This window comes from Paenibacillus terricola, from assembly GCF_014779765.1.
Classification (GTDB): Bacteria; Bacillota; Bacilli; order Paenibacillales; family Paenibacillaceae; genus Paenibacillus_T; species Paenibacillus_T terricola.
Map to the genome: position 1 here is coordinate 230,687 of NZ_JACXZA010000002.1, position 115,343 is coordinate 346,029.

A 115,343-nucleotide genomic window follows, 5' to 3' on the forward strand; every position below is an offset into this window, starting at 1 on the left:
TTGATCGAAGAGGTTGGCCGTGCTGAAGCAATAGGCCGACCGATTCTATATGGAACAACGAAATCGTTCTTGGATTACTTTGGTCTATCTGCGCTTAGTGCGCTGCCGGAGCCTGCGCATGTAACGTTGGAGGATCTCGACGATGGCTCGAATGCGCTGTTCGAACGGTTCGACGGCCGTCAGATGACGTTCGATGAGCTGCCGCCGATTCCACCTGCGCCGCAGGGCATCGCAGCTGCGAAGGAAGACGAAGAAGAATAAGTACATGAGATCTGTCAGCAAGGCCATACTATAACCAACTGCTGCTTGTTATGACGATAAGCGGAACACAAGCCAATTGCTTGGAGGATGGAGGAACCGCATATGGCGGCTTTTTCACATGGTTGGATATGGTGGGCGGCTGCAGGTCTCTTTTTTTTGCTCGGATTGCTCGTATGGTTCTCTCCGATTGTACTGACAACCCAGATGAAGAAAATCAACCTGGATGACGATCTCGAGGTTCATATTAAGGCGTTATATGGCCTTGTACGGTTGAAGTGGCGCATGCCTGTCCTAGAGTGGACGAATCACGGCATTAAGGTACGGACCGAGAAGGACAATATGCAGGGTCACGATGAACAAGAGGAGCAGATGGATGCTGCTCGTGTAATCAGTCTAACGAACCGGCTCAAAATGGTTATTGTCCAGGTAGAAGACGCGGCAAAGCTTGTAACGAAGGTGCTTCGGAAGGTGAAAGTAGAGGAATGGCGTTGGGTGACGGAAGTCGGCACCGATGATGCCATGTGGACGGCGATGTGCACGGGTATGTTATGGTCAGTCAAAACGACAGCTGTAGGTGTTGCCTCACAGCTCATGCAGCTAGTGGCTTCACCGGTAATAGATGTGCGGCCGGCTTATAACCGTACCTGTCTTGCGTCAGAATGGAAGTTTGCCGCTCGGATGCGACTTGGAGAGGCTGGCATTATTGGGCTGCGCGTACTCAATGCGATCCGCAAAATGAAGGCGGGTACGGCGGGTCTGCAGCGAATTCTGCCGAAGACGTAGTGGAGATGATTGCGGAATGTGGAGAGCAGCGAGAGCAGCGGAGGCTGCTCTTTTTTGCGTTTGACTTCGTCATGCAGCTCCCACAGGGCTTGGATTCGGAGTTGGCTGAGCATGGGGGCGGCTTGTCAGGCGGACAGCGGCAGCGACTAGCAATTGCAAGGGCCATGCTGCGTAATGCACCCATCCTTCTGATGGATGAAGCAACATCTGCGCTTGATTCTGAATCGGAACGAGAAATTGTGCAAGCTCTAAGGCGATTGTCGGAAGGAAAGACAACCATTACGATTGCCCATCGGCTGTATACGGTTCGAGATGCGGATGCCATTATTGTCATGGATCAAGGGCGAATCCAAGCGATTGGAACACATGATCAATTGCTTGAACAATGTGAGCTGTACCGTCGAATGTATGAAGCTCAGTCTGGTGATGTCGAGATTCAAGTGGTGGCGTAGACGTTCATCGAAGTCAGGTGACTCTGTGATTTCTTCCTACACATAATCTGAACTTCGTTCGTGCACAATACAAAAAGCGTACGGAAGTAATCCTTATCCATATCGCACCAAGGAGGAGCATCTATGTCCAATCACCCGATTGAAGGTCTCATGCAGACCGCGATGGAAAATATTAAAGAAATGGTCGACGTCAACACGATTGTCGGCGATCCGGTTCAAACGCCAGACGGTAGCGTTATTATGCCGATCTCCAAAGTAGGCTTTGGCTTCGTTGCCGGCGGCAGCGACATCCGCTTCAGTCAATCGGGCGGCGGCCAACAGTCCACGACACCGCATGAAGGCCAGAACGCAAATGTACAAGGACCTTTCGGCGGCGGCAGCGGCGGCGGTGTATCGATTACGCCTATCGCTTTCCTCGTGGTTGGCACGCACGGCGTCAAGGTCGTACCGCTCGACAATAACACGCATCTCATTGAACGCGTCATCGATTCTGCACCACATGTATTCGATCGTATTCAAGGCATGCTGAAGAATAACGAACACCACCATCAGGATTCCACCATTACCGAGTCTCCACTTCTGTAAAAGGAAGCCACGAAAAGCCTGTATCGGCATAAGCTGATACAGGCTTTTTTATCGTTCAAATGGATAATGGCTGAGGATGAATCATATGACATTTGTCATGCGAAACAGATGTTAAAATGATCTACCAGCTGTGGCAACGTTCAGGTAAGATAAGGAAGTCAGAGAGAGCGTACCGGATGAACGAACTTTAAAGATAGACAGGGGATGGAAACGATGAAGGATTGGGCGATACAAATAAGCAACGTTACGAAGGTATATAAAGGAAAAAAAGCAGTTAACGATTTATCGCTTACTGTAGAAAAGGGAAGTGTCGTTGCGCTGCTTGGACCAAATGGTGCGGGCAAGACGACAACCGTCTCGATGATTCTTGGGTTGATCCAGCCTACGAGCGGCAGCGTGAAGCTGCTTGGCGGTGACCCGAAGGAGCGCAGCGTCCGCGATCGCATTGGCGCAATGCTGCAGGATGTCAGTGTTATCGAAAATTTGACGGTAGCGGAAACGATTGATCTCTTCCGTCATTACTATAAAACGCCGCTTCCGCTTGCTCAGCTCCTTCAGATTAGCGGTCTTACCAACGAGCGCAGCAAGATGGCTTCAGCATTGTCCGGAGGCCAACAGCGTCGCTTAGGCTTCGCAATGGCCGCTGCCGGTGATCCAGAGGTACTGTTCCTTGACGAACCTACCGTCGGGATGGATGTGACGAGCCGTCAATTGTTCTGGGATACGGTTAAAGCAATGGCTGGAAGAGGCCGCACGATCGTACTTACGACGCACTACTTAGAGGAAGCCGACCAGATAGCGGACCGGATCGTTGTCATTAACGACGGCAGGCTCGTAGCGGACGGCACGCCAAGTCAAATTAAAGCAACAACGATTGGGCGCACGATTACGTTCACGGCGGGATCATCTGTAACGAATGAGGTTTTATATGGAATTTCCGGCGTAACGGATGCGGAATGGAACGGACGGCGAGTCCGATTGTATAGCAGCGATACCGATAGACTGATCGCCGAGCTCATTATGCGCGGCGTAGAGATGAAGGATATCGAGATCCAGAGCGGCGGATTAGAGGAAGCGTTCCGTTCGCTAGTAAGCAGCGCCAAAGAAGACTAATAAAGAGGACGAAAAGGGAGCTGGAATTAACATGGATACAAGCGTAAGAAGAGCGGCGATCGCGCAGTTGAAATCGGAGCTGCTTCGCACGATGCGGAATAAACGGTTTGTTTTCTTCACCATTGTCATGCCGATTGCTTTCTACTTTATTTTCACAAGTTCGATGGATGGAGACCTTACGGTGGACGGAATCGACTGGGCGGCTTATTATCTGATGTCGATGTCGGCTTACGGGGTTGTTGGCTCGGGGATTACAACGCTTAGCCAGAAGTTTTCTAGAGAACGGTCGCAAGGCTGGTCGAGATTGCTTCGTATAACGCCGCTTCCGTCATGGGCATTCGTCCTTTCGAAGGTAATCGCGCAAGGCTTGATCAATTTGTGCATGATCATCATTTTGTTCATTATCGCGTCTGTGGTCAAGGGTGTGGAGTTATCCGCTGCACAGTGGATTGAAAGCGGCTTGTGGATCTGGTTTGGCAGCTTCTCCTTCATGGCGCTTGGAACACTGGTCGGAACGATTCGGAACTCCGACGTTGTGCAGGTGGTCGGCATGATCGTTTATCTGGGTATGTCGATGCTGGGCGGTCTCTGGTTTCCTGTGGAGACGATGTCGGATACAATGCGCGCGATTGCGCATGCGATGCCAACCTATTGGCTGGGTCACGGCGCATGGAATCTGATCGGCGGCGGAGCATTTGATTGGAATGGCGTTTTCGTTCTCGGTGCATATGTGATCGGTTTCGTGGTACTATCATCCTATATCATGAGAAAACAGGAAGCGGTCTAATTGATAAAATCATTCGTGCATTCATTGTTTGGCGAGCGGTCTCCTACGAGACCGCCTTTGTTCATTTCATTTATTTGGCTAGTGTATCTCGCATTTCCTCTGCACGCCGTTTTCAAGCTTCCGTTCAGCGAGATGATAATCGGCCTCTTGGTCATCGCATTATTTGCCGCAATGTACATTTACAGCATTCTGCACGAGCGGGGCAGGTTCGTCCTGCTTTATGTCCAGATGGCCATCATTGTAATATTTACGCTCAAGGTCGATCCTGGATTTATGTTCATGGGCTTCTATCTAACTCCGCTCACCGGCATTATGCCTACCAGGCGCAAGTTTATCATCACATGGATATCGTTGTTTGTATTCTTGATAGCTGTTCTTGTCGTATACCGTAACGAGCTTACTAGTGATGACTTGATAAGCGTTATTCCTGCTATGCTCATTATGCTGTTCATGCCGTTAGCGATTCGTTTCGGGCGGCGTTCCAAAGAACTGAGGGAGAAACTCGACATCGCAAATGAGCAAATCGCGATTCTCTCGGCCAACGAGGAGCGAGCGCGCATCTCCCGGGATCTGCATGATACGCTTGGGCACTCGTTGTCACTAATAACGCTAAAGAGCGAACTGACGGAAAGGCTTATCCTCAAAAATACAGATCGTGCGATTCAAGAGGTAAGGGATATCCAAGCGACTTCACGCGCTGCGCTTCAGCAGGTCAGAGAGCTGATTTCCGGACTTAATACGGCTACGGTGGAGACCGAGATCCATAATGCTCTGCAATTACTAGCCGCGGCCAATATCGAGCCTCGTCTAGAGGGGGAGTATCGTGAAGGCACAATCACGCCTCTAATCAACAATATTCTGGGCATGTGTTTGCGGGAGACCGTGACGAATGTCGTTCGTCATAGTGGAGCTTCTTGCTGCACGATCGAGCGGATTAGCATGCATGACAGCATGATGCTAATCGTCACCGATAATGGTCGTGGCATTGATGAACAACCAACCGATAAGGGCAGAAGCGAAGGTAACGGACTCAAAGGGATGAGAGAACGGTTGAAGCTGGTGGAAGGCAAGATCACAATGGAGCGGCAAGGATTGAAGGGGACGCGAGTGTCGATTACGGTTCCTTATGTGAATCGTTCTTCAATAAGCAGATAGGAGAACAGCCGATGAGGGTCATTATCGCAGAAGATCAAGGCATGTTGAGAGGGGCGCTCAGTGCGCTTCTTGATATGGAGGATGACATCGAAGTAGTCGGACAGGCAGAGAACGGCGAGAAAGCGCTGGAGCTTATTCATGCGCTGAAGCCGGATATTTGTCTTTTGGACATCGAGATGCCCATCTTGACCGGATTAGATGTTGCCGAGCAGCTAGCAGCACAGCGTCACGTATGCAAGGTCGTCATATTGACGACGTTCTCGCGTTCCGGTTATTTTCAACGCGCGATGCGGGCAGGCGTTCACGGCTTCCTGCTCAAGGATGCGCCGATCGACGATTTAAGCGCCTCCTTAAGGCGTGTGTATGAAGGCGGGCGCGCGGTTAGCCCAGAGCTAGCGATTACGCTGTGGGAAGCAGGGAATCCGCTCAGTGATCGGGAACGTGAGGTGCTGAAGCTGGCAGGGGAAGGATTATCCGCACAAGAAATATCGAAGAGTCTGCACCTGACTGCCGGTACTGTACGCAATTATTTGTCCGAGGCAATTCGTAAGCTTGATGCGAAGAATCGGATTGAGGCAATCACCATCGCGAATAAGAAGGGATGGCTTGATTAGTCATTCTTCCGAATAGATGGATCAGACAACGGCACACCGAACAGGTGAATGCCGTTTTTGTCGTTAGAGTATGGTGGAGCATAAAGAAGGCTGCTTGGACATATGCTGTACAAGCAGGCACTTTTTGCGCGGCTATTTTGTCATTCAATTGTGCCATATGGTTTACGACAGGAGGTTTCAATCGCATGTCTATGAAGTTGCTGCGTCGTCATCAGTCGATTAGGCGGCTGTCGTATGCTGCGTTAGCCGTCGCGCTGCTGACTGCTGCGATCGGGATCGGACCTGCTGCAGTCGATGCGGCTGCAAGTGTTCCGCCTCTTGGGACACACGCGAAGGCATCGGCGCTGATCGACGTGGAGTCAGGCCGGATTTTGTACAATAAGAACGGGGAACAGCGTCTTCGTATCGCCAGTCTAACGAAAATCATGACGGCCATCGTTGCGATCGAGAATGCGGATCTATCCGATAAAGTGAAAGTTAGTGTTCGTGCTGCTGGCAAGGAAGGCTCCTCCATCTACTTACGTGCGGGGGAAGAAATGAAGCTGGAGGACATGCTGTATGGCCTCATGCTTCGATCCGGCAATGACGCCGCGACTGCGATAGCCGAGCATGTCGGGGGCTCTATTGAAGGATTTGTCCGCATGATGAACGAGAAGGCAGAGTGGATTGGGCTGGATAACACCCATTTTATGAATCCTTCCGGACTCGATGATGAAGGTCATTATTCCTCTGCGGATGATCTCGCCAAGCTGACTGCTTACGCGCTTCATAATCCGACGTTCGCGACGATTGTGAAGACTCGGGAGAAGAAGGCGCCGAATCCGAATGAATCTTGGGATTATCAATGGTCGAACAAGAACAAGATGCTGAACATGTATGAAGGAGCGGACGGTGTCAAAACCGGTTACACCAAGCTGGCGCTGCGATGCCTTGTTAGCTCCGCAACCCGCAATGGTCAACAACTTGCTGCAGTTACGATCAATGATCGTGATGACTGGGCTGATCATCGCAGCATGCTCGATTGGGGTTTTGAGCACTACAAGCTTACGATTGTAGCGAAGCAAGGACAACCGATCAGCGGTTATCCGCTTGCTGCAGGTCGTACGTTCCGTTATCCGCTTGCGAATGGGGAAGCAGAGCAGCTGCATTCCAAGCTTTCCTTAATAAGCAGCACCAGCACACCCTACGCGTTGGGAGAGCGTGGAATGCTTCAGTGGGAGCTCGGAGGCAGAACAATTGGCGTCGTTCCCGTGTACGATGCGGCCAGCACTCGGCTGCAATGGAAAGAGAAGCGGCCGCTTCCTGCATTAGACAATGCAGCAAGCGCAAGAGCAGGCAGCTATTCGTTCTCAGCTACATTACATGCCGTTGTACGAGCATTATTCGGGGGAGGAGCGTGAGCGGCCGATGGTCAATTGGATCTGGTTGTTCATGATTGTCGTCAGCGTGATCTCAGCTGCGGTGACGGGTAAGCTCGAGGCGGTTACAGAAGCGGCGTTTGATGGAGCGAAGACGGGGGTAACGGTCAGTTTTGGACTGATCAGCATTCTCGTCTTCTGGTTAGGCTTAATGCGTATCGGGGAGGATGCGGGTCTGCTTCGAGTATTATCTCGAATGCTCGGACCTGCCGTCCGCTTCCTGTTCCCCGATGTTCCACGCAATCATCCGGCACTCGGTTACATCATGAGCAATATGGCTGCTAACTTACTTGGTCTTGGCAATGCGGCGACACCAATGGGAATCAAAGCGATGCAGGAGCTTCAAAAGCTCAATCCAGACCAAGAAACGGCCACCCCTGCCATGTGTACCTTGCTTGCGCTTAATACATCGAGTATTACACTTGTTCCAACCACATTAATTGCAATCAGGCTGCAATATGAATCTGCGAATGCCGCCGAAATTGTAGGCTCCACCATCGCAGCTACTGCTGTTGCAACCGCAGCCGCCATACTTGCAGACCGCTGGTACCGAAGCCGAACCTCGCGCTCGAAGCGACCGCCGATCACACCGACTTATACGGCACCGCCTACGCAATCCGGAAAGGGTGGTGAGGCGGTTGGTTGAATGGCTGTCAACACTATCGGTATGGATGATCCCCGCACTTATCGTTTTTATTCCTTTGTTCGCCGCATTTAAGAAAGTTCCGGTCTATGAGACATTCGTCGAAGGGGCCAAAGAGGGGTTCGGCACTGCTATCAGTATTATTCCGCATATTGTAGGGATGATGGTGGCGATCAGCATGTTTCGGGCGTCAGGCGCAATGGATATCATGTTATCCTTCTTCAAGCCATTGCTCGCTCCGCTTGGTGTACCAGCCGAGGTGCTTCCGCTTGGATTGCTTCGTCCATTGACTGGGGCAGGTTCTCTTGCTTATACAACAGATCTTATCAAGTCATTCGGACCAGACTCGATGATCGGCCGAATTGCTTCGACTATACAGGGCAGCACCGACACAACGCTATATGTAATAACAGTTTATTTCGGCGCAGTGGGCATTCGCAAATCGCGGTATGCATTGAAGGTTGGCTTGTTCTCCGACCTCGTTGGCTTCGCCGCTTCGATTGCGGTTTGCTTGCTTTTATTCAGCTAAATGGCCGTTCCAAGCGTGCGTCAACAAATTGTCAAATTTGAAATTTCCTCTAACAGCAAGGCGGAAGCACAAGTGCGGGCAAGATGGCGTAAAGGCCGTCAGTACCGACCTTGTGCTTTTTCGTGCTTAAAGTTAATATGGAGGGTGAGGTGAAAAAGTTGGAACGTTTACAGAAAATATTGGCGCAAGCAGGCATTGCCTCTCGGCGCAAATGCGAAGAGCTTATCTTGTCTGGACAGGTGGAAGTGAACGGGGTCCAAGTTAAGACGCTCGGTGCTAAGGCCGATCCGAATGAAGATGTCATTACCGTAAACGGGAAGCCGATTGAAACGGAAGCGAAGCTGTACATTATGCTGAACAAGCCGAAGGGCGTTATTACGAGCGCATCGGATCCGCAAGGCCGCAAGGTCGTGTCGGATTTTTTGTCAGGCATCAAACAGCGTGTCTATCCGATCGGTCGACTCGATTATGATACCGAAGGATTGCTGCTTCTGACGAATGATGGCGAATTCGCTAATTTGCTGACGCATCCGAAGCACCATGTGCCGAAGACGTATTTGGCGACAGTGGATGGCGTCCCGCATGGCGAGAAGCTGGACCAGCTTCGTAAGGGCGTCGAGCTTGAGGACGGGATGACGGCTCCGGCCGAGGTCGAGTATCAAGATATTCAAGCCGACAACAAGGAATCCACGATTCGTATTACGATCTATGAAGGTCGCAACCGTCAGGTTCGCCGGATGTTCGATGCGGTGGGTCATCCTGTTACTCGTCTGAAGCGGGTCAAATTCGGAGAGATTGGTTTGCAAAATCTGAAGCGCGGCGGCTGGCGTCCGCTCACGCCGAAGGAAGTGGCCGAGCTTCGTGCGGAAGCTGCGAAGGCAGAAGGCAAGGAGAATCCGATCGCTTCAAGCCGTAACGGGAAGAAGCCAGAGTGGAAACCGAAGCCAAAGCCTAAGGGATTAGCGACGGCATCTGTCTCTGAAGCAAGTGAAGGCCGTAAACCTGCAAAAGCGAAGCCTAGCACTCGTACAGCTAATGGCCGCTCCCGCAAATCTTATGCTGAAGCTGTTATCGAGAAAGTCATTGGCAGCTACGATAAGAATGCGGGCAGCGCAGACGGACGCAGACCAGGCGACCGTCAGCAGCAAGCTGGCAGCCAAGGAAGATCGCCGCGTGGACGAGCAGCTGCCGGAACACAGCGTGATGCTGCAAGAAATACGCAAACGTCTAATGCTGGCCGCAGACCTAAGCAGTCGGAGACTGGCAGAAGCAGTGGTCGTTCGCAGGACAGCCGCGGACGCGGGCAAACACCACGTTCGGGCGATCGTCCAGGTGCAACTGGCGGCAGCAGACCAACGCGCACACGCAAAGGTTAAGGGCTAACAGCTTTAGCTGGAGTGATGGGCGTATAACATGACGGCATTGTTGCGAATGCCGTCGATTTTTGTTCAAATTAAGGAAATGGATTATTTAGGTTGTTTCGCAATCTACTAGAGGTGATAAGGCTTGGGCAAAAATCGGAAGCCGATTCAGATCGTCATCTTGCTCGGCGTCTTGCTGCTCGGCGGATATGCGATCGGCAAGACGCTGTTTGCGTCTGACGATGGCCGTCCGGCAGTCGGTAAGGCGGCGCCGGATTTTACATTGCTTGATCTGAACGGTCAGACGCATCAGTTGGCAGATTACAAGGGCAAGGCAGTGGTCGTCAATTTCTGGGGATCATTCTGTCCGCCATGTGTCACGGAGATGCCGGAGTTTCAGCGTATGTATGACAAGTATAAGGACAAGTCTTTTGAAGTGCTGGCGATAAACCTAAGTGAAGACGATTTAACCGTCAACAACTTCGTCGGGGAGCGTTCGCTTACTTACCCGATTCTAAGGGATGCGAATCGAGTCATTGAGCGCAAGTACGGATTATCGCAGTATCCAACCACGTTCTTCGTCAAGCCGGATGGCACGATTATGGACATCTTCGTCGGCGGGATGAGTGAACAAGACATCGATTCGCGGGTAGATCAGCTGCTGCAATCCTAGTTGTTCGCCTTCCATGCGAGAGTGAGGTTCAGAAGGAGGCTTTACGTTTTGTTTCAGAATACGAAGTGCGAATGCGGTCACCAGAATCCGCCGGACACGCTGCTCTGCGAGTCATGCGGCAAACCGCTTGTAGAATCAGATGAGCCGCTAGAGATGCGGTATGACGGCGTAGCCAGACGGTCACAGAAGCGGAATCCGAACCCACTTGATCGGGTGTGGAACTTTTTCTCATCGGTTCGTATCGCCGTTATCATCATCATTATTACACTGGTCGGTGCCTCTCTTGGTACGATTTATCCTCAGGGCAATAATGCAGAGTATTATAAAGAAGCGTACGGATGGAGCGGAGAGCTGTATCATAAGATTGGGCTTTCCTCCATGTATGATTCCTGGTGGTTCGTCGGCCTGCTGGTTATGATTGGTACGTCGCTTGTCATCTGCAGTCTTGACCGGGTGCTTCCGCTCTATCGCGCCTTGAACAAGCAGCAGATTCGTAAGCATCTGCAATTCATTACACGCCAGAAGACTTCCTATGTCGGCGCTATTGAAGGGGATGCCGAGCAATGGGTGCAGTCGTTCGGTAACCATCTTAAGCGGCGCAGATACAAAGTACATATTAATGGCACTGCACTCCTCGCGGAGAAAAACCGATTCAGCCGCTGGGGCCCTTACATCAACCATATCGGTCTGATCATTCTGCTGCTCGCGCTGCTGGCTCGGACGATTCCGCATTGGACGGAAGAGAATACGATCGCTGTTCGCGACGGGGAGACCGTACAGGTTGCCGGTACTGACTACTATGTGAAGAACGATAAGTTCACTGTAGAGTACTATAATGAAACCGAGCTGCCGGACAGGCTGAAGCAGCAGCAGCGTCCGAAGCTATATGAGACGCATGCTGTAATGTACGAATGCGTCAGCTCTTGCGATGAGCCGGGCATTGAGCCAGAGCTCAAAGAAGTGAAGCAATACGAGATTACGGTAAACCATCCAATGAACTATAAGGGCGTAAAGCTCTATCAGATCGGTTACGATGATGAGCCGCTGTTGCAATCCGTTAAACCGGTTATCGAAGATGTGAAGACGGGGCAAAAGTACGGACCGTTCGATCTGCCGATGAAGAATCCGAAGACAAGCTTTGAGGTTGGTCCATACAGCTTGGAGCTGAAAGCGAATTACATGGAATTTGCTTTGAATGACGAAGGCAGTCCAGTTACGAAATCGCGGGATCCGAAAGCGCCAGCGTTCATCTTTATCGTGAAGGGACCAGGTCTTGACGAGAATGGCGAACCGTACATGTATTTCCCGCTTGAGAAAGATAAAGAACGTTTCAGTCAGGATAAAATCAACCAAGCGATAGCGTCTAAGATTCAAATCCGGGTTGATGGCATGGACAATGTCAAGTTTAGCTCTTACACGAGCTACTTGTTAATCCGGGTCGACCGTGCGCTGCCATTCGTATGGGTTGGTCTTGGCATTTGTATGCTTGGCTTGTTGATGGGTGCCTATTGGCATCACCGCCGGATATGGCTGCGGATTGATGACGGTACATTGTCGCTTGGCGCGCATACGAACAAAAACCATTTTGGCATGCGTTCGGAGACAACTTGGGCGCTTGAACAAATGGGCATTACGGTCGAGAGCGATAAGCTCGATAACGGGGGTTATAATTCGTGAATTGGGTAGAGTTTAGCGGACATGCATACCTAGTTGCATTCGCCTTATATTGTTTCGCGTTTATGTTTTATGTAATCGCAATTGCTGGTCAGCGCTGGAGTAACCGAGACTCCAAGAATCATACGCAGCGCTGGGGCCGAATTGCTTTCTTCACCTCGTCAGTGGGTCTTGCGGGTCACCTGACCTTCTTCTTCACTCGCTGGTACGGAAGCGGACAGATTCCTACTAGTAATATGTACGAATTCATGTCGTTTCTTGCGATGGCGATCATGATCGCCTTCACCATTATTTACTTGATTTATCGCAAGCCGATTCTCGGGATGTTCGCGACTCCGCTTGCTGTTATTATCGTAGCGTATGCATCTGTATTCCCTAAGGATGTGCAGCCGCTCATCCCATCGCTTAACTCGTATTGGCTGAAGATTCACGTAACGACAGCTGCACTCGGCGAAGCATTCTTTGCAGTCGGTTTCGCAGCGGGACTTATGTATTTGCTTCGGGTGGTCGATTATACTCGTAAGGACGCTAAAGCCCGCAAAGAGCAGCGTTGGGTCGAGTTTACGCTTTATGTTATCGTTGTGGTCATCGGCTTCATCAGCATCGTCTTCTCGTTCCGCGGAGCGGGCTACGAAGCACATTTCACGCAAGAGAATGTGACTGTTGACGAGCAAGGTCAGACCATCACAAGGGTCGAGCAGGTCCAATACGATCTGCCGCCAATCTTTAAGCCTTACAACAGCCAAGTGGTGTCGGTCGATTCCTTCCTTGGCATGAACAAGCCTTGGTTCGAGACGCCTTCTTGGATGAATGGCATTAACGCCGGCCGCAAGCTGAACACCGTTATCTGGTCGATTATTGCAGGTTCGTTGTTGTATGGACTGCTTCGCTTAGCGTTTCGTAAGCCGCTTGGTGCTGTCATTCATCCGTTTATGGATGGTGTTAAGCCCAGTGATCTCGACGAGATCAGCTACCGCGCCATCGCCATCGGCTTCCCCGTGTTTACGCTCGGCGCACTCATCTTCGCGATGATCTGGGCGAACGAGGCGTGGGGCCGCTTCTGGGGATGGGATCCGAAGGAAGTATGGGCGCTTATTACATGGCTATACTACAGCGTTTACTTGCACTTCCGCTTATCGCGCGGATGGCAGGGACTTCGTTCCGCATGGCTGGCCGTTATCGGCTTCGTCATTGTGTGGTTCACGCTCATTGGCGTTAACCTCATTATCGCCGGCTTGCACTCGTATGCAGGTGTATAGTCACCTAAATTATTGATAAAGGGGCCGTGTCTTTATGACCGATTTCGCGCATCGCATATTAGTTGTAGACGACGAAGAGCGCATTCGCCGCTTGCTCAAAATGTACTTGGAGAAGGAAGGCTACGAGATCGAAGAAGCAGAGGATGGAGAAACTGCACTTCGAATGGCAGCGGGCAAAGATTATGATCTGATCATGCTCGACGTTATGCTTCCGGGTATTGATGGCGTTGAAGTATGCTCCAGACTTCGCCAGGTGAAAGCTACGCCGGTTATTATGCTTACGGCTAAAGGCGAAGAAATGAACCGTGTGCAAGGGTTTGAGGCAGGCGCTGACGATTATGTTGTAAAACCGTTCAGCCCGCGTGAAGTGATCTATCGTGTGAAAGCGATCCTTCGCCGCTCATCGGCTACGGCTTTCCTCACGAAAGAATCGAATTCCAGCAACAACATCGTGCTTCCGCATCTCATTATCGAGCATGACGCACACCGTGTTATGGCAGGCGGGCAAGAGGTAAGCCTGACGCCTAAGGAGTACGAATTGCTGCACTATTTGGCTGTATCGCCGGACAAAGTATTCTCGCGTGAGGAGCTGCTGAAGGATGTATGGAACTATGAGTTCTTTGGCGACCTTCGCACCGTAGATACTCATGTAAAGCGTCTGCGCGAGAAGCTGAACAAAGTGTCGGTTGAAGCAGCTTCAATGATTACTACGGTATGGGGCGTTGGTTATAAGCTTGAGGTATCGAAGTAATTGATGAAGCTGGGATGGTTGTGGCGTAGTGTAGTCGGCAAGCTGTGGATGACGATTATCGTGCTGGTAGCAGTCGTTCTGCTCATTCTAGGCATGTTCCTGCTTCAATATATCGATATTAACTTTCAGGACAACACCTCTCATCAGGTGAAAGTGCTGTTCATTGTTACCGGGATCATCGGGTTTCTGTTATCTACTTTTTTTGCTTTCTTCCTATCGTCCAAAATCACGCAACCGCTCATCGAGATGAAGAAAGCGGCTGCGTCGATTTCCGGGGGCGATTATGAGACGCGTGTTCCGATTCGTTCGACAGACGAGATTGGTGATCTGGCCCATGCATTCAACCGTATGGCACATGATCTTGATTCGCTCATTAAAGATTTGAGCCTCGAGAAGAATCATCTCGCCAGCATCTTGCGCAGTATGTCTGATGCCGTCATCACGTTTGATGCAGAAGGCAATGTGACGATGTCCAACCCGCCAGGCGATAAGCTGATGGCGCATTGGAACTCGCTTGATTGGGCGGAGGATGAGGAGAACAACTCGCGACCAGGGGTGCCTAAGCCGCTGCTTGAGCTGTTCGGACATGTCATTGCAGAGGGCATAGATAGCAGTGACAAGATTCATTTCCTAAGCGGGGTTTGGTCGGTTGTCATGGCACCGTTGAAATCGAATGATTCGGTTCGCGGTGCGGTTGCGGTAGTACGGGATGTAACCGAGGAGTTCAAGCTGGAGAAGCTGCGTCGTGATTTCGTTGCGAACGTGTCCCATGAGATTCGGACGCCGTTGTCGATGATGCAGGGCTACAGTGAAGCGCTGTTGGACGGATTCGCTGATTCGCCAGAAGAACGCGATGAGCTTGTTCAAGTGATTCACGACGAATCCGTTCGGATGGGTCGGCTTGTGAAAGACTTGCTTGATCTGGCGAGAATGGAGGCAGGGCATACGGAGCTTAAGCTTATGCCATGCAATATCGATGCACTTGCAAGGCGCGTTCATCGTAAGTTTATGGCGTTCGCCAAGGAACGTGATATTCGACTTCAATGCGAGCTTCCCGAGTCTCCTCCGCTTCATGTTCAGGCTGCGGATGAGGATCGGCTCGAACAAGTGTTAACGAATTTGTTGGATAACGCGTTAAGACATACGCCTAGCGGGGCAATGATTACGTTATCTGGCGCATGGGGACAGCAGGAACCAGGTCAGTCTGAACCTTCCAATGTGGTACTGCGGATTGCAGACGAAGGGGAAGGTATCCCAACGGATGATCTGCCGTACATTTTCGAGCGTTTCTACAAAGCGGATAAGTCACGTAAACGCGGTTCGTCGGGTGGCACAGGTCTTGGACTTGCGATTGTGAAGAACATCGTAGAAGGCCATCACGGCCGCATTCAAGTGGATAGTATGATCGGCAAAGGTACGACATTTACAATATTGCTTCCTGTCGATTTGAATCATCAGTTGTCAATGCGCTCATCATAATGAGCGCTTTTTTTGTTGGATTAAGGGGGTTAATATTGTTCAACGTGGAACATGTATAGGGGCTCCGCCCCTTTAGACCCCGTTTTTTTACGAAAAATTAATAATTAAAGAGTTAAAAATTTCTACCCACCCAAACCCTCCCTGCAAGGGAGGGCCCCAAAGGTCGTGTGACCTCTGGACTCCTCACAAGGACGGTGTATTGGATTGGATGGATCGTGTGCCCGCACTTGCCGCTTTTAGCGGCAAAGCTTTTGTTTGGATGGGTCTAGATAAGGTATAGCGTCTGCATGCATTTTCGTTCATGCCCATCAGTCACCGCCCATTGATGAAACAGTCGAATAATTGCAGCATAAATGATCTACCCACCCAAACCCTCCCTGCAAGGGAGGGACCCAAAGGTCGTGAGCGTATGCTCCCGATGTGGTTTCCTCGCGGAAACCTTTACCTCTGGACTCCTCACAAGGACGATGTCTTGGATTGGATGGATCGTGTGCCCGCAATTGCCGCTTTCAGCGGCAAAGCTTTTGTTTGGATGGGTTTAGATAAGGTATAGCAGCTGCATGCTTTTTCGTTCATGCTCACCAGTCACCGCCCATTGATGAAACAGTCGAGTAACTGCCGTTTTTAGGAATATGGAGGATCGAATCGAAGCGCATATAAGAGAAGGGGAGAGTGAAGGAGTTTGTTGTACGAGCTATTCACATACAGACAAAAAACGCCAGAGACATTTCGTCCCTGGCGTTTGCATTATGACCATATTACAGGCTGATCACTTTCGCTTTGTTCAGTTCTGGCAGTTTTACAATATCATCGATGACCGATGCTGGCACTTGCTTGTCGACTGTGAGCACCATGAGTGCGTCGCCGCCAGCAAGTTTGCGCCCAACTTGCATCGTTGCGATGTTGACATCGTTGTTGCCGAGCAATGTACCGACACTGCCGATAATGCCTGGTTTATCCGTATGCGACACGAGAAGGAGTTTGCCTTCTGGTGCGACGTCTACTGGATAACTGTCAATTTGAACGATACGTGGACCGTAGCCTGTCATCAGTGCTCCGGATACTGTACGCTCGACTTCCTCTGTGCGAAGGGTTACCGTCACGAGGTTCGTGAAGTCTTTTGCAACACTTGATTTGTTAACTACTACGTTTACGCTGCGCTCTTTCGCCAGGTGCATCGAGTTAACAACATTGACTTGGTCTGCGCCGAGGTGGTGAGCAAGCACGCCGCGAACGACGTAACGATTAAGCGGTTGCGTATCAACTTCAGCCAGATCACCTGCATAGCTAATGACAATCTCTTTTATTGCGCCAGCCGTCAGTTGTGCAATGAAGCTGCCCAGCTTCTCGCCGAGCGGGAAGTAAGGCTGCAGTACGCTGCGAACGTTCGCAGGGATAGGAGGCATGTTCACTGCGTTGATGAACGGCTCGTCACGCAGAATGTGGAGCACTTGCTCCGATACGTCGATTGCAACGTTCTCTTGAGCTTCAACCGTCGAAGCGCCAAGGTGAGGCGTTACGATGATTTTCGGATTCGTCAAGAATGGGTGATCCGGTGCCGGAGGCTCAACTTCGAATACGTCGAATGCCGCGCCTGCTACGATACCTTGATCGATTGCTTCAACAAGCGCAAGCTCGTCGATGATGCCGCCGCGTGCACAGTTCACGATGCGCATGCCTGGCTTCATCACTTCGAATTGCTTACGCGAGATCATGTGGCGCGTTTCAGGCGTCAATGGCGTATGAACCGTCATGAAGTCTGCGTTGCGGATGATGTCGTCTACCGATGCAAGCTTAATGCCCATTTTTTCAGCGCGCTCTTCCGTCAGGAACGGATCGTAGCCGAGGATTTCCATGCCGAATGCTTTAGCGCGTTTAGCAACTTCGCTGCCGATACGGCCCATGCCCATAACGCCGAGCACTTTGTTGCGAAGCTCTACGCCGAGGAACGATTTGCGATCCCATACGCCGCCAACCGTCTTCAGGTAAGCTTGTGGAATGTGGCGAGCAACAGCCATCATCATCGCGAACGTATGTTCACAAGTCGTGATTGTGTTGCCGTCCGGTGCGTTGATAACGATAATACCACGTTGAGTAGCAGCTTCCAGATCGATGTTGTCAACGCCTACGCCTGCACGGCCGACAACTTTCAGTTTCTTGCCTGCTTCCATGATGCGTGGTGTAACGCGTGTTTGGCTGCGAACGAGCAGAGCATCGTATTCGCCGATGATGGCAACGAGTTCGTCTTCGCTTAAACCAGGTTTTTTGTCAACGATAACGTCTGATGCATCTACAAGCTTCTGAATGCCGAGGTCACTGATTGGATCCGATACTAACACTTTAAACATGTGGAAACTGCCTCCTGTCTGAATGTGAAAAGAATGGTGTTGCAGTGAATATGTAGGAAAAACTCCATGTTGGAGTCATTCGACCAATAGGATGATGACGAATTGGTTCGAGGAAAAACATCGTCTCAATACGATAACGAGTATCGGAACGAAAGCCTGTCCAAGCGAAAAAATGATTCGTCATTTCTCATAACGCTTATTATTTTAAAGTAGTTAACAGGTGGAATGCAATGCCGAAACTTGCCGATACGTGAATTTTCCGATATGATTCATTCAACGTCATAGGGAGGGAAAACGCTGTGAATCGATGGGAAAATATTGATGCGGACAAGCTTCTAGAACGGCTTGCCAATGGATCGGTGAAGCCAGAACAAATCATTGACGTCCGCGAGCATCATGAATGGGACTATTATCGGCTTGAAGGAACAACACATATTCCTATGAGTATCTTTCCGGAGCAGCTTGCTTCTATAACACAAGAAGAATCATGGTACATATTATGCGGACATGGTGTTCGTAGTGTAGCTGTATGCCGCTATATGCAAGAAAACGGCTACGACGCGCTCCACAACATCGTGGGCGGCATCGCAGCCGTAGCAGAACTTAAAGGGTTTCAGTATGACTGATTAATTATGTAGATGTTATGCTTCATCAGATAAGAAGAACGGCAACTGCGGAAGCAGCTGCTTCGCATATTGGTTCACCATGCTGCTCTTGAAATCTCCGCTGCGCACTGCTTTCGTATCAATCAACAGCTCGGAGATAGGACCAATTAGGTCGTACTTCAACTTAGCAGCTTGTCCCGAGCTAATGAATTCATCGATGCGGCTGCTCAAGTCCTGCGGATAGTAATTAACGACTGTGCCTGAAGCTAAGATGAGATCGGCGCTAAGTTTATTCTTTACGATAAGAGGCAGCGATTTCCATACCGATATTTTCATCGTGCCAGGCAATTCGTTTACTTGTACAATGTCGGAATTGATCGTTCGAGCCCATTGAACCATTGCATTATAATAGGATTGCTGACCTTGCAGTGACTTGTTTACCGCTGATTTATAATCAGTGTCCTTGCGCATTGCGGCAAGAATCTGTGCAACAGATTGCCCCTCTTTGCTGGTAGACAGCCGTTTGGATACGGATTGGAATGATGCGATGCTCTTCAGCAACTGCTGCTGGGATTGTTCCAGCGGAGTAGATGTTGGCATGCTCACTGCCGATACTTCATTGAATGTTTTCTGAGATAGAGAAGCCAGTCGTTTCAGCTCAGTAGGCAAATCGGTTGTTTGCCTTGCGTTTGCATTCTCGACAACTGCTATCCATTCGGATTGAAATTCACGATAAGGCATAAATACAGTATGATAGTAGGATACGAGATCTTGCTGCTGAAGCGTGCCTGAGACGGGCTTTTTATCCGTTGATTCTTTACTTGCTTCCAGCTGCGTTGTCGTTCGATTCTTTCCGACCTCTACGCCGAAGAAGAAAGCACCTGCAGCGCATACCAGCATGAATAGGAACCCAAGGCTAACTAGCATTTCAGAACGAGACAAGCTCTTATTCATTCGGATAAATCCCCTTCACAATATGGTAGTATATATAAGAGTGAATATGTTGTAATGGCTCGAATAAAGTCGAATGTGGTACTAGTATAGGCGATTAAAGGAAAAAAGGGAATACAACGTTTTCAGGACAGGCGGTTGGTTATGAAAAAATTCGACATTAAAAAAATTAAGCTTCGCCAAGTGTCTGTGGACCAAATTGATGACAAGCTTTTACTGATTAATTTGTATCTAACACAACTGCTTACACTTATTATCGGAATTGTATGGTTATTATTTCAGCATCGAAATCCAATTCATTTGTTACAATTTCCGGAGCAGTCCAATTTCTGGATGTATGGGGTTGGATTAACGGCCGTTGTTATTGCGGTTGATGTACTAATTAGCAAGTTTGTGCCTGATCATGCTTCCGATGATGGCGGCGTGAATGAGCGGTTATTTAGAAAACGTCCCGTATGGCACATCGTGGTCATGTCGTTTATTGTCGCAGTTTGCGAGGAAATGTTGTTTCGAGGTGCGATGCAGCAATCATTTGGTCCATATTGGGTAAGTATCATTTTCGCTGCAATTCATGTTCGCTATTTGCGCCACTGGATACCAACAGGACTCGTCTTCTCGATCAGCTACGGACTCGGATGGATTTATATACAGAGCGGAACGCTGTGGGCGCCGATACTTACCCATTTTCTAGTCGATACCATTATGGGACTTATTATTCGGTTTCGGAGGTACGATGAAGAATGAGCAGGATGGCGAAGTATGGTTCGAGGCGAGCTCGGACTAGCAGCGAACAGCAGCAAGCGAGCGCAGATGAATACACAGAGGATGAAGAAAACGGCCTGCCGCCCAGACGTAAAACTCACCCGTCTAATAAGCAGCAGACCGCTCAGATTTTCTACAATGCACTTATTTTTATTTTTCTAATCCTAATCGTTACATTATTCTGGTTTGGCAAACAATTGCATTCCCCGTCCTAGCCCTACCCGGGCAGGACTTTTTTCATTTAGCTGCTGTTGCTGATGCATCAGCAGTAGCTGCAGTTGTATCGGACTCGATCTGGATGGTATCAGGGTCGATGAAGCCATATCCTTTGGCTTCCAACTTCGTCAGCAATTCGTCGAGCGCTTCTATCGTCCAAGGAAGTTCATGCATCAGAATGTTAGCTCCTGAATGCAGCTGCTCCAATACGTTTGCAATGACGGCATCGGGTTTGTTTTTGTTTTTGGTGTCCCAGTCAAGTGAACCGTTCGACCAAGTCATGTACAGCATGCCGTGATCCTTTACATAGCTGCGAACCGTATCATTGCCAGAACCGAATGGAGGACGGAAGAACTTCGGCGCTTCACCGATAATATCCTCGACTTGTTTGCTGACATCCCCGATCTGTTTCTCAATTGATTCCTTGTTCTCTTTCTTCAGATCAATATGATCCCACGAATGGTTGCCGACAGTCTGACCGCGATCGTGAATGAGCTTCACGAGTTCAGGATGAACTTTGACGCGATATCCGTTAACGAAGAAGATCGCTTTGGCTTTATGTTTATCCAGAATGTCGAGCATCTCCTTAACCTGTTTCTCATCTTTCGGGCCATCGTCGAACGTTAAGAGGACAACTTTATCCGTTGTCGTTGTTTTGTCAATTGGAACGAAACGATATACCTTGCTCATTCGATATAGCTTTACTTGTTCCGCTTGGGTTGGTGTTGTCTCATCAGTAGGCGTTGGATCTGTCGTCCCGGTCGCTGGCGGATTCGTTGTAGTACCGCCGGACGTGCTGCCTGAAGAATCTGGTGTAACAGCAGTTGAGTCAGGAACGGAAGTATCCGGCTGTTTGTCGGGTACGTCTAACGTCTGTTCGGCGGCAGGCGGTGTTGTTTGCTTCGTAGTGTCCTTGCCAGCTGCTCCGCAGGCAGCAAGTGCGAGAGCAAGCGTAAGGGGAACAGATGCTTTCAGCATGCGTTTCATGGGGTTCGGACCTCCGTCTGATATGTGATGATGATCTTGTTTAACCTTCTTAAGAACACGCCCTTCATTGTATCATATTTTGCTGGGCGGATCGTATGCGTTTTTTCCTGTATTTCACGCGGTTAACGAAACAAGCTAAGCGCACACTAAGGTCGAAACGTAATGATTATGGATATGAATAGAAGGAGTCGATCCCATTATGAGAATGAGTGGGTTTATCATTGGTGGATTGCTTGGCATGGCCGCAGCATTATATGCATCCCGCAAGCGTCCAGGTATGGCAGCATGGGCGGTTGATGCGACAGGCGATTTGATGTCTTCAGCGAGAAAAAGGTTGATGGGACGCGTCATGGAGCGTAAGCTTAGCTCTTGGACGAAGGAGGCTGCGGATGCAACCCCAAAGCGGTCCGCCGCTTCCGCCGGCAATTCCGCCGCCGCATGGCAGCAAATCGGCGCGCTCATTGAGAGCGATCCTGAGGTGAAGCGGGAGACGGAAGCGATTATGAAATCAACGGCAAGCGGCAGCGAAGGCAGCAGCTTGACCCATATGGGCAGCAGCCCAACTACGCATTAAGGCCAAAGTCAGCATCAATACTAGCATTCAGAGGGTCACCCTATCGCCAAAACATTGGCGAATAGGGCTGATCCTTTTTTGTCTGCAATAGTGCAATCATAGGGCGGACATGGTAACATAGGAATATGGCATGAGGGAATCACACATCATGTATGTTCTCATACCTTGTTATAACAGATGCTGCATAGGAGGATCCTGTCATGAAAATCGAACGGCTGAGCCAAGATAAAATACGCATATTTCTGACGTTCGACGACCTACTGGAGCGAGGCATTCAGAAGGAGGACATGTGGCGGGAAATTCCGAAGGTGAATGAGCTTTTCAGTGAAATGATGGATCAAGCTCATTCGGAACTCGGGTTTGAGGCCAGTGGTCCGCTTGCTGTAGAGGTGTTCGCACTTCCCGCTCAGGGTATGGTGGTGATCGTCACACGCGGCAAGTTGAATGTACACGCGGATGATTCCGTCCATGAGGATGATGAATCGGACGAAGATGTGTACGAGATGGAAGTAACGCTAGAACAGAGCGACATGGTTATGTACGCCTTCCGCGATTTCGAGGATGTTATAGCTGTCGGACGACAGTTAAGTCAGTCGGAATTGACTGATGACGGAAGACTGTTCGCTTACAACGGCAAGTACATTATGGCAATCGATCCAACCAGTATCGATCCATCTAGACATAATGCACTCATAGCGCTTCTCGCCGAATTCGGTGAAGCGACCTCGGTGACGGAGGCTGTACTTGAAGAGTATGGCAAGGTCATCATGAACGAGGGAGCCGTTCGCCAGCTATGTCAATATTTTTCCTTCTAAGCGGAATCAGATAAAGAGCATCCTGCGCCAGCCCTTAACGTGCGCGGATGCTCTTTTTTAGCCACTCATAGAGTTACACCCCTACCTCTAATCAGGTCGTTCATCATCTGAAGACCATGATAGAGGTTTTTTCTTCTTGTCTAACTGTCGGCTTTAGCCAGCTTTCAGAAGGCTTCCTGCATATGCAGGCTAAGCATCGACGATACTAACACAGATAGAAGGCTGGCTGACATTTCCTATTCATATGCGACGATTGCTGATGATGCAGCTTGAGCTGCTGTTACCGTCTCCAACAAGACACGGCAGCGATTATCGCAATTACTTAAGGGGGAGTATGAGATGACGACACCTGATGCAACGAATGTGCTGCATTCTACGCAAATAGTTATTGAACAAGCGCTCCGCAGACTCGGCTACAGTGATAGTATGGTTGAATTGCTAAGAGAGCCGATGCGTGTTCTTACCGTTCGAATACCTGTACGAATGGATGACGGAACAACCAAAGTATTTACCGGCTACCGCGCTCAGCACAATGATGCGGTTGGTCCGACCAAAGGCGGCGTACGATTTCATCCGGATGTGAACGAGATTGAAGTTAAAGCGCTTTCGATATGGATGACGCTTAAGTGCGGCATTGCAGATCTACCTTATGGCGGCGGCAAAGGTGGCGTAATCTGTGATCCGCGCAAAATGTCAATGCGAGAGCTTGAGCTTCTCAGCCGCGGGTATGTGAGGGCGATCAGTCAAATTGTCGGGCCGAACAAGGACATTCCGGCGCCTGATGTCATGACCAATGCTCAAATTATGGCTTGGATGCTGGATGAATACAGTCGCATTCGCGAATTCGATTCGCCGGGTTTTATCACGGGCAAACCGTTAGTACTGGGTGGCTCGAGAGGCCGCGAGACCGCGACTGCTCGCGGTGTAGCCATAATGATTGCAGAAGCGCTTCGGATGAAAGGGATTCCTTTGAAAGGTGCCCGGGTAGTCGTACAAGGCTTCGGCAACGCAGGAAGTTATCTTGCCAAATTCATGTATGATGCCGGTGCTGTCGTAATAGGTATTTCCGATGTGCACGGGGCATTGTATAATGAAAACGGGCTCGATATTCCGGACCTGTTAGATAAACGGGATTCTTTCGGCGGCGTAACGAATCTATTCAATCAGACCATTACGAATGATCAGCTGTTGGAATTAGATTGCGATGTGCTGGTACCAGCTGCAATCGAGAATCAAATTACAGAGCAGAACGCCCCGAATATTAAAGCAAGTGTAATTGTTGAGGCGGCTAATGGCCCTACAACACTAGAGGCAACTCGAATTGTTACGGAACGCGGCATTCTGCTTGTACCGGATGTGCTTGCAAGTGCAGGCGGTGTGATTGTATCCTACTTTGAGTGGGTACAGAATAATCAGGGCTATTACTGGTCGGAAGAAGAGGTTGATCAGAAGCTGGAGTGGATGATGCTGAAGGGCTTCCGCCAAGTCTACGAAATACACCAGACACGCAAGATCGATATGCGCCTTGCTGCTTATGTGGCAGGTGTGCGCAAGACGGCAGAGGCGACGCGACTGCGCGGCTGGGTCTAACACATTTTATAAGAGACGAAGGGGTGGGAAGAGGAATGCTGTTTTCGGTACTAACAGCGGCAATAGCGCCGGGCGTTTTCCTTCTCACTTATTTATATTTGAAGGATAAGTATGAAGCGGAACCGATTCATATGGTTGTGCGAATGTTCTTAATTGGTGTCCTGCTGCTGCTTCCGATCATGATCATTCAGCGCGGACTCGAGATTTGGCTGGGCGATAATCCTGTTCTCCATGCATTTGGCCTAGCGGGTGCTGTGGAGGAAAGCTTAAAGTGGTTCGTCCTGTATCACATCATCTATAATCACACAGAGTTCGACGAGCCTTACGACGGTATTGTGTACGCTGCATCCATTTCGTTAGGATTCGCAACGCTGGAGAACGTTCTGTACGCATTAACGCTGCCAGCGGATTTCGGCAGTCTGATGTTTCGAGCGCTGCTGCCTGTGTCAGGACATGCGTTGTTCGGCATAACGATGGGCTATTACATGGGGAAAGCCAAATTTGCTTCTCCGGCCAGGTCTTCCCGCTATATGACGATGTCGCTGCTGCTTCCAATTTTGTTCCATGGTTTATACGATTGGGTGCTGACGTATTTCGACCGAGAATGGGTATGGATCATTCCGCCGTTCATGGCAATCATGTGGATCTGGGCGCACAAAAATATGCAGAGAGCTTCGAATCGTTCGCCATTTCGCTTCCTGCCTAGGGAAGACGAGGTTAAATTGTAGTTTTCCCGTTCATACTGGATTCCGTAATGGTTATTCAGGAGGGACGATCGAGGAATGGCGGGAGAACGAGTTAAAGTAAGAATTCGCTGCAATGTATGCGGGGAGAAATTTGTGCTCCGCGGCAAGCGCGAGAAGGAAAGAATCGACACGGGCTTTAAACAATGCATCTGCAACAACGTATACGACTTCGAAATTGAAGAGCAGCCGGTATAGACCATGAACCGCATATGAACATTCGTGGCAATTGCAGGCACGTTCGGTGAATAAAGCTTCTTTCGGTAATCCAAACTAAGGTCAGGTTTGGGACAGAAAGGAGCTTTTGTCATGTATAAACGTCTGAGTGCGATTATGTTTCCACTCGTAACACTGCTCTGTATCGGTTCAATTTATTGGGGATACCAAGAGCATCAGGAGAAAAACTCGATTCTCATAAAAGCTGAAAACCAATATCAGCGCGCTTTTCACGATTTAAGCTATCACGTCCAGCAAGTACATAAACAGCTGGGCAACACGCTTGCTGTGAATTCCAAATCGCAGGCTTATCATCGCAAAGGGCTGATCAATGTCTGGCGTCTCACAAGCCAAGCACAGAATGAAGTCAATCAACTGCCACTGACGCTGCTTCCTTTCAATACGACTGAAGAGTTCCTGTCCCGCATCTCTAACTTTGCTTACAAAACAGCGATTAGGGATTTGTCCAAAAATCCGCTGACGGATGATGAATTCAAGACGCTGAAAGCACTATACCAGCGTTCGGACGAAATTTCGAATAACCTGCTTACGATGCAGGATAAAGTGTTGTCGAATCATCTGCGCTGGATGGATGTTGAGGTTGCGCTCGCATCGGAGAAGTCGGTAAATGATAATACGATTATCGACGGCTTCAAGACGGTGGACAAGAAGGTTAGCGAATACCCGGAATTAAACTGGGGACCATCCGTTGCAAGCATGTATCAGAAGCGTACGGTCAAAATGCTTCAAGGAAATAACGTTACGCCAGAAGAGATCAAGAAGAAGGCTGCAGAGTTTCTAGGACTTGACTCGGGTGCTGATATTCGTGTGGTAGAGAATGGACAAGGCACAGAATATTCATCGTACTCAGCGACGGTGAACATCAGCGGCAGCAGCGATAAAGGCAAGAAGAACGGTGATAAGATCGAGCTTGATTTTACGCAAAAGGGCGGTCTTCTCATCTGGTACATGAATCCGCGTGATGTAAGCAATAAGACGATCGGACTTAAGGAAGCGCGTCAGAAGGCTGAGGAGTTCCTGAATAGCCATGGCTATAAAGGGATGAAGCCAGCGAGCTACGATGAGAACGGCAATGACGGAGTAATCACCTTTGTCGCAACGCAAGACGGCGTGCTTATTTATCCAGAGAAGCTAACTGTAAAGGTAGCGCTGGACAATGGCGAGATTGTCGGATTGCAGGCATCTGATTATGTGTACGAGCATCATGCACGCAAATTGCCGAAGCCTAAGATTACGAAGGAAGCAGCTCGTCAAGCGCTCAATCCAGACATGAAAATACGGTCCCAATCGCTGGCGCTGATCCTTAACGAGATGAGCGAAGAGACACTCTGCTATGAATTTACAGGCACGATCAACAAAGAAGGCTACAAAATCTATATCAATGCAGAAACCGGCGTCGAAGAATCGATAGAAGAAATGCCGGAGCTCAAATAAAAGTAAACGACAAGCACGTGTTCAATATGTAAGTTTCGATATGGCTCCCCACTATTCGACGTGTTATAATCGCCGTATGGGAGGGGAGCCGTTTGCTGCCAAAAATCAATCAAGTGATCCAATTCCAGTTCGTTGCTGCTCTGCAGCAGGGTGAGGAACTGGAGTTCGAATACAAGACGCGTATTGCCGATGAGCGCGATGACGACTTCTGCGTCGAGATGTTTATTCACGAACGGACCGGGAGGTTTAAGCGACCTTTAATAGGGGATGCATTGACCGCGGTGTATGTGAATGAAGAAGGCGTTCAACATTTCTTTGAAACGCAGGTCACAGGCTTTATTAACGACACGGTTCAGCTTATTCGGATTCAGAAGCCGGATCTGGCCTCCATTACGAAGACGCAGCGCAGAAACTATTTGCGTGTTGCGGCGACTCTAGAAGTCGCTGCATTGACTCCGGATGGGGATCGATTCAATGCATTGACGGATGATGTCGGGGGTGGCGGTGTTTCGTTTATTTGTGAAGGTTCTACTAAGCTGGAAGAAGCGAATCTGCTAGACTGCTGGCTACTGCTATCATACAAGAATGGCACAATCGAACACGCATCGTTCCAAGCTTCAATTGTTCGTTTGAATACGCTATCAACCGGACGACTGCATGTAATGGCCAAGTTCGAGAACATTACCAATTCAGATCGCCAGAAGATTATCCGCTACTGCTTCGAGCGGCAGCTTGATTTCCGCAACCGCTAATCGCGAATAAGCTTGTTTGTGATCGGATATCCTACGTCTAACCGCCAATAATAGGAAGGTGTGATGAAGGATGGATGATATACACGTACATAAAAGAGGTCCTAAGCAGCAGAAATCTGCGACCGATAAGTCGGTGTCGCTCGACAATGAAAGCAAGGAACGCGAACGGTATGGAAAACTGTCAGAGGACGTCAGCCGAGTACTTCGTAACATCGTCCTGACGCTCCTTGTTTTGGTCATTTTATCCCAGTTCGCGTTGCGTTCCGATGGGATTCGACAGCATCTGTCAAACGCCGAAAAACTAGAAGGAATGCCGTTTCAGAAGGCTGGCCGTGCTTTGCATTGAGGAATGCAGTGTGGTATAATTTTCACGTTCGCAGGCTGAGCCTGCTTTTTTCTTGAGAGGTAAACGGGAGCAGCGGGCGTATATCGTGAGGCTGATCTCAGTAGGGGGGTTCGCTGTTGGTATTGCAACCAGACGGCGGCCGGGACCGGATCAACATCGCGATTGACGGACCCGCGGGAGCTGGCAAGAGTACAGTTGCCCGTAAAGTCGCCGAAACACTAAACTACATTTACATTGATACTGGCGCAATGTACAGAGCAGTAACGCTAAGCGCGCTTAACAATGGCATCAAGGCGGATGACAAGGAGGCGCTCAGCCGACATGCTGAGAGCATTGACATTACGTTAATGCCAAGTGAGGCTGGACAGGTTGTACGGTTGAACGGAGAAGACGTTACAACGGCAATCCGATCGCGTGAAGTTACGCTTCATGTATCGCAAGTATCGGCTGTAGAACGCGTGCGGCTGCGCCTAGTAGCCATGCAGCGGCAATTGGCGCATAACAAAGGCGTCGTGATGGATGGACGCGACATCGGATCACATGTACTGCCAGGTGCAGAGCTGAAGGTATTCCTTACGGCATCTGTAGAAGAACGTGCGCTACGGCGGTTCAAGGAATTGAATGGCCGAGACGGCATCTCACTGGAGCAGTTGGAGCGAGAGATCGCAGAGCGGGATCGGAAAGACCAGGAACGGGAGATTTCGCCTTTAGTATGTGCACCGGATGCGATTGTACTCGATAGCACATCGATGACGATCGATGAAGTTGCGGACAACATCGTCAATTTAAGTAGAACCAAATTGGCGGAGGCGAAGTAAACTATGATATACATCTTTTGTCGTGCCGTTCTGCGCCTTCTATATGGGCTATTGTTCCGGTTGGAAGCGCAAGGACGGGAGCATGTGCCCACTGAAGGTCCTGTTATTCTCTGTTCGAATCATCTCAGCAACTTTGATCCGCCTACGATTGGGATTAAGCTCGATCGCAAAGTTCAGTTTATGGCGAAGAAAGAACTGTTCGACATTCCGCTCTTCGGTAAGCTGATTCATTCGCTAGGCGCATTCCCTGTAAAGCGCGGGGGCGTCAGCAAGGAAGCGATTCGCGCGTCGCTTGATCTGCTCAAATCCGGCGGCATGATGGGTATTTTCCCTGAAGGAACACGGAAGAGCAGTGGAGAAGCAGCGAAGAAGGGTGCAGCCATGATTGCACTTCGCAGCGGCGCTGTAATCGTACCGGTCTTTATTGATGGAAATTATAAACTATTTCGTAAAACGGTAGTTCGTTACGGACCACCAGTCGATCTGTCCGATATTGTAGCTGATCCTTCTTCGGATTCGTTGGAACGTGTAACTGAGCGGATCATGAGCCATATCTGGGCACTTCGCAAATAAAGTTTTAAACGCTGTTCCCGGGCTGTTTCAATCGGATCGGGCAGGTTTAAATAAATGTTGGGGTATGAATTGAGGAGGTAATTTTCCATGTCAGAAGAAACGAAGATTGAAGAAACCGCAGCAGCGGAAACGATCAGCCAAGATGCTTTGGACAACATCGTATCATTGAAGAAGGGCGATACGGTCAAAGGCACGATTGTCAAAATCGAAGACAACCAAGCTACAGTTAGCCTTGGATATAAATATGACGGCGTGATTCCGCTGCGCGAACTGTCGTCTGTACAACTCGACAACGCATCCACGGCGGTTCAGCTTGGCCAAGAGGTTGAACTGAAAGTCGTCAGCATCGACGACGAGAAAGAAAAACTCGTGCTCTCCAAACGTGCCATCGATGGAGAAAAAGCATGGGAAGAACTGCAAAGCAAATTCGAGAGCGGCGAAGCATTCGAAGTTGTTGTTGCTGACGTAGTCAAAGGCGGCCTTGTGGCTGACGTAGGCGTGCGCGGCTTCATTCCAGCTTCGATGGTTGAGCGCCACTTCGTAGAAGATTTCAGCGACTACAAAGGCCGCACGCTCCGCGTGAAAGTGAAAGAAATCGACCGCGAGAACAACAAGGTCATTCTTTCGGCTAAAGAAGTTCTTGAAGCTGAATTCGAAGCTAACAAACAAAAAATTATGGCATCGCTTGAGCCAGGCCAAGAGCTTGACGGCACGGTTCAACGCCTGACGCCATTCGGCGCATTCGTAGATATCGGTGGTATCGACGGACTCGTTCACGTATCCGAGATTTCGTGGTCGCACGTTGCTCATCCGAAGGATGCAGTTTCCGAAGGCCAATCGGTTCGCGTGAAAGTGCTTAAAGTTGATCCTTCAGCAGGCAAAATCAGCCTGAGCATGAAAGCAGCTCAACCAGGTCCTTGGGATCTGGCAACGAACAGCTTCAATACTGGTGACATTGTAACAGGTACGGTTCGTCGTATCGTTGACTTCGGTGCATTCATCGAGATCGCACCGGGCGTTGAGGGCCTTGTACACATTTCCCAAATCGCACACCGCCACGTGGCAACGCCGTTCGAAGTGCTCAAAGAGGGTCAAGAAGTGAAAGCGAAAGTTCTCGACTTCAACCCAGCACAAAAACGCGTTTCCCTGAGCATCAAAGAAACGGAAGAAGCTCCAGAACAAGCACCGCGTGCTGAACGCAGCGAGCGTCCTGCCCGTGCGCCTAAAGAAGACCACAGCGCAGCAATTGCCGCTAACAACCAAAGCCTGAGCTTCACGCTGGGTGAGCGTTTCGGCGACAAACTGAGCAAATTCAAGTGATTCACGCTTCGGCATCAGCCGAATGGTGAGTTCGAAAAAGAAAGTCCCCTTATCCGTAATTAGTGGATTTGGGGGCTTTTTTGCATATTAAATGTTTCATCTCGTCATTCGTGTTTAAAAATGTATATGCGGGAGATATCGACATATAGTCCGTATAGTCGAATCTTCGCCCATTCTTCCTATCGGATTCGACACAATCATCTATTCAAGCTGCGATGGCTTAAGGACCCTCGCTAGAAGGTGGGCACAAGCGGGTAGAAGTGTATTGCACAGCGCATAATAGGGGCATGCGAGGTGAATAGTGCAATGAATGCCGGTTATTTGTCGATGGGGCTTACACTTATTTTCTTCATCTTATTCTCAACTGGCTGGAAAGAATTGATTGCAGAGCGGATTCCAATGCCTTATCTGACGCTAATCGCATCAGGTTGTATACTGTTAGCCCCATTCTCTTTATCGTTCGACCGATGGATGAATGGGCATGGCAGCATGTCGATCCAGTTATCCGTATGCTGGCTTACGGCTTGGGCGATTGTTGGGATGTTATTCTATCGGCAGGAAGGGACCCTGCAACGGGTATATGTGTTGTTTGCCTCCTTATTAGCAGCAATGATGGGCGGATGGCTCCGCATTCTGTATTTGAATGACCCTGTGCTTATTTTTTATCATGTGACTTTGGATGCGGCCTTCATGACGGGCATCTCTGCTGTTCTGATGGCACCTGCAAGCAGCCCGCTGCGGTTGATTGTCGTTACGTTCGCATCTGTGCTGCAACCCATACTTGTAGGCTGGCTTCGGCCAGGACATCCGATGGATGGAATCAGGATCGGCTCCTTGACGTGGTGGGACAGCTATCTGCTTGCGTTGTGCACCACTTGCGTACTCGGATTGCTGTTTCGGACAATGCGGGTGGCTGCTGAGAAATGGCGGCTCAGGTTCGCTGGCAGCGGCGGAGGGGAAGAATCGTGATTAATTTTTTGAACGACCTCCTAAAATACGTGTTCAAAAAATTCGGTTTTCAGCACCGAGAAGGTTGGATCAAGCGGGGAACGAGGATCGGAGCGTAGTGAAGTGCTACGTGAGAACCGGAAGTCACAGCTTCATCCAAGATTCGATGTCGATTATACTTCTTGTGATGCTTCGTGATCAAAAGCGGACTTTTTGAACGACCTCTAATATGAAATGTTAGCCAAGCTGTTTGTTTTTTGTTATAGTGATAGTCGTGAGTATGATCGAAGGAGTTGGAATGTTATGGCAAGACCCGTTATTGCAATAGTCGGACGGCCGAATGTGGGGAAGTCCACCATCTTTAATCGGGTCATCGGCGACCGGCTGGCCATCGTAGAAGATAAACCGGGTGTAACCCGTGATCGGATCTATGGAACCGGCGAGTGGAGCGGCAGAGCGTTCAGCATTGTCGATACTGGCGGTATCGAGATCGATGGCGAAGACGAGATCATGAAATCGGTTCGGATGCAGGCTGAGCTTGCAATCGAGGAAGCCGATGTAATTATATTCATGGTAGATGCAAAAGCCGGAATGACCCATGCGGATGATGAAGTAGCACAGATGCTATTCCGTTCGCATAAACCCGTTGTCGTAGCGGTTAACAAAGTGGATAACTTCAACCGCATGGATGACGTATACGAGTTTTATGGACTTGGCTTCGGAACGCCTGTAGCGATTTCCGGCTCTCATGGCACAGGTATCGGCGATCTGCTGGATGCTGCAATTGAGAAGCTGCCGGAGCAGGTGGACGAGGTATATGATGAGGATGTAATCCGTGTCGCACTGATTGGCCGACCGAATGTCGGCAAATCGTCGCTCGTTAATGCGCTTTTAGGAGAAGAGCGCGTTATCGTGAGCGATATTGCAGGCACAACGCGCGATGCAATCGATACGCCTTTCGAACGCGACGGTCAGAAGTATGTATTAATCGATACGGCCGGTATGCGTAAGCGCGGCAAAGTCTATGAGACGACCGAGAAATACAGCGTTATGCGCTCGATGAAAGCAATCGAACGCGCGGATGTCGTTCTTATTCTTATCAATGGCGAGGAAGGCATCATCGATCAAGACAAGCATATTGCCGGCTATGCGCATGAGGCAGGCAAGGCTAGTGTGTTTGTCGTGAACAAGTGGGATGTTGTAGAGAAAGATGAGAAGACGATGCAGTTGTTCACGGAGGATCTTCGCGATAACTTCCTGTTCATGCACTATGCGCCAATCGTTTATCTTTCCGCCAAAACAAAACAACGCTTACATAAGCTGTTGCCGGTGGTGAACCACGTTTCGGAGCAGCATGCGTTGCGGATTCAAACCCACGTTCTTAACGATGTCATCTCCGACGCGGTTGCGATCAATCCTCCGCCTACGGATAAAGGCAAACGTCTGCGCATCAACTATGCGACGCAGGTAGCCACGAAGCCGCCGACGATTGTCATCTTCGTCAATGATCCCGAGATTATGCACTTCTCGTATGAACGGTACTTGGAGAACAAAATCCGTGCAGCCTTCAACTTCGATGGCACGCCGGTTCGTTTGTTCACAAGACGCAAGTCCGATTCGGATTAAGAGCGTTGACGGTTGACATACGCACTATAATCGACTAGTCGTTTGGCTAGACAAGTAGGGGAGAACGAGCTTGTTGAACGCAGTCATAGCGGTAATTATCAGTTATTTGTTAGGTTCGGTATCATTCAGTATTGTCATTGCACGTCTGGTGAAAGGGATCGATATTCGCCAGCACGGCAGCGGCAATGCGGGTGCGACGAACACTTTGCGTGTTCTGGGGAAAGGTCCGGGCATTGCGGTTTTCATCCTTGATATTGCGAAGGGTGTAGCTGCAGTCTGGATCGGGCATGCATTGAATGGCGGCTATGAGTCTTGGGCACCGGTATTGTGCGGCCTTGCAGCCATTGTTGGTCATAACTGGCCCGTATGGTTCCGCTTCAAGGGCGGCAAAGGGATTGCAACAACGGTTGGTGTCATTGCAACGCTGGCATTCATTCCTGCGCTTATTGCTGGTGTAGTTGCAATCGCTGTTATCGCTACTACACGTTATGTCTCGGTTGGCTCCCTTCTGTTCGCAGCGCTTGTTCCTATCGGAATCGGCATCATGACGGGCAGCGGACCGATGCTTTGGGCAAGCTTGCTTATTTGTGTATTTGCTTTTGTACGCCACCGTTCCAATCTAGTGAAGCTTGTACAAGGCAAAGAGAACAAGCTGGGTACGAAGAGAGGTTAGGGTATATATGAAGACTGGTAATGAAGTGGGCCAGCGTAAAGCTGCTGTTCTTGTTGCCGGCAGTTGGGGCACAGCGCTTGCTATGGTACTCAGTGATAACGGATACCAGGTCACATTATGGACGCGCAACGAATCGCAGGCAGAGGAAATCAACACATTGCATAAGAACGGCAAATATTTGCAGGATTGCCTACTACCCGATTCGCTTTCTGCTTCGAACTCGATGGCGCAGGCGTTGGAGGGAGCGGAGCTCGTATTGTTCGCTTCGACTTCATCGGCAATGCGTGAAATCGCCAAGCAAGCTGCACCATATGTATCATCCGATGCGCTTATCGTACATGCCACCAAAGGCTTTGAAGGCGATACTTTGAAGCGTATGACGACTGTATTATCGGAAGAGCTTGGCCGACCGGAAGAAACGCTTGTCGTTCTGTCCGGTCCAAGCCACGCAGAAGAAGTAGCGAAGCGGATGCCGACAACGGTAGTCGTTGCATCTGCAGATCAAGCAAGAGCCGAGCAAGCACAGGACAGCTTCATTAATAATTATTTCCGTGTGTATACGAACCCGGATTTAATTGGCGTTGAAGTTGGAGGCGCAATTAAGAACATTATTGCTCTGGGCGCCGGCATGTCTGACGGCCTAGGGTTCGGTGCCAATGCTAAGGCTGCGCTGTTGACGCGCGGACTTGCAGAGATAAGCCGCCTGGGTACGGCAATGGGGGCGAATGCGCTGACGTTTGCCGGATTGGCTGGTGTCGGGGACCTTGTCGTGACATGTACGAGTAATCTGAGCCGCAATTGGCGTGCAGGACATAAGCTGGCGCAAGGCATACCGCTCGATGAAGTGCTTGAGCAGATGGGCATGGTGGTCGAAGGCGTTAAGACGACGAAAGCCGCTAGGTACTTGTCTGAGAAGTACAATGTCGAGATGCCGATCGCAGATCAGCTGTACAGCGTTCTGTTCGAGGGCTGCGAGCCGAATACAGCCGTGAATAGGCTGATGGGTCGTGGACGAACACACGAAAGCGAGCAGGTTGCTCAGGACTGGGGCCTACACCAAAGCTAATGCCCTCTCATATGATGCTAGCAGCGTACGATTCGCATTAAAGTGCGAGTTCAAAAAAGTCGGATTTTCAGCACCGAGAAGGTTGCGAGAACCTGAAAAAGGAGGAGCGGAGTGTAGGCAAAACCTACATGAGCACCGGACTTCGAAGGTGAACGCAAGATTCGATGTCGAATAGCTTCTTGGCTTGCTTCGTGATCAAAAGACGACTTTTTGAACAACCTCTTAAAGAATCGAAGTTGCAGCGCTTGGAGAGGAGGCGGCGGGTAGATGGGCAACGATAAAAACCTGTCGAAAGACGTTCTGAATGCCGTCAACAAGAAAACGGGCAAGGCGATATCGGAATCGGAAGTGAAGAAGATTGCGAGCGGCGTAACGGCAAGCACGCTGCAGAGCGAGGCAGAGCTGACGAAGTTGATCAAACAAGTATCCTCAATGGCTAAAGTTCCGGTCAGCGACAAGACGATTAACGATATCGTGAAGGCTGTTAAAGCAAGCGGCATGAATATGAACAATATCGAAACGATTATGAAGATGATGATTAAAAAGTGACGGCTGCCTTGCCGATGCACCGATTCGGTCATGGCTTTCACACATAGGGAAAGGCTAAACGGCGCCGTCAGTGTATGACGGTTAGCCGTTTCTTTTTTTTGTTCATAATACTGTCTGATCCATCGGTGGGACAAACAGGCATGTTCTGCTATAATAGTACGGAAAGATTCGACATAACAACAAGATGCACGGTTGGTAGAATCGTTAGGACGTGAGGTGAATCGGAATGGATCCTATGACGAAGATGTGGATATCGTTTCTGGGCATTGGCTTGATGGCGTTTGCGGCGTTTCTAATATCGTTCGCCAGATATAAGACGAAAGGTGCGGTACGAGCTGTATTGTCGCTTATTGCATTCGTCATGCTCATATTTGGATTTATATATGGCGCATTCACTGTATTTACATAAGAAGAGGTTGAGCATATGCTGGAGTTAAAAGGAAGATCCAAAACAGCGGTCATCGAGCCGATAACAGGGCAATCCATTCTTGATTTGGCGCTTAAGGCGAATGTCGATTGGCAGTTCTCTTGTTCGCGTGGCACTTGTGCCCGCTGCAGATGCCTTGTCACGGAAGGCATGGAGCTGCTCGGTGAGATTACGGACGAAGAATGGGATCGGCTGGAGCCTGAGGAGTTCGATGAAGGCTATCGACTCGGCTGCCAAGCTATCGTCGTTTCAACGGAAGGACGTATCACAGCTATTAATAAGCCGTATTTTTGAGATATGGAGGATGCATTCGCTGGCGGCTTACTCATTCGAATGAGCAGCTGCTATACGCTCGGAGGAACGCGATGAATACGAACAATAACGTCTATGAAGTAACGTTTCAGCCTAGCGGAAAAAAGGCGATGATCAAACGAGGTACGACAGTGCTGGATGCGGCGAGGCGTGCCGGCTTGCCGATTGTGACGCGCTGCGGCGGCAAGGCATCCTGTATGATGTGCAAGGTTCGCCATGTGGGAGAGAACCGTTTCGGATTGTCGCCGACCGGTGATAATGAACTGCGCAAGCTTGGCAGCTTGCATGAGGAAGGCTATCGGCTTGGCTGTCAGGCGAAAGTTACGGGGCCGGTTGAACTGATGCTGCCGGAGGATCCGCTGCGTGCGGCCGTACGCAAGCTGCTGGAGCAGCAGAATGATGATGATAATACGTTATGGTAGAAATGGAGCTGTAAGGCTATGCAACGAGGAATACGTCTGGCAGCAGCCAGCCGTCGTTTCGTTCGCCGGGGAGGAGCAGCGCTCGTGCTGCTTCTCTTCATGACGACTGCAACAGGCTGCTTATATCCGAAGGACCAGTTGGTTCAGAATCAAATACCTGCCAAAGATGCAGTGCTTAATGCGCAAACGGTCATCAATCAGTATTTTACTGATACGGGCATGCTCCCCATTGTAACGAGCGGTGCTGAAACGCCTGTATATGAGAAATATCGGGTAGACTGGGCGAAACTGAAGAGCCGTCATTACATATCCGATCCGCCATCACAAGCGTTCGAAGGCGGAGGTCACTATTATTACATCATCATTAACGAAGAGACGACTCGTCAAGTGAAGCTGATGGATATTGCGATGTATCAGCAGGTAAGCGACATTCAGCGCTGGATGGATGATTATGCGCTTAATGACGCGAAGGCGGAGCTGCCGAAGAAGGAAGAAGCTTATCCAGGTTATTACCGCATTGATTTCGGCAAGCTGGGCCAGAAAGAGCCTGAACTGCTCTCCATTTACAGCGGCAGATCCATCTCACCAATGATCGATGATCGTGGCAAAGTGTATCTGGACTACGGCCTCGATATCGCACAAGCGGTGCAGAAGAGCGGCACAACACCGCAAGACGGTGATGATGTACGGGAGTTTCTAGCACAGTCTACCGACCTTGTGCCGGTGAAATCGCCTCCTTATACTTGGGTGAATGGCGAGCCACAGGCTCAGTCGGATACCAAATAAGAACCGAATTAGAATAGTATTTTGAGAGAGAACTTTGTTGCGAACAGCGCTTGATGCGCCAGACGTAATAAAGTTCTTTTTTAGTATAACAGGGCATATAAGTGATTCGTGGAAGGCCGGGCGCGCTGCGGATAGGGAGAAATGTTCATGAAGTAAGTGTGCATATTTGTCCTCCTAACGCAATAAGATGTTACTAGTCCAAAATGTTGTACGAGTAGAGTCGCTAGCCTGCCCCTCTTGTCCGGTGGAGATGGCGGCGTACCGGAATATCAATTGGGAGGGATATTGAGTGGAAAAAGTGGACATTTTTAAAGACATTGCCGAACGGACCGGCGGTGATATTTACCTCGGTGTTGTCGGCGCTGTCCGCACCGGCAAATCAACCTTTATTAAACGTTTCATGGAGACGGTCGTGCTTCCCAATATAACGAATGATGCTGACCGTGTCCGTGCGATTGATGAATTACCGCAAAGCGCTGCTGGCAAAACGATTATGACGACGGAACCGAAATTCGTCCCTAATCAGGCGGTTAAGCTGAAGGTGGCGGAAGGACTTGAGGTTAACATTCGTCTGGTCGACTGTGTAGGCTATGCGGTTCAAGGTGCGAAAGGCTATGAGGACGAGAACGGTCCTCGCATGATTACGACACCTTGGTTCGAAGAACCGATTCCGTTCCAAGAAGCTGCGGAGATCGGTACGCGTAAAGTCATTCAAGAGCATTCGACGCTAGGCGTCGTCGTAACAACGGACGGATCGATTGCTGAAATTCCGCGCAGCTCGTACATCGAAGCTGAGGAGCGGGTTGTCGGCGAACTCAAGGAAGTCGGTAAGCCGTTCGTCCTCATCATCAACTCGACTCGTCCACGCAGTGAAGAAACGCAGCAGCTGCGCAGCGAGCTTCAAGCCAAATATGATATTCCAGTCATGGCGCTGAGTGCAGCGTCGATGGGCGAAGATGAAGTGGTATCGGTACTCCGCGAAGTGCTCTACGAGTTCCCGGTACACGAAGTTAACGTTAACCTCCCTAGCTGGGTTATGGTGCTCAGCGACAACCATTGGCTGCGTACGAATTATGAGAATTCGGTTCGCGACACAGTGAAGGATATTCGCAGACTTCGCGATGTGGACCGCGTCGTTACACAATTCATGGATTATGACTTCATAGCACGTGCCGGCCTTAGCGGCATGAATATGGGTCAAGGCGTCGCAGAGATCGATCTGTATGCGCCTGATGAGCTGTATGACCAAATTCTGATGGAAGTCGTAGGCGTCGAAATTCGAGGCAAGGATCATCTGCTGCAGCTCATGCAGGAATTCGCACATGCGAAGCGGGAGTACGATCGATTCGCAGAAGCGCTCGAGATGGTCAAGACGACTGGCTACGGCATCGCCGCACCATCGCTTGCCGAGATGGCGCTTGATGAGCCGGAACTGATCCGTCAAGGCTCGAGGTTTGGCGTAAGGCTGAAAGCTACAGCGCCGTCGATCCATATGATCCGCGTGGACGTCGAATCCGAATTCGCGCCGATTATCGGTACCGAGAAGCAGAGTGAAGAGCTTGTCCGGTACTTGATGCAGGACTTCGAGAACGATCCGATCAAGATCTGGGAGTCCGATATTTTCGGCAGATCGCTGCACTCGATCGTTCGAGAAGGCATTCAAGGGAAAATCGCGATGATGCCGGACAATGCCCGTTACAAGCTGCAGGAAACGCTTGGCCGGATTATTAACGAAGGCTCTGGCGGTTTGATTGCAATCATACTCTAACCGATAGGCTTAAGCGTAAAACCGCCTTCTCTATGCCTCCGCGGCTGCGAGAAGGCGGTTTTATGTGCGCTTATTCGTGACAATTCGTAACGTGGCAGCAGGTAAGGCCTAGAAAATGTAACACATACTTGTAATTGAGAATCGGCTGTATTACTATAAGTTTGTTCGCCTCAGGTATATTTTCGCAACATTCGGAGAAACAGAAGATAATGAAACGTCCCACGCTGCCATCAGGGGAGGTGAAACCATTGAATAAAACGGATCTGATTGCTAAAGTGGCTGAGTTGACAGATTTGTCGAAGAAGGATGCGACGAAAGCAGTTGACGCTGTATTCGACGCGATTTCCGACGCGCTCCAAACGGGTGATAAAGTCCAGCTGGTAGGGTTCGGCAACTTCGAAGTTCGCGAGCGTCAAGCTCGTAAAGGACGCAACCCGCAAACGGGCGAAGAAATCGATATCCCTGCAAGCAAAATGCCTGCTTTCAAACCAGGCAAATCGTTGAAAGACCTTTGCTCCAACTAATTATATTCGCGAACGTCCGGCAGACTATCTTCCGGGCGTTTTTCATTGTCTGGGCCTTCAGTCGGGTCCGTTCTATTGACATCGTATACACAGTTCTGATAGAGTCAATTTTGCGTAAATCGTGTAGTACATTACATAACGAAGTTTGCACTGCTTCTTGCTTCGCTGCGAAAGGAGCAGTTTTTTGTAGGCATTAGCGGTTATCCGCGATATAGGGAGGGTGCGGCATGGAAAACAATAACAACCAAGGCGAATACATTGTTGTGAAGGCTAAGGAACAAGGCGTCGTCGTCATTGGACTGACACGTGGCACCGATACGAAATTCCACCACACGGAGAAGCTTGATCGGGGCGAAGTGTTCATTTTTCAATTTACCGATCATACATCAGCCATCAAGATCCGTGGTAAAGCGACTGTCTTGACGAAGTATGGGACGATCGAAACGGATAACTAAACAGTAAAAGAAGTGCTGCAGGCAATGCCTGCTTTTTTTGTTGTTCACGGTATTGGAATGACATTCAGCTTCGAATCGTACAATAAGAGGAAGAACAAGCTGGCCGCTGCAAGGGAATGCGGTCAAGCGAAAGCGGGGATCCTCTATGCCGTTTGGCCGATCGATGCTGGCTATGAGTCTGGTTACAGCTTTAATTACAGGAATGCTGATGTTTATTCACCCACATGAAGCGGCGCCGGTGCTGCGAGATATGACTCCGACACAAGCCGCTGAGAAACGGTTGACGAATACAAATCTCGTGGACTGGCTGTTGACGCTCTCGCTGCATGCGAAGCTGAAACGGGTAGATTGGTCTTCAACGACGTTGTCGCTTGATTTGATCATACCGGATGACGAAACGCTTGATGATGAGGCGGTTCAAACGCTGATGAAGGATGCGGAGCAGATCTGGCAAATGTCATTCCTTCAGCTGTCGAATGTAAATCGTGTGCTGCTTCGCATCGGGGAGATGCCTCAGTCGACTGCGACCGGTATGTTCGAGCGTTCGCTGAGCCAGAATCGGTCAGGCTACCGGCTGCTGCTTGCGGCGGACGTGAGACGGACCGATCGTTGGATCGGACTAGGCGAAGAGGGCTGGCATGGCATTGAGAATGCGGAGACCGATTCGTACTGGCGCAACCGGCTGCGCATGTCCTTCACGCCGCTGTGGCAGTCGAAGCGCAATGCAGCTTTTATTGATCAGCAGCAGTGAATAAGGTGACTGAATTGCCTCCTGTAGCAATATCGTGAACAACAAGAGCATGCGTAGGCGCGAAGGCCTGTTTGTGCTATAATAGTTTAGATAATTGGACAGCAAGCATTGCTGCTCTGTTCGGAGGCTTTCTTAAGATGATACATGACCGAATCGTACAACTTACTCGCAAATACACCGAGCATGACATGCTTTCGTTATATGCGGAATTGCCTGCTTTTCCAGAAGCGCGCATTCGACTGCTTGCTGCATGTTTGAATGCATATGGCAAGGAGAAAGAGCATCATGAGCTATACGCTGTCGTTGTTGCTCTCGTTCAGATGGGCCTCGACACACATGATCGAATAGACACGAGCACCACCCAGCTATCGGAGCGTGCGATGCGCACAAGACAATTGAATGTGCTGGGCGGCGACTATTACAGCAGTAGGTTCTACAATCTGCTTGCTCAAGCTGGCAAGGTCGGAATGGTTCGTAAGCTGAGCGAAGCGGTGTGCGAAGTCAATCGATTAAAAATGGATTTCTATACGCAACAGCAGCAACTTCTGATGTCGGCAGAACAGTATGTTGGCTACAGCGCATCAATCAAATCAGAGCTGTTCCGCGGATTTGATGAATTGCTCGAAGAGCCGTTATCCAGCCATTGGAACGACTTGCTTACTACAGTCTCTCGTTGTGAAACCATTCACGAGGAATGGCAGCGAGCTCGACAACGGCAGCAGTTGACAGGCTGGGGATACTGGTACGTCGTACAGAATGGATCGCGTGAAGACCGGCAGCTATTGGAAGAACTTGTTGGCTCAGATACTGGCCAGCAGGCAAGCATGGAGCTGGCAAGCAGTTTCCGGATACCGGAGATGCTTGAGGAGATGCTTGCACGACAAGTGGAACAATTCAAGACAGCGGTAGAACGTCTGACGAATAGTCAGTGCACGGGTGAATTGAACAGTATTGCAGACACATTCTTGCAATCGCTGGCAGAACCCGTGATGCATAACGAGATGAGGTGACAGCGTGGATACGCATTCCAAGGAAACACATGTGCAGTCTGTCTTTCAGAAGATTGCTCCCAAATATGATCTAATGAATGATCTAATTAGTTTTCGCCGTCATAAAGCGTGGCGTAAGTTTACGATGAAGCAAATGAACGTACAGCCAGGAGCTACGGCTATCGACTTGTGCTGCGGCACTTGCGATTGGACGATTGCAATTGCAAAGGCAAGCCAGAGCGGCCGCACTGTCGGGCTTGATTTTAGCTCAAACATGCTTGAGGTAGGTAAGACGAAGGTAGACAAAGAAGGGCTCAACAGCCAGATCGAGCTCGTACAGGGCAATGCGATGGAGCTTCCATTCCCTGACAATTCCTTTGATTATGCAACGATTGGGTTCGGCCTGCGCAATGTGCCGGACTATTCGCGTGTGCTGCAGGAGATGCAGCGCGTCGTGAAGCCGGGCGGTCGTGTTGTTTGTTTGGAAGTGTCCAAGCCGACCTGGCAGCCGTTCAAAGGCATGTATAATTTTTATTTCGAACGAATTCTACCGTTTATGGGACGCGTTGTGGCAAAGAGCTATGAGCAATACAAATGGCTGCCTGAATCGCTCAGGGCGTTTCCGGGACGCGAACAACTAGCGCAGATGTTTAGAGATACCGGTCTGCAGAACGTACAAGCCTTTCCTTTGACGGGTGGCGTCGCTGCGCTGCATATCGGCGTAAAGGGGAAAGACAAGCAATGATACGCAAAATACGCATCTTCTTAGAAATGATCAAGTTTGAACATACGATTTTTGCTTTGCCATTCGCATTTATGGGCGCCATTCTTGGCGGTATCGTCGAGAACGACAAGCTTCCTGCTTGGTCAGAGATCGGATGGATTATTCTTGCCATGGTCGGCGCTCGCAGTGCTGCCATGGGACTTAACCGGCTTATTGACGCTGGCATTGACGCACTTAATCCGCGAACGGAGAAACGTGCAATACCAGCTGGTTTGTTGAAGATCGGAGAAGTTATTGTATTCATTATCGTTTCATTCGCTTTGCTGATTTGGGCTTCTACGCAGTTGAATCCGCTGTGTGTTCAACTGATGCCGATTGCTGTATTCATGCTTGTGCTGTACTCCTACACGAAGCGCTTCACTTGGCTGTGTCACGTCGTTCTCGGCCTGACGATCGGATTGTCGCCGCTTGGCGCTTGGGTGGCAGTAACCGGCAAGTTCGATGCAGCAGCGTGGGTTCTGTACGCCGCAGTTGCTTTGTGGCTTGCAGGTTTCGATACGGTATACGCTACGCAGGACTTTGAGTTTGACCGGAAGCATAAAGTACATTCCATCCCAGCGCGCTTCGGCATCAGTCGTGCGCTATGGATTGCGCGTTCGTTCCATATCGCAACAGCAATTTGCTTTGCTTCTCTTGTTATTCTGACGAATCTAAGCTGGCTATTCTTGGTTGGAACGATTATTGCTATCATTATTTTGTTCTATCAACATTGGCTGGTTCGTCCGAACGACTTGAGCCGCGTTCAAATCGCCTTCTTCCCAATGAACGGAACGCTTAGCGTCGTGTTATTCGCCTTTACACTCTTGGATGTACTGGTGCTTCATCAATGGTAAACGGACTGCAGCACGGGGCAGCTGCGCGGCCTCCTCGTTGGGTAGTCGGCATTACGGGCGCAAGCGGCTCCATCTATGGTATTCGATTGATTGAGGTGCTTCTCCGTGAGGGTGCCGAAGTTCATGTCGTTGTGACAGATGCCGGATGGAGGGTTCTGAAAGAGGAGCTTGGCTGGGACGTCACGCGGCGACAGGCCGCGCTTGATGAAAGATTCAGCCAAGTGGAAGGTGGAGGTCGCTTGACCTTCCACCCGAACGCAGATATCGGCGCTTCGATTGCCAGCGGATCGTTCCGAGTTGACGGCATGATCATCATGCCCTGCTCGATGGGAACGCTCGCTTCGATCGCTCATGGCATATCGGATGATCTGATGACAAGGGCAGCGGATGTCATGATGAAAGAAGGGCGTCAGCTCATCATCGTGCCAAGAGAAACGCCTCTGCATGCGATTCACCTTGAGAATATGCTGACACTCGCTAGAATGGGCGTTAAGCTTGTGCCGGCGATGCCGGCTTTTTACTTTGGGCCGCAAAGTATAGATGACCTGGTCGATTTCTTGGTTGGCAAAGTACTTGACATCATGGCGATTGAACACCGCCTATTCAAGAGATGGGGAGGTGAAGGACATGCGGAATGAAGTACCGCTGTCCGTTGGCCGCATCGATTATGCGAATGCATGGCCATTATTCCATTATGCTACGAATGATGTGCTTGCGCCGCATGGCGCGCATATCGTCTCCCGCATTCCTGCACAGTTGAACCGCGCTCTGATGGATGGCGAACTGGCAATGTCTGCTGTTTCGTCGTTCGCTTATGCGTATAACGCTGATCAATATATGCTGCTTCCCGATCTATCGGTAAGCTCTGAAGGTACCGTGCATTCCATCCTGCTCTTCTCGAAGAAGCCGCTAGATGAGGTGCGTAACGGCCGCATTGCGCTGACGAATACGTCCGCAACTTCAGTCAACTTGCTCAAAATTCTAATGACCTGCTACCTAGAGGGCAATCCTTCTTACGAAACGATGGAGCCAGACCTTGATCGTATGCTCGAGCATGCGGATGCTGCGCTTCTCATTGGCGACACTGCGATTCATGCTTCATGGCTGGACAAAGGGCTTGAAGTGTTCGACCTAGGCGAGATGTGGCATCGTTTCACCGGCTATGGAATGACCTATGCTGTCGTAGCTGTTCGTAAGGAAGCGGCGTCTGAACATCATGATGGGATTGAAGCCGTACATCGTGCTATGATAGATAGTAAAAATAAGAGCTTGTTTGATCTTAGTCCGCTCGTACGTCAAGCGTGTGAACAGCTTGGCGGTACGCCGGACTATTGGCATCATTATTTTCAGACACTCAAATATGATTTCGGGCAGCGAAGGCAGGAAGGGCTTCGGCTGTACTTCCGTTACGCCGCTCAGTTAGGGCTGCTCGAACGAGAACCGGAACTCGCATTTTTTCAATAGCTCTTGTCATGCTTACGAAGTTGGTTTTGCATTAGCAAAACCTTAAGGATGGAACCCAATGAAACTAATGGATATATTCGCCCGGATGAAGGGCGATCTCAACGTAATCGAATCGGAGCTCGCGAAGGCGGTGACGTCGGATCATACGATGATGACGGAGACGTCGGTGCACTTGCTGAAGGCAGGCGGCAAACGGATTCGTCCCGTTATCGTGCTTCTCTCCGGCAAGTTCGGCCATTACAATCTCGACGTAATGAAGTGGGTAGCCGTGCCACTGGAATTGATTCATATGGCATCGCTAGTCCATGATGACGTCATTGATGATGCCGAGACCCGCCGCGGCCAATTGACCGTCAAGTCCAAGTGGGACAATCGGATTGCGATGTATACGGGCGATTACATTCACGGCAAAGCGCTCACGGTGGCGACGCAGCTGGATAACCCGCGTATTCATCAGATCTTGTCCAAAGCAATGGTTGAGATGTGCATTGGAGAGATGGAGCAGATTCGTGACTTCTTCAATACGGAACAATCGATTCGTCGTTACCTGCTGCGTATCCGTCGCAAGACGGCGCTGCTTATCGCAATTAGCTGCCAGCTCGGTGCGATTGCCGCAGGGGTGAGCGAGAAGGTATCGAATCAGTTGTATCGATACGGCTACAACGTCGGGATGACGTTCCAAATTCGCGATGACCTTCTTGATTTATGCGGAACAGCCAAACAGATCGGCAAACCGCCGGGCTCTGATATTCGCCAAGGCAACATGACGCTGCCAGTTCTTATCGCTCTGCAGGAACAAGCCATTCGCGTTCCGCTGCTGCAAGAGATTAAACGAATTCGAGAGTCGGACGGAACGGCTAACACGACCGAAGCGATTCGACTCATTCGCGGCAGTCGCGGCATTGAACAATCCGAGCAGCTTGCAGAACGATATATTCAGAAAGCGTTGGCTGCTTTAGAAGGACTTCCCGATATTCCGGCGAAGAAAAGCTTGCGGGATATCGCTCATTTTGTGAATAAGCGCAATTATTAAGTTACGGTTCGGTTATGTGAAAGGGGTAAGAGACGATGGAGAGAACATTTCTGATGATAAAGCCGGATGGCGTGCAGCGGGGATTAATTGGTGAAATCGTCGGGCGCTTCGAGCGCAAAGGGCTGAAGCTCATTGCGAGCAAGATGATGCTGATTAGCCCGGAGCTTGCGGAGCGTCATTATGCTGAGCATAAGGGTAAGTCGTTCTACGAGCCATTAATTGAATTCACGACATCCGGACCGGTATTCGCTATGGTGTGGGAAGGGGACAATGTTATTGCCCTGACCCGCGCGCTGATCGGGAAGACGGATGCGGTAGAAGCGCTGCCGGGCACGATTCGCTCGGATTACGCGGTACATACAAGGTTCAACCTGATTCACGGTTCGGATTCAATCGACAATGCAGAACGCGAGATTGCACTGTTCTTCGCACCTGAACAACTTATCGATTATGAGTTGACGATTCAACGTTGGATCTAGTGCGACATAAGCAGTCATGACAGGAGGATGCCAGCTTGGTGGATGCGGATTATGACAAGTTCGTGGAGCAGATCAAGAAACGAACCGCAATCGATCTCGGGCAGTACAAAGAAACGCAGATGAAACGTCGTCTAACGACGCTAAGACAGAAGCATGGATTTAGTACATTTGCAGCATACCTTGACGCTCTGGCGCGCGAGTCAGCTCTCATGGATGAGTTTCTAGACCGGATGACAATTAACGTATCTGAGTTCTGGCGCAATCCGAATCGATGGGCGATGCTCGAGGAACGATTTCTGCCCGAACTGCTGTCCGGCGGCAATCGGATAGCCATCTGGAGCGCAGCTTGCTCTACTGGTGACGAGCCTTATACGACGGCGATGATCTTGGATCGAATGGGCGCATTGAACCGCGCGACGATTACGGCGACAGACCTCGATCAGAACGTAATCAAGAAAGCGCAGAGCGGCCTGTATCAGGATCGTTCGGTCCGCGATGTGCCCAAGCCGTATTTGAACCAATATTTTACGCGCGACGGCGATATCTATTCGGTTGATGATCGGATCAAACGTGCCATTCGATACAAGCAGCACAATTTGCTTCATGATTCTTATGGCGGCCCCTATGATTTGATCATCTGCCGCAACGTTATGATCTACTTCACGGAAGAAGCGAAGCATCAGATCTACCAGCGGTTCTCGAATGCACTGAAGCCGGGTGGCATTCTGTTCGTCGGAAGCACGGAGCAGATATTCACTCCGCAGCAGTATAATTTCGAGACGGCTGAAACGTTCTTTTATCGGAAAAAAGTTTGAAGGTTCTCGTTATCGCTCCCATTCATCAGCACTCTTTCGCTCATATCAGCTGCACGAAGACGAATGTATGACAGCACCATCTTGTTGCTATACTAGGTTAATGGAATCGAACGCCATGGAGGGACAAGATGGATAAGCGCAAAGCGTTCGCAGCATACCGGCGCGGGTGGATTACGATCTCGGAATGTGCGCAAATTGTCGGTATGAGCTGTGAACAGCTTCGTACGGTAATGGATGGTCCGGGATCGGTCATCGAGCCGCCGGAACGTAATGAACGTACGTCAGTCATGCGATAATTATCGGATCGGATTAAGCTGAACCAGCTGCTTCTAAGCAGCTGGTTTTTTGCTTCTGCAAGGTCTGTTTCAAAGGCTGTCAATGGCGCAGAAACCTTGCCCTATCAGCCTGTTCGCACACTTGACGTTTCTTGTCAAACCGAAGGGGCTGTACTATAATTAGCAAAGATGTTACGGGTATATTCATTGCCGGGCTTCCAATAGCCGGTGAAGGGAGCGCAATGATAAGTGAACGGTACGAATGTAGTTAGAGAACTTACGGTTGATTTGGGCGAACGCTCCTATCCGATTTACATAGGAGAAGGTCTTCTCCAGGAGACTTCCGATTATCTTGAGAAGCATGGTGTAACCAAGAAATCGCCGCTCATGATCATTACAGACGATCATATTGCGCCGTTATATTTGGATTCACTGGTATCGATTCTGTCAAGCGCAGGCTATAAGGTCACATCGGCTGTTGTACCTGCGGGCGAAGGCTCGAAGTCGCTGACGATGTTCGAAGATTTGATTACGAAGGCGCTTGATGCAGGACTTGACCGCAAATCGACGATTATCGCATTAGGCGGCGGTGTTGTAGGCGATCTTGCAGGTTATGTGGCAGCAGCATATATGCGCGGCATTCGTTTCGTACAGATTCCAACAACGATTCTTGCGCACGACAGCAGTGTAGGCGGCAAGGTTGCTGTCAACCATCCGCATGCGAAGAATATTATCGGCGCATTCCATCAGCCAGCATTCGTGTTGTTTGACTTGAACACGCTGCAATCGCTGCCGCTGCGCCAAGTGCAATGCGGCCTTGCGGAAGTAATCAAGCACGGCCTTATCTGGGACGCGTCCTTCGTCGACTGGTGCGATGAGAACATGGACAAGCTGCTCGCGCTTGATCCTGAAGCGCTTGGTTATGCGTTGTATAAAGGCTGCAGCGTTAAAGCGGCAGTCGTATCGGTCGATGAGCGTGAAGGCGGCCTGCGTGCCATCCTGAACCTGGGTCATACGATTGGCCATGCGCTTGAAGCGGTCGCTGGCTACGGTGAGCTTACGCATGGTGAAGCCATTGCAATCGGCATGATTGGATCTGCGCTTGTTGGGGTGAAGCTTGGTGCGCCGCAAGACGTGTACGATGTGACGAAACGCGTGTTTGGCAAGTCCGGCCTGCCGGTACGTTTGCCAGAGCATTTTGACACAGATGCCATTATGCGTGCAATGATGCACGATAAGAAGTTTACGGAAGGCAGCATTGTCTATGTCGTGCCAACCGCAATCGGCCGGGTTGAGGTTCGTTCGGATGTAGCAGCCTCGCTCGTGCGTGAGACAGTAGAACAATTGAAACAGGAGGCCGATTGGCAATGAGTGTACGTGGAGTTCGCGGCGCCGTCACGGTAGAGCGCAATGAAGAAGGTCAAATTCTTGATGCAACAGTTGAATTGTTCAATGCGATCGTAGCAGAGAACGGATTCGCTCCAGAAGATATTTGCAGCGTATTGATTACGGTAACAGGCGAGTTGGATTCGACCTTCCCTGCCAAAGCCATTCGAGTAATGCCAGGCTGGGAGCTTGTACCCGTAACATGCGCATTGGAAATTCCGGTTAAAGGCAGCTTGGAGAAATGCATCCGTTTCATGCTCCATGTGAATACGACGAAGACGCAGGCCGAGATTAAACACGTCTATCTGAGAGGCGCGCGCTTGCTTCGTCCCGATCTGTCCAAAGCGTAATTGACGAATGGTTTCATGTGAGATTTTCTCATTGACGTTCGTTAGTAGACGATGTATAGTTATACCAAGTTAAGTCGTTATTAGAACGTAAGTAGAGCAGTACAGACGAGGCAAGATAGAAGCAGTACAGACCGTGAGCAGTAGAAGCTAACGGTAGAGATGAGCAGAGCTGAGTATAGAAGAGATAAGCTTAGTTGAGCGATTGATGAATGGACTTTGTTGAGGATTGTGGCATGTATTCCTAGGGATAATTAGGAATTATGCGGGCATTCTATCATCAAGGCACATTTCTTTCCTCGTATTCTCTCTTTGTATGCACTCATCCTACATGTTAAGCTCCTGCCATCGGCAGGAGCTTTTTTAATTCAGATGAACACGAGGGAGAGATCCGCTATGAACAACGAGCTGCAGCAAGTCATTCAACTAGCTGGTACGTACAACCTGATTCCAATCGTCCGCCACACGATGGCAGACACGGAAACACCGATTCGCGTGTTTCAACATTTCTACAAGGAGCGCAATGCGTTCCTGCTGGAAAGTGTGGAGGGCGGCGTACAATGGGCTCGTTATTCGTTCATCGGCACGGATCCATTCCTTCTTCTATATGGCAAGAACGGCACGATGATTCTGGAGCAGCAGGGAGTGAAGACAGAGCTTCATGACAAGCCGCTCGAACTGCTCAAAGCGAAACTGCGGTCCTATCGCAGCCCGCAGATCAAAGACCTTCCGCCATTCACTGGCGGTGCAATCGGCTTCTTCGGTTACGATCTGCTGCAATATTATGAGAAGCTGCCGAAGCATCGCGTTGATGATCTCAATATGAACGATCTGCAATTCATGTTCTGCGATCAAGTCATCGTCTTCGATCATATGAAGCAGCAAATTCAAGTAATCGGCAACGTTCATATCGAAGAAGGCGCAACGGATCAGCAGATCCAAGCCGCATATGAAGCGACATGCGTTCGCATCGATGCGACGATCGAGAAGCTGCAGCAGCCGCTTCCGATGCAAATGACGAGCGGCGGACCGATTCCGCAAGATCCGGATCTCGGCGATGTGCAGTCGAACATGACGAAAGAGAAGTTCATATCGAATGTAGATGCAGCGAAGGAATATATTCGCGCCGGCGATATTTTCCAAGTAGTGCTTTCCCAACGCTTCAGTATTGAAACGGAAGTAGATCCGCTGCATGTATACCGCGTGCTTCGCACGATGAACCCATCGCCATATATGTATTACCTGAAGCTTGACGATGAGATTATTGTAGGAACATCGCCGGAAGCGCTCGTTAAGGTCGAAGGAGACAAAGTTGAAACCCGTCCAATCGCGGGTACACGTCCAAGAGGCCGTACGCCGGAAGAAGATGCGGCACTAGAAGTCGAACTGCTGGCAGATGAGAAGGAACGCGCTGAACATCTGATGCTGGTTGACCTGGGCCGCAACGATATTGGCCGTGTCTCGGAGTTTGGTTCGGTTCACTGCGATTCCTATATGGAGATTGAGCGGTATTCGCACGTTATGCACATCGTATCGAATGTTAGCGGCAAGCTGCGTCAGGATAAAGACTTCTTCGATGCTTTCATCTCCTGCTTGCCAGCAGGTACGGTATCAGGCGCTCCTAAGCTTCGCGCTATGGAGATTATTGCAGAGTTTGAGAATGAATCGCGCGGCGCTTACGCAGGTGCGATTGGTTATCTCGGATTCGGCGGAAGCCTGAATACTTGCATCACGATTCGGACAATTATTTTCAAGAACGGCAAAGCGTATGTACAAGCTGGAGCAGGCATCGTATGGGATTCGGTTCCGGAGAAGGAATACGAAGAGACGGTTAACAAAGCGAAAGCAAGCTTGAAGGCGATTCGGACAGCAGAGCTTCTGTTCGCGAGCGAGAAACGTACAACTGTTCAGGCGGGAACAACGATTAACACGGATTATGAAATGATTACGACGCAGGGGGCGAACAACTAATGACGACGTTGACGAATTCGACGATCACGCTGGCAGGCGCGATGAACAAGCTGATCAGCGGGCAGCATCTGAACCGCGATGAAGCACAAGAAGTGATGGGCTACATCATGCGCGGCGAAGCGACGCCTGCACAAATCGGCGGCATTGCGACTGCACTGCGTATGAAAGGCGAGACACGCGACGAAATTACAGGATTCGCCCTTGCGATGCGTGCTTATTCCAATCATGTTATGACGGAACAGACTAACCTTCTAGATACATGCGGCACGGGCGGCTCCGGTATTCACAAATTCAATATTTCGACCTCCTCGTCCATCATCGCTGCAGCGGCTGGCGTTCGTGTAGCGAAACACGGCAACCGTGCGATGTCTGGCAAAACAGGCAGCGCGGATGTGCTGGAAGCGCTAGGCGTGAACATAACGCTGTCGCCGGAGCAAGCGGCAGCTTGTCTGAACGAGATCGGCATCGTGTTCATGTTCGCTCAGCTGTACCATCCTTCGCTGCGCCATGCGGCGGCACCGCGCAAAGAGCTTGGCATTCGGACGATTTTCAATATGCTTGGACCATTGACGAATCCAGCCGGCGCTGACCGTCAGTTGCTGGGCCTATATGATCGTACCAAGACGGAGACGATTGCAGAAGTGCTGGGTGATCTTGGCCTGAAGCGTGCGATGGTTGTAAGCAGCCATGATGGTCTGGATGAGATCAGCATATCGGCGCCAACGCAAATTTCGGAGCTGCAGGACGGCGTTGTACGGACGTACGATCTGACGCCGGAAGAGCTTGGATTGCGCCGTCATTCGATCGATGCGATAATTGGCGGAGAAGCTTCTGACAATGCAGCTATTATTCGATCGATTATGACGGGCCAAGAGCAGGGTGCTTATCGGGATGTTGTATTGGCGAATGCGGGTGCATGCATTTATATGGGCGGCGCTGTCAACTCGCTCAGCGAGGGCGTACAGCAGGCTGCGGCAATGATCGATTCCGGCAAAGCGCTTGCGAAGCTGGAACAGCTTATTCAAACGACGGGAGAGTTGGGACATGTTTCTTGATCGCATCGTAGTAACGAAGAAGCAGGAAGTAGAGGAGCTGTCCGGACGGTTCTCACTTGAAGCATATGAGCGGCGTATTGCAGATATGGCGGCTACGCTCGGCTTCGAGCGTGCCGTGTCGGCAGCGGGACGCAAGCGTCCTATGGGCTTGATTGCAGAAGTAAAGAAGGCTTCCCCTTCCAAAGGGTTAATTCGTGAAGATTTCCATCCTGTTCACCTGGCGCGCGCCTACGAAGAGGCGGGTACGGATTGCATCTCGGTTCTGACGGACCGCGATTACTTCCAAGGCTCGAATGAGTACTTGCAGGCTGTTCGCCAAGCCGTTAATGTGCCGCTGCTGCGCAAAGATTTTACGATTGATTATCGTCAGATCTATGAAGCTCGTGATCTCGGCGCCGATGCAGTACTCCTCATTGCAGCCATTCTGACGAAGGAACAATTGTCGGAGTTCCACGACATTGCGAAGTCCATTGGACTTGATGCGCTTGTGGAAGTGCATGACCGCCAAGAACTCGAGACGGTATTGGAACTCGACAAGGCTACGCTCATCGGTATCAATAACCGTGATCTGCGTTCCTTCGTGACCAATCTGAAGACGACAGAAGAGTTGATTGGCATTATTCCGAAGGGCAAAGGCATTACCCTCATTAGCGAGAGCGGTATTGCAGGCGTAGACGATATGGCTTACTTGAAATCGGTTGGAGCAGACGGTGTTCTGATCGGCGAGCATTTCATGCGCAAGCCGCATGTCGGCAATGCCATTGAGGAGCTGATGGGACCGGTGGGCGTACGATGAGCGATGCTTCTCGTCCCACGGTAAGTCAGGGAACCTATACGCGGATCAAAATATGCGGGCTGCGTGACACTGCAACCATTCGTGATATGCATGATCTAGACATCGAGGCTGTTGGCTTCATATTCGCGCCGAGCAAACGGCAAGTTTCAGCAGAACAAGCTGCTGAACTCATAGCAGAAGTGCGTGCTTGGAAAGCGCCGACTTCGTCGGGGCAAGCGCCGCTTGCGGTAGGCGTATTCGTTAATAGCGACCTCGCTTCGCTTGCGCATGCCGTGAATACGGCTTCGCTGGACGTCGTTCAGCTTCATGGCAGTGAAACGCCGGAAGACTGTGAAGCAGCGAAGCGGGAGCTTGGCGTTCAAGTGTGGAAAGTGTTCCACCTTGGCCGCGACGGAGGAGAGTCGAATGTCGTCGATGCGAAGCAGCAATTGATGCCATATAAAGGGCATGTTGATGCAGTGTTGATCGATACGGCAGGCGGCGGAACGGGAACCGCTTTCGATTGGTCAGTCATTAATCGCTACAAGGAAGCATCCGCTGAGATTGGCGTTCCCCTCTACGTGGCGGGAGGCCTGAGTCTCGATAATGTAGAGTTCTTGGTCAAGGAATACAGCCCTGACGGTGTAGACGTCTCCAGCGGCGTTGAGACGGACGGGGTTAAAGATATCGACAAAATCAAAACATTCGTAAGAAAGGTGTGGGAAGCATGACCCAATTACCTGACGAGAGAGGCCGGTTTGGCCAGTTCGGCGGGCGCTACGTTCCAGAGACGTTGATGAATGCGCTGAATGAGCTCGAAGAGGCATACAATATGTATTCGAAAGACCCGGAATTTCAAGCGGAGCTTCGTTATTTGCTCGACAAATATTCCGGACGTCCAACGTCGCTCTACTACGCAGAGCGGCTGACGAAGAAGCTTGGCGGCGCAAAGATCTATCTCAAGCGCGAGGACCTGAACCATACGGGTGCGCACAAAATCAACAATACGCTTGGTCAAGGGCTCCTTGCGAAGCGTATGGGCAAAACGAAGATCATTGCAGAAACGGGCGCCGGACAACACGGTGTTGCTTCCGCCACTGTCGCGGCGCTGCTCGGTATGGAATGCAAAGTGTTCATGGGCGAAGAGGACACGAAGCGTCAACAGCTGAACGTATTCCGTATGCAGCTGCTCGGCGCAGAAGTCGTACCTGTCATGTCTGGCACTCGTACGCTTAAGGATGCATGCAACGAAACGCTTCGTTACTGGGTTAGCAACGTTGATGACACGTACTATATTCTTGGTTCGGTTACAGGACCACATCCTTATCCGCAAATTGTCCGCGACTTCCAACGCATTATCGGCGACGAAGCTCGGGAGCAAATGTTGAAGGAAGAGGGACGTCTTCCGGACTACGTTGTCGCAGCGGTTGGCGGCGGCAGCAACGCGATCGGTATTTTCTATCCGTTCGTCGAAGATGAGTCGGTTAAGCTGATCGGGGTAGAAGCAGCCGGCAAGGGCGTCGATACGGACGAACATGCTGCTACGATGACCAAAGGCCGTCACGGCGTCTTCCAAGGCTCGCTCAGCTATGTACTGCAGGATGAGTACGGTCAAGTACAGCCGGCTCACTCGATTTCCGCTGGACTTGATTACCCAGGCATCGGCCCTGAGCATGCTTACCTCAAAGATTCGGGCCGTGCCAAGTATGTACCGATTACGGATGCAGAAGCTCTGGAAGCCCTTCAACTTCTATCGCGTACGGAAGGTATTCTTCCGGCATTAGAATCGGCACACGCGATCGCGCAGACGATCAAGCTGGCCCCAACGCTCGGCGAAGACGAGATTATCGTCGTCAGCTTGTCCGGCCGCGGCGACAAAGACGTAGAAGCGATCATGGGCTACTTGGGAGGTGACGGCAATGAATCTCATTGATGCAACTTTTGCTCGATTGAAGGAACAGGACGGTACTGCTCTTATCCCGTTCCTTACGATTGGCGATCCTGATTATGCGACTTCGGTCCAAATTATCCGCAAGCTCGAAGAAGCAGGCGCCGATATGATTGAGCTCGGCGTACCTTATTCAGATCCACTAGCTGACGGGCCTGTCATTCAACGGGCTTCGGAACGTGCGCTAGCTGGCGGACAAGTGACGATTGAAGGCGTGCTCAATGTTGCTGAAGAAGCTCGCAAAACTGGCGTTAAGCTTCCGTTCATTCTGTTCACGTACTTCAACCCTGTACTGCAGCTCGGATTTGAGCGTTTCTTCGAGCTCTGCATGGATAAGGGCATCAGCGGACTTATTATTCCGGATCTGCCGCTCGAAGAAGACGGCGACCTGCGTGAGATGGCCGAAGAGGCGAACATTCACCTCATTCCGCTCGTGGCGCCTACTTCGAAGGAACGTGTTGCTCGCATTGCAGCACGTGCCCGTGGCTTCGTCTACTGCGTATCCTCGCTAGGTGTTACTGGTGTTCGCGCCGACTTCCATGCTGGCATTGACGAGTTCCTCTCGGACGTTCGCGCTGCAGCGGAAGTGCCTATCGCGGTGGGCTTCGGCATCTCGAGCCGTGAACAGGTTGAACGCTTCAGCAAGCAGAGCGACGGCGTCATCGTCGGCAGCGCGATTGTTCGCAAGATCGAAGAGGTATTGCCGAAGCTTCGTAACGAAGCGGAGCAAGAGGCGGCGCTTGAAGAGATCAGTCAATTCGTAGCAAACTTGAAAGTCCGCTAAACGCACTTATCGATAATTGATAAATCCCGATCGACCCCAGCGGCCGATCGGGATTTTTGTGTTCAGTAACAAGGGTTCAATCCGTCACCCAGGTTTCGCCGCCGTCATTCGTTACATAGTGAAACGTCTTCCGATCATTATCGTTGACGAATTCAATGTTTAGCGTCCCGTTCATACCGGCTTCATCCTGGAATGTAGGAGGATCTACATTGCCGTAGTTGAAGCCTTCTGGGATGGCAACGGATTGAGCGCTCCATGTTAAGCCACCGTCCGAAGTGCGATATAAAGGGACGAGCTCCTGGCCATGCTGCGAAGCGGTGATCCATCCGTTCTGATCATCACGGAAGGTAATGCCTGTGACGTAGCCGTCGATAGTTATACTAACATCATGGACGAAGCTCCATGTATCCCCATGATCCAATGACTTATACAATCGTTTCTCCATTAGTCCCATTGCCGGATCGGAAACCAACAGGATCCAGTCCGGAGCCGTGCTTTGCACGGAATGGAAAGAGAAATAGACATTCGATTCACTTAACTGCTGTTCCCATGGCTCTTGAATAGGGAGCAGTTGAGCGATTTTGTCATAGGGGATGGGGGGCGTCTGCTCAGAAGGTTGACTATCTGACTGCTCAACAAGATATGACTGTATGGTTGTATCAGCATCAGTGTGTGAAGATGGTTCGATGTTTATCTCTGTTGTACTTATTACCTCGTTGCTGCACCCAGCTAGTAAGCCAACAACGAGTCCTATCAAATACCACGCTCGTCTCAACTTATATCAACTCCTGCAATGGAATGGCATTCGATGCTAATGAATGGACGCATCAACGAAATCAATTGTTTCAGCCGAGCAGCGGGTTCAATGCTTTAACGTAATAATGCCAAGAAGCGTTGGTACGTTACTGCGTTATTTATGCTTTGCAACGTGGCGGATATGTGAGACAATATAGGATATATTGAAATTTCAACAATTGTTGATGAGGTGAATGGAGTCATGCAGCCAAAAAGCAATATCGTCCATCTTCCCGTTTACCAACCGGGCAAACCAGTAGAAGACGTGAAACGGGAGCTTGGTCTCTCTGAAGTCATTAAGCTTGCTTCCAACGAGAATCCGTTCGGATGCTCCGAGCGCGCGAAGGAAGCCGTTATTTATGAAATTTCGAACAATGCCAGCATTTATCCAGACGGCGCAAGCGTTGAACTGACGAAGAAACTCGCTGATCAACTCGGCGTTAGCACGGATAGCATTATTTTCGGCTGCGGCTCGGATGAAGTCATTCTGATGCTCGCACGCGCTTACCTCGTTCCAGGCGACGAGACGATTATGGCAGACCAGACGTTCAGCGTGTACAAGCATAATGCCGAAGTCGAGAATGCACGCGTTATCGAAGTGCCGCTCACGAACGGCAAACACGACCTGCCGGCGATGCTGACCCATGTTACGGATCGCACGAAGCTCATCTGGGTGTGTAACCCGAACAACCCAACGGGTACCATCGTAACGAGGGATGAGATTGAATCCTTCATGAAACAAGTGCCAAGCCATGTGCTTGTCGTATTGGACGAGGCATATGTGGAATACGTAACGGACGAATCGTTCCCGAACGGCATTGAATTGCTGTCGCAGTACAAGAACCTGATCGTACTTCGTACGTTCTCTAAGATTTTCGGCCTCGCCTCGCTGCGCATCGGTTATGGCGTTGGACATCCAGACGTTGTTCGCTCGATCAACCAAGTGCGTGAGCCATTCAATACGTCGCGTGTTGCTCAAGCGGCAGCTAGCGCTGCGCTCGACGACGTTGCATTCCTGAACGAGTGCCGCGATCGCAACTCGGAAGGTCTGAACTATCTGCGCGAGCAATTCGACCGTCTAGGTCTGTCTTACTTCGATGCTCATGGCAATTTCATTATGTTCGATACGAAGCTGCCTTCTCTCGAGGTGTTCGATGCGCTGCTCCGCAAAGGCATCATCTCCCGCGCAGGATGGGGTCACTACCCAACATACATTCGGATCACGGTCGGCAGTCGCGAGCAGAACGAGAAGTTCATTACGGCGCTGGAACAAGTACTGCAAGAAGCGGCGGTGCTTGGATAGCATATGGTTAAAATCGCGATATTCGGCGTCGGGCTGATGGGCGGCTCGCTGGCACTCTGTTTTAAAGGGAAGCCAGATCTGTATGTAGTCGGTCATTCGACTCGCGAATCATCCGTACGTAAGTATCTCGAGCGAGGCGTTGTGGATTCAGCTACGACGTCTCTGCGCGAGGCGGCTGAAGACGCTGATTTTATTTTCCTGTGCGGGCCGGTAGGCAGCCTTGAATCAACTTTGAAGCAGTTGGCTGAGGTCAAGCTGAAGCCGGGCTGCATCATTACAGACGTCGGCAGCACGAAGTCGTCCGTGAACGCTTGCGCAAGATCACTTGATCTAGGCGAAGCGATATTCATTGGCGGTCATCCAATGGCAGGCTCTGAGCGTTCAGGGGTGGAAGCAGCATCTCTCTATTTGTACGAGAATGCCTTCTATGTATTGACGCCTAATGGCACAACCCCGCCTGAAGCGGTAGAGAAGCTGAAGGAGCTTCTTGTTCATACGAAAGCGAACATCGTCATCGTGGATCCAGATGAGCATGACGATATAGTAGGCGCAATCAGTCATCTGCCGCATATGATTGCAGTCGCGCTTACGAATCAGGTCCGCCGTTACAATGACAACAATGAACTCTACTCGCAGCTAGCTGCGGGTGGATTTCGTGATATAACGCGCATCGCCTCCAGCGATCCATCGATGTGGCGTGATATTCTTGTGGACAATCGAGATGTCTTACTGCGCTTGATTGAGGATTGGAATGAAGGCATTGAAGAGTTCGCACGTATGCTCAAAGCGGGTGATCTCGAAGGGATCGGTGAAGCCTTCCGAACGTCTGGTGAGTTCCGCAACAGCTTGCCAGAGCGACGCAAGGGAGTCATTCATGCGATCTATGAATGTTATGTTGACGTACCCGATACTCCAGGCGTTATCGGCCGGATTGCAACTGAGCTCGGCAATCGTCATATTAACTTGAGCAATATGCAAATTATTGAGAGCAGGGAAGACGTGCCTGGCATTCTGCGACTCTCTTTCCGCAAGCAAGATGATCTCGATCAAGCCGTTATCGCGCTTGGCGAGCTGCAATATTCGGTTCATTTTTAAAGGATCAAACAAGGATAGGACTGTCCGATCTTCAATGAAGATTCGGACAGTCCTTATTTTGTAAACCGAATAAATGTTTAAGAAGCCTATGGAAACGGGTAAGAAATAATGGCAAAAAAAATACCACCTCACAAAGAGGTGGTCCGCACAACGTGCGAAGTATTTGGATAGGAGTGGAGAGAAACCATACTGTACTTTTATTATATGTATACGTTTTCATTTTGTCAAGCGACAATCGTGAAAGCCTTTCCAAATTGATAAGATCTTTGTGAAATATTTATCCACGCAGTTCTTGTGCTGTGTTACAATACAGAAGCATTTGGCAGGAGTAAGATTGCAAAATCTGTATCTCCTATGTCGAAAGAGGCAGGAATTTAGACGCATAAGTTGAATTCATCTATAGACGAATTTGTCGTCTTCATAATTTTTTTGAGAAGCACAGAAACTTTTTGCTTCCGATTCGGTACATATAGTTAGGCCGAACCGAGAAGACTCCGCAGGTGGGGAGGTTCGCCTGTCGTGACCGACACCCAATTAATACGAGAAATTAAGGACGGAAACGTCCAGATGTATGCGGAATTGATGCGGCGATACCAGCGCAAGATCCTCGCTTTTATTTATCATATGCTCAAGAGCGCGAAGCTCGAGCTTATGGCGGAGGACTTATGTTCGGAAACGTTCTATAAAGCTTATAGAAGCTTGCACTCATTCCGCGAATTGGACGCGTCATTCTCGACGTGGTTATATACGATCGCTCGCAATACCGTCTTAAGTGAACTCCGCAAGCAGAAGGCGGGCAGTGTGCCGCTGGAGGAGTCGAATGTCGTTCCGTTGGCGCCGCCGGATGCTGTTCCGGAATTGCGTCTGCTTCAGAATGAACGGATGACGATGGTTCGCGAGGCGATCAACAATTTGCCTGAAAAACAGAGATCCGCACTCATACTGCGTGAATACGAGCAGCTTGATTATCAGGAGATCGCCAGCATTCTAGGGCAGACGGTCAGTTCTGTGAAATCGCTGTTGTTCCGAGCAAGGGCGAGTGTGAAGACACAGCTCGAGCCGTATTTTGACGAGGCTGTGGTCACGGATGAGTCATATGAAGGGATGAGAACGCGATGAGATGCGACGAATGTCAAGAGAAACTCGGTCTGTATTGGGAACTCCCTGAACAGGACGAAGATAGAACGGCTATAGACCGTCATCTCTTGGATTGTCCGGCATGCGCGGAACAATTACGATTGTGGGAAGAGAGCGATATGATCATTCGATCGCTTTCCGGGGACTTTGAACCAGAGCTTGATGATGATTCCTACCGAATGAATAAGTCCGTGATGGATCGGATTTATGCGGATATGGAACATCTTCGACCTGTTCATGAACGGTCCTATCGCTTCACAGCGTCATTCCGCTTCCGCAGCATTGCCCTCATCGCGTGCTGCTTAGCAATATTCGCTAGCGGACTGCTCTATGCGATATTCGGAGATTGGGGCTCGTCCGCACAGAATATGGAGCCGATGACAGGGCTGCTCGAGACAGCAAGCGCTGGCGGTGATGGCTCTGTGCTTGGCGGCGAGTTCTATGCCGAAGTACCTGTAGCGAGTATAAGCGATCCGTTCGTGCTGAAAGTGGTGCCGACAGTGCCGCAATACTGGATCGTATTCTCTTTGTTCGGTGTGATCGCAACGCTGCTGCTTTCGAATTGGTTCGCTCGCACACGGAAATAATGGATATGTTAGTTGCAGAAGTACCTCAATTGTGGAGTTGATTGCAGCGTGATTATAGGTCTTGTAAGACATGGTCAGACCGATTGGAATGCAGTAGGACGAATTCAAGGTCAGACGGATATTCCTTTGAACGAGGAAGGCATACGGCAGGCGAAGGCGCTTGGCCGGCGAATCGCTAGCGAGGATCGCCAATGGGACGCAATTATTGCAAGCGATCTTCAGCGTGCCCACGAGACCGCTCGTATAATCGCCGAGGCAGCGGATGTACCATTGCTTCCGGGGGATGAACGATTGCGAGAGCGGTATTTTGGCGAGATGGAAGGTTTAACGCGTTCAGAACGGGTTGAGCGGTTCGGCAGCGAGTGGCCGGTCGAGCATGTGAACGGTATTGAGCCGATGGAGGCTGTTCGTGAACGAGCGCATGCTTTCGTCGAACAGTGGAGACAAGAGAAGTCTGATATGTCGCTGCTAGTCGTATCGCATGGCGGTCTAATTGCGGCACTGCTACCTTTATTATGCGAATCCATTGGAGACGATCATATCGGCAATTTGTCGTATTCCATTCTCGAATGGAATGACGAAGGTTGGACGCCTATATTGTACAACTGTACCGTACATGTAGAAGTATAAAGAAAGAATGAAAACTAAATTTTGAAGAAGACCGTTACTGCCGCAGGCGTAACGGTCTTTTTTGTGCATAACGGGTTCTACATGTTTTAAAAAGCGTCGTTCTTCCCATAATGGTAATACATTCAACGTAAGCGGTATGACATAGAACTCCGTTCAAAGATCCTGATGTAAATCGGTGTGACTTTGAACTCCGTTCAAAGATCCTGATGTAAATCGGTGTGACTTTGAACTCCGTTCAAAGATCCTGATGTAAGGAGAGGAATACGATGAATTTGGCCGATATGCTTGGTTATGCCGACATTCAACAGCTTAATCGGATTGCGGTTGAATATCAATGCGAATGCAACGGCAATTCCAAAAACGAATTGATTCAAACGATTCTCTCCGCCGTTAGCCGAAGGGATATTTTCGAGGAGCAGGTCAGTCGTTTAGGTTTGGAAGATTTGCGGTTTCTGAATTCTCTGTTGTTCGATACAAGATCGTCATTCAGTATGGAGGATTTGACCGCACGCATTCAGCAAAGCAAATTCGGAGAGGAGCAGACGGGAACCGTAAGCTCAGCAGGCGAAGCTCAGCCGGCTGATTCCAAGGGGACTAGCAAGTCCAAGGCAACTGCGCAGGGCGGCGTGAAGAAACGGGCGAAGGCTGCGAATCCTGTGAAGGAGCTTACACCGCGGGACATCATCCTGAAGTTCAAGCATCAAGGCTGGTTGTTCAATGGCCTGGCAGGACCTAATCGATATATGTTCCACGTACCTGCGGACTTGAAAACAAGACTCAGAGATACGCTCGAACGCAAAATGTCTGGGATGGTTGATGCAGCTGAGGAGCCGCAGGCTTACCGGGATGAACAGGGATTGCTCAGCGAAGACTTGTACCATATGCTTCAATATGTTCAGCGGTATGAGGTGCCGACTTCGTCGGATGGCTCCATGTATAAGCGCAACTTGCATCAGCTTATGGAGCATATGGGGGTAAGAGAATCATTCCCGCAAAAAGGGGAATGGCGGTTCGGCTATGGACGCAAGTTCCATGTTTATCCGAATCGGCTTGCTTTATTGTACGACTTTGCAGTTGACAGTAAATTGCTAGTTGAATCGCAGGAACGTCTCATGCTCACGCAGACAGGAATAGAACGATTAGGCGAAGAGCGGATCGATGAGACGGCCAAGTTATATCGCTTCTGGCTGAAGGTGTATAAGACGCCGATTCCGAATCTGGTTGCGCTGGTCAATTGGATAGATCGGCTTGCCAGACAGTGGGTGACAGCAGAGTCGCTCCAGCGAACGTTGCTGCCTTACGTTAAACCGTATTATTATGATACGTCCGAATCGGTCTTCGCACAGCGTATCATTGCGATGATGCTGCATTTGGGTCTTGTTCGCATCGGCGAGCATGAGAAATATGGCACGGTCATCCGAATGACTAAACTAGGAACGGCCGTAATTGGAAGCATAGGGAAAGAAGAAGCTGTACGTTCCATTCGTTAACCGTCATTTATAGCTTACTAGACTAGCAGAACGTTGACAGGCGGAAGCGGGCTGCAGCGATGTGGATATCCGTATTCAGGACACTCGCGGTTAATCGTAGTCTCCTGTCCTATAGGCAGAGGCACATTCATTGGAATGGGGGGCCTTCGTACGGACGGAGCAGAGATCGGTGAATATGATTTAGTAGGAGCCGGTTCAATTGTAACCGAGAACAAAAAGATTCCACCTATACTCTTTCTCTTACGATCACCCGCCAAAGTCGTCAAAGAATGGACCGAGGACGATTTGCAGCGCATGAGAAAGACGATGGAAAGCAACGTGGTGAAAGGAAAAGAATATAGGATCTCTTAACCCCGGTTGGAGGTGTATCCTATGGACAAAATGAAAGCAACGTATGAGACAATGCTGGGATTGGCGGCAGAGATGGTGTTGGACGATGCGGTTCTGAAATTTCGTACCGAACGGATTTATCGTGATATCGATCTAGCATTAGCTAGCGGAGATGAGGATACGTTCCATCGATTGGCAGAACAATTGAACGCACTCCGTCTTTCTCATTAGCCGGCTGCGACGATTGCTGAGTTTAGAATAGCCTGATGTCCGTCTTGGCGCGGTGCAGGCTATTTTTGTGCGGAATGGGTTGGCAAACGAAGCCAGTCGCGGTACGATGGGAGGATGACAGCATATCGTAAGGAAAGGGAGATCCGATGAAATTCAGCGAGATTGAAAGCAGCAAGTGGGACGAGCTCAAGCCTTATCTGGATACGTGCTTATTGCCTGTGACAGGTTTAACGGGCTTGGAGACACCAGCAGAAGCTACGAAAGCATTAGAAGATTTGAGAGATGTGATGGACGGCATTGAAATTCCGTTCAAAGGAAGAGTTGTTACATACCCGGCTTGTCATTATACAGGTGAAGATGTAGGACATGCTGTCGTTGAGCAGCTATGCGCTTCGCTCAAGCAGATAGGTTTCCGCTATATAATAGTAGTTACTGCTCGGTTAACGAATTTGACGACAGCATCCGCGGATCTTATCTTCGCGCCAACCGAGACGGGAGAAGTTCCCTCTGCTGAGCAAATTGGACAGGGAATCCGTTCCATGTGGACGCCTTCTATCCATGTCTAGCCAATCTGATGCATAATATATTCCTATTATGGGGAAAACAATGTTGATGTCATGAGTTAGGGGATTAGGTTCCCGTGTAATTGTGACAATTTCATAACAAAAAATGAAACGCTTTTGCATCGGTCAAATTAACGTCTTCCATATTCTTGACGCTCCCATACACCTAGGATATTATAGAAAATGTCTTAGTTCGTCCACGGTTTTGTCACTTTGGACAAGACGGGAGATATGGTTGGCAAAGGGGGTAGAACAGAAGATGAGCAATCACGAAGGTCAAAAACCGGTGCGCAAAGAAATGTCCCGGCGTCAATTTTTGTCGTATACACTCGGCGGAACGACCGCTTTTATGGCTGGCGGCGTCGCGCTTCCGATGATTCGATTCGCTGTCGATCCGCTCTTGCAGAAGAAAGAAGAGAGCGCGTTCATTAAAGTGACTGAAGAAGCGAAAATTACGAACGATCCGGTGGAATACAAATTCAAAATCCATCAAGTTGACGGCTGGTACGAGAGTGAAGCGGAGCTTGTCGCATGGATTTCGAAAGACGCGAACGGAAACATTTTTGCACTATCGCCTGTGTGCAAACACTTGGGATGTACCATTGGTTGGAATACGGAGAACAGCGATCAATACGTTTGTCCGTGCCACGGTGCACACTATACCAGAGATGGTAAGAACCTGAGCGTTGCGCCAAATCCACTTGACGAGTACGAAGTGAAGCTGGATGGCGGATTTATTTATCTCGGTCCAATTAAGCCGAATACGCGTGTATAAAGGAGGCGCATAGTCAGATGTTTAAAGCTGTATACAACTGGATTGACGAACGTCTCGATGTTGCGCCGTTGTGGAGAGACGTAGCGGATCATGAAGTGCCTGAGCACGTAAACCCTGCGCACCATTTCTCCGCATTCGTGTACTGCTTCGGCGGCTTGACGTTTTTCATCACAGTCATCCAAATTCTTTCCGGTATGTTCCTGACGATGTACTTCGTACCGGACATTAACAATGCTTATGCGAGTGTCGATTACCTGCAGCACAAAGTTGCATTCGGCGGTATCGTTCGCGGTATGCACCACTGGGGCGCTAGTCTTGTAATCGTTATGATGTTCTTACATACCCTGCGCGTCTTCTTCACCGGTTCTTACAAAGCACCGCGCGAAATGAACTGGGTTGTGGGGATGCTTATTTTCTTCGTTATGCTTGGTCTCGGTTTCACGGGTTACTTGCTCCCTTGGGACAACAAAGCTTATTACGCTACGAAGGTCGGCATGCAAATTGCTGAATCCGTTCCATACATCGGTGTCTATCTGAAAGAACTGATGCAGGGCGGTACGATCGTAGGTGCGCAGACGCTGACGCGCTTCTTCGCGATTCACGTCTTCTTCCTGCCAGGCGCATTGCTCGCTCTGCTCGCAGGCCACTTCTTCATGATTCGTAAGCAAGGCATTTCGGGACCGCTATAAGCGAAGGGAGGTTATTACGATGGCGCATGGTCATAAATCTGACGAGAAAATCGTCTACGTAGGAGACTCCCGCATACGCAAGCGGACGAACAAAAACAGCGTACCGCCCGACTATACGGCATTCCCAGGCAAATCGGAAGTATTCATTCCGAACTTCCTGCTTAAAGAATGGCTCGTTGGCTGCGTTGTACTTGTTGGCTTCCTCGTATTGACGATCTCTGAGGCTCCGCCACTCGGTTATCCGGCGGATCCAACGAATACTGCTTTTATTCCGATGCCGGACTGGTACTTCCTGTTCCTGTATCAATACTTGAAATATCCTTATGCATCTGGTGATTATGTCGTACTCGGTTCCGTATTCGTTCCAGGTATCGCGTTTGGCGCGCTCCTGCTTGCTCCATTCCTGGATACAGGCAAAGAACGCCGCTTCTATCGCCGCCCGGTAACTTCGGCACTAATGATTCTGTCTCTAATCTCACTTGTATACTTGACGAAAGTATCATGGGATCACTATCAGCACGAACTGGAGATCACGAATACGGTTCCAGAGCATATCGAGCGTGAAGAGAAAGCTCGTGAAGCTGCTGAGAAGGGCGAATCGTTCAGCGCGGTTAAGAAAGAAGAGCCTGTGGCACTCGTTGATGCAAATGACCCAGCAATGGACATTGCGAAAGCAGCGAAGTGCATCACTTGTCACTCTCCTGACTTGAACGGTAACCCCAAAGCTAAGGTTCCTTCACTTCACGGTATCGGGGATGTTTATTCCAAGGAAGAGCTGGTAAATATCGTAACGAACGGTAATGGCGGTATGCCATCGTTCAAAGATACGCTTTCGGCTGCAGAGATTGACCAGCTTACGACTTGGCTGGCTAAGCAGAAGAAAGCTCAATAAGGCTGTACAACAGAACCTGACCGTCATCTTAGCGGTCAGGTTTTTCGCAATTAGATAATGGTTATGTGCGGACGATCCTTCATTAAGGAGGAGATATCGTCTAGCCGAGAGGAGTATGTATATTGCCGCTTCGTTGGTATTGGAGTCGCGAGTTTCTGACGTCACAGCGTATGTTGTGGACGCTGCTCATTGTCAATGTGCTGGGTACCATCTACGGTTATATCTGGTATGGAGATCAGATTGTCTGGACCGCATCTCATAAGCCATTATGGATGCTGCCTTTCGTTCCGGACAGCCCGACGGCAAGTTTATTCTTCTCTTTATCGCTTGTTTATTTGCTCGTTCAGTCGCAGCCTAAGACGGCAATCGGACGTGTGATCCGTTACCTTATTGAAGCGCTTGGGGTTGCTACGTCGGTGAAGTATGGCATTTGGGCAGTTGCGATGATTGTAGCTGGCGTATCGGAAGGTTCGCCGATGGGCTGGCAGGATTGGATGTTGATCGCCTCGCATCTTGGAATGGCTGTAGAAGGGTTGCTATTCCTTCGTTTTATGTCGGTTGGATCCGCGGCAGTAGGAGCAGCTGTAGGGTGGCTGCTGCTTAATGACGTTGTTGACTATCGATTTGATGTGTTTCCATGGCTGCCTCAGCCGTTATATGATCATCTGCCTATCGTTTGCATCTGCACATTTGGTCTCACTTTATTCAGTTGGATCGTTACGAATGCAGCGATTGTTCTTCGGGATGCGCACCGAAGTGCATTTCGTTAGTGGATAGCTAGTCTATCTTGGGCAGTCTCTTCATAAGCTAGAATGAATGCGGTAGCAGGAGAAGCACTCGCAACTGCAATAGCTGTGGAGGGATGTCACGTGAGAAAGAGATGGCTGGTCGCTTGTATGCTAAGCCTTATGCTGACCGTGGTGCTTATTGGAGCAGCGGCGGCAGCAGCTCCATCAGAGCGTACGGCAACATCGATTTCGACTAGTTCGACATGGCAGCGAGTGCAACGCTCAGCAGATGCCATTTATGAGGCTTCAACAGCGGGTAATCGACAGGCGGCTTATTATGCAGGTCAGCAGCTATCCAGCCAGTTGAAGGAACTATTAGAGGCAGAACGCTTAAACGAGTCGAGCCAGCTCCAGGCGATTTATCGAGAGGCCAAGCTTATGCTTGCCAATATTGAACAGAAGAAATCTGCTGTTCTATGGAGGCCGCAGGCAACCCGAATTAAGCTTGCTGTGGATGCAGCAGGCGCACAATCGGTCGGCCTCGCGAGCAATGCGATGTGGCTGCAATACGAACCTATAATCGAAGAAGATATCGCACGCATTCGGCAAGCAATCAATATACGTAATGCGCAAGCGTATGCTTCAGCATCCGCAATGCTGCATACGCTGCAGGAGCACACAGATCGGATCGCCATTGCAGCAGCAATAGCGGACAAATCAACCGAAATGAACGCATTGCTGAATAGTGTTACCTATATGTCGCGTCTCCTTAATGCAGGGGAGCGAGGTACAATTGCCTCGCAGTTGTCGCAGCAAGTGCTGGCGCCTGTCGAGGCAGCGACGGCTGCCTTGTTCAGCGGCAATGCAGAGCGGGAAGAACCGGTCATCGCGCCAATCGGTGGCGGTGTACCGCATCGTTGGATTTTCGGTATCTCCTCACTCATCTCAAGCTTGCTTGCTTATGTGTCCTGGCGCAAATACAAGCATACGCCTTATGCAATAATGAACAAAAGCGAAGCAGGCAGCCAGACGCCATTATATTTGAAGCGTAAGATTAAATGATGAAGCAATAAGACAGCCCTGAAGGATTGAAAGAACGTTACTAGACGTTCTTTCTCCTTCAGGGCTGTTTTGGTTCCCACACATAAGTAGGTTTGACCGCGCATCGTTACTCGTCTTCTTTAAACCCTTCACCCAGGACATCATGTACATCATTGATTACAATGAAGGCGCGCGGATCAATCGATTTGACGATTTCTCTCAGCGTTCGTACCTCTTGCCGATTCACAACGCAATACACGATATACTTGTGCGAGCGAGAATAAGCGCCAATCGCCGGGATTAGCGTTACACCACGATCCATTTTCTCGGTTACGCGCGAAGCAATGTCTTCGCCCGCATTCGTAATGATGGAGACCGCTTTGGCTGCATAAGCGCCTTCTTGAATGAAATCGATCACGCGGGAGGCAATAAACACGGTTACGAGCGTGTACAACACCTTTTCCTTCGGAATGTAAAGCAATGCAAGACCGATAATGACTAGATCGAGGCCAAGAATGACTTGTCCCATGCTCCAGCCCTTCCACTTTCCAACAATTCGGGCAATAATATCGACGCCGCCGGTCGTTCCGCCGAATCGGAAGGTGATGCCAAGTCCTAAGCCAAGCGTGACCCCGGCATATAAAGCGGCGAGTATGTAGTCTTTGTCGGTCTGGAATGGAACGATCCAGTCATGTGCGATTGCGCGTTCGATCAATGCTAGAAAAACGGATAAACTCACCGTTCCGAATATGGTATATGCCATTTGGCCTTTGCCGAGCATTTTGAGTCCCAATAAGAATAATGGAATGTTCAGCACTAGCGTCGAAATGGACAACGGCGCGCCTGCAGCATAATTGAGAAGTACGCCGATACCCGTAACGCCACCTTCCATAAGCTGGTTCGGGATAACGAAATAATGGAGCCCGAAAGCATAAATGGCGGTACCAGCCATAATAGGAACAAGCGATTTGGCTTGCTGCCATAGTTTGCTTATCATTGCGTTGCCTCCTTGTAGATCGTCCAATTATAAAGATGACGGGAAGTGTGCATATCGAGCACGAAGCTTCTAATTAGTATGCTGCTTTTACGGAAGTTTGAAAACCATTGTTTTCAATGCCGCTTTAGGCTAACATATAGAATAATCCGCCAGTGGCGATTTAAAGAAAGGAATGCATATGGCCGATAAATCATTATCCGACATCCAGCGTGAAGTGGATGCCTACATATCGCAATTCAAGGAAGGTTATTTCAGCCCGCTTGCCTTAATGGCAAGAATGACGGAGGAAGTCGGAGAGCTGGCACGCGAAATTAATCATCATTATGGCGAGAAGCCGAAGAAACCAGACGAGGCCGATAATTCGGTCGAGATGGAGTTAGGCGACTGTCTGTTTATTCTGTGCTGCTTTGCGAATTCACTCGGAATTGATCTGACACAAGCTCATGATGCTGTCATGAATAAATTCAATACGCGCGACGCCAATCGGTGGACGCGGAAGGACAGCTAAACTAGCGCCGTAACGCCGAATGAATCCTTCACATATGCTGTACCACAACCGGTGTACAAGGGGGGTGGGCATATGGAAGGGGACGATTGCCTCAAGCAGGCATACGAATGTATTCTGCAGAACGATTTCGAAGGTGCCATCCTATGGTTTGAACGGGCGATTGCCGCCGACCCGAACAATGCTTCTTATTATTATAGGTGCTCCATTTCATATGGCAGAAGCGGTAAGTGGGAGCGTGCTCTTCATTACGCGGTGAAGGCCGTAGAGCTGGAGCCCGAACAGAAGGCGCATATTTATCAGCTCCATACCGTGCAAGCCAGGTTGTTGGTGTTGTCCGGCAAACAGGAGCTTGGCAAACAACCGCCTGATGCATCGATTGCAGCAGCAACGCTGCAAGAAGCGGTGGAGTTGGATCCGCTTAGCTTTGAAGCCTATTATTGGCTGGCCAAAGCATTCGTACTGCTTAATCGGTTGGATGAAGCCATGCGATTTGCATTAGAAGCACTTCGTCTGAATCCATCAGATGATGAAGCGAGGTCGTTATTCGCTGAGATAAGCCGGAAGAAACGGGCGATGCGGTATCGTCATCAGAGAAGACAAAGAAGAAGGAACAGGTGAATTGAGAATGACAACGAAACCCATTCATGTAGCAGTAGCAGGAGCTAGCGGACGCATGGGCCGCGAAGTCGTAAAAATGGTGTTGGATGAAGCGGATTTCGTATTGACCGCGGCGTCTGCCCGTTCTGCAGGACCGGTCGACGCCGGCACTTTTGTTGGTAAGCCAGCATGCGGCGTAATGTTCAGCTCGACACTGGAGGAAGCACTGGATAGCGGCCCGATTGATGTACTCGTCGACTTCACGGTTCCACATGCGGTATACGAGAACGCCAAGGCAGCCATCTCCCGCGGCATCCGCCCGGTTATCGGCGCTACAGGCCTATCGCCAGAACAGATCGACGAATTGGACAAGTTGTGCAAAGATCGCGGCATTGGCGGACTGATTGCACCAAACTTCTCGATTGGCGCAATTCTGATGATGCAGTTCGCTGCGCAGGCGTCCAAATATTTTCCAAACCTCGAAATTATCGAATATCACGGCGACCAGAAGCTGGATGCACCATCTGGCACATCGATCAAGACGGCCGAGCTTATCTCCAAAGTGCGTGAAGAGCATCGTCAAGGCAATCCGAATGAGGAAGAGACGATTGAAGGCGCGCGCGGCGGATATTACAACGGTTTCCGTATACATAGCGTAAGGCTGCCAGGCGTATTCGCCCAGCAGGAAGTAATCTTTGGCGCATTCGGCCAGTCGCTCAAGATCCGCCACGATTCGTATGACCGCGCAGGCTATATGCCTGGCGTCGCAGTAGCAGTTCGTAAAGTTATGGGCTATGAGGGTATGATCTACGGTTTTGAACATCTAATGGATTAACCAACAGTCGGAGAGGGGAACGTCAGCTATGTTACATATTGCTTTTATTGCTCACGATCGCAAGAAAGAGGAAATGGTTAACTTCGTAACAGCTTACGAGCATGTGTTCAAAAGTTTCCAGCTTTATTCGACGGGAACGACGGGTCAGCGGATTATGGAAAATACGTCGCTCCAAATTCACCGCTTCTGTTCGGGTCCGCTCGGCGGCGACCAGCAGATCGGTGCATTGGTAGCGGAGAACACGATGGATTTCATTATATTCCTGCGTGATCCGCTCATGGCACAGCCGCACGAGCCGGACATTATTGCCCTTCTGCGTCTTTGCGATGTGCAAGGCATTCCGGTTGCTACGAACATTGCGACGGCCGAGCTGCTTGTTAAGGCGCTTGAGCGCGGTGATTTTGCTTGGCGAGAGCTCGTACATAAGTATAAGCCGGAGTCGATGCAGCCATGAGCAAGATAGAAGGAGCCGGACTGGACAAGCTCGACATCTTGATCTTTGGCGCACATCCCGACGATGCGGAGATTGGGATGTCCGGAACAATTGTTAAGCATATTCAGGCTGGCTATCGCGTAGGGATGTGCGACCTCACGGAAGCGGAGATGTCGTCGAATGGAACAGTCGAGCTTCGGAGACAGGAGGCTGCTGCGGCTTCCGAGATTCTTGGATTGACGGTTCGGTCGAATCTGGGACTGCCTGATCGCGGACTTGGCGCTGAAGGTCATGTTGAAGCGATTACGGCCGAAATCCGCAAGCAACGTCCGCGTATCGTATTCGCTCCTTATTGGAACGATCGCCATCCTGATCATAATCGCTGCAGCGCGCTTGTTGAGGAAGCCGTATTCAATGCGAAGCTTCGCCGCTATTTGCCTCATATAGAGGCAGTTACAGTCGAACAGCTTATCTTTTATTATATCAATGATGTGGAAGATGTACGGCTTGCGGTAGACGTCTCGGACGTGTATGAGAGCAAGCTGGATTCGCTTCGTGCATACCGTTCTCAATTCGAGGCGGTAACGCAGGGCGAAGACCGTGTCGCAACTCCGCTAACGGGCGGGTATGTCGATCGGGTTGAAGCACGCGATCGCTTGCTCGGACAAGCGCGCGGCTGGTCCTATGCGGAAGGGTTTACGACGAAGAAGCCCCATACTGTGGCCCTATTCTAGAGATATAACGAACTTAAAACGTCCTATTGAATGATGCCAAGGGCAATGACATAGGATATTTAACATAACTGTGGATACAACAATTTGTAATCCGGGGAGTTGCGAACCGTGACGAGGAAATTAAAAATCGGCATCACGTGTTACCCGTCGCTAGGCGGCTCAGGTGTCGTGGCAACCGAGCTCGGAAAACTGCTGGCTGAAAAAGGACATGAGATCCATTTTATAACACACAGCGTACCGTTTCGGCTTGGAAAATTTCATAAAAATATTTTCTACCATGAAGTTGAAGTAAACGATTATTATGTGTTCCGTTATCCGCCATATGATCTAGCGCTCGCTAGCAAAATGGCGCAGGTGGTGCAGATGCAGGAGCTCGATCTTCTGCATGTCCATTATGCAGTGCCTCATGCGATTTGCGCCTATCTGGCGAAGCAAATGGTCGGCAATCAGCTGAAGACGGTAACGACGCTTCATGGCACGGATATTACCGTCCTGGCACAGGATGAATCGTTGAAGGATTTGATCCGTCTTGCGATTAATAGCAGCGACAGCGTAACAGCTGTATCCGCTGACCTGATTAACGAAACGCGCGAGCTTCTCGACATTACGAGAGAGATCGATTTGACCTATAATTTTGTAGACAAACGTATTTATTATCCGCGCGAATGCCAATCGCTGAAGGCGGACTATGCGCCGAATGGCGAGAAGCTGCTCATGCATATCTCGAACTTCCGTCCGGTGAAACGGATCAGCGACGTTGTTGATGTGTTCGCCCGTGTGGAGAAGGCAATGCCCGACACGAAGCTGCTGCTCGTCGGGGAAGGGCCGGAGCTGACGAAGGCTCAGTGCCAGATCAATAAGTTGGGCTTGGAGAACAAGGTGCATTTCCTTGGCAAGCAGGATGATGTCGCTCAAATTATTTCGATCGCAGATCTAATGCTGCTTCCTTCGGAGAAGGAAAGCTTTGGTCTTGTCGCACTCGAAGCAATGGCTTGCGGTGTGCCAACGATCGGATCGATGGCTGGCGGCATCCCAGAGCTCGTGACGCATGGGAAGACAGGTTTCTTGTCCCCTATTGGCGATACGAAGTCGATGGCGGAGAACGCGATTAAGCTGCTGTCTGATCCTGATATGTTCCGACAGTTCCGCGAAGCTTGCATTCAGCGGGCGCGTCTGGAATTCTGTAATGACTTGATTACGGCGCAGTATGAACAGATCTATTATCGGACGCTTGGCATAGAAGTGGACATTCCGATGCCGGTCTGCTCGGAATAGGAGCAGGTTATGACGGGACCGTACCACAATGCGGAGATGAAGCAGGCATTGTCTGTACTCGAGACGCTGCGTCAGAACGGATATGAAGCTGTATTCGTCGGCGGATGCGTACGAGACGTTATCGTGGGTAGACCGCTTACGGATATTGATATCGCCACTTCGGCGCTGCCGGAGACGGTCATGTCGATCTTCGAACGTACCGTTCCGACCGGTCTGGCGCACGGCACCGTTACCGTACTGCTTAATGAACAGAGTTATGAAGTAACCACTTACCGGAGCGAGGCGGCGTATGATGATCATCGCCGTCCTTCTGGCGTCTCGTTCATTCCGAATCTCGATGGCGACTTGCTTCGCAGGGATTTTACAATGAACGCGATGGCGATACGCAGTGATGGTTCTCTTATAGATCTGTATGGTGGAATGAACGATATCCAAGCGGGTGTCATTCGGTGTGTAGGTGTGGCAGATGAACGCTTCCGCGAGGATGCGTTGCGTATGATACGGGCGATCCGATTCGCATCTACTTTCGGTTATAAGATTGCGCTGAGCGCATGGCGCGCCATTCGTCGCAATCGCGACCTGCTGCAGTATGTGGCGATGGAGCGAATCAGCATCGAGCTTGACAAAATGGTCGGCGGCGCCGGCCCTCACCGCGCCGCCGCCTGGCTCGCGGCAAGCGGGCTCTTGCCGCTCGCCCGCGACCCGCTGCCGCCTAGCTTCGCACAGGCGGGCAGCGCCCGCGATCGCGGCGTACCGCCGCTTACGGCAGCGCTGACGCAGCTGCCGAACAAGGACGACCGCTGGGCGGCCGTCTTCCTGGCGCTCCGTCTATCGCCGGATGACGCCGAGGAGACGCTGCAGCGCCTGCGCTTCCCGGTTCGCCGCACAGCGTCGATAAGGTCGGTCGTCCTCATGCATGCGGCGGCTTCGCCGCTCGCCGAGACAGCGCCTGCGATGCCACAGCTGGCATCGCAGGCACTATCGCAACCGGCGCCGTTTGACGCCGCATCAGCTGCTCTGCAGCCTCAAGCAGCAGGGATTGCGTCTGAAGAGCCGACGCAACCCCTGCTAGTGCCTTCGGCTGCATCGCAGCCAACCCCCCAGCACCGCGTCCAATGGGTCGACGCGGTGCTTCGCCTCGGCACAGAAGCCGCCGAGGCATGGCTGCGCATTGCGCGCGTCTACGCTGACGCGCACGGTGCGCTTGGCGGAGCACCGCTATCGCGTGACGCCCTAGAGCTGCTCGCCAGCGAGTTAGCCGCGCTGCCTTGTACGACCGTGCGGCAGCTTGCCGTTAATGGCGGCGATCTCGGGACAAGCCTACGACTTAAGCCAGGCCCTCGAACAGGCGAACTGCTGAATGCGCTGCTGCGTGCAACAGCTTTGGGAGAAGTACCTAATGAGCGTGAAGCGCTGCTTACGCTTGCGCAATCTATGGAAGAGGAACGGATGAACGATGGCGAACACCATTCTTGAGCTGCTCGATCAAGAGCAGGGACAATATGTGTCAGGTGAAGCGATTAGCCGAACGCTTAACGTGAGCCGAACAGCGGTCTGGAAGCAGATTCGCAAGCTGGAGGAGCAGGGCTATGTCATTGAAGCATCCCGCAAGCTAGGGTATCGGCTTCTATTCAAGCCTGAGCCATTATCGCTCGATAAGCTGAACGAATTGTTGAAGACGAAGCGGTTCGCACGTGAAGTACGGCTGTTCAATGAAGTCGATTCTACGCAGAACGAAGCGCAGCGCTGGGCAGAAGCGGGAGCGCCGGAAGGCGCACTTGTTATTGCGGAGCAGCAGCAAAGCGGCCGCGGTCGTATGGGACGCTCATGGGTGTCGCCCTATACGAAGGGGATCTGGATGAGTACGGTTCTCCGTCCGAGCACGCCGATTCATTGCGCTCCTCAGTTGACGCTTCTTACAGCAGTTGCGTTATGCCGTAGTCTGCGCAGAACGACCGAGCTTGAGATTGGCATCAAGTGGCCGAATGATCTGCTCATCAATGGTCGCAAAATCAGCGGCATTCTTCTGGAGTCCGCTGCAGAAGACGAACGGATTAAATATATCGTCGCCGGTACGGGCATCAGCGTGAATTTGGATCCAACAGATTACCCGGAGGAGCTGCTGGAACGGGCCACTTCACTATCCATCCAAGCGGGTCGCAAATTCTCGCGGGAAACTGTAATTGCTGATTTCATGCTCGAATGGGAGCAGTTGTATGATTTGTACTTGAACGAAGGATTCGGTCCGATCGGCACACTATGGGAGGCACTCTCCGTATCGCTTCATAAGCCCGTTACGATTCAGACGCCTCAAGGCGATTTGTCAGGCCGGGCCATTGGTTTGCATGAGAGCGGAGCCATACAGCTTCAATTGGACAGCGGAGAGGTCCGGCTCGTCTTCTCCGGCGAGATGGGACAACCGAAGGAACAATAGACAAGGGCTGGTACTATCGCTTTTAACGCTTACAAGAAATTGCACTTTCTGAATGGTGGGTTCCAACAGGGGCGTAGCCTATAAAGTTAGGTCTGGGTACAGAGGTTGCAAAGGGGCGAAGCCCCTTAATCAGGTCGAGCATCGACCAAGAGCGTGTCCCGTAGGGACGACAAGCGGCTTAACAGCACGCACTTCGGTTCGAGCATCGATCACAAACTCCATCAACCGCCGTATCCTAGGTCCGTCCATCATAAAGCGTGTCCCGAACAGGGACGAAAGCGAGCACGCGCACCAAAAGCAACTAGAATGCGAGTCCCGGAGTCCAGAGGGCGGAGTCCTTTGGGGCCCTCCCTCTTTGGAGAGGGAGGGTTTGGGTGGGTGTGGAGTAGAATTTACGCCATCCTATTTATTTGCTATAATCGTGGTACGCAAGGCGGTATCCGCTTGGAATTGCACTTGCGATCATGTACGGAGTTAAGCCCAAGTATTGCCATTAAGAGGTAGTTCAAAAAGTCCGCTTGTGATCACGAAGTAAGTCAGGAAGTTAATTCGACGTCGAAGCTTGCGTTCACCTTCGGAGTCCGGGGATTATGCTTCCGATGCAGGTTTCCGCTGGAAACCTTGTATCATGTAGGGTTAGCCTACACTCCGTTCCTCCTGAAGTTATTTGCGGATACTTCAAGTGTTACTACCTGCGAGCAAATAACTGCTTCGTAAGCATAAGCTGTTCAGGTTCTCGCAATTTTCTCGATGCTGACAACCGAACTTTTCGAACACGCACAGTAAGGCAACTGCGCACTCTGCTCTGAGCCGTTAGGGACCGAGACAGAAGGAAGCATTAAGTAACATGTTCCTTTATCGTTAGGGACCTTTTTAGCGCGGCTAAAAGGTTTTTTTGTGTTTATCCTATACTTTAAAGGGGATGAAGCGAATCATGGCACAACCGTTAACGATCACGAAGATGAAGAAAATGAAGCAAGATCGCAATCCGATTACCGTTCTGACCGCGTACGACTATCCGTCGTCCAAATTGGCAGAGGAAGCGGGAATCGACGTCATTCTTGTTGGCGATTCACTTGGCAATGCCGTACTCGGTTACGATACGACGATTCCAGTGACGCTTGACGACATGGTGTACCATACGCGTTCGGTTCGCAGAGGGGCGCTTAATACTTTTGTCGTTGCGGATATGCCATTTATGACGTACCGGATTGGACGGGAAGCAACGCTTCGGAATGCCGCAAGACTGCTGCAAGAAGGTCTAGCGAACGCGGTGAAGATGGAAGGCGGCGAGGATATCGCAGATGAGGTACAGGCGCTTGTACACGCCGGAGTGCCTGTCATGGGACATCTGGGCCTTACACCGCAGTCGATCAATCAGATTGGCGGCTACAAAATTCAAGGTAAATTAGAGCAAGAGGCCGAGCAGCTGCTTCGAGATGCTAAAGCTCTCGAGGCTGCCGGCGCATTCGCAATCGTATTAGAGCTTGTGACAGAGCCGATTGCAGAAGCAATCAGCAAGGAGCTGTCCATTCCGACGATTGGAATTGGCGCTGGACGCGGTTGTGACGGCCAAGTTCTTGTTTTTCATGATATATTGCAATATTCATCGCCCTATCGCGAGAAGCGCTTCGTGAAGACGTACGCAGATATCGGCACGACGATCCGCAGTGCGATTGGCGCCTATGTATCGGATGTCAAAACAGGCGCGTTTCCAGAAGAAAAGCATACGTTCCAGCTTGAGCCTGGCACCGTTGTATTGCCGCACCTTTATGGTTCGGGAAGCAATCCGGACAATGAATCGACGAAGCAAGAAAGGAAGCAGACGACATGATTACGATTTGCCGTACGAAACAGCAGCTGCGTCAAGCGCTGGAAGAGCGAAGAAAGCAGCAGCCGGGACTCACGACAGGTTTCGTTCCGACGATGGGGTATTTGCATGAAGGTCACGCAAGTCTTATTCGACGCTCGGTAGCGGAATGCGATATTACGGTGCTCAGCATCTTCGTAAATCCGCTCCAATTCGGTCCTAATGAAGACTTTGACCGCTATCCGCGTGATGAACAACGTGACTTGGCGCTAGCAGAAGAGAATGGCGCAGATATTGCATTTCTGCCAACGGTAGAAGAGATGTATCCGTCGAAGCCGCTTACGCGTCTTACGGTTGATATCGTTACAGATCGGTTGTGCGGCGCATCGCGTCCGGGCCACTTTGACGGCGTTGGTGTTGTCGTCAGCAAGCTGTTCAATCTCGTCCAGCCGCAACGCGCGTATTTCGGAATGAAAGATGCACAGCAGGTTGCGGTCATTCGCCGGATGACCGACGATCTAGATATGCCAATTAAGATTGTTCCATGCGATATCGTACGGGAGCCAGATGGCTTGGCCCTTAGCTCGCGCAACGTATATCTAAGCGCGGAGGAGCGTTCACAAGCGCTTGTCCTATCCCGGTCTCTAGCGAAAGCGAAGGAGATCGGTGAGACAGCAACGATGACCGTTCAAGGCTTAATCGATGAGGTGTCTAACCATATTCGCCAGTCGCCGCTGGCAACTATTGATTATGTCGAGCTGCTTGCCTATCCGAACCTGACGCCGCTTGCGCCAACAGAGCTGCTTGCTGATATACATGGCGAACTGCTGCTGGCGGTCGCGGTGAAATTCGGACGCACACGCCTGATCGACAACCGGATTTTGAGCTTTTCGGAGGTGACAATCGATGTTTAGAACGATGATGAAATCGAAGCTGCACCGCGCGACGGTTACGGAGGCCAACCTCAATTATGTCGGCAGCATTACGATCGATGAGGATTTGATGGATGCCGGTAATTTGTGGGAAAATGAGAAAGTACAGATCGTGAACAATAACAATGGCGCACGTCTGGAGACTTATGTAATTAAAGGACCTAGAGGTTCTGGCGTTATTTGCTTGAATGGCGCAGCGGCTCGCCTGGTTCAGCCTGGAGATAAAGTCATTATTATTTCTTATGCCATGATGACAGAAGAGGAAGCACGCCGTTATAAGCCAACAATTGTTATCCTTGACGAGAATAATGAGCAGCTTCAATCGCTGGATCAAGAAATTCACTCCGTCATTCTGTAACACGATGCGCTGCCAGCGCTGTGTAAAGGCTGGGTTGCGGTATGAAATGAGCTCCCGCAACAAAGAATGAGTTTAAAGGCCGGTCAATCAAGTTGGCCTTATCCATTTACCATCGACCGGTATCGTTCTACACTCATTCTTACGTAAAGGCGGGTGCCGTTATGTTTGCGCATCTGTTCGCGACGATGAACGACAAGTTGGACGAAATTAAGCAGCTGTATCCGCGGGTTAATGGCGCCAAGCGTGACCATTTGAACAAGCAGCTGGATGTTCTGAAAGCAATGAGCGATTCCATTGTCGAGCATTGGCTGTTGTTCGAAGAGAAGCTTGCTGACTTTTATGATGATCTGAAGGAACAGCCATCCATGCCGGTCACGAAGCAGACACCGCCTTACACGGCTACGGCTGCTGCCGCCTCCAAGGAGGTTCAAGCTTCGCAAGCGGAACAGGCAGCGACTCAGCAAGTGTCCGCGCCGTCTGGAGCCGCCAAAGAGCTGGAACAATGGAACTTCCCGTCCGATACCGCTGTTTTCATTTCGAGAGGGCAAGGTTACTTCAAGCTTCACATGTTCAGTCATGCAGCGGATGAGCTTCATAAAGCGATTAACCTTTCGCCAGAGTGCCAGCTCGCCCATCTATTCATGGCCATGACCCTTATGCACATGCAGCGTTGGGTTGATGCAGAACAGCATTTCCAGATTCTAATATCACTCACGGACCATGCCAAATGGCGCGCAATCGGTTATAATGCTCTCGGGTGCATTCAAGCGGTGCATATGAATTTGGAACTTGCAGAGCAGTTTTTTCTAAAAGCGCATGAAGCGGATCCCAGCTTTGCTGATTCATTAATGAATTTAAAATGCTGCAAGGAACGAAACGGTTCATTGTCGCTTCGATTCGGAAGCGCAGAGCTGATTCGTTAGGAGAGTTAGGAGAGGACTTGGAACGCGGATGAGATTTGCCATACTCGATTTGGAAACGACAGGCCATCAAGCCGACGATGAGATTATTCAAATCGGCATCGTCGTGCTAAACGAGGAGCTGAGCGTAGCAGATACGTTCAGCTCCTTCGTGCGACCAGGAAAAGCGATACCTTCGTTCATTACAGGCCTCACCGGCATTACGGATGAAATGGTGAAAGATGCCCCTGTATTGGAGGATGTACTGCCTGAGGTCGTCAAGCTGCTCGGAGACGCAATCCTTGTGGCGCATAATGTCGGGTTCGACGCCCACTTCTTAAACCGCGAGCTTGATCGCTGCGGTTATAGCCCTTTTACAGGCCGCAGGCTTGATACGGTCGATATGCTTCGCATGTTGTATCCGACTCTGCCGTCGTACCAACTGGGCGCTGTCTCAGAGGCATTCGGCATAACGCATGAGCGGGCGCATCAGGCAGACAGCGATGCGGAAGCAACATCGCTGTTGTTCGCTGCATGCATGCACAAGCTGCAGGAGCTTCCGCTGCTTAGTCTGCAGCGGCTGGGGGAGCTATTCAACGGCTATGACGATCTAAGCTGGCTCATTCAGACGACTCTTCAGGAGAAGGAACGTGAGACATCGCTCGACCTTCAGTCGCATGTGTACTTCAATCAGCTTGCAATGAAAACTTCAGACTGGGCAGAGCTTCAACCAGCCCGGGAAGATATGGATGAAGAAGCGATCAGCAAAATGACGTTCGAGCAATTTATGGATGGTGTGCGTGACAGATTCCGAGCGATGATGAACGATTATGAAGAACGCGAAGCACAGTCGATCATGTTCGATGAGGTGCATAAGGCGCTCGATAATGAACGGCATTTGCTCATTGAAGCAGGTACAGGAACAGGCAAGTCGCTCGGCTACTTGCTGCCATCGTTATTTTACGGCGTGAAGGAGAACAAGAAGATCGTCGTCAGTACGCACACGATCAACTTGCAAGAGCAGCTGCGCCAGCGGGATATCCCGTTGTTGCAAGAGGTTGCGCCATTCCCGTTCCGGGCAGCGATATTCAAGGGGCGGGGCAACTACATCTGCCTGCGTAAGTTTGACACGAAGCTGCGGATGCGGGAGTATGTATCTCCGAATGAAGATCTCATGACCGCAGCGCAGATGATTATATGGCTGGGCGAGACGGGTACAGGAGATCAAGAGGAATTGAACTTCGGCAACAAAGGCGGGGAGTTCTGGGAAACCGTAGCAAGCGATGCTGATTCCTGTCTTAACCGAGCTTGTCCTTGGTTCAAACGCTGCTTCTATCATCGGGCGAAACATGAAGCGAATATTGCGGATGTCGTCATCACGAACCATTCGCTTGTCTTCACGGATATTCAAGCAGAGCATCGACTTCTGCCTGGGTATGAGCATCTCGTCGTTGACGAGGCGCATCATCTGGAGGAAGTAGCGAGCAAGCACCTGGGGTTGCAATTATCTTATTTTTCATTGGTGCATCCGTTTAACCGATTAATAAAGGACAGCCGCGGCGGCGGTCTGTTAAGCCAATTGATTGCGATGCTGCATGGCGAATCGGAGTCAGGCGTGCCTGCATGGATTGAAACGCTAGATGAACTGGGCAAATCATTCACCAGCATCCGGGAAGATTGGGACAAGATGTTCGAGCTCATGTATACATTAATGGGAGCGACAGGCGGAGCGCCAGCAACTCAGACGGAGAACGGCCAATCGGTATTTCGGATTCGTCCGAATGAGCATCCAACCGGCTGGTCGACGATCGCCGATACGGAGAACATCATTTATGCAGATCTCAATAAGGCTGTTCGGACGCTTGAGAAGACGCTTAACGACATCAAAGAGAAAATCGACGATACGCCAATCGTTAACATGGTCACGGATCTGAACGGTGCGGTCAAAGATTTGGCGCGCATACGTGACGATATGCGGGTATTCGTTCGCGCAGATAAGCGAGATACGGTATACTGGATGGAAGCGACAGCACAATTTAAAGCGAAATCGCTGCAATTGAACGCAGTTCCAGCCGACGTCAGCGAGCAGCTGCGTACGCATTTGTTCGAAGCGAAGAAGAGCGTTATTCTGACATCCGCAACCTTATCGGTGCAGAAGTCGTTCCAATATGCAAGCGAACAGCTCGGCTTGATCGGCATGGAGGAGGCAGGGCGGTTGACGACCGTTCAGCTGCCGTCGCCATTTAACTATCGCGAGCAGGCGCTCGTCATCATTCCGCGCAACTTCCCGCAGTTGAAAGGCGCAGGCGGCGATCCGCAATTTGTAGACTTACTTGTAAAGTCCTTGGCGGATTCCGCAGTACTGCTCGGAGGCCGAATGTTGGTGCTGTTCACCTCGTATCGGATGCTGCGGCAGGTCTATGATCCGCTTAAGGAGGCGCTTGAGCAGCATCAGATTCAAGTGCTTGGTCAAGGGATCGACAGCAGCAATCGAAGCAAGCTGACCCGGAGATTCCGGCAGCAGAGCGCTTCGGTGCTGCTCGGTACGAGCAGCTTCTGGGAAGGCGTAGATATACCGGGCGATGCATTAACCTGTCTAGCCATCGTACGACTTCCATTCCAACCGCCTAACCACCCGCTCGTGGAGGCGAAGTCCGAGATGTTGTTGGCGCAGAAGCAGAATCCGTTCATGAAGCTGTCGATACCGCAGGCGGTTATCCGTTTCAAACAAGGGTTTGGACGGCTTGTACGCTCTGCTAAAGATCGCGGAATCGTACTTATCTATGATACGCGTGTATTGGAAACGTATTATGGCAAATATTTTCTGTACTCGTTGCCTGGTCCGAAGATTGAGCATATGCACACGGAGCAGATTGTTCCGCGTATGCAGCAGTGGCTGGGAACCGAGCAGGAAGGGGTGCAGTCATGAAACAGCAGTTGAAAATATCGGAGGCGGTCGTTAGACGGCTTCCGATTTATTTGCAGGTGCTGAATGAGCTGAGCATCCGCGAGGTGCAGACCGTATCCTCGCAGGAGCTCGGCCAGAAGCTGGACTTGAACCCGGCGCAAATCCGCAAGGACCTCGCTTATTTCGGCGAATTCGGGCGCAAGGGAATCGGTTACGACGTTAATTATTTGATCGAGAAGATCCGTCAAATCTTGAATCTCGATACGACGCATTATGCGGCTCTGATCGGTGCAGGCAATCTCGGACATGCGCTCTGCAATTATAATACGTATTTGAAGGATAACGTCCAGATTACAGCTGTATTCGATGCTAGTCCATCTAAGATCGGCACGAAGATCAACGGTCTTACCGTTCAGCCGATGGAGGCGCTTCGATCGAGCATTCAAGATCAGCATATTCGGATTGGCATTATTACGGTACCGGCTAGCGAAGCGCAGAATGTTGCCAATGAGCTGGTAGCATCCGGCATTGACGGCATACTAAACTTTGCGCCTGCCATTCTTAAGGTACCTGAGGATGTAAGGATCCATCATGCGAATTTCACGACCGAGCTGTTAAGCTTGGCTTATTACATTGAAAAAGAGAGGTTAGAACGCGATGAGTGAATGGCTGATTAAGAACGGCTTGTTCGTTACGATGAACGATGCACAGCCAGTAGTTCGCGGTTATCTGCATGTTATCGATGATCGCATCGCTTACATAGGGGAGCAGGAGCCGCAAGTATCCGAAGGAACGGAACTTGTGAACGGCGAAGGGCTCGTCTTTATGCCAGGTCTGATCAATACGCATGGCCATACGCCAATGACGCTGCTTCGCGGTTTTGCGGACGATATGGTTCTGCAGACATGGCTGCAGGATAAAATTTGGCCGCTCGAAGCGAAGTTCGACGATAATTCGGCGCATTGGGGATCGGCGCTTGCTCAGCTTGAAATGTTGAAGACAGGTACGACCGCTTTCGTTGACATGTACGATCGTACTCACATTATTGCTGGCGTTGTGGAGCAATCCGGCCTTCGCGGCGTTCTCGCTCGCGGCGTTATCGGATTCGGTTCGCCGGAAGAACTGGATGCGAAATTCGGTGAAGCTTGCGGCTTCGTACGTGACTGGGAAGGCAAGGCAGACGGACGCATTCGTACGATGCTGTCGCCGCACGCCCCTTATACATGCGGACCGGATTTCATTGAACGGTTCGTTCAAGCTTCGCATGATCTGAATGTACCGATTCATACACATATGTCGGAGACGGCGGCAGAGGTTGAACAAAACGTACGCGATTATGGCGTAAGACCTGTAGAACATCTCGATAAATTGGGTATGTTCGGACGTCCGACGCTTCTCGCGCATGCTGTTCATCTAAACGATGAGGAAATTGCATTGCTTGCTGATCGTGGCGTCGCAATCTCGCACAATGCGGCGAGCAATTTGAAGTTGGCAAGCGGCGTAGCGCGCGTGCCAGACCTCCTTCGTGCGGGTGTAACGGTATCGCTTGGTACGGACGGCGCAGCAAGCAACAACAACTTAAGTACGTTTGATGAAATCCGCCTTGCAGGATTAATCCATAAAGGGGTATCCGGCGATCCGACGGCTGTGCCTGCAATTGAAGCATTGAAGCTCGGTACGATCTACGGCGCGCGCGCGATCTGGCAGGAGTCTTCGATCGGCAGCCTTGAAGCTGGCAAGAAGGCTGATATTATTGCGCTTGATCTGAATAAGCCGCATTTCTTCCCATTGACGGATATTATCTCGCATCTCGTTTATTCTGGATCGGGCAGCGACGTTGTGCACGTCTGGATCGACGGCAAGCAAATCGTTCGTAAAGGCGAGTGTTTGACGCTGGATGAAGAGCGGATCTATCGGGAAGCTCAAGCTGCATTCGAAAGGCTGTTGTAATCGATGCGCGCAACGAGAAAGAAGCGTGCGCCTTTCATGAACCCGAAGCGGTGGACAGCGCTCTCGCTTGTTCTTCTGCTTGCAATCATTGCAGGGCTCGGTATGTGGTACAACACGATCTTCAAAGGAATATGGTCGGCTGAAGCGAAAGCGGAGCAGCAAGCGATTGAAGCTGCTTCACTGACTGAGGTGAACAGCGTCGAGAAATATGTCTGGGATGAGTCGGTATGGGTTGTCGAAGGCAAGGCTGCAGATGGTCAGGATCTCTATGTCTGGCTCCGTGACAATGGAACGGAAACCGTACCTGCAGCTAATGCAGTCAACGAACAGCAAATTCGCGATTCGCTGCTGCAGAACAAGCCTGACGCCAGCATTAAACATGTCCGGCCAGGCATTGTAGACGGTCAACGTGTGTGGGAAGTTTTCTACAGCCGCAGCGAAAGCGGAGAGCAGAAGTACGAGTATGCCTTCTATAACTTCGAGAATGGAACGTTCATTAATACGCTGAAGCTGCCAGCCAAGCAATTGGCTCAATAAGATGTATATTCGATATGAATAACGCCGCCTGCGCATATGCCTGGCGGCGTTTCCTTTTATTACACCGCTCATTCGTATATCAGTTGTGATATACTCAACGTATAGCAAATGAGGCAAACGAATCATTGACAGATTGATGTTGCGGGACTTATGGTCGACTGGTTGAGCATGATTCATTTATTGATTTATATATAGGAGGTCGTACGATGCGAATTCGATGGATACCTGCACTTGTGTCGGTTGTGGTCGGTGTTGGCTTGTTGTTCGGAGGCTGGTATACGTATGATCAGTTCGCGGTCAAGGGACCGCTGGAGAAAGCAATTAACAAGCTTCCGGATGTCGTTGATTCGACTTCGAGTTTCGATAATGGTGCAGCGAAAGTTTCGCTGACGCTTGATGAAGGAGCAAATCTGCGATCGGTTTATGATCAACTGACGAATGATGGCGCTTCTGTACTGAAAGGCCGCGAGTTGAAGCTTGATGTATCAGGGGCAGTAAGCAGTGACGAATTGGACAAGCTGTGGTCGACGGTATTGTTTGATGTCGCGCAAGCGATGGAGACGAAGACGTACTCGCAAATTCCAGCGGCGCTTGATAAGTTGGCCGCGGAGAATGCGGGACTGACGGTGAACACGGAGATGGATGATACGAACGTATATGTAACGCTTCATAAAGGAGAGGCTGTGAAATACATCATCCTGCCGCGTACGCCGGCAACAATGGAGGTGTGGAACAATGCTTCGAAATTATAAGTTGGAGATGGGGATCGGCGCTGCTGTGTCCCTTATTGTGTTCCTATTGTATAGAGGTGTTAATTTGCTTCCGCTTGCTATTGTGGCAGGCATCGTGGGCGGGCTGATGTATGCAGCGAAGATGCGAGGGCAAGGGCCGCTTGCAGCTTCATCGCGCGGTGCGCAGGCTAAGAAAGCATCATCGGTACAAGCGCTGACCTTTGAGCAAATCGGCGGCCAAGAACGGGCGAAACGCGAGCTCATTGAAGCCCTTGATTTTCTAGTGAAGAAAGAAGAAATAGCACGACTTGGCATCCGTCCGCTGAAAGGGATCTTGCTGACGGGCCCTCCAGGTACAGGCAAGACGCTGCTTGCGAAAGCAGCTGCTCAATATACGGATTCTGTATTCCTTGCTGCATCGGGTTCGGAGTTCGTCGAGATGTATGTCGGTGTCGGCGCAAGCCGTATCCGTGATTTGTTCTCAGAGGCACGCAAGAAAGCAGCTAAAGCAAACAAAGCTGCTGCGGTTATTTTTATCGATGAGATTGATGTTATCGGCGGCAAAAGGGATGGCGGGCAGCAGCGTGAATATGATCAGACGCTCAATCAGCTGCTGACGGAGATGGATGGCATTCATACGTCCGAGATGCCGCGTATTCTCATTATGGCAGCAACGAACCGTAAAGAAATGCTTGACCCTGCACTGCTTCGTCCAGGTCGTTTCGACCGTCATATTGGCGTCGAGCTGCCGGATGTGAAAGGCCGTCTGCATATTTTGCAAATTCATGCGAAAAATAAACCATTGGAATCCGCTGATCTGCTTGATCGTACGGCAACTGAAACCTTCGGCTTCTCCGGCGCGCAGCTGGAGAGCGTGATGAATGAAGCAGCGATCTATGCGATGCGTGATAACTCCGATCAGATTGGCCGCTCGCACCTTACGAGTGCAATCGATAAAGTGATGATGGGCGAGAAGACGGATCGCGAGACGACGGGAGAGGAACGGGAACGCGTTGCGCGGCATGAGCTGGGCCATGCGATTGTTGCAGAGCTTGTCGCACCGGGCAGCGTTGCGAACGTAACGTTATCGCCACGCGGTCAAGCGCTCGGTTATGTGCGCCATCAGCCGCAGCGTGAACGTTATTTGTACACGAAGGATTATCTTGAAGGTCAAATTCGAATCGCGCTTGGCGGCGCCGCTGCAGAAGAAATCTTTTACGGCAACCGCAGCACGGGTTCGAAAGGCGACTTTGATCAAGCAATCAATATGGTTCGCACGATGGCGGAATGCGGTCTTACAGAGCTCGGCATTATCGATCCAGGCATGCTGACGCCAGAGAAGCTATCAACGCTTGCTTCCGGCATGCTTGATGATTTGCTGAAGCAAACCAAATCGATGCTGCAAGAGCAGATCCCTGCGTTTGAATATGCGCTCGATATTCTCATTCGCGAAGAAGTGGTTGACGGCAGTAGGTTCCGCGATTTGCTTCGTAAAGCTGTGCCAGCCGCAGCCGTATAAACAAGTATGACAAAATGAAGGCAGACATTCCGTCTGCCTTCTTATTTGCATTAAAAAAAGTTATAATGTAGCTATATATAGATAGATCTGTACTTATAGGGCAATTGGGTTTACGAGCGTGAAACAGACATGCATTGCGGACTAGTACAGCAGCTGGAGCGGAGGAGACGGATTTGACAGTACGTAAAGCAGGCGTTATCGGAATCGGTACAATGGGACAGGGCATCGCAGAGATGCTTGCCTTCAAAGGGCTCGATGTTTATTTGCTCGATCAGTCGGATGACAAGCTGGCGGCAGGGATTACGCAAATTGAACTCAGTTTAGATAAACAGATCGAGAAGTGGGCGCTGACACAGTCAGAGAAGAAGCAGATACTGAACCGCCTTCATCCGATGAATCGGATCGAAGAGCTCGCGCAGTGCGAATTCGTCATCGAGACGATTACGGAAGATCTGGAAGCGAAGAAAGTGATCTTCGAAGAACTCGATCGCGTATGCGGTCCAGAAGTTGTTATCGCAAGCAATACGTCTACTTTGAGCTTAACAGAGCTTGCAAGCGTTACAGCTCGTCCGGAACGTGTAATTGGTATGCATTTCGTTTATCCTGTTTACAAAATCGACCTTGTCGAAATTGTGCGCGGCCTGCAGACGTCGGACGAAACGTTCGAACGTACGAAGCAATTCATCGAAGTCGTGACGAACAAGAAGGGCGTCATGGTGTTCGAGTCTCCAGGTTTCGTCACAACTCGTCTTATCTGTTTGTTCATCAATGAAGCGCTGCATGTACTGGAAGAAGGCGTCGCGTCGGTAGATGACATCGACAGCGCGATGCGCATCGGCTACTCGTTCCAATATGGTCCTTTCGAGATGGCAGACCGTTTCGGCTTGGACTCTGTATTGGCTGCGCTTGAGCGGATGTTCCGTGAATATGGCGAGCTCAAATACCGTCCGTCGATCGTGCTTAAGAAGATGGTTCGGGCTGGCCACTTAGGTGTCAAAACGGGCATTGGCTTCTTCAAATACGATAAGGACGGCGATCGGACATGAAAGTACTCGTAATCAACGCAGGCAGCTCGTCGCTCAAATATCAGCTGTATAATATGACGGATGAATCCGTACTCGCCAGCGGACGTGTCGAACGAATCGGGATGGATTCTTCGATCGTAACGCATGAACCGGCTGGCAAGCCGGAAGTGAAGAGCGTAAGTGAAATTCTAGAGCATACGACGGCAGTCCGCCGTGTGCTTGATCTGCTGACGGATGCCAAGCATGGCGTCATCAGCCGTATAGATGAGATTCACGCAGTTGGACATCGCGTTGTGCACGGCGGTGAATCGTTTAAGGAATCGGCTCTGGTTACGGGCGATGTGAAAGCTGAGATTCGCAAGCTGTTCGATCTGGCGCCATTGCATAATCCGGCTCACATGATGGGCATTCTCGCAGTGGAAGAGAACCTCTCGGATGTGCCGCAGGTGGTCGTCTTCGATACGGCATTCCACCAGACGATGCCGCAGCAATCGTATTTGTATGCTATTCCGATGGTGCTGTATCGTCGCCATAAGGTTCGTCGCTATGGCTTCCATGGTACTTCGCATGCCTATGTCAGCCAGCAGGCTGCCGACTTCTTGAACAAGCCGCTGTCATCGCTTAGCATGGTATCGTGCCATATCGGCAACGGTGCGAGCTGTACAGCCATTAAAGACGGCAAGTCGTTCGATACGAGCATGGGGATGACACCGCTGGAAGGTCTCATGATGGGAACGCGCAGCGGCGACTTAGACCCTGCCGTCGTTCCTTATGTGATGAATAAAGAGGATCTAAGCGTTAGCGAAGTGAACTCGATGCTTAATAAGCACAGCGGACTTCAAGCGATCAGCGGTTTGTCCAGCGACATGCGAGAAATTACGGATGCTATGAATGATGGCGACAAGAATGCAAAGCTAGCTTTTGATATGTACACCTATCGGATTCGCAAATATATCGGCGCATATGCTGCGGCGATGAACGGCTTGGATACGATTATTTTTACAGCGGGCGTAGGGGAGAATTCGGTTGTGCTCCGAAAGGCCGTGTGCGAAGGACTAACGTTCTTGGGCGTTGAACTCGACGAGGCGCGCAACAGCGAGCGGAGCAAGGAGACGCGTCGTATCTCGACGGACAACTCACGTATTACCGTGCTTGTCGTTCCTACGAACGAGGAGCTTCTTATCGCTAGAGATACATATGCAATTATTCGCGAGTCATCCGATTATAATTAATCAATAACGCGGTAAATATAGAAAGTAGAGCGTTGCTAGAAATGCTATTTTATTCGAGGAAGAGGGCGGTTGTATGCAAACGAGCAACTTGACGGCCATCAGGGATGTTGCAGGCAAGGTCGGCGAGACGGTTGTGATCGGCAGTTGGCTGCAAGGCAAACGGTCGAGCGGTAAGATCCAGTTTCTCAAGCTTCGCGATGGTTCCGGCTTTATTCAAGGCGTGCTTGCGAAGAGCGAGGTGAATGAAGAAACTTGGGCTGCGGCGCAGAAGCTGACGCAGGAAAGCTCGCTGTATGTGACGGGGATTGTTCGCGAGGAACCGCGCAGTCAGTCCGGTTATGAGCTGACCGTGACAGGAATCGAGACGATTCAAATAACGGAAGATTATCCGATTACGCCCAAAGAGCATGGCATCGACTTCTTGATGGACCGCCGCCATCTGTGGCTTCGTTCGCCGAAGCAGCGTGCGATAATGGTCGTGCGGGCACAAATCATTCGCGCCATTCAACAGTTTTTCGATGAGCGCGGTTTTACGCTCGTTGATCCGCCGGTGCTGACACCGTCCTCTTGCGAAGGAACAACGAACTTGTTCCATACCAAATATTTCGATGAAGATGCTTATTTGACTCAGAGCGGTCAACTATACATGGAAGCGGCGGCTATGGCGCTTGGGAAAGTATACTCGTTCGGACCAACTTTCCGCGCTGAGAAATCCAAGACGCGCCGCCACTTGATCGAGTTCTGGATGATTGAGCCGGAGATGGCGTTCGTAGATCATGAGCAGAACCTGCAAGTACAGGAACAATTCATCTCATTCGTCGTGCAATCGGTCGTGTCGAACTGCCGCACAGAGCTTGAGACGATCGGACGCGATGTATCGAAGCTTGAGCAGGTGCAAGCGCCATTCCCGCGGATTACGTATGACGAAGCTATTGAACTGCTGCATAAAGAAGGATTCGACCTGCCTTGGGGCGAAGACTTTGGTGCACCGCACGAGACGGCAATTGCCGAGAAATACGATCGCCCAGTATTTATTACCCATTATCCGGCGTCGTTTAAGGCATTCTATATGAAGCCTGACCCAACGCGGCCGGAAGTGGTTCTGTGCGCCGACATGATTGCTCCGGAAGGCTATGGCGAGATTATTGGCGGATCGCAGCGGATTGATGATCCTGAGCTGATGGCGCAGCGGTTCCAAGAGCACGAGTTGTCTGAGGAAGCTTACGCTTGGTACATGGATTTGCGCCGTTATGGCACGGTTCCGCATTCCGGTTTCGGGCTTGGTCTTGAGCGGACGGTCGCATGGATTTGTGGCTTAGAGCATGTAAGAGAGACGATCGCGTTCCCGCGAACGCTATACCGTTTGTATCCTTAACATCAGCCATTTCACCTTGGGAGGGACACGGTTGAAAGACGAGATATGGAAAGCTTATGCAAGAGGTATAAGTGATGCAATGAACAGCGGAGGGGTATTTATCCCCTCCGTTTTGCTCCGCACGTACAGTTCGCTTGGGCTGGAAGAAAGCGATGTGCTGCTGCTGTTTCAGTTGATGGCGTTTCGCGATGCGGAAGGGGTCGGGTTCCCGACACCTGAGCAATTAGCCGAGAGAATGGGCAAGCCAGTTACAGAAGTCGTATATTCCCTTCGGAAGCTGATGAAGGATGGCATGCTGATGATCGAAGAGGATGCCGATCCGATGACAGACATTCGATCCGAACGCTACGATTGGACAAGCTGGCTGCTGCGCGCAGGCCAGCAGGCTGCGGCGATGAAACGGGAAGCCGGTGCTGCTGCATCGATGGCGAATCGTCAGGCCGCGGCGTCAACTGCTGCTGTCGCGGAGGGACTGGCTGTTGTTGTGCCGGCGGAAGATAATCTGTTCAGTACATTCGAGCAGGAATTCGGTCGTCCATTGTCGCCAATGGAATGTGAGACGATCGCAGCTTGGCTCGATCAGGATCGGTATTCCGATGATATTATCCGCTTCGCGCTGAAGGAAGCTGTGTTCGCAGGTAAGCTGCACTTCCGCTATATCGACCGTATTTTGCTCGAATGGAGCCGTAATCGGGTAACGAACGCGGATGAAGCGCGCGCTCATTCGCAGAAGTTTAGAGGCGGCCGTTCCTAGTACAGTCAGAACTTTCAATTGCATCTAGCTGTCATTTGTATTACGATTAGATTATAATTATTCTAAAAGGAAACCTTTTCAGATCGGATTATGAGAAGGTAGGAAGGGTGTGTCGCTATGCTGGCTATTGATGCAGAAATAGAGAAAATAAATCGGCAGATGACCGCCAAAGGCTACAAGCTAACGGTTCAGCGTGAAATTACACTCCGCATTCTGCTTGAGAACGAACAGGATCATTTGAGCGCAGAGGAAGTATTTATGCTTGTTAAAGCTCGGTATCCTGAGATTGGTCTTGCAACGGTTTATCGGACGCTGGAGCTTCTGACGGAGCTGCACATTGTTGAGAAGATGAACTTCGGTGACGGCAGCGCTCGGTTTGATCTGCGCAGCGAAGATCATGAGCATATGCATCATCATCTCATTTGTCATACTTGCGGTGCGTTGAAGGAGATCAAGGACGATTGGCTGCTGGAGCTTGAAGAACGGCTGGAGCGTGAATACGGGTTCCATGTAACGGATCACCGTCTTGATTTCATCGGACACTTCGGGCATTGCCGGAACAAAGAGTGCAAGCGGCAGAAGGCAGTATCGGCGTCTGCGTAATGTGATCAGAATAGCCTCTATAAGAAATAAGCCTCCGAATTATCGGAGGCTTATTTCGTTTATTCTGATTTATGATTGTCGGTCAAAGTCGCAGCATCGATATGTTGCGATGCAGGACTCACTTCAATGCGCTCCGCTCAATATCAGCGCCTAGCTCGCCAGCACGTTCAGCTGCACGTGCAACCGCACGTTCAACGCCAGTCGAGAACTGATGTGCATTCAGCGTTTCAATCGCAGCTTGCGTTGTGCCATTCGGCGACGTCACCTTACGGCGAAGGTCAGCAGGCTGCTCGCCTGTTATACGCACCATTTCGGCAGCGCCTAACACGGTCTGTACGGTCAGCTCACGCGCAGCTTCAGCCGTTAGACCAAGTTTAACGCCTCCTGCAATCATCGACTCCATCATGTAATAGATGTAAGCAGGTCCGCTGCCGGATACGCCAGTAACAACATCAAGAAGCGGCTCATCGACAACAGTTGTCAGACCAACAGCTTGAAACATTGCTTCAGAGATCGTCCGCTGTTCAGCGGTCACAGATTCCGAGTAGCTGATGCCCGTTGCGCCAAGACCAATCGTGCTGGACGTATTCGGCATCGTGCGTACGATAGCCATCGGGCGTCCAAGCAACTGCTCGATCGTGCGGATCGACAATCCGGCAATGACACTGACAATAAGCTGGTTAGGGGAGAGCACATCACGCAGCTGCTCGAGAACGCCAGCTGCATCCTTAGGCTTCGGCGCGAGGAAGATGATGTCTGCCTTGCGAATCATGTCCTGCTTCGATGCATCGTCGCCAGCCGTTTCGACGCCGTAGCGGTCATTCAGCTCGGACAAACGCTCTGCATTTTGCCGATTCAACATTCCGATCTGGTTAGGCGCTGTCAGCCCTTGGCCAATCAGACCGCGTACGATTGCTTCAGCCATCGAGCCTGCACCATAGAAGCACAGTCGCATCGAGCCAAGGGCAGTAGGGGTAGTAGATGTATTCATTGATGTGTAAACCTCCATTTCCAACTGATATTCCTTCGTTAATTAGTCATTAGAAATACATTCAAACTTCAGTTATCCGCGCACCTGACCATTGCCGCGAATCGTGTACTTGGTCGAAGTAAGGGCAGGGAGGCCCATTGGTCCGCGTGCGTGAAGCTTCTGCGTACTGATGCCGATCTCGGCTCCGAAGCCGAATTCGAAGCCGTCGGTGAAGCGGGTGGACACATTGTGATAAACAGCGGCTGCGTCGATATCTACCAGGAAGCGTTCTGCATTGTCGGTGTTTTCCGTAACAATGCACTCCGAATGCATCGTTCCGTAGCGAGCGATATGAGCCAATGCTTCATCGAGACTATCGACAATACGTACGTTGAGAATATAGTCGTTATACTCTGTTGCATAATCCTGTTCAGTCACTGCATTCGCATCCGCGATCAGCTTGCGTGTCCGTTCGCATCCGCGCAGCTCAACATTGGCAGCTTTCAGCGCATCCGTCAGAACAGACAGGCTGTGCGAAGCGAAGCTGCTATGTACGAGCAACGTCTCCATCGAGTTGCATACGGATGGACGTTGTGCCTTCGCATTAACTGCGATTCTAGCAGCCATCTCAGCATTTGCCGACTCATCGACGAAGGTGTGGCAGATGCCGGCGCCAGTCTCGATGACAGGTACGGTCGCATTCTGCACGACGTTCTGGATGAGGGATGCGCCGCCACGTGGAATAACTACGTCGAGCAGTCCATTCAGCTTCAGCATTTCGTCGACAGAAGAGCGTCTCGAATCTTCGATCATCTGGAGTGCTTCAACAGGCATTGCAGTGTGAGAAATCGCTTCGCGAAGCACTTCGACAATACGGCGGTTTGAATCCAGTGCAGCGGATCCGCCGCGCAGTACAACGGCGTTGCCTGTCTTGAGGCAAAGGCCTGCAGCATCGACCGTTACATTCGGACGCGCTTCATAGATCATACCGATAACGCCAAGCGGAACGCGGCGCTTCTCGATGTGCATGCCGTTAGGACGGTCGAATGTCTCGAGCAGATCGCCAACTGGGTCTGGCAGCTCTACGATTTGACGTAGTCCTTCCGCGATTGCTTCAATACGGGAGCTGTTCAATGCCAGTCGGTCCAGCAGTGATTCGCTTGTGCCATTCTCGCGTCCGCGCTGCAGATCGCGCGCATTCGCTTCCATGATCGACGCTTGCTCGGTCAGCAGCGCGTCCGCCATTGCTAGCAACGCCTCATTTTTTTGTGCCGTCGTCAGACGGTTCATGCCCGATGCAGCGCCTTTGGCAAGCTGTGCTTTCGAGCGTACTTCACTTATCGTGTTCACTTCACTCATGTCCATACTCCTCCTTAACAATTATGAGCAACGTTTATTTCAGTGTTATCCATTCGTCCCGGTGAATGACCTCTATACGGGCTACTTCGATGCGACGTTTCACTTCATCCGAATTCATGCCGGCAACTGCCTTGAGCTGCCAAGCATCATAGTTCACAATGCCGCGGCCGATGGTATCGCCGCTCAGTCCTGTTACTTCAACGACATCGCCGTGATGGAAGTCGCCGGACAATTCTGCGACGCCTGCTGGCAGCAAGCTTTTGCCGCCCATCCGAAGAGCATCTTCGGCGCCTGCATCAACGATAATACGGCCCAGCGGCATAGAGTGGAAGCCAAGCCACTGCTTCTTGACTGGCAGGTTGCCAAGCGTTGTCTCGAAGTAAGTGCCTTTACCGATGCCGTCCACAGCAAGACGAAGATCACCGGGCTCGGCAGCACGTCCGACGAACGCGGGAACGCCGCCGCGCATCGCGATGCGCGCTGCTTCAAGCTTGGATCGCATGCCGCCTGTTCCGACAGAAGAGCCGGATCCGCCTGCAAGCTGCATCAGGTCTTCGGAAATTTGCGGTACGCGCTCAATTCGGTAGGCGTTGCTATCTTTGCGCGGATCAGCAGTGTATAGCCCGTCAGTGTCGGTGAGAATGATCAACTGCTTAGCCTTCACGAGATTCGCGACGAGTGCAGAGATCATGTCATTATCGCCGAATTTCAGTTCCTCGGTAGCGACGGTGTCATTCTCATTGATGACTGGAATCGCGCCTTGACGGAGCAGCTCTTCCATCGTCATGAGCGCACATTCGATGCGGCGGCGGTTGGAGAAATCCATTCGCGTCAGCAAAATCTGTGCAGCTGTATGGCCGCTGCGACCGAACGATTCTTGATACGCCTGCATGAGCAGCGCTTGACCAACTGCAGCGGAAGCCTGCTTCTCGTGAAGCAGCTTAGGGCGGTTTGTAAACCCAAGCGCCCGGAATCCGGCAGCGACTGCGCCTGAAGTGACAAGGACGACACTATAGCCCGCATCCTTCAACGATGATAGTTCAGATACAAAGAAATCAAGTTTGTTTCGGTTCAGGCCGCCTTCATCTGACGTAAGCGAGCTGCTGCCGATTTTGACTACAATACATTCTCCCATGAAGATCCCTTCCCGTAACAATAATGATAAGTATGTAATTCGATTGTATTCGAAAAAAGAACGGAAAAATAAAAAGACTCCCATCCTTATTAATAAAGGACGAAAGTCTGTGCTTCCGCGGTACCACCTTTGTTGACGACTGCCAACGGCAATTATGAATAATCGCTGTTGCGAGAGTCGTCCCGCTCATGCCTTGTAACAGTAGGCACTGTCCGACTCATCGTCGGCCGTTCGGGGGTAGGATTCAGCCAAGCATCGCGGTAAATTCTTGCAGCCTATCGGAATTTACTCTCTGAGCGCGGTGCGGAAATGACTTACTGGTCCCGTCATTACGTTCCGTATTTTCAATCGATGTAATCAGCATATCATGATTGCAGTAGCGTGTAAAGAAAGGCGAGCCCCCAGCGGGCTTCAGCCGTACCACTTATTCTGCTTGGAAAATACCGAGTGCGCCAATCCGCCGAACCGCTTCACGAAGTCGTTCAGCAGGGGCGAGAAGTCCAAGGCGAACGTAACCTTCGCCATGCTCGCCGAAGCCGATCCCAGGTGCGACGACAATGTCCGCTTGTTCCAAAACAAGATCAGCGAATTCAGATGAAGTATAGGGCTTCGGCACCGGCAGCCAGCAGAAGAAGGAGCCGCCAGGTTTGGTCGCTTTCCAGCCGATAGCATCAAGTTCTTCGAACAAGGCATCACGGCGATGCTCGTATTCCGCGCGAAGCTCCTCGACGCAAGTCTGCGAATCTGTTAGTGCTGTTGCAGCTGCTTCTTGAATGCCGCCAAACAGACTGCAGTAATAATGGTCTTGAATCAAATTAATAAGTCCGACGATTTCTCGGTTGCCAAGTGCGAAGCCGACGCGCCAGCCGGCCATGTTGTACGATTTGGATAAGGTATAGAATTCAATGCCAACTTCTTTTGCGCCTTCTGCCTGCAGGAAGCTGACAGGGCGCTGGCCATCGAAACCAATTGCTCCGTAAGCGAAGTCGCTTGCAATCACAATATTATGCTCACGGGCGAAATGAACGGTCGATTCGTAGAATGTCAGATCAGCTACAGCGCCAGTCGGATTGTTCGGATAATTAATGAACATAAGCTTCGCTTGTTCAGCAACCTCAATAGGGATAGCCGTATAATCTGGCAAGAAGCCGTTCTGCTCAAGAAGCGGCATGAACGACATGTTCCCGCCAGCCAGCTTCACGCCTGACCAGTAATCGGGATATCCGGGATCAGGCACAAGACAAATGTCACCTGGATTAAGCAGGCATTGGCTAATTTCGATCAGTCCGGTTTTGCCGCCGAACAGGATTGCTACTTCTGTATCAGGATCAAGTTCAACGCCATAATCATCGGCATACCGCTGCGCTACAGCCTCTTTAAGGAAACGATAGCCGGTAAACGGGGGATATCGATGATACTGCGGATTATCTGCTGCCGTCTTGAGCGACTCGACAATATGGGAAGGTGTCGGGCGATCGGGATTTCCTTGTCCTAAGTTGATGACGTCCCGTCCTTTGGCGGTTTGTGCATTTGCTTTAGCGACAAGCGATGCGAAGAACTGCTGCGGCAGTCCAACCATCCGCTCTGCGGGATGAATGGATACAGGTTTAGAATTCATGGTCACGGCTTCGTCACTCTCCACCTATTCGGATCGATATATGCCATACTTTAGCACGATGCGGATGGGAGTGTCGAGAATGCTGCAGGCAGCACAAGAGCGGGCCAGCGCCCGCTCGATATGTAAACCGCCTTCCACAAGCTTAAGCCAGAAGGGAAGACGGGATATTGCAATTAGGAAGGGATGCCGATCTTCTTAACGAAAGGTGCGATATCTGCGCTGAATTGCAGCAGATACGGGCGTCTCTGATCGTCGAATACAAGCAGAAGCGGCGGTTTATTCGCACAGTTGAACAGGAACACTTCACGAACGACAAGCTCTGTTTGCGAAACCTTGACTTTGGCCGGTTTGTTCAGCGGTATGCGGTATACATACAGACAGCTGTCATCCGACTTAAGCTGCGGCGCGAAACCCGTAACAGACTTCAACCAGCTGCGGGCGAATTTCTGATACTGACGGTCGTTATCGACAGACTTGACGACCTTCTCTGCTTTCACATCGAACACTTGAACGGGATGGCTCGGTGCTTTCGCTTTGGCATCAGCAGCATGGGCTGCTGCTGGGTTCAGCATAGTGACGAGCAGCAGCATAACTGCTACTACGGCAGCGAAGTGATGGTACAGACGATTTCTCATGTCCAGTCTCCTTTAACTTTCGATAGTAGTACGCCGTTCTACGTTAACATTCCCGTCTTGACACGGTTCCATGAGGGGTTATGATTAGGAAAATACAAACTGTTCGCAAAGGAAGATCAAGCATGTCAAATACAAAACTGAAGCTGGCTCTGCTCCAGATGGACGTTCAGATCGGGGAACCAGAGGCCAATTTCGTCACGGCAGAGAAGCTGCTGAATAAAGCTGTCTTAGCGGAAGATAAACCCGACCTTATTATGCTGCCCGAGATGTGGAATACCGGATACGCACTAGATCGCATTCATGAATTGGCAGATGTGGAAGGAGTTCGAACGCGCGAGAAGTTCGCTTCATTCGCGAAGGAGCACGGGGTTCTACTGATTGGCGGTTCCATTGCGGAGAAGCGGGAAGACGGAGTGTTCAACACGATTCATGCGTTCGGGCGCAGCGGGGAAGAGCTGGGCGCTTATGACAAAATCCATCTATTCCGCCTCATGGATGAAGAGAAGTTTCTTCAGCCTGGCTCTCAGATGGGTACGTTGGCACTTGAGGGCACCCCTGCAGGCATGATGATCTGCTATGATATTCGATTCCCAGAGCTGTTCCGCAAGCTCGCGCTTGCCGGAGCGAAAGCTGTATTCGTACCCGCTGAATGGCCGAATCCGCGGCTTCACCATTGGCGGACACTGCTCCAAGCACGTGCCATTGAGAACCAGATGTATGTGATTGCATGCAATCGCTGCGGACAAAGCGGCGACACGGTGTTCTTCGGTCATTCGATGGTTATCGATCCATGGGGCGAGGTTATTGCGGAGAGTGACGATCAAGAAGGCATACTGACGGCCGAGATCGACTTCGCGCTGGTCGATGAAGTGCGTAAGCGGATTCCGATCTTCGAAGATCGCCGTCCTAAGCTTTACGAATAGTTGTTTGGTCAAAAAGATGGCTAGCCGGGCATTCCGGCTAGCCATTGTAATGTTTGTCGACGGTACGTTTCATCGTTCGGATGAACGCTTCTGCTGCACGGGACAAATAGCGGCCCTTCCGACTCGCAATGACTAGCGTACGGGAAGGGGCGGGGTCGGCGAGCGACAAGTAGAGCGGCGTAAATTCGCTGCGCGGCGCGCGAGTGATCATTTTGGGCACGAGTGCAATGCCCATCCCCGCAGCGACAAGCGACTGCACGGTCTCAATGTTACTGCTCTCGAACACGATTCGCGGTGCGAAGCCGGCTTGCTCGCACAGATCAATCGTAATCTGACGGAACCCTTGACCTTTCTTCAGAACGATGAACGACTCATTCTCAAGTTCTTTGAGGTGAATCTGGCCCGTGTGATTAGCAAGCGGATGGCGATGAGGGAGCGCCAAACAAATCTCTTCCTCTATAAGTGGCTCCCAAGCGAGCGATGTGTCGAACAGCGGTAACGATAGCAGACTGATGTCCGTCTCACCGCTTGCGGTTAACTGTTCCAGCTTGGCAGAAGTATCTTCAATGAGCACCACCTCGATCTCCGGGTACTGCGTGCCGAACACGGGCAGTACGAGAGGGAGGATGTGCGATCCTGTAATTGGCAGACTGCCAACGACAAGGCGGCCTTTGCGCATATGCGCCATATCTTCCATCTCTTGCTTCAGCTGTTCAGATGCATCAAGAATGGTCTGCGCTTTATGGACGAACACAGCGCCTGCATGTGTCAATTCGACGGAGTTAGTCGTCCGACGGAACAGAAGAACGCCGATTTCCTTCTCAAGTTTGGACAGCTGCTGGCTGAGTGAAGGTTGGGCGATATGGAGTTTCTCCGCAGCGCGGGAGAAATTTTTCTCTTTTGCAATTTGAATGACATATTGAAGCTGACGTAATTCCATCGACTGAAACATCCTTTCGAACGGTTAGGTAACTGCAAATAATTGATGAGCTGCCAATTGTTATAGGAAAGAACAAAACGATTCTAAGTAAGATGTCGGCTTATCCCTGAAAGAGCGCTATATGCAATGTCATAATAGTTATAACCTATAGCTTTTATAGATATTATATCTTGGATCAATGAATAAGAACATGCTATTGTTAAACTAATTTAAAGCACTATTTTGCTTTATCCAATTATGAGAAATAGACAATTACGGGGTGAAACGCGATGACTAAGAAAAGAACAATGTTTGAGAAAATTTGGGATAACCACGTGATTCATTCGGAAGAAGGCAAGCCGAGCATTCTTTACATCGACTTGCACTTGGTTCACGAAGTAACGTCGCCGCAAGCGTTCGAAGGTCTGCGCATGTCGGGTCGTAAAGTACGTCGTCCTGAGCGTACATTCGCAACGATGGACCATAACGTTCCTACGAAAGATCGCTTTAATATCACGGATCCAATCTCCAAACAGCAAATCGATACGCTGACGCAGAACTGCGCAGACTTCGGCGTTAAACTGTTCGACCTGAACAATATCGACCAAGGCGTTGTTCACGTAATGGGACCTGAAATCGGTCTGACTCACCCAGGCTACACAATCGTGTGCGGTGACAGCCATACGTCGACGCACGGCGCGTTCGGCGCACTCGCTTTCGGTATCGGCACAAGCGAAGTTGAACACGTCATGGCTACGCAATGCTTGCAGCAATCCAAAGCGAAAACGATGGAAATCCGTTTCAACGGATCCCGCAAACCAGGCGTAACGGCGAAGGACTTGATCCTCGGCGTAATCGCTCAATACGGTACAGACTTCGCAACGGGCTATGTTCTTGAGTACACGGGCGAAGCAATCCGCTCGCTTACGATGGAAGAGCGTATGACGGTTTGTAACATGTCGATCGAGGCAGGCGCTCGCGCTGGTCTGATCGCACCGGATGAAACGACGTTCGAATACCTGCGTGGCCGTGAATACGTACCGCAAGGCGAAGCATTCGACCGTGCAGTGGCAGAATGGTCGCAGCTTCGTACGGATGAAGGCGCAACGTTCGATACGGTTGTTGAATTCGATGTTGACTCGCTGATTCCGCAAGTAACATGGGGCACGAGCCCAGGCATGGGTACGGACATCACATCCGTTGTTCCTAACCCAGCTGAGATGGCAACAGAGAATGAGCGCAAAGCTGCTGAAGCGGCGCTTGAATATATGGCACTGAAACCAGGTACGCCAATGAGCGAAATCGAGATCGATTACGTCTTCATCGGTTCTTGCACGAACGGACGCATTGAAGACCTTCGCGCTGCTGCGGAAGTGGCGAAAGGCTACAAAGTTAGCGACCGTGTAACGGCAATCGTTGTTCCAGGCTCGGGCCGCGTTAAACTGCAGGCAGAGAAGGAAGGTCTTGATAAGATCTTCGTAGAAGCAGGTTTCGAATGGCGTGAAGCTGGCTGCTCGATGTGCCTCGCGATGAACCCGGACGTTCTGAAGCCAGGCCAACGCTGCGCTTCGACGTCGAACCGTAACTTCGAAGGCCGTCAAGGCCGCGGCGGTCGTACGCACCTCGTTTCCCCGGCAATGGCTGCAGCAGCTGCAGTTATGGGTCGCTTCACGGACGTACGCGACTGGAAGCTGAAGACGGAAGTTGCGAACTAATCGCCTAAGAGAGGAGAACGATATAACATGGAAGCTTTTGTTAAACATACAGGTATCGTCGCACCGGTTGACCGCGTAAACGTCGATACAGACGCAATCATTCCTAAACAATTCCTGAAACGTATCGAGCGCAGCGGCTTCGGCCAATTCTTGTTCTTCGAATGGCGTTTCTTCGAGAACGGTGATGTAAACCCTGACTTCGAGCCTAACAAAGCTCGTTATGAAGGTGCATCGGTTCTGATCTCCCGCGCTAACTTCGGCTGCGGCTCCTCCCGTGAGCATGCGCCTTGGGCGATTCTGGACTACGGTTACAAAGTTATCATCGCACCATCGTATGCTGATATTTTCTACAACAACTGCTTCAAGAACGGCATCCTGCCGATCAAGCTTAGCGAAGCACAAGTAGAAGATCTGTTCCAACGTACGGCTAAGCATGATGGCTACAAGCTGAACGTCGATCTGGAGAACAAAGTACTCTCCGACGAGTATGGCCTATCCATCGCATTCGAGCTCGACGAGCATCGCCGTCAATTCCTGCTGCAAGGTCTGGACGATATCGGCCTGACGCTTCAGCATGAAGACAAAATCTCCGCTTTCGAAGCAAAACGCGCAGGTCAAACGGCTTAATCGCCTAACCTGTCTAAATAGAAAGCTCTGTAATTGCCTAAGGCAGTTACAGAGCTTTTTTTGTTATCCAATCTTATCTTTGTATGTACTTGCAAAAAAAAGCTCGAACAAAAGCTGTGCCCCACAGGGGTACGCGACCCCAAGCACGCAGTAACTTACCCGCTCTTACGTCAATCCCACGCCCATTCCGGGGTCCAGGGGACGGGAGTCCCATGGGGCCCTCCCTTGCAGGGAGGGTTTGGGTGGGTAGAACGCTTTAAGGTTAGATAGCTTGTACTCTAAAAGGTTTATATTCTTAGAGATCCATCTTAGGTAGAAATAAAATAATAAGGGATAAAAGGGGCCTGGCCCATTTTTTTCTTTATGCGCAACATTTTCCGATTGGGCACGTCTAATCTTTCGTCTGTAATAGACGAATTGCGCGTCTACTCGACGAGATTCGTTGCGAGCAATCCTCCATATTCTTTAATAGAGGTGAAAGATGAGAAAGCTAGTGGTCGTTATCATGTTGCTGTCGCTCTTCTTCTCGTTGTTCCCAGCGATCGGACAAGCAGCGTCCGTCACGCCGAAGCTCTACTTGAACGGCAAATTATTGGAATCGAAAGAGGATCCCCAAATTGTTGACAAGTCGACGCTTGTGCCTGTTAGGGTAGTTGCAGAAGGACTAGGTTATAACGTTGGATGGAGCCAATCCATCAAACAAATCAGTATCCAAGATGATTCAACCCAAATCACGTTAACAGTCGATAGCCGGTCGGCAAGTGTGAATGGCACCGTTGTGCAGCTTGATGCTGCAGCAATGATCATTAACAAAGTTACAATGGTACCGATTCGATTCGTTGCGGAGAGCCTCGGGCTTCAAGTGTACTACGATAAACCGACGAAGGCAGTTCATCTGTATAAACACGCGGATTCAACGCTTGATAGCGTCGTAACAGGCAGTACGACGGGCGCCGTCGGCAAAGGTACAGGGAGCAGTTCTGGCAGTGGGGGCTCCATAGGGTCTGATCCTTCTTCTGACGGATCAGGTAGCTCAAACGCAGAGTATTCGTCCGAAAGTTCGAAAAATAATAGTACGAGTCCGAATACAACAAAATTTCCAACCAATGCAGCGGGTTTGCTGAAAGCGGTTCAATTCGATGGTTCATCGAGTGTCTTAATTGATTATGAAGGAACGATTGCAGGTATCAAATCGTTTACGTTAACTTCGCCGGATCGTATTGTACTTGATCTGCCGAGCTCGGCATTCGCATCTAGTTTGACCCCAGGAGAAGTTGTCGTTGATTCACACCCAACACTTACCAAGATTCGTTATGCAGTTGGACCAGATAGTTCAACAACTCTGCGTATTGTATTCGATCTGAAGGCAGCTTCGAGCTACACGGTATCGGAGCAGAGTGGACGTATTCAAGTTGATGTATTTGACCCTTCTGTCGTGCTGCCAGAGACGCTGCCATTGGATACTAGCACAGTTTCAGGGGACAAACTGTATAAAGTCGTCATAGACGCAGGGCATGGAGGCACTGACCCGGGCACATCTTCCGCTAGTGGACTGTACGAGAAGACGTTCAACCTGAGCATTGTGCTCAAGATGAAAGAATTGCTCGACAAAGAAAAACGCATTCAGGTTACATACACGCGAACGGACGATACTTATCCGACCCGGAAGGAACGGGTTAATATGGCGAATAACATAAAAGCGGATGCTTTTGTATCCATTCATGCCAACAGCTTTACATCACCTGCAACGAACGGTACGGAGACATATTACAACCGCAGCGATTCGAAGCCATTTGCGCAAATTATGCATAAGCATTTGGTTGAAGCAACGGGATTAAAGGACAATGGCGTTCGTTTCGGTGATTTTCAAGTGATCCGAGAGACAACGATGCCTGCCATTTTGCTCGAAAATGGTTACATGTCGAATGAAAACGACGTGAAAGCTCTGTTCGATAATGCCGTCCAGAATCGTATTGCCGCTGCGATTGTTGCTGGTATTAAAGAGCAATTGAAGCTTCAGTAGGATGTCCAACATTACGTTTGTGTTCTGCAATTGTCTCTTCATCTGAAATTATCATTCCAATCATAAGCGCTCTATGACTGTCGTAAGGCAGTCATAGAGCGCTTTTATTTTCTCCTCGGGTTTAGGTGGGGAGATAATAAAAAAGAGCTCCCAAGGGCGAAACCCTTGGAATCCTACAACTGGTAGAAGTCAACGGTGTCCATAGGGGCAATGCCCTGTACCGTCTTAGTACCATCAATGGGCGGTGACAGGTGGACATGTGCAAATGAAGTGTGCGGTCGGTTGATCGTACCTAGATACAGCGGGCAATTAGCTTTGCCGCGCAGGCGCGGCAAGTGCGGGCGCACGTTCCAAAGTAGTCAAAGCTGCGTCCTTGTGAGGAGTCCAGAGGTCACACGACCTTTGGGGCCCTCCCTTGCAGGGAGGGTTTGGGTGGGTAGAAATCTTGAATTTTTAGAAAGCTTGGTGTTTTTTGATCTCTAAGAAACTAGATATGTAGAAATTTAGGGGATAGAAGGGGCGAAGCCCCTCTTTTCCGCGAAAAACTTCGCAACATTTATCCTTTATACGCAACTTTTTCCGATAGTGCGCGTCTAATCTTTCGTCTGTAATAGACGAATTGCGCGTCTACTCGACGTAATTCGTTGCGGGCAATCCATATTCTGTTTTAGAGGTGAAAGATGAGAAAGCTAGTTGTCGTCATCATGTTGCTGTCGCTCTTCTTCTCGCTGTTCCCAGCGATCGGACAAGCAGCTTCCGTCACGCCGAAGCTCTACTTGAACGGCAAATTGTTGGAATCGCAAGAGGAACCCCGAATTGTTGGTCAATCGACGCTTGTGCCAGTAAGGATAGTTGCTGAAGGTTTAGGTTATGACGTTGGTTGGAAGCAGTCAGACAAACGAGTTGATATTTCAGATGCTTCTACGCTTATTACATTGATCGTAGACAGCCGCTCGGCCAATGTGAATGGCAACGTCGTACAATTGGATGCTGCCGCAACCATTATTAACAAAGTCACAATGGTGCCAATTCGTTTCGTCGCAGAGAGTCTCGGGCTTCAAGTGTATTACGACAACCCGACCAAAGCGGTACATTTGTACAAGCCAGCCGATTCTTCCACTGGAAGCGGAAGTACGGGAAATGGCAGTAACGGCAACAACAATGGTAGTAATTCTGGCAGTGATGGCTCCTCAGGTTCGGAATCTTCTTCAGGAAATGGTGATTCCAATACAGGAAATTCGTCGGAAGGCTCGAATAACAACAATACGAACCCGAACACGTCTGTGCCATCCAATGTCCAAGGCTTCTTGAAAACGGTGCAGTTCGATGGTATTGCAAGCGTATTGATCGATTACGATGGAACCATTACACCGAATAAAGCGTTTACACTTACGGGTCCTGATCGAATCGTCATTGACTTGCCGAACTCGGCATTCGCATCGACGTTAGTTCCGGGACAGGTTGTAGTTGATTCACATCCATCGCTTACGAAGATCCGTTATGCTGTCGGACCAGATAGCCCAACGACGCTGCGCGTCGTGCTTGATCTGAAGGCTGCCTCGTCTTATAACGTATCGCAGCAGAATGGACGCATCCAAGTAGATGTATTCGACCCTGCGGTAGTACCACCCGAAACAACAACACCTACGACGCCTTCAACGCCTGACACAGGTTCGGGAGACAAAGTGTATAAGGTCGTTATCGATGCCGGACACGGCGGTAAAGACCCAGGTGCGAGCACCGCAAGCGGGCTGCTCGAGAAGACATTTAACCTTAGCATTGTTCTGAAAGTGAAGGATCTGCTCGACAAGGAGAAACGCATTCAAGTGACATATACGCGTACGGGCGATACGTATCCAACCTTGCAGGATCGGGTAGATATTGCGAATAAACTGAAGGCGGATGCTTTTATCTCGGTTCATGCTAACAGCTTTACAGCTGCAACGAATGGAACGGAGACGTATTACAATCGGGCAGACTCGAAGCCGTTCGCACAAATTATGCACAAGTATTTGGTGAAAGCAACAGGTCTCAAGGACAACGGTGTACGGTTCGGCGATTTCAAAGTAATCCGTGAAACGACGATGCCTGCTATTCTGCTCGAATCCGGCTACTTGACTAATGCGACAGATTCTAAAGCGCTATTCGATAGTGCCGTTCAGTCACGAATTGCTGCAGCAATTGTTTCCGGTCTTAAGGAACAGTTGAAGCTTCAATAAAAATGAGGTGAGCATGATGCGTCAACTACGTACAACGATCGGACTGCTGCTGCTCTCAGCGGCACTTGTAACTGCTGCCACCGGATGCGGTACGAAGGATAAATCACCGCAAGCCAATGCCAATACGGATACGAACGTGTCGGCAGCTGGCGACCAGTCGGAGCAACCATCCTCATCGGAGAAAACTAAGCAATCGATACATATTTATTATTCCGATCAGGATTTGACTACGCTTGTCGAGCTTAATCGTGAAATTGAATATGATTCGCCAGATCAGAAGATTGCGGCCGCTCTTTCGGCACTGCAAACGGACGGCAGCATCGATGCGTTGTCACTATGGAGCAAGGCACAGTTTCTATCGTCATCCGTGAAGGATGGGGCTGTCACAATAGACGTTCATTTGCCGGAAGGCGCACGTCTTGGAGCACCAGGTGAGATGTTGGCTCTACAAGCGTTGAAACAGACGTTGTTCCAATTCGACGATGTCCAATCGATTGATGTGCTTGAAGACGGCGAAGCCGTTGACACGCTGATGGGACATGAAGAGCTGCCGCATCCATTCGTGAAGTAATTCGATTGATCAAGGTGAAACGACTGTCGCCGTTCTCTGAACGGCGCAGTTCGTTTTTTGTCGGAATAATTCAAGCCTAAGCATGAAGGTTTATACGTTCTTGGATTTCAAGTAGGAGCGACATGTTTACTATTCGAGGAGGCTATCGTAAATGATTTATCATCCCAAATCCTATAAAGCAGCTGCATGGCTGCTAGCATTGTCGCTGACGGCTGGCGGTACTGCATCCGCAGCTGCGGTGCCATACGATACAACCTCAAGTGCAGCGGCTACAGGCGCAGCCGTAACAGCTGCTTCTGCAACGCCGTTCTCCGACGTTGCACCTGCACACTGGGCAGAGAAGCATATCTCCAAGCTGGCAAGTCAAGGCATTATCGTCGGCAATAACGGTTTGTTCCGTCCATCAGACAGCGTGACACGCCAAGAAGCAATCGTTATGGCGATTCGTTTTGCCGGATTGGAAGGCCAATTGAATCGTAAGGAAGCGGTTGTATTTCCAACCTCATTCCATGTTGATAACTATTTCATTCCGTATGTTGTACTGGCATTCGAGAAGGGTCTTATCGATCAGAAGGAACAGTTCGCTATTGCAGATAAGGAAGGCAAGGACTGGGGCAGCGCGAAAGCTTCCAGGGAGTGGGTAACGAAGCTTACCGTGAAGGCGATTGGCAAGAATGCTGAGGCATTGGCACTGGGGAATCAGAAGATTCCGTTTGATGATGCTACTGCAGTAGGTGAAGGCTACGCCGGTTACATTAATGAAGCGGTATCGCTCAAGCTCATGAATGGGGTTGCGAACAATAAGTTCGATCCTGCGGGCGCTGTCACGCGTGCGATGATGGCGAAGCTGCTTAGCTTAGCGGAAGGCCAATATCCCGTCAACTATGCAGGGCAGACAGAAGGCATTCTGACATCGCTAAAGGATGGTAAGCTAGGTCTATATACCTCTGATGGCGAGAAGACGTATACAACGAGCGCAAGTACAGTATTTGCTCGGTTCGATCAAGAGCAATTGTCGAATGCAGCGAATATGATTTCATATGCACGCGTATCGGTAATTATAAAAGACGGTGCAGCACAATATGTTGAACTGCTAGGCACGGAACAACAAGTGGAGACGATCAACGGCACGTTTGATCGCATCATTCCATCGACGCACAAACTGTGGATTTGGGTGAATGACGAACCTGTTGAAATTCGTTACGACGATTCGCTACAAGTGGTTGACGGACAAGGTAATGTATTGGATGTATCGGCACTGACGAAGGATGCAACCGTTAAGATTACGCGTGATAAATTCCGTTCATCCCCAATAGCGATTTCGGTTCAAGTTGCAAGCGCGCCGCAAAGTAAAACAGGCACTGGAACGGTGCAGTCCGTAGGTGCTTCTGCGATTACCATTAATTCGAATGGCGCTTCCGAGACATGGAACGTATCGCCCGACGCGCTTCTGCTGAGCGGCAACACGCTTCTTGATTCCCTGGCTGCCGTGAAAGCAGGCGACCAGATTTCGTACGAGGTGAAGAACGATGCCATCGTTCGATTGGTCGTTGAAGTTACGAACTCCGCTAAGGTAGAGTCCGGTATTTTCTACAGTTCGGATAAGAAGACGATCACTTATTTGAAAGACAAGAAATACATTACGAAGCCGATAACAGATGCGACGGTTATCAATATCGAGGGCATGCCTACAGCAACGCTCGAGGATCTGCAAGACAGCGATCAGATTGAATTGACGATCAATGCATCGGATCAAATTACGAAGATTTCGGTATTGAGCCGTAAAGTTGAACTGGCTGTCGGCGTAGAAATTCGCAACTACGATGCTGACTACAAAGCATTGAACGTTGTCGATGGCAATGGCAAGCTGCGGACGCTTTATCTAAGAGCAAACAGCCAGATTGATATGAACGGATTAGCATTTACGATCGATTCAGCAGTGTCCAGCGGGTTGTTGGCTAAAGGTCGCAAAATTACGATCAGCTATACAGGCGACACCATTGTAAAAATTCAGCTTGCATTTAAGTATACCGGCACTGTCGTTTCGGTTGATTCGACGAATCAGAAGCTGACGATTTCCATGAACGGCACATTGATGACCCTGCCGTTGCAGACGCCGTATGTTGAACAATTTGGCAAGGCAAGCAGCGCTTTGTCCGATGTTCAATCGGGCGCAACGATCACAGCGACGATGAATCAAACACAGGACAAAGTCGGCGGAATTTATATTCACCGCTATCTGCAAATGAAGGTTGTGAGTGTAAATACTTCAACGAATCGAATTACGGTTCGCGAAGGAAATAACTCCGCTATCGAAATCAATGCCAGCAACGCGGAACTGGTGGACGAGAACGGGGTGAAAATCTCTCTCGGCAGCCTTTCGGCGGGCAACGTCGTCAACGTATCCTTCGTAGGCAGCACGCTATCTAATCTTCAGCGTGTTACCGTAAGCGTAGGTGCGGTCAAGAGTGTGGATGCTTCACAAGTAGCACTTGTTGATTACTCGGGACGCACCGTTAATGTACCTCTTGGCACTGGCTATTCCATTATTCGCAATGGCTCTTCGTCGGCATCTTATTCAGCAGTTCAGGCTGGCGACCGCGTTGAAGTGCGTAAGGATACGCAAGGCAAAGTGCAAGTGACGGTGCTCTCAAGCGTCGAGAAGAAGTTCTTCAAATATGATTCTGCAACAAACACGATTCAGACCAAACGAGCTAATATCAATGATACGAATTATAAGTTCTCGCTAGCAGGCGTTCCGTTGACGTCTGGCGGATCGGGTATTTCGCCGACATCGCTTAAAGATGACGACAGCCTTATCTTCTACTATTATGAGGATAAACTGATCGAAATCGAGAAACGTTAATTGTTCTAAACAGCAAGACCTCTGGAAGAAACCGATGTATCGGATTCTTCCAGAGGTCTTTTGGTTTTACTGTTATGGTTGCATGACGTGACATTTTTCGCTACACTTTTGACTAATAGTGTGTTTTTGGGGAGAGAGGGCAATGACAGGGAAGGAACGAATGCAGCGCATATTAGAAGCAACTTACGCGATGTTTCCAGACGCGCATTGCGAGCTTCGTCATAGCAATCCGTTCGAACTGACGATCGCGGTTCTGTTGTCTGCACAATGTACGGATGAGACGGTTAACAAAGTGACGGAGTCGCTGTTCCAGAAGTATAGGCGCCCAGAAGACTATCTGGCCGTTCCGCTTGAAGAACTTGAACAGGATATTAAACGAATCGGATTGTTCCGAAGCAAGGCGTCGAACATCCAGAAACTGTGCCAGCTCGTGATTGACAAATATGGCGGCGATGTGCCGCGCGAGCATGCACAGCTGACAGAACTTCCTGGCGTAGGACGCAAGACAGCGAACGTCGTCGTATCGAATGCGTTTGGCGTACCGGCTATTGCGGTAGATACCCATGTGGAGCGTGTTTCGAAGCGGCTTGGGGTTGCAAAGGAAGATGATTCCGTTCTTGAGGTAGAGAAGAAGCTGATGAAGCTGGTGCCGCGTGAGATGTGGACGCAGACGCATCATACGCTTATTTTCTTTGGGCGCTATCATTGTAAGGCACAGCAGCCGAAGTGCGAGATTTGCCCGCTGCTTGATATTTGTAAGGAAGGTGCTCGCCGTATGAAACCGACCTCAACCAAAGCGAGGAAAACGACTGTTACAAGAAGCACGGCAGCGAAGACGAAGAAGAGTTCATCGTAGTGTCATTATCGCGGAGTCTCGTCATGAGTTGAATGCGTATGTATATGACATAGAGATGCGGATAGGGGAAGCGTGAGGCGATTGCAGGTTGCGCCGGGCGTTAGAGAGAGGAAAGTGGGAGAAACCGATGATGAGCCGTTTAACAGAAACAAGAGAAAGCGTTTGGGCAGAAGCAATTGAAATTTTAGAGGGCAAAATGGTGAAGACCGGCGATAGCGAGACAGCAGGCAAGCTGAAGCAACTGGCGGATAAACGAGCGAACGGTAAGCTGGCCGTTGCATTCTGCGGTCACTTCTCGGCAGGGAAGTCGACGCTTGTTAACCGATTGTGCGGCGCGCAGCTGCTGCCATCCAGTCCTATTCCAACCAGTGCTAACGTTGTTACGATTCAAGGCGGACCACGTGCTGCCGTTAGAATCGAACAGATGACCTTAGATGGCCGTCATGAAACGGTAGAGCTTCCTACGTCGGAGCTGGAGCACTTAAATAAATATTGCATTGATGGCGCCCGTTATATGACGGTCGACATTGTATATCCTTCGGACCTGTTGAGCGACGATATGATGCTACTGGATACACCAGGCATTGACTCAACGGATGATGCGCATAAGCAAGCTACGGAATCGGCACTTCATCTCGCCGATGTCGTTTTCTATGTAATGGACTACAACCATGTTCAATCGGAGATCAACTTCTCTTTTGCCAAGGAATTGAAGGATTGGGGCAAGCCGCTCTATCTGGTTGTAAACCAGATCGATAAGCATCGGGAGCGTGAATTGTCGTTCGATGAATACCGTACGAGCGTCGAGCAGGCGTTTGCCAACTGGCATTTGGAGCCTGCAGGCATTCTGTATGTCACAAGCCGTGAACCGAACCATCCGCACAATGAATATGAATCGCTCAAAGACTTGCTTCGCAAGCTTGCATCCGTTCGCGGAGAGCTGGCGGATTGGAGCGTGTCGGCTTCGCTGCGCCATCTGGTCAACGTACATGCGAAGAGGCAAGAGGAGTTGGCGGAGCCGGAACGACTTCGTTACCTCGAAGAAGCAGGCGGCGAAGATGCAGCTGCCGAGGTGAAGGGAACGCTGCGAGCGCTTGAAGACAAACTCGCTGCTTTGAACGGTCAAGCGGAGCAAGAGCGCCTTGCCATGCGTAAGGATGTGCAATCGCTTCTCGACGGCGCTATTATTACGCCTGCTGCGCTGCGTGATATTGCGCACCAGTTTCTCGAGAGCTGCAAACCGGGCTTTAAGGCGGGTCTGCTGTTTGCAGGCGCGAAGACGGCTGCGGAGAAGGAACGGCGACAGGAGCAATTTCGCAGTGAGTTTGAATCAGTTGTGAAATCCGCAATTGAGTGGCATCTGACGGAGCTGCTGCGGAAGGCAGCAGAACGGGCAGGTCTATCCGATGATCAGATTACAGCGTATCTGAAACAAATCGTATGGTCGCCAACAGGTGAATGGCTGACGGAGCGGGTGAATAAAGGTGCATCGTTTGGCAACGAGTATACGATGACGTACAGCCGCGATGTTGCCGCGGATGTAAAGTCGGTGTATCGCCAGCTGGCCATGCCGCTGATCGATGAGTTCGCTGCCTTCATCGCTGCGAACAATGGGGCAGCGGTGAAGGAAGCAGAAGCGGAGCTTCATGCGCTGAGCTCGCGCGCGGCAGCGCTCGCGAAGCTTGAGGCGCTCGCGCAGCGGCTCGCGGCTGATGCGGCTGCTCAAGCGGCGCTGCTGCCGCATCAGCCTTCGGCGCCTGTGCTGCCAGCGCCGACGGCACTGCCGCGCGGCGACGCACGCGCAGCCGCGCCAAGCGCTGCTGCTGCTTCGCAGCAGCCCGCCGCAGCGGGCCGCGCCGCGAGCGCCGAAGCGCGCGGCTCTGCCGCAGCGCCAGCCGCGCCTCGCGCGGCCGCTGCGCCGGCAGCTGCGCTAGCCGGCGGCGACGCTTTTGCGCCGCAGCGCCAAGCGGCGGCGCGCCTGCGCAGCGCTGCTGCGCTGCTGGCGCCGCACTCAACGCTCGGCGCCGCTGCTCGCGCGATGCGCGAGAAGGCTGACCGGCTGCAGAGCAGCCGGTTCACGATCGCGCTGTTCGGTGCATTCAGCGCCGGCAAATCATCGCTCGCGAACGCGCTCATTGGCGCTTCCGCACTGCCTGTGTCGCCGAACCCGACAACGGCAGCGATCAACCGGATCGTGCCGCCAACGGATTCGCAGCCACATGGCAGCGCGCGCGTTGTCATGAAATCGAAGGACGGCATGCTCGACGACCTTCGTTATTCGCTCGCCCTTCTTGGCGAGACGGATCTGCCTACAGATGAGCCAGGATTGATGCGCCGTATCGCAGCGCTGCGACCAGAAGCGGTGCAGGCAGGCGGACGTCCGCATTACAGCTTCTTGAAAGCAGCGGAGCAAGGGTGGAGCAGCCATTCAGCTAGTCTTGACCAAGTGCTGTCTGTTGACGAGACCGAATATCGCCGTTTCGTGGCAGAAGAATCCCGTTCCTGCTTCGTAGCTGAGATCGAGCTGCACTACAGCTGCCCGCTAACGGACGCCGGCATTGTGCTAGTAGATACGCCAGGGGCCGACTCAGTCAATGCGCGTCATACTGGCGTCGCGTTCAACTATATTAAGAACGCCGATGCAGTATTGTTCGTGACCTACTATAACCATGCCTTCTCACAGGCTGACCGTCAGTTCCTGATGCAGCTTGGTCGTGTGAAGGATCAATTCGAGCTTGATAAAATGTTCTTCCTAGTAAACGCTGCGGATCTCGCGTCGTCCCAGGAAGAGCTGGAGGGCGTGCTCAAGCACGTCTCTGATAACCTGCTTCAGCATGGGATTCGATTCCCTCGTCTTTACCCAGTATCGAGCCTTCAAGCGCTTGATGCGAAGCAGGACGGCGATGAAGCAGCGTTACAGCAGTCCGGTGTTGCTGCATTCGAACAATCGTTTACGACATTCATTCGCGACGACCTGGGCCGCATGGCGGTTGAATCTGCTGATCGAGACATTGCACGTACAGGCACGCAAGTAGCGGGTTGGATTGATTCCGCTCGAGGCAGTGCCGCAGAACGTGCTGAGCAGCGTGAGAAGCTGCTCGTTCAGACTGAACGTGCATCTGCAGTTGCTCGATCGGTAAATGAGCTTGCTGATCTGCAGTATGATCGGTTGAAACGCGAGCTCGAGGAGCTGTTGTTCTATGTTTTGCAACGGATCGGACTTCGTTTCGGCGAGTTTTACAACAATGCCTTCAATCCGTCGACGCTGCGCGATGACGGCCGCGATCTGAAGAAAGCGATCTGGACGTCATGGCTGGAGCTCGATCGTCAGCTTGCCGTCGAATTGGCGCAAGAGCTGGAAGCGACGACCCTGCGTATGGATAATGCGCTGAATGCGCTTATGAAAGAAAGATACGAACGTGTAACGTCAGAGCTGGCTGAGTTGCTAACAGGCTTCGAAGCGTCTGCCTTTGCCCGCACGGAGTGGACGGCAGACAATGTCGGCAGCAGTTGGGAAGCAGGCCAAGTCGAAGCCAAATGGTTCTGGAGCCGCTTCAAGTCGCCGCGTCAATTCTTCGAAGGCGACGGCAAGGCAGCGATGCGTACGGACATAGAAGCGATGCTGGCCGATCCACTGCGCAGCTGGTCCGATCGAGCAGCAGCAAAATGGAACGCGATCTACGAAGATCGTCTCCGCGAGGCAGCAGCAGCAATCAGCACCAAGCTCGGCGAGGAATCCCGCGCTTATGCAGACGGTCTGCTCGCATCCCTTCAAGACGGCAGCAACCTGAGCGAGCTAACGGAGCTCCACAAATCGCTTCAATCACTACTACAACCATAATCATGACCATAAAGTGCCGCATTCCAGCGATGGGATGCGGCACTTTATTTATTGTTGCCGCTGCTCTAACGAACCAAGTAGACGTTATTTGCAGATAAACTACACACCAGAATTTTAAGGAAATAAGACGTCCTTATATCACGATTTTTCACGTCTGTTCGCTATAATATGACCCAATAGCGTTACCGGAGTTCATTACAATACAGAGATGGTTAATTCGTGGAACATAGCGTCTCTAGGGCTCTTTACAGCAGGCATGAGACTCCCAGCGCCTCTCTATTGGGAGGGTGGTTGGTAAAAAAATGATGTGGCTAATCGAATGTATCTCCAGTGGGCGGTGACAAGTGCAAATAACGAACAATGTTTGCAGACGATAGACCGTATCTAATCACTCGTACAAAAGCTTTGCCGCTGGAAGCGGCAAGTACGGGCATAACATTCAACTTAACCAAGAGCTTAAGTCCTTCTGGAGCCCCTCCTC

At 50.6% G+C, this 115,343-nt stretch carries 116 protein-coding genes and 2 pseudogenes (1 of these 118 cut by a window edge); 107 read left to right on the forward strand and 11 right to left on the reverse strand.

Going from position 1 to position 115,343, the window contains the following annotated elements; all coding sequences use genetic code 11:
- The 17 genes and pseudogenes from scpB to H8B09_RS08390 form a co-directional block, all read left to right on the forward strand.
- A protein-coding gene (gene scpB, locus H8B09_RS08315) for an SMC-Scp complex subunit ScpB (RefSeq protein WP_191203050.1) crosses the window boundary here: on the forward strand, nucleotides 1–261 show its final stretch. 390 nt of this gene lie to the left of the window's left edge; only the last 261 of its 651 coding nucleotides appear in the window; its start codon lies off the left edge, out of view; its stop codon occupies nucleotides 259–261.
- A 102-nt stretch (nucleotides 262–363) separates the two neighbouring features.
- Nucleotides 364–1,044 carry a DUF2953 domain-containing protein gene (locus H8B09_RS30405; RefSeq protein ID WP_224753411.1) on the forward strand — a complete coding sequence of 227 codons (681 nt, stop codon included), beginning with the start codon at nucleotides 364–366 and terminating at the stop codon, nucleotides 1,042–1,044.
- Nucleotides 1,045–1,049: 5 nt separating this feature from the next.
- Nucleotides 1,050–1,496 (forward strand): ATP-binding cassette domain-containing protein, encoded by a 447-nt coding sequence (locus H8B09_RS08320; RefSeq protein ID WP_224753412.1) that lies wholly within the window; start codon nucleotides 1,050–1,052, stop codon nucleotides 1,494–1,496.
- A 123-nt stretch (nucleotides 1,497–1,619) separates the two neighbouring features.
- A complete protein-coding gene (ytfJ, locus tag H8B09_RS08325) occupies nucleotides 1,620–2,081 on the forward strand; it encodes a GerW family sporulation protein (RefSeq protein ID WP_191203052.1) in 462 nt (153 codons plus the stop codon).
- 213 nt (nucleotides 2,082–2,294) lie between these two features.
- Nucleotides 2,295–3,194, forward strand: a complete 900-nt coding sequence (locus H8B09_RS08330) for an ABC transporter ATP-binding protein (protein ID WP_191203766.1) — start codon at nucleotides 2,295–2,297, stop codon at nucleotides 3,192–3,194.
- Between the two features lie 31 nt (nucleotides 3,195–3,225).
- The gene (locus tag H8B09_RS08335; protein WP_191203053.1) at nucleotides 3,226–3,981 is read left to right on the forward strand and encodes an ABC transporter permease; all 756 of its coding nucleotides are present in this window, start codon (nucleotides 3,226–3,228) and stop codon (nucleotides 3,979–3,981) included.
- The gene (locus H8B09_RS08340) at nucleotides 3,982–5,136 is read left to right on the forward strand and encodes an ATP-binding protein (protein WP_224753413.1); all 1,155 of its coding nucleotides are present in this window, start codon (nucleotides 3,982–3,984) and stop codon (nucleotides 5,134–5,136) included.
- An 11-nt stretch (nucleotides 5,137–5,147) separates the two neighbouring features.
- Nucleotides 5,148–5,750 (forward strand): response regulator transcription factor, encoded by a 603-nt coding sequence (locus H8B09_RS08345; RefSeq protein WP_191203055.1) that lies wholly within the window; start codon nucleotides 5,148–5,150, stop codon nucleotides 5,748–5,750.
- A 185-nt stretch (nucleotides 5,751–5,935) separates the two neighbouring features.
- Nucleotides 5,936–7,150, forward strand: a complete 1,215-nt coding sequence (locus H8B09_RS08350) for a D-alanyl-D-alanine carboxypeptidase family protein (RefSeq protein ID WP_502572610.1) — start codon at nucleotides 5,936–5,938, stop codon at nucleotides 7,148–7,150.
- Nucleotides 7,151–7,157: 7 nt separating this feature from the next.
- Nucleotides 7,158–7,814 carry a nucleoside recognition domain-containing protein gene (locus tag H8B09_RS08355; protein ID WP_224753414.1) on the forward strand — a complete coding sequence of 219 codons (657 nt, stop codon included), beginning with the start codon at nucleotides 7,158–7,160 and terminating at the stop codon, nucleotides 7,812–7,814.
- Between the two features lie 25 nt (nucleotides 7,815–7,839).
- Nucleotides 7,840–8,340, forward strand: a complete 501-nt coding sequence (locus tag H8B09_RS08360) for a spore maturation protein (protein ID WP_191203768.1) — start codon at nucleotides 7,840–7,842, stop codon at nucleotides 8,338–8,340.
- A 158-nt stretch (nucleotides 8,341–8,498) separates the two neighbouring features.
- A pseudogene (locus H8B09_RS30410) lies at nucleotides 8,499–9,200 on the forward strand (pseudouridine synthase); the annotation flags it as partial.
- Nucleotides 9,201–9,846: 646 nt separating this feature from the next.
- Complete coding sequence (locus tag H8B09_RS08370) at nucleotides 9,847–10,374, forward strand: redoxin domain-containing protein (RefSeq protein WP_191203057.1); 528 nt, start codon at nucleotides 9,847–9,849, stop codon at nucleotides 10,372–10,374.
- A 48-nt stretch (nucleotides 10,375–10,422) separates the two neighbouring features.
- Complete coding sequence (resB, locus tag H8B09_RS08375) at nucleotides 10,423–12,051, forward strand: cytochrome c biogenesis protein ResB (RefSeq protein ID WP_191203058.1); 1,629 nt, start codon at nucleotides 10,423–10,425, stop codon at nucleotides 12,049–12,051.
- Nucleotides 12,048–13,307, forward strand: a complete 1,260-nt coding sequence (gene ccsA / locus H8B09_RS08380) for a cytochrome c biogenesis protein CcsA (protein ID WP_191203059.1) — start codon at nucleotides 12,048–12,050, stop codon at nucleotides 13,305–13,307. Before resB ends, ccsA begins: the two co-directional genes overlap by 4 nt.
- 34 nt (nucleotides 13,308–13,341) lie before the next feature.
- Nucleotides 13,342–14,058: a response regulator transcription factor gene (locus tag H8B09_RS08385; RefSeq protein ID WP_191203060.1), complete on the forward strand. Its 717-nt coding sequence runs from the start codon at nucleotides 13,342–13,344 to the stop codon at nucleotides 14,056–14,058.
- A 3-nt stretch (nucleotides 14,059–14,061) separates the two neighbouring features.
- On the forward strand, nucleotides 14,062–15,537 hold the full coding sequence (locus H8B09_RS08390; protein ID WP_191203769.1) for an ATP-binding protein: 1,476 nt from the start codon (nucleotides 14,062–14,064) through the stop codon (nucleotides 15,535–15,537).
- 758 nt (nucleotides 15,538–16,295) lie between these two features.
- On the opposite strand, the gene serA is transcribed toward H8B09_RS08390, so the two are convergent.
- Entirely contained in the window at nucleotides 16,296–17,885 is a 1,590-nt protein-coding gene (serA, locus tag H8B09_RS08395; RefSeq protein ID WP_191203061.1) for a phosphoglycerate dehydrogenase, read from the reverse strand.
- Between the two features lie 299 nt (nucleotides 17,886–18,184).
- Between serA and H8B09_RS08400 the strand changes: the two genes are divergently transcribed.
- Nucleotides 18,185–18,511, forward strand: a complete 327-nt coding sequence (locus H8B09_RS08400) for a rhodanese-like domain-containing protein (protein ID WP_191203062.1) — start codon at nucleotides 18,185–18,187, stop codon at nucleotides 18,509–18,511.
- A gap of 15 nt (nucleotides 18,512–18,526) precedes the next feature.
- Here H8B09_RS08400 and H8B09_RS08405 read toward each other — a convergent pair whose 3' ends face one another.
- Nucleotides 18,527–19,444, reverse strand: coding sequence for a hypothetical protein (locus H8B09_RS08405; protein WP_191203063.1), 918 nt, complete (start codon nucleotides 19,442–19,444; stop codon nucleotides 18,527–18,529).
- Between the two features lie 141 nt (nucleotides 19,445–19,585).
- Here H8B09_RS08405 and H8B09_RS08410 point away from each other — a divergent pair, with 141 nt between their 5' ends.
- The gene (locus tag H8B09_RS08410) at nucleotides 19,586–20,185 is read left to right on the forward strand and encodes a CPBP family intramembrane glutamic endopeptidase (RefSeq protein WP_191203064.1); all 600 of its coding nucleotides are present in this window, start codon (nucleotides 19,586–19,588) and stop codon (nucleotides 20,183–20,185) included.
- Nucleotides 20,182–20,418: a hypothetical protein gene (locus H8B09_RS08415; RefSeq protein ID WP_191203065.1), complete on the forward strand. Its 237-nt coding sequence runs from the start codon at nucleotides 20,182–20,184 to the stop codon at nucleotides 20,416–20,418. Before H8B09_RS08410 ends, H8B09_RS08415 begins: the two co-directional genes overlap by 4 nt.
- A gap of 22 nt (nucleotides 20,419–20,440) precedes the next feature.
- On the opposite strand, the gene H8B09_RS08420 is transcribed toward H8B09_RS08415, so the two are convergent.
- Nucleotides 20,441–21,406, reverse strand: coding sequence for a polysaccharide deacetylase family protein (locus H8B09_RS08420; protein WP_397376053.1), 966 nt, complete (start codon nucleotides 21,404–21,406; stop codon nucleotides 20,441–20,443).
- Between the two features lie 199 nt (nucleotides 21,407–21,605).
- Here H8B09_RS08420 and H8B09_RS08425 point away from each other — a divergent pair, with 199 nt between their 5' ends.
- From H8B09_RS08425 to trpA, 41 genes are all read left to right on the forward strand, one after another.
- Entirely contained in the window at nucleotides 21,606–21,980 is a 375-nt protein-coding gene (locus H8B09_RS08425) for a hypothetical protein (protein WP_224753415.1), read from the forward strand.
- A 200-nt stretch (nucleotides 21,981–22,180) separates the two neighbouring features.
- The gene (locus H8B09_RS08430; RefSeq protein WP_191203067.1) at nucleotides 22,181–22,795 is read left to right on the forward strand and encodes a genetic competence negative regulator; all 615 of its coding nucleotides are present in this window, start codon (nucleotides 22,181–22,183) and stop codon (nucleotides 22,793–22,795) included.
- A 339-nt stretch (nucleotides 22,796–23,134) separates the two neighbouring features.
- On the forward strand, nucleotides 23,135–24,385 hold the full coding sequence (locus H8B09_RS08435) for a Glu/Leu/Phe/Val family dehydrogenase (RefSeq protein ID WP_191203068.1): 1,251 nt from the start codon (nucleotides 23,135–23,137) through the stop codon (nucleotides 24,383–24,385).
- A gap of 35 nt (nucleotides 24,386–24,420) precedes the next feature.
- Nucleotides 24,421–25,113 carry a glutamic-type intramembrane protease PrsW gene (prsW, locus tag H8B09_RS08440; protein ID WP_191203069.1) on the forward strand — a complete coding sequence of 231 codons (693 nt, stop codon included), beginning with the start codon at nucleotides 24,421–24,423 and terminating at the stop codon, nucleotides 25,111–25,113.
- Between the two features lie 54 nt (nucleotides 25,114–25,167).
- The gene (locus H8B09_RS08445; protein WP_191203070.1) at nucleotides 25,168–25,326 is read left to right on the forward strand and encodes a hypothetical protein; all 159 of its coding nucleotides are present in this window, start codon (nucleotides 25,168–25,170) and stop codon (nucleotides 25,324–25,326) included.
- 111 nt (nucleotides 25,327–25,437) lie between these two features.
- Entirely contained in the window at nucleotides 25,438–26,799 is a 1,362-nt protein-coding gene (ypeB, locus tag H8B09_RS08450; RefSeq protein ID WP_191203071.1) for a germination protein YpeB, read from the forward strand.
- Nucleotides 26,800–26,891: 92 nt separating this feature from the next.
- On the forward strand, nucleotides 26,892–27,551 hold the full coding sequence (locus H8B09_RS08455) for a flagellar brake protein (protein WP_191203072.1): 660 nt from the start codon (nucleotides 26,892–26,894) through the stop codon (nucleotides 27,549–27,551).
- 70 nt (nucleotides 27,552–27,621) lie between these two features.
- On the forward strand, nucleotides 27,622–27,897 hold the full coding sequence (locus H8B09_RS08460; protein ID WP_191203073.1) for a hypothetical protein: 276 nt from the start codon (nucleotides 27,622–27,624) through the stop codon (nucleotides 27,895–27,897).
- A gap of 116 nt (nucleotides 27,898–28,013) precedes the next feature.
- Nucleotides 28,014–28,715 carry a (d)CMP kinase gene (gene cmk, locus H8B09_RS08465; RefSeq protein WP_191203074.1) on the forward strand — a complete coding sequence of 234 codons (702 nt, stop codon included), beginning with the start codon at nucleotides 28,014–28,016 and terminating at the stop codon, nucleotides 28,713–28,715.
- 3 nt (nucleotides 28,716–28,718) lie between these two features.
- Nucleotides 28,719–29,288, forward strand: coding sequence for a lysophospholipid acyltransferase family protein (locus tag H8B09_RS08470; protein WP_191203075.1), 570 nt, complete (start codon nucleotides 28,719–28,721; stop codon nucleotides 29,286–29,288).
- Between the two features lie 87 nt (nucleotides 29,289–29,375).
- On the forward strand, nucleotides 29,376–30,608 hold the full coding sequence (gene rpsA / locus H8B09_RS08475; RefSeq protein WP_191203076.1) for a 30S ribosomal protein S1: 1,233 nt from the start codon (nucleotides 29,376–29,378) through the stop codon (nucleotides 30,606–30,608).
- A 294-nt stretch (nucleotides 30,609–30,902) separates the two neighbouring features.
- Complete coding sequence (locus H8B09_RS08480; RefSeq protein ID WP_191203077.1) at nucleotides 30,903–31,577, forward strand: hypothetical protein; 675 nt, start codon at nucleotides 30,903–30,905, stop codon at nucleotides 31,575–31,577.
- Between the two features lie 282 nt (nucleotides 31,578–31,859).
- Nucleotides 31,860–33,182 (forward strand): ribosome biogenesis GTPase Der, encoded by a 1,323-nt coding sequence (der, locus tag H8B09_RS08485; protein WP_191203078.1) that lies wholly within the window; start codon nucleotides 31,860–31,862, stop codon nucleotides 33,180–33,182.
- Between the two features lie 70 nt (nucleotides 33,183–33,252).
- A complete protein-coding gene (plsY, locus tag H8B09_RS08490) occupies nucleotides 33,253–33,855 on the forward strand; it encodes a glycerol-3-phosphate 1-O-acyltransferase PlsY (protein WP_191203079.1) in 603 nt (200 codons plus the stop codon).
- Between the two features lie 7 nt (nucleotides 33,856–33,862).
- Nucleotides 33,863–34,921: an NAD(P)H-dependent glycerol-3-phosphate dehydrogenase gene (locus H8B09_RS08495; RefSeq protein WP_191203080.1), complete on the forward strand. Its 1,059-nt coding sequence runs from the start codon at nucleotides 33,863–33,865 to the stop codon at nucleotides 34,919–34,921.
- 267 nt (nucleotides 34,922–35,188) lie between these two features.
- Nucleotides 35,189–35,470, forward strand: a complete 282-nt coding sequence (locus tag H8B09_RS08500; RefSeq protein ID WP_191203081.1) for a stage VI sporulation protein F — start codon at nucleotides 35,189–35,191, stop codon at nucleotides 35,468–35,470.
- A gap of 226 nt (nucleotides 35,471–35,696) precedes the next feature.
- Nucleotides 35,697–35,879 carry a DUF2768 family protein gene (locus H8B09_RS08505; protein ID WP_191203082.1) on the forward strand — a complete coding sequence of 61 codons (183 nt, stop codon included), beginning with the start codon at nucleotides 35,697–35,699 and terminating at the stop codon, nucleotides 35,877–35,879.
- Between the two features lie 15 nt (nucleotides 35,880–35,894).
- Nucleotides 35,895–36,191, forward strand: coding sequence for a 2Fe-2S iron-sulfur cluster-binding protein (locus tag H8B09_RS08510; RefSeq protein ID WP_191203083.1), 297 nt, complete (start codon nucleotides 35,895–35,897; stop codon nucleotides 36,189–36,191).
- Nucleotides 36,192–36,262: 71 nt separating this feature from the next.
- Nucleotides 36,263–36,631: a 2Fe-2S iron-sulfur cluster-binding protein gene (locus H8B09_RS08515; protein WP_191203084.1), complete on the forward strand. Its 369-nt coding sequence runs from the start codon at nucleotides 36,263–36,265 to the stop codon at nucleotides 36,629–36,631.
- Nucleotides 36,632–36,649: 18 nt separating this feature from the next.
- A complete protein-coding gene (locus H8B09_RS08520) occupies nucleotides 36,650–37,417 on the forward strand; it encodes a YphF family lipoprotein (RefSeq protein ID WP_191203085.1) in 768 nt (255 codons plus the stop codon).
- Between the two features lie 289 nt (nucleotides 37,418–37,706).
- Nucleotides 37,707–39,185 carry a stage IV sporulation protein A gene (spoIVA, locus tag H8B09_RS08525; protein ID WP_191203086.1) on the forward strand — a complete coding sequence of 493 codons (1,479 nt, stop codon included), beginning with the start codon at nucleotides 37,707–37,709 and terminating at the stop codon, nucleotides 39,183–39,185.
- Nucleotides 39,186–39,433: 248 nt separating this feature from the next.
- Nucleotides 39,434–39,709 carry a non-specific DNA-binding protein Hbs gene (gene hbs, locus H8B09_RS08530; RefSeq protein WP_110043397.1) on the forward strand — a complete coding sequence of 92 codons (276 nt, stop codon included), beginning with the start codon at nucleotides 39,434–39,436 and terminating at the stop codon, nucleotides 39,707–39,709.
- 227 nt (nucleotides 39,710–39,936) lie between these two features.
- On the forward strand, nucleotides 39,937–40,164 hold the full coding sequence (gene mtrB / locus H8B09_RS08535; RefSeq protein ID WP_191203087.1) for a trp RNA-binding attenuation protein MtrB: 228 nt from the start codon (nucleotides 39,937–39,939) through the stop codon (nucleotides 40,162–40,164).
- A 145-nt stretch (nucleotides 40,165–40,309) separates the two neighbouring features.
- Nucleotides 40,310–40,915 (forward strand): hypothetical protein, encoded by a 606-nt coding sequence (locus H8B09_RS08540; RefSeq protein WP_191203088.1) that lies wholly within the window; start codon nucleotides 40,310–40,312, stop codon nucleotides 40,913–40,915.
- A gap of 137 nt (nucleotides 40,916–41,052) precedes the next feature.
- Nucleotides 41,053–41,925: a heptaprenyl diphosphate synthase component 1 gene (locus tag H8B09_RS08545; RefSeq protein ID WP_191203089.1), complete on the forward strand. Its 873-nt coding sequence runs from the start codon at nucleotides 41,053–41,055 to the stop codon at nucleotides 41,923–41,925.
- Between the two features lie 4 nt (nucleotides 41,926–41,929).
- Entirely contained in the window at nucleotides 41,930–42,649 is a 720-nt protein-coding gene (locus tag H8B09_RS08550) for a demethylmenaquinone methyltransferase (protein ID WP_191203090.1), read from the forward strand.
- Entirely contained in the window at nucleotides 42,646–43,521 is an 876-nt protein-coding gene (locus H8B09_RS08555; RefSeq protein ID WP_191203091.1) for a UbiA-like polyprenyltransferase, read from the forward strand. Before H8B09_RS08550 ends, H8B09_RS08555 begins: the two co-directional genes overlap by 4 nt.
- Complete coding sequence (locus tag H8B09_RS08560) at nucleotides 43,515–44,159, forward strand: UbiX family flavin prenyltransferase (protein WP_191203092.1); 645 nt, start codon at nucleotides 43,515–43,517, stop codon at nucleotides 44,157–44,159. Before H8B09_RS08555 ends, H8B09_RS08560 begins: the two co-directional genes overlap by 7 nt.
- Nucleotides 44,149–44,985 (forward strand): menaquinone biosynthesis protein, encoded by an 837-nt coding sequence (locus H8B09_RS08565; protein ID WP_191203093.1) that lies wholly within the window; start codon nucleotides 44,149–44,151, stop codon nucleotides 44,983–44,985. Before H8B09_RS08560 ends, H8B09_RS08565 begins: the two co-directional genes overlap by 11 nt.
- A 58-nt stretch (nucleotides 44,986–45,043) precedes the next feature.
- Nucleotides 45,044–46,018 carry a polyprenyl synthetase family protein gene (locus tag H8B09_RS08570; protein ID WP_191203094.1) on the forward strand — a complete coding sequence of 325 codons (975 nt, stop codon included), beginning with the start codon at nucleotides 45,044–45,046 and terminating at the stop codon, nucleotides 46,016–46,018.
- A gap of 35 nt (nucleotides 46,019–46,053) precedes the next feature.
- Entirely contained in the window at nucleotides 46,054–46,497 is a 444-nt protein-coding gene (gene ndk / locus H8B09_RS08575; RefSeq protein ID WP_191203095.1) for a nucleoside-diphosphate kinase, read from the forward strand.
- 35 nt (nucleotides 46,498–46,532) lie between these two features.
- Nucleotides 46,533–47,312: a CheR family methyltransferase gene (locus tag H8B09_RS08580; RefSeq protein WP_191203096.1), complete on the forward strand. Its 780-nt coding sequence runs from the start codon at nucleotides 46,533–46,535 to the stop codon at nucleotides 47,310–47,312.
- Between the two features lie 128 nt (nucleotides 47,313–47,440).
- Entirely contained in the window at nucleotides 47,441–47,608 is a 168-nt protein-coding gene (locus tag H8B09_RS08585) for a hypothetical protein (RefSeq protein ID WP_191203097.1), read from the forward strand.
- Between the two features lie 228 nt (nucleotides 47,609–47,836).
- Nucleotides 47,837–48,958 carry a 3-dehydroquinate synthase gene (gene aroB, locus H8B09_RS08590; RefSeq protein ID WP_191203098.1) on the forward strand — a complete coding sequence of 374 codons (1,122 nt, stop codon included), beginning with the start codon at nucleotides 47,837–47,839 and terminating at the stop codon, nucleotides 48,956–48,958.
- Nucleotides 48,955–49,323 carry a chorismate mutase gene (aroH, locus tag H8B09_RS08595; RefSeq protein WP_191203099.1) on the forward strand — a complete coding sequence of 123 codons (369 nt, stop codon included), beginning with the start codon at nucleotides 48,955–48,957 and terminating at the stop codon, nucleotides 49,321–49,323. The genes aroB and aroH overlap by 4 nt, the downstream gene beginning before the upstream one ends.
- 393 nt (nucleotides 49,324–49,716) lie before the next feature.
- A complete protein-coding gene (trpE, locus tag H8B09_RS08600; protein WP_191203100.1) occupies nucleotides 49,717–51,291 on the forward strand; it encodes an anthranilate synthase component I in 1,575 nt (524 codons plus the stop codon).
- The gene (gene trpD / locus H8B09_RS08605; protein ID WP_191203101.1) at nucleotides 51,291–52,346 is read left to right on the forward strand and encodes an anthranilate phosphoribosyltransferase; all 1,056 of its coding nucleotides are present in this window, start codon (nucleotides 51,291–51,293) and stop codon (nucleotides 52,344–52,346) included. The genes trpE and trpD overlap by 1 nt, the downstream gene beginning before the upstream one ends.
- On the forward strand, nucleotides 52,336–53,142 hold the full coding sequence (trpC, locus tag H8B09_RS08610) for an indole-3-glycerol phosphate synthase TrpC (protein ID WP_191203102.1): 807 nt from the start codon (nucleotides 52,336–52,338) through the stop codon (nucleotides 53,140–53,142). The genes trpD and trpC overlap by 11 nt, the downstream gene beginning before the upstream one ends.
- The gene (locus tag H8B09_RS08615) at nucleotides 53,139–53,852 is read left to right on the forward strand and encodes a phosphoribosylanthranilate isomerase (RefSeq protein WP_191203103.1); all 714 of its coding nucleotides are present in this window, start codon (nucleotides 53,139–53,141) and stop codon (nucleotides 53,850–53,852) included. Before trpC ends, H8B09_RS08615 begins: the two co-directional genes overlap by 4 nt.
- Entirely contained in the window at nucleotides 53,849–55,054 is a 1,206-nt protein-coding gene (trpB, locus tag H8B09_RS08620) for a tryptophan synthase subunit beta (protein WP_191203104.1), read from the forward strand. The genes H8B09_RS08615 and trpB overlap by 4 nt, the downstream gene beginning before the upstream one ends.
- Nucleotides 55,041–55,853, forward strand: coding sequence for a tryptophan synthase subunit alpha (trpA, locus tag H8B09_RS08625; RefSeq protein WP_191203105.1), 813 nt, complete (start codon nucleotides 55,041–55,043; stop codon nucleotides 55,851–55,853). The genes trpB and trpA overlap by 14 nt, the downstream gene beginning before the upstream one ends.
- A gap of 76 nt (nucleotides 55,854–55,929) precedes the next feature.
- On the opposite strand, the gene H8B09_RS08630 is transcribed toward trpA, so the two are convergent.
- The gene (locus H8B09_RS08630; RefSeq protein ID WP_191203106.1) at nucleotides 55,930–56,628 is read right to left on the reverse strand and encodes a WD40/YVTN/BNR-like repeat-containing protein; all 699 of its coding nucleotides are present in this window, start codon (nucleotides 56,626–56,628) and stop codon (nucleotides 55,930–55,932) included.
- A gap of 222 nt (nucleotides 56,629–56,850) precedes the next feature.
- Here H8B09_RS08630 and hisC point away from each other — a divergent pair, with 222 nt between their 5' ends.
- The 14 genes and pseudogenes from hisC (at nucleotide 56,851) to H8B09_RS08695 (ending at nucleotide 68,160) form a co-directional block, all read left to right on the forward strand.
- Complete coding sequence (gene hisC / locus H8B09_RS08635; RefSeq protein WP_191203107.1) at nucleotides 56,851–57,951, forward strand: histidinol-phosphate transaminase; 1,101 nt, start codon at nucleotides 56,851–56,853, stop codon at nucleotides 57,949–57,951.
- A gap of 3 nt (nucleotides 57,952–57,954) precedes the next feature.
- Nucleotides 57,955–59,046 carry a prephenate dehydrogenase gene (locus H8B09_RS08640; RefSeq protein ID WP_191203108.1) on the forward strand — a complete coding sequence of 364 codons (1,092 nt, stop codon included), beginning with the start codon at nucleotides 57,955–57,957 and terminating at the stop codon, nucleotides 59,044–59,046.
- Between the two features lie 519 nt (nucleotides 59,047–59,565).
- Nucleotides 59,566–60,165, forward strand: coding sequence for an RNA polymerase sigma factor (locus tag H8B09_RS08645; protein ID WP_191203109.1), 600 nt, complete (start codon nucleotides 59,566–59,568; stop codon nucleotides 60,163–60,165).
- Entirely contained in the window at nucleotides 60,162–60,770 is a 609-nt protein-coding gene (locus tag H8B09_RS08650) for an anti-sigma factor family protein (RefSeq protein WP_191203110.1), read from the forward strand. Before H8B09_RS08645 ends, H8B09_RS08650 begins: the two co-directional genes overlap by 4 nt.
- A gap of 48 nt (nucleotides 60,771–60,818) precedes the next feature.
- Nucleotides 60,819–61,400 (forward strand): histidine phosphatase family protein, encoded by a 582-nt coding sequence (locus tag H8B09_RS08655; RefSeq protein WP_191203111.1) that lies wholly within the window; start codon nucleotides 60,819–60,821, stop codon nucleotides 61,398–61,400.
- A gap of 266 nt (nucleotides 61,401–61,666) precedes the next feature.
- A complete protein-coding gene (locus H8B09_RS08660) occupies nucleotides 61,667–62,890 on the forward strand; it encodes a hypothetical protein (RefSeq protein WP_191203112.1) in 1,224 nt (407 codons plus the stop codon).
- A gap of 78 nt (nucleotides 62,891–62,968) precedes the next feature.
- Nucleotides 62,969–63,241, forward strand: a pseudogene (locus H8B09_RS30415) (gamma carbonic anhydrase family protein); the annotation flags it as partial.
- 21 nt (nucleotides 63,242–63,262) lie between these two features.
- Nucleotides 63,263–63,451, forward strand: coding sequence for an IDEAL domain-containing protein (locus H8B09_RS08665; protein ID WP_127530734.1), 189 nt, complete (start codon nucleotides 63,263–63,265; stop codon nucleotides 63,449–63,451).
- A gap of 146 nt (nucleotides 63,452–63,597) precedes the next feature.
- The gene (locus tag H8B09_RS08670) at nucleotides 63,598–64,017 is read left to right on the forward strand and encodes a DUF2487 family protein (RefSeq protein WP_191203113.1); all 420 of its coding nucleotides are present in this window, start codon (nucleotides 63,598–63,600) and stop codon (nucleotides 64,015–64,017) included.
- Between the two features lie 256 nt (nucleotides 64,018–64,273).
- Nucleotides 64,274–64,789, forward strand: a complete 516-nt coding sequence (locus H8B09_RS08675) for a Rieske (2Fe-2S) protein (RefSeq protein WP_191203114.1) — start codon at nucleotides 64,274–64,276, stop codon at nucleotides 64,787–64,789.
- Nucleotides 64,790–64,806: 17 nt separating this feature from the next.
- A complete protein-coding gene (qcrB, locus tag H8B09_RS08680) occupies nucleotides 64,807–65,478 on the forward strand; it encodes a menaquinol-cytochrome c reductase cytochrome b subunit (RefSeq protein WP_110043369.1) in 672 nt (223 codons plus the stop codon).
- A gap of 19 nt (nucleotides 65,479–65,497) precedes the next feature.
- A complete protein-coding gene (locus H8B09_RS08685; protein WP_191203115.1) occupies nucleotides 65,498–66,370 on the forward strand; it encodes a menaquinol-cytochrome c reductase cytochrome b/c subunit in 873 nt (290 codons plus the stop codon).
- A 122-nt stretch (nucleotides 66,371–66,492) separates the two neighbouring features.
- Nucleotides 66,493–67,140: a DUF1405 domain-containing protein gene (locus H8B09_RS08690; protein ID WP_191203116.1), complete on the forward strand. Its 648-nt coding sequence runs from the start codon at nucleotides 66,493–66,495 to the stop codon at nucleotides 67,138–67,140.
- 99 nt (nucleotides 67,141–67,239) lie between these two features.
- Nucleotides 67,240–68,160, forward strand: a complete 921-nt coding sequence (locus H8B09_RS08695) for a sporulation protein YpjB (protein WP_191203117.1) — start codon at nucleotides 67,240–67,242, stop codon at nucleotides 68,158–68,160.
- Between the two features lie 106 nt (nucleotides 68,161–68,266).
- Here the strand turns inward: H8B09_RS08695 and H8B09_RS08700 are convergent, their stop codons facing one another.
- Nucleotides 68,267–69,136 carry a YitT family protein gene (locus H8B09_RS08700; protein WP_191203118.1) on the reverse strand — a complete coding sequence of 290 codons (870 nt, stop codon included), beginning with the start codon at nucleotides 69,134–69,136 and terminating at the stop codon, nucleotides 68,267–68,269.
- 178 nt (nucleotides 69,137–69,314) lie between these two features.
- Between H8B09_RS08700 and H8B09_RS08705 the strand changes: the two genes are divergently transcribed.
- The 23 genes from H8B09_RS08705 (at nucleotide 69,315) to fur (ending at nucleotide 92,585) form a co-directional block, all read left to right on the forward strand.
- The gene (locus tag H8B09_RS08705; protein WP_110043364.1) at nucleotides 69,315–69,644 is read left to right on the forward strand and encodes a nucleotide pyrophosphohydrolase; all 330 of its coding nucleotides are present in this window, start codon (nucleotides 69,315–69,317) and stop codon (nucleotides 69,642–69,644) included.
- 72 nt (nucleotides 69,645–69,716) lie between these two features.
- Nucleotides 69,717–70,262 carry a tetratricopeptide repeat protein gene (locus tag H8B09_RS08710; RefSeq protein ID WP_191203119.1) on the forward strand — a complete coding sequence of 182 codons (546 nt, stop codon included), beginning with the start codon at nucleotides 69,717–69,719 and terminating at the stop codon, nucleotides 70,260–70,262.
- 7 nt (nucleotides 70,263–70,269) lie between these two features.
- A complete protein-coding gene (gene dapB, locus H8B09_RS08715) occupies nucleotides 70,270–71,076 on the forward strand; it encodes a 4-hydroxy-tetrahydrodipicolinate reductase (RefSeq protein WP_191203120.1) in 807 nt (268 codons plus the stop codon).
- Nucleotides 71,077–71,104: 28 nt separating this feature from the next.
- Nucleotides 71,105–71,530 (forward strand): methylglyoxal synthase, encoded by a 426-nt coding sequence (mgsA, locus tag H8B09_RS08720; RefSeq protein ID WP_191203121.1) that lies wholly within the window; start codon nucleotides 71,105–71,107, stop codon nucleotides 71,528–71,530.
- Nucleotides 71,527–72,243, forward strand: a complete 717-nt coding sequence (bshB1, locus tag H8B09_RS08725) for a bacillithiol biosynthesis deacetylase BshB1 (RefSeq protein WP_191203122.1) — start codon at nucleotides 71,527–71,529, stop codon at nucleotides 72,241–72,243. Before mgsA ends, bshB1 begins: the two co-directional genes overlap by 4 nt.
- A gap of 108 nt (nucleotides 72,244–72,351) precedes the next feature.
- A complete protein-coding gene (bshA, locus tag H8B09_RS08730; RefSeq protein WP_191203123.1) occupies nucleotides 72,352–73,518 on the forward strand; it encodes an N-acetyl-alpha-D-glucosaminyl L-malate synthase BshA in 1,167 nt (388 codons plus the stop codon).
- A 9-nt stretch (nucleotides 73,519–73,527) separates the two neighbouring features.
- A complete protein-coding gene (locus tag H8B09_RS08735) occupies nucleotides 73,528–74,994 on the forward strand; it encodes a CCA tRNA nucleotidyltransferase (RefSeq protein ID WP_191203124.1) in 1,467 nt (488 codons plus the stop codon).
- Complete coding sequence (locus tag H8B09_RS08740; protein ID WP_191203125.1) at nucleotides 74,975–75,952, forward strand: biotin--[acetyl-CoA-carboxylase] ligase; 978 nt, start codon at nucleotides 74,975–74,977, stop codon at nucleotides 75,950–75,952. Before H8B09_RS08735 ends, H8B09_RS08740 begins: the two co-directional genes overlap by 20 nt.
- 934 nt (nucleotides 75,953–76,886) lie before the next feature.
- Complete coding sequence (gene panB / locus H8B09_RS08745; protein WP_191203126.1) at nucleotides 76,887–77,786, forward strand: 3-methyl-2-oxobutanoate hydroxymethyltransferase; 900 nt, start codon at nucleotides 76,887–76,889, stop codon at nucleotides 77,784–77,786.
- Entirely contained in the window at nucleotides 77,786–78,676 is an 891-nt protein-coding gene (panC, locus tag H8B09_RS08750; protein ID WP_397376062.1) for a pantoate--beta-alanine ligase, read from the forward strand. Before panB ends, panC begins: the two co-directional genes overlap by 1 nt.
- A complete protein-coding gene (gene panD / locus H8B09_RS08755) occupies nucleotides 78,669–79,052 on the forward strand; it encodes an aspartate 1-decarboxylase (protein ID WP_191203128.1) in 384 nt (127 codons plus the stop codon). The genes panC and panD overlap by 8 nt, the downstream gene beginning before the upstream one ends.
- A gap of 161 nt (nucleotides 79,053–79,213) precedes the next feature.
- A complete protein-coding gene (locus tag H8B09_RS08760; protein ID WP_191203129.1) occupies nucleotides 79,214–79,975 on the forward strand; it encodes a tetratricopeptide repeat protein in 762 nt (253 codons plus the stop codon).
- A 28-nt stretch (nucleotides 79,976–80,003) separates the two neighbouring features.
- Nucleotides 80,004–82,880 (forward strand): ATP-dependent DNA helicase DinG, encoded by a 2,877-nt coding sequence (gene dinG / locus H8B09_RS08765; RefSeq protein ID WP_191203130.1) that lies wholly within the window; start codon nucleotides 80,004–80,006, stop codon nucleotides 82,878–82,880.
- Complete coding sequence (locus H8B09_RS08770) at nucleotides 82,877–83,524, forward strand: redox-sensing transcriptional repressor Rex (protein WP_191203131.1); 648 nt, start codon at nucleotides 82,877–82,879, stop codon at nucleotides 83,522–83,524. Before dinG ends, H8B09_RS08770 begins: the two co-directional genes overlap by 4 nt.
- Entirely contained in the window at nucleotides 83,517–84,809 is a 1,293-nt protein-coding gene (locus H8B09_RS08775; protein ID WP_191203132.1) for an amidohydrolase, read from the forward strand. The genes H8B09_RS08770 and H8B09_RS08775 overlap by 8 nt, the downstream gene beginning before the upstream one ends.
- Before the next feature lie 3 nt (nucleotides 84,810–84,812).
- Entirely contained in the window at nucleotides 84,813–85,346 is a 534-nt protein-coding gene (locus H8B09_RS08780) for a cell wall elongation regulator TseB-like domain-containing protein (RefSeq protein WP_191203133.1), read from the forward strand.
- Between the two features lie 206 nt (nucleotides 85,347–85,552).
- Nucleotides 85,553–86,098 carry a hypothetical protein gene (locus tag H8B09_RS08785; RefSeq protein ID WP_191203134.1) on the forward strand — a complete coding sequence of 182 codons (546 nt, stop codon included), beginning with the start codon at nucleotides 85,553–85,555 and terminating at the stop codon, nucleotides 86,096–86,098.
- On the forward strand, nucleotides 86,082–87,596 hold the full coding sequence (locus H8B09_RS08790) for an AAA family ATPase (protein WP_191203135.1): 1,515 nt from the start codon (nucleotides 86,082–86,084) through the stop codon (nucleotides 87,594–87,596). Before H8B09_RS08785 ends, H8B09_RS08790 begins: the two co-directional genes overlap by 17 nt.
- A 173-nt stretch (nucleotides 87,597–87,769) precedes the next feature.
- Nucleotides 87,770–88,642: a 3-hydroxyacyl-CoA dehydrogenase family protein gene (locus H8B09_RS08795; protein WP_191203136.1), complete on the forward strand. Its 873-nt coding sequence runs from the start codon at nucleotides 87,770–87,772 to the stop codon at nucleotides 88,640–88,642.
- Nucleotides 88,639–89,853 (forward strand): acetate/propionate family kinase, encoded by a 1,215-nt coding sequence (locus H8B09_RS08800; RefSeq protein WP_191203137.1) that lies wholly within the window; start codon nucleotides 88,639–88,641, stop codon nucleotides 89,851–89,853. The genes H8B09_RS08795 and H8B09_RS08800 overlap by 4 nt, the downstream gene beginning before the upstream one ends.
- 73 nt (nucleotides 89,854–89,926) lie before the next feature.
- Nucleotides 89,927–91,228, forward strand: coding sequence for an asparagine--tRNA ligase (gene asnS, locus H8B09_RS08805; protein WP_191203138.1), 1,302 nt, complete (start codon nucleotides 89,927–89,929; stop codon nucleotides 91,226–91,228).
- 31 nt (nucleotides 91,229–91,259) lie between these two features.
- The gene (locus tag H8B09_RS08810; RefSeq protein ID WP_191203139.1) at nucleotides 91,260–91,982 is read left to right on the forward strand and encodes a DnaD domain-containing protein; all 723 of its coding nucleotides are present in this window, start codon (nucleotides 91,260–91,262) and stop codon (nucleotides 91,980–91,982) included.
- A 117-nt stretch (nucleotides 91,983–92,099) separates the two neighbouring features.
- A complete protein-coding gene (gene fur, locus H8B09_RS08815) occupies nucleotides 92,100–92,585 on the forward strand; it encodes a ferric iron uptake transcriptional regulator (protein ID WP_191203140.1) in 486 nt (161 codons plus the stop codon).
- A gap of 118 nt (nucleotides 92,586–92,703) precedes the next feature.
- Here the strand turns inward: fur and proC are convergent, their stop codons facing one another.
- The 5 genes from proC to H8B09_RS08840 all read right to left on the reverse strand — a co-directional run bounded on the left by proC (nucleotide 92,704) and on the right by H8B09_RS08840 (nucleotide 98,302).
- Nucleotides 92,704–93,576 carry a pyrroline-5-carboxylate reductase gene (gene proC / locus H8B09_RS08820; protein ID WP_191203141.1) on the reverse strand — a complete coding sequence of 291 codons (873 nt, stop codon included), beginning with the start codon at nucleotides 93,574–93,576 and terminating at the stop codon, nucleotides 92,704–92,706.
- 72 nt (nucleotides 93,577–93,648) lie between these two features.
- Nucleotides 93,649–94,896, reverse strand: coding sequence for a glutamate-5-semialdehyde dehydrogenase (locus tag H8B09_RS08825; RefSeq protein ID WP_191203771.1), 1,248 nt, complete (start codon nucleotides 94,894–94,896; stop codon nucleotides 93,649–93,651).
- A gap of 52 nt (nucleotides 94,897–94,948) precedes the next feature.
- Nucleotides 94,949–96,049, reverse strand: a complete 1,101-nt coding sequence (gene proB, locus H8B09_RS08830) for a glutamate 5-kinase (protein WP_191203142.1) — start codon at nucleotides 96,047–96,049, stop codon at nucleotides 94,949–94,951.
- A gap of 424 nt (nucleotides 96,050–96,473) precedes the next feature.
- Nucleotides 96,474–97,667, reverse strand: coding sequence for a pyridoxal phosphate-dependent aminotransferase (locus H8B09_RS08835; protein ID WP_191203143.1), 1,194 nt, complete (start codon nucleotides 97,665–97,667; stop codon nucleotides 96,474–96,476).
- Nucleotides 97,668–97,840: 173 nt separating this feature from the next.
- Nucleotides 97,841–98,302 (reverse strand): hypothetical protein, encoded by a 462-nt coding sequence (locus H8B09_RS08840; RefSeq protein ID WP_191203144.1) that lies wholly within the window; start codon nucleotides 98,300–98,302, stop codon nucleotides 97,841–97,843.
- 122 nt (nucleotides 98,303–98,424) lie between these two features.
- Here H8B09_RS08840 and H8B09_RS08845 point away from each other — a divergent pair, with 122 nt between their 5' ends.
- Entirely contained in the window at nucleotides 98,425–99,225 is an 801-nt protein-coding gene (locus H8B09_RS08845) for a carbon-nitrogen family hydrolase (protein WP_191203145.1), read from the forward strand.
- Nucleotides 99,226–99,262: 37 nt separating this feature from the next.
- Here H8B09_RS08845 and H8B09_RS08850 read toward each other — a convergent pair whose 3' ends face one another.
- Nucleotides 99,263–100,165, reverse strand: a complete 903-nt coding sequence (locus tag H8B09_RS08850) for a LysR family transcriptional regulator (protein ID WP_191203146.1) — start codon at nucleotides 100,163–100,165, stop codon at nucleotides 99,263–99,265.
- Nucleotides 100,166–100,434: 269 nt separating this feature from the next.
- Here H8B09_RS08850 and leuC point away from each other — a divergent pair, with 269 nt between their 5' ends.
- From leuC to H8B09_RS08890, 8 genes are all read left to right on the forward strand, one after another.
- Nucleotides 100,435–101,859 (forward strand): 3-isopropylmalate dehydratase large subunit, encoded by a 1,425-nt coding sequence (gene leuC, locus H8B09_RS08855; RefSeq protein ID WP_191203147.1) that lies wholly within the window; start codon nucleotides 100,435–100,437, stop codon nucleotides 101,857–101,859.
- Between the two features lie 27 nt (nucleotides 101,860–101,886).
- Entirely contained in the window at nucleotides 101,887–102,486 is a 600-nt protein-coding gene (gene leuD / locus H8B09_RS08860; protein ID WP_191203148.1) for a 3-isopropylmalate dehydratase small subunit, read from the forward strand.
- Between the two features lie 481 nt (nucleotides 102,487–102,967).
- On the forward strand, nucleotides 102,968–104,509 hold the full coding sequence (locus tag H8B09_RS08865; RefSeq protein ID WP_191203149.1) for an N-acetylmuramoyl-L-alanine amidase family protein: 1,542 nt from the start codon (nucleotides 102,968–102,970) through the stop codon (nucleotides 104,507–104,509).
- 680 nt (nucleotides 104,510–105,189) lie between these two features.
- Nucleotides 105,190–106,728 carry an N-acetylmuramoyl-L-alanine amidase family protein gene (locus H8B09_RS08870; RefSeq protein ID WP_191203150.1) on the forward strand — a complete coding sequence of 513 codons (1,539 nt, stop codon included), beginning with the start codon at nucleotides 105,190–105,192 and terminating at the stop codon, nucleotides 106,726–106,728.
- A gap of 13 nt (nucleotides 106,729–106,741) precedes the next feature.
- Nucleotides 106,742–107,299: a GerMN domain-containing protein gene (locus H8B09_RS08875; RefSeq protein ID WP_224753418.1), complete on the forward strand. Its 558-nt coding sequence runs from the start codon at nucleotides 106,742–106,744 to the stop codon at nucleotides 107,297–107,299.
- Between the two features lie 151 nt (nucleotides 107,300–107,450).
- Nucleotides 107,451–110,165 (forward strand): S-layer homology domain-containing protein, encoded by a 2,715-nt coding sequence (locus tag H8B09_RS08880; protein ID WP_191203152.1) that lies wholly within the window; start codon nucleotides 107,451–107,453, stop codon nucleotides 110,163–110,165.
- Between the two features lie 142 nt (nucleotides 110,166–110,307).
- On the forward strand, nucleotides 110,308–111,021 hold the full coding sequence (gene nth, locus H8B09_RS08885) for an endonuclease III (RefSeq protein ID WP_191203153.1): 714 nt from the start codon (nucleotides 110,308–110,310) through the stop codon (nucleotides 111,019–111,021).
- A 127-nt stretch (nucleotides 111,022–111,148) separates the two neighbouring features.
- The gene (locus tag H8B09_RS08890; protein ID WP_224753419.1) at nucleotides 111,149–114,862 is read left to right on the forward strand and encodes a dynamin family protein; all 3,714 of its coding nucleotides are present in this window, start codon (nucleotides 111,149–111,151) and stop codon (nucleotides 114,860–114,862) included.
- The last annotated feature ends 481 nt before the right edge of the window (nucleotides 114,863–115,343 follow it).

Bases quoted from the DNA above. Each gene is read 5' to 3' on its own strand.
- H8B09_RS30405 (WP_224753411.1), top strand. From the start codon at position 364: ATGGCGGCTTTTTCACATGGTTGGATATGGTGGGCGGCTGCAGGTCTC.
- H8B09_RS08320 (WP_224753412.1), top strand. From the start codon at position 1,050: ATGATTGCGGAATGTGGAGAGCAGCGAGAGCAGCGGAGGCTGCTCTTT.
- ytfJ (WP_191203052.1), top strand. From the start codon at position 1,620: ATGTCCAATCACCCGATTGAAGGTCTCATGCAGACCGCGATGGAAAAT.
- H8B09_RS08330 (WP_191203766.1), top strand. From the start codon at position 2,295: ATGAAGGATTGGGCGATACAAATAAGCAACGTTACGAAGGTATATAAA.
- H8B09_RS08335 (WP_191203053.1), top strand. From the start codon at position 3,226: ATGGATACAAGCGTAAGAAGAGCGGCGATCGCGCAGTTGAAATCGGAG.
- H8B09_RS08345 (WP_191203055.1), top strand. From the start codon at position 5,148: ATGAGGGTCATTATCGCAGAAGATCAAGGCATGTTGAGAGGGGCGCTC.
- H8B09_RS08350 (WP_502572610.1), top strand. From the start codon at position 5,936: ATGTCTATGAAGTTGCTGCGTCGTCATCAGTCGATTAGGCGGCTGTCG.
- H8B09_RS08355 (WP_224753414.1), top strand. From the start codon at position 7,158: ATGGTCAATTGGATCTGGTTGTTCATGATTGTCGTCAGCGTGATCTCA.
- H8B09_RS08360 (WP_191203768.1), top strand. From the start codon at position 7,840: ATGATCCCCGCACTTATCGTTTTTATTCCTTTGTTCGCCGCATTTAAG.
- H8B09_RS08385 (WP_191203060.1), top strand. From the start codon at position 13,342: ATGACCGATTTCGCGCATCGCATATTAGTTGTAGACGACGAAGAGCGC.
- H8B09_RS08390 (WP_191203769.1), top strand. From the start codon at position 14,062: ATGAAGCTGGGATGGTTGTGGCGTAGTGTAGTCGGCAAGCTGTGGATG.
- serA (WP_191203061.1), bottom strand. From the start codon at position 17,885: ATGTTTAAAGTGTTAGTATCGGATCCAATCAGTGACCTCGGCATTCAG.
- H8B09_RS08405 (WP_191203063.1), bottom strand. From the start codon at position 19,444: ATGAATAAGAGCTTGTCTCGTTCTGAAATGCTAGTTAGCCTTGGGTTC.
- H8B09_RS08410 (WP_191203064.1), top strand. From the start codon at position 19,586: ATGAAAAAATTCGACATTAAAAAAATTAAGCTTCGCCAAGTGTCTGTG.
- H8B09_RS08415 (WP_191203065.1), top strand. From the start codon at position 20,182: ATGAGCAGGATGGCGAAGTATGGTTCGAGGCGAGCTCGGACTAGCAGC.
- H8B09_RS08420 (WP_397376053.1), bottom strand. From the start codon at position 21,406: ATGAAACGCATGCTGAAAGCATCTGTTCCCCTTACGCTTGCTCTCGCA.
- H8B09_RS08425 (WP_224753415.1), top strand. From the start codon at position 21,606: ATGAGAATGAGTGGGTTTATCATTGGTGGATTGCTTGGCATGGCCGCA.
- H8B09_RS08430 (WP_191203067.1), top strand. From the start codon at position 22,181: ATGAAAATCGAACGGCTGAGCCAAGATAAAATACGCATATTTCTGACG.
- H8B09_RS08435 (WP_191203068.1), top strand. From the start codon at position 23,135: ATGACGACACCTGATGCAACGAATGTGCTGCATTCTACGCAAATAGTT.
- prsW (WP_191203069.1), top strand. From the start codon at position 24,421: ATGCTGTTTTCGGTACTAACAGCGGCAATAGCGCCGGGCGTTTTCCTT.
- H8B09_RS08445 (WP_191203070.1), top strand. From the start codon at position 25,168: ATGGCGGGAGAACGAGTTAAAGTAAGAATTCGCTGCAATGTATGCGGG.
- ypeB (WP_191203071.1), top strand. From the start codon at position 25,438: ATGTATAAACGTCTGAGTGCGATTATGTTTCCACTCGTAACACTGCTC.
- H8B09_RS08460 (WP_191203073.1), top strand. From the start codon at position 27,622: ATGGATGATATACACGTACATAAAAGAGGTCCTAAGCAGCAGAAATCT.
- H8B09_RS08470 (WP_191203075.1), top strand. From the start codon at position 28,719: ATGATATACATCTTTTGTCGTGCCGTTCTGCGCCTTCTATATGGGCTA.
- rpsA (WP_191203076.1), top strand. From the start codon at position 29,376: ATGTCAGAAGAAACGAAGATTGAAGAAACCGCAGCAGCGGAAACGATC.
- der (WP_191203078.1), top strand. From the start codon at position 31,860: ATGGCAAGACCCGTTATTGCAATAGTCGGACGGCCGAATGTGGGGAAG.
- H8B09_RS08495 (WP_191203080.1), top strand. From the start codon at position 33,863: ATGAAGACTGGTAATGAAGTGGGCCAGCGTAAAGCTGCTGTTCTTGTT.
- H8B09_RS08500 (WP_191203081.1), top strand. From the start codon at position 35,189: ATGGGCAACGATAAAAACCTGTCGAAAGACGTTCTGAATGCCGTCAAC.
- H8B09_RS08505 (WP_191203082.1), top strand. From the start codon at position 35,697: ATGGATCCTATGACGAAGATGTGGATATCGTTTCTGGGCATTGGCTTG.
- H8B09_RS08510 (WP_191203083.1), top strand. From the start codon at position 35,895: ATGCTGGAGTTAAAAGGAAGATCCAAAACAGCGGTCATCGAGCCGATA.
- H8B09_RS08515 (WP_191203084.1), top strand. From the start codon at position 36,263: ATGAATACGAACAATAACGTCTATGAAGTAACGTTTCAGCCTAGCGGA.
- H8B09_RS08520 (WP_191203085.1), top strand. From the start codon at position 36,650: ATGCAACGAGGAATACGTCTGGCAGCAGCCAGCCGTCGTTTCGTTCGC.
- mtrB (WP_191203087.1), top strand. From the start codon at position 39,937: ATGGAAAACAATAACAACCAAGGCGAATACATTGTTGTGAAGGCTAAG.
- H8B09_RS08540 (WP_191203088.1), top strand. From the start codon at position 40,310: ATGCCGTTTGGCCGATCGATGCTGGCTATGAGTCTGGTTACAGCTTTA.
- H8B09_RS08545 (WP_191203089.1), top strand. From the start codon at position 41,053: ATGATACATGACCGAATCGTACAACTTACTCGCAAATACACCGAGCAT.
- H8B09_RS08555 (WP_191203091.1), top strand. From the start codon at position 42,646: ATGATACGCAAAATACGCATCTTCTTAGAAATGATCAAGTTTGAACAT.
- H8B09_RS08560 (WP_191203092.1), top strand. From the start codon at position 43,515: ATGGTAAACGGACTGCAGCACGGGGCAGCTGCGCGGCCTCCTCGTTGG.
- H8B09_RS08565 (WP_191203093.1), top strand. From the start codon at position 44,149: ATGCGGAATGAAGTACCGCTGTCCGTTGGCCGCATCGATTATGCGAAT.
- H8B09_RS08570 (WP_191203094.1), top strand. From the start codon at position 45,044: ATGAAACTAATGGATATATTCGCCCGGATGAAGGGCGATCTCAACGTA.
- ndk (WP_191203095.1), top strand. From the start codon at position 46,054: ATGGAGAGAACATTTCTGATGATAAAGCCGGATGGCGTGCAGCGGGGA.
- H8B09_RS08585 (WP_191203097.1), top strand. From the start codon at position 47,441: ATGGATAAGCGCAAAGCGTTCGCAGCATACCGGCGCGGGTGGATTACG.
- aroH (WP_191203099.1), top strand. From the start codon at position 48,955: ATGAGTGTACGTGGAGTTCGCGGCGCCGTCACGGTAGAGCGCAATGAA.
- trpE (WP_191203100.1), top strand. From the start codon at position 49,717: ATGAACAACGAGCTGCAGCAAGTCATTCAACTAGCTGGTACGTACAAC.
- trpD (WP_191203101.1), top strand. From the start codon at position 51,291: ATGACGACGTTGACGAATTCGACGATCACGCTGGCAGGCGCGATGAAC.
- trpC (WP_191203102.1), top strand. From the start codon at position 52,336: ATGTTTCTTGATCGCATCGTAGTAACGAAGAAGCAGGAAGTAGAGGAG.
- H8B09_RS08615 (WP_191203103.1), top strand. From the start codon at position 53,139: ATGAGCGATGCTTCTCGTCCCACGGTAAGTCAGGGAACCTATACGCGG.
- trpB (WP_191203104.1), top strand. From the start codon at position 53,849: ATGACCCAATTACCTGACGAGAGAGGCCGGTTTGGCCAGTTCGGCGGG.
- trpA (WP_191203105.1), top strand. From the start codon at position 55,041: ATGAATCTCATTGATGCAACTTTTGCTCGATTGAAGGAACAGGACGGT.
- hisC (WP_191203107.1), top strand. From the start codon at position 56,851: ATGCAGCCAAAAAGCAATATCGTCCATCTTCCCGTTTACCAACCGGGC.
- H8B09_RS08640 (WP_191203108.1), top strand. From the start codon at position 57,955: ATGGTTAAAATCGCGATATTCGGCGTCGGGCTGATGGGCGGCTCGCTG.
- H8B09_RS08650 (WP_191203110.1), top strand. From the start codon at position 60,162: ATGAGATGCGACGAATGTCAAGAGAAACTCGGTCTGTATTGGGAACTC.
- H8B09_RS08660 (WP_191203112.1), top strand. From the start codon at position 61,667: ATGAATTTGGCCGATATGCTTGGTTATGCCGACATTCAACAGCTTAAT.
- H8B09_RS08665 (WP_127530734.1), top strand. From the start codon at position 63,263: ATGGACAAAATGAAAGCAACGTATGAGACAATGCTGGGATTGGCGGCA.
- H8B09_RS08670 (WP_191203113.1), top strand. From the start codon at position 63,598: ATGAAATTCAGCGAGATTGAAAGCAGCAAGTGGGACGAGCTCAAGCCT.
- H8B09_RS08675 (WP_191203114.1), top strand. From the start codon at position 64,274: ATGAGCAATCACGAAGGTCAAAAACCGGTGCGCAAAGAAATGTCCCGG.
- qcrB (WP_110043369.1), top strand. From the start codon at position 64,807: ATGTTTAAAGCTGTATACAACTGGATTGACGAACGTCTCGATGTTGCG.
- H8B09_RS08685 (WP_191203115.1), top strand. From the start codon at position 65,498: ATGGCGCATGGTCATAAATCTGACGAGAAAATCGTCTACGTAGGAGAC.
- H8B09_RS08700 (WP_191203118.1), bottom strand. From the start codon at position 69,136: ATGATAAGCAAACTATGGCAGCAAGCCAAATCGCTTGTTCCTATTATG.
- H8B09_RS08705 (WP_110043364.1), top strand. From the start codon at position 69,315: ATGGCCGATAAATCATTATCCGACATCCAGCGTGAAGTGGATGCCTAC.
- H8B09_RS08710 (WP_191203119.1), top strand. From the start codon at position 69,717: ATGGAAGGGGACGATTGCCTCAAGCAGGCATACGAATGTATTCTGCAG.
- dapB (WP_191203120.1), top strand. From the start codon at position 70,270: ATGACAACGAAACCCATTCATGTAGCAGTAGCAGGAGCTAGCGGACGC.
- mgsA (WP_191203121.1), top strand. From the start codon at position 71,105: ATGTTACATATTGCTTTTATTGCTCACGATCGCAAGAAAGAGGAAATG.
- bshB1 (WP_191203122.1), top strand. From the start codon at position 71,527: ATGAGCAAGATAGAAGGAGCCGGACTGGACAAGCTCGACATCTTGATC.
- H8B09_RS08735 (WP_191203124.1), top strand. From the start codon at position 73,528: ATGACGGGACCGTACCACAATGCGGAGATGAAGCAGGCATTGTCTGTA.
- H8B09_RS08740 (WP_191203125.1), top strand. From the start codon at position 74,975: ATGGCGAACACCATTCTTGAGCTGCTCGATCAAGAGCAGGGACAATAT.
- panB (WP_191203126.1), top strand. From the start codon at position 76,887: ATGGCACAACCGTTAACGATCACGAAGATGAAGAAAATGAAGCAAGAT.
- panD (WP_191203128.1), top strand. From the start codon at position 78,669: ATGTTTAGAACGATGATGAAATCGAAGCTGCACCGCGCGACGGTTACG.
- H8B09_RS08760 (WP_191203129.1), top strand. From the start codon at position 79,214: ATGTTTGCGCATCTGTTCGCGACGATGAACGACAAGTTGGACGAAATT.
- dinG (WP_191203130.1), top strand. From the start codon at position 80,004: ATGAGATTTGCCATACTCGATTTGGAAACGACAGGCCATCAAGCCGAC.
- H8B09_RS08770 (WP_191203131.1), top strand. From the start codon at position 82,877: ATGAAACAGCAGTTGAAAATATCGGAGGCGGTCGTTAGACGGCTTCCG.
- H8B09_RS08775 (WP_191203132.1), top strand. From the start codon at position 83,517: ATGAGTGAATGGCTGATTAAGAACGGCTTGTTCGTTACGATGAACGAT.
- H8B09_RS08780 (WP_191203133.1), top strand. From the start codon at position 84,813: ATGCGCGCAACGAGAAAGAAGCGTGCGCCTTTCATGAACCCGAAGCGG.
- H8B09_RS08785 (WP_191203134.1), top strand. From the start codon at position 85,553: ATGCGAATTCGATGGATACCTGCACTTGTGTCGGTTGTGGTCGGTGTT.
- H8B09_RS08790 (WP_191203135.1), top strand. From the start codon at position 86,082: ATGCTTCGAAATTATAAGTTGGAGATGGGGATCGGCGCTGCTGTGTCC.
- H8B09_RS08800 (WP_191203137.1), top strand. From the start codon at position 88,639: ATGAAAGTACTCGTAATCAACGCAGGCAGCTCGTCGCTCAAATATCAG.
- asnS (WP_191203138.1), top strand. From the start codon at position 89,927: ATGCAAACGAGCAACTTGACGGCCATCAGGGATGTTGCAGGCAAGGTC.
- fur (WP_191203140.1), top strand. From the start codon at position 92,100: ATGCTGGCTATTGATGCAGAAATAGAGAAAATAAATCGGCAGATGACC.
- proC (WP_191203141.1), bottom strand. From the start codon at position 93,576: ATGAATACATCTACTACCCCTACTGCCCTTGGCTCGATGCGACTGTGC.
- proB (WP_191203142.1), bottom strand. From the start codon at position 96,049: ATGGGAGAATGTATTGTAGTCAAAATCGGCAGCAGCTCGCTTACGTCA.
- H8B09_RS08835 (WP_191203143.1), bottom strand. From the start codon at position 97,667: ATGAATTCTAAACCTGTATCCATTCATCCCGCAGAGCGGATGGTTGGA.
- H8B09_RS08840 (WP_191203144.1), bottom strand. From the start codon at position 98,302: ATGAGAAATCGTCTGTACCATCACTTCGCTGCCGTAGTAGCAGTTATG.
- H8B09_RS08845 (WP_191203145.1), top strand. From the start codon at position 98,425: ATGTCAAATACAAAACTGAAGCTGGCTCTGCTCCAGATGGACGTTCAG.
- H8B09_RS08850 (WP_191203146.1), bottom strand. From the start codon at position 100,165: ATGGAATTACGTCAGCTTCAATATGTCATTCAAATTGCAAAAGAGAAA.
- leuC (WP_191203147.1), top strand. From the start codon at position 100,435: ATGACTAAGAAAAGAACAATGTTTGAGAAAATTTGGGATAACCACGTG.
- leuD (WP_191203148.1), top strand. From the start codon at position 101,887: ATGGAAGCTTTTGTTAAACATACAGGTATCGTCGCACCGGTTGACCGC.
- H8B09_RS08865 (WP_191203149.1), top strand. From the start codon at position 102,968: ATGAGAAAGCTAGTGGTCGTTATCATGTTGCTGTCGCTCTTCTTCTCG.
- H8B09_RS08870 (WP_191203150.1), top strand. From the start codon at position 105,190: ATGAGAAAGCTAGTTGTCGTCATCATGTTGCTGTCGCTCTTCTTCTCG.
- H8B09_RS08875 (WP_224753418.1), top strand. From the start codon at position 106,742: ATGATGCGTCAACTACGTACAACGATCGGACTGCTGCTGCTCTCAGCG.
- H8B09_RS08880 (WP_191203152.1), top strand. From the start codon at position 107,451: ATGATTTATCATCCCAAATCCTATAAAGCAGCTGCATGGCTGCTAGCA.
- nth (WP_191203153.1), top strand. From the start codon at position 110,308: ATGACAGGGAAGGAACGAATGCAGCGCATATTAGAAGCAACTTACGCG.
- H8B09_RS08890 (WP_224753419.1), top strand. From the start codon at position 111,149: ATGATGAGCCGTTTAACAGAAACAAGAGAAAGCGTTTGGGCAGAAGCA.